General features: G+C 65.7%; 84 protein-coding genes and 11 tRNA genes. 73 read left to right on the top strand and 22 right to left on the bottom strand.

Annotated features, from left to right (window positions below; all coding sequences use genetic code 11):
• From KXV01_RS17980 to KXV01_RS18120, 29 genes are all read left to right on the top strand, one after another.
• A partial coding sequence (locus tag KXV01_RS17980; protein ID WP_263467997.1) for an EF-Tu/IF-2/RF-3 family GTPase occupies positions 1 to 584 on the top strand: 584 nt, incomplete at its 5' end.
• Positions 585 to 917: 333 nt separating this feature from the next.
• Entirely contained in the window at positions 918 to 1,229 is a 312-nt protein-coding gene (gene rpsJ, locus KXV01_RS17985) for a 30S ribosomal protein S10 (RefSeq protein WP_005408208.1), read from the top strand.
• Positions 1,230 to 1,240: 11 nt separating this feature from the next.
• The gene (gene rplC, locus KXV01_RS17990; RefSeq protein ID WP_004145336.1) at positions 1,241 to 1,891 is read left to right on the top strand and encodes a 50S ribosomal protein L3; all 651 of its coding nucleotides are present in this window, start codon (positions 1,241 to 1,243) and stop codon (positions 1,889 to 1,891) included.
• Positions 1,892 to 1,903: 12 nt separating this feature from the next.
• Positions 1,904 to 2,509: a 50S ribosomal protein L4 gene (gene rplD, locus KXV01_RS17995; RefSeq protein WP_005415412.1), complete on the top strand. Its 606-nt coding sequence runs from the start codon at positions 1,904 to 1,906 to the stop codon at positions 2,507 to 2,509.
• Positions 2,506 to 2,805: a 50S ribosomal protein L23 gene (rplW, locus tag KXV01_RS18000; RefSeq protein ID WP_004145338.1), complete on the top strand. Its 300-nt coding sequence runs from the start codon at positions 2,506 to 2,508 to the stop codon at positions 2,803 to 2,805. Before rplD ends, rplW begins: the two co-directional genes overlap by 4 nt.
• A gap of 10 nt (positions 2,806 to 2,815) precedes the next feature.
• Positions 2,816 to 3,643 carry a 50S ribosomal protein L2 gene (gene rplB, locus KXV01_RS18005; protein WP_004145339.1) on the top strand — a complete coding sequence of 276 codons (828 nt, stop codon included), beginning with the start codon at positions 2,816 to 2,818 and terminating at the stop codon, positions 3,641 to 3,643.
• A gap of 6 nt (positions 3,644 to 3,649) precedes the next feature.
• Positions 3,650 to 3,919 carry a 30S ribosomal protein S19 gene (gene rpsS, locus KXV01_RS18010; RefSeq protein ID WP_005415413.1) on the top strand — a complete coding sequence of 90 codons (270 nt, stop codon included), beginning with the start codon at positions 3,650 to 3,652 and terminating at the stop codon, positions 3,917 to 3,919.
• A gap of 12 nt (positions 3,920 to 3,931) precedes the next feature.
• A complete protein-coding gene (rplV, locus tag KXV01_RS18015) occupies positions 3,932 to 4,267 on the top strand; it encodes a 50S ribosomal protein L22 (protein ID WP_004145348.1) in 336 nt (111 codons plus the stop codon).
• Between the two features lie 18 nt (positions 4,268 to 4,285).
• Entirely contained in the window at positions 4,286 to 5,020 is a 735-nt protein-coding gene (gene rpsC / locus KXV01_RS18020) for a 30S ribosomal protein S3 (RefSeq protein WP_004145350.1), read from the top strand.
• A 5-nt stretch (positions 5,021 to 5,025) separates the two neighbouring features.
• On the top strand, positions 5,026 to 5,439 hold the full coding sequence (gene rplP, locus KXV01_RS18025) for a 50S ribosomal protein L16 (RefSeq protein WP_004154486.1): 414 nt from the start codon (positions 5,026 to 5,028) through the stop codon (positions 5,437 to 5,439).
• Entirely contained in the window at positions 5,439 to 5,624 is a 186-nt protein-coding gene (rpmC, locus tag KXV01_RS18030) for a 50S ribosomal protein L29 (RefSeq protein WP_004154487.1), read from the top strand. The genes rplP and rpmC overlap by 1 nt, the downstream gene beginning before the upstream one ends.
• Positions 5,625 to 5,635: 11 nt before the next feature.
• Positions 5,636 to 5,905 carry a 30S ribosomal protein S17 gene (gene rpsQ / locus KXV01_RS18035; protein WP_004154489.1) on the top strand — a complete coding sequence of 90 codons (270 nt, stop codon included), beginning with the start codon at positions 5,636 to 5,638 and terminating at the stop codon, positions 5,903 to 5,905.
• A gap of 12 nt (positions 5,906 to 5,917) precedes the next feature.
• Entirely contained in the window at positions 5,918 to 6,286 is a 369-nt protein-coding gene (gene rplN, locus KXV01_RS18040; RefSeq protein WP_010483978.1) for a 50S ribosomal protein L14, read from the top strand.
• Between the two features lie 16 nt (positions 6,287 to 6,302).
• Positions 6,303 to 6,620, top strand: a complete 318-nt coding sequence (rplX, locus tag KXV01_RS18045) for a 50S ribosomal protein L24 (RefSeq protein ID WP_004154490.1) — start codon at positions 6,303 to 6,305, stop codon at positions 6,618 to 6,620.
• Between the two features lie 11 nt (positions 6,621 to 6,631).
• The gene (gene rplE, locus KXV01_RS18050) at positions 6,632 to 7,174 is read left to right on the top strand and encodes a 50S ribosomal protein L5 (protein ID WP_005415416.1); all 543 of its coding nucleotides are present in this window, start codon (positions 6,632 to 6,634) and stop codon (positions 7,172 to 7,174) included.
• Between the two features lie 18 nt (positions 7,175 to 7,192).
• Positions 7,193 to 7,498, top strand: coding sequence for a 30S ribosomal protein S14 (rpsN, locus tag KXV01_RS18055; protein ID WP_005408209.1), 306 nt, complete (start codon positions 7,193 to 7,195; stop codon positions 7,496 to 7,498).
• 258 nt (positions 7,499 to 7,756) lie between these two features.
• A complete protein-coding gene (rpsH, locus tag KXV01_RS18060) occupies positions 7,757 to 8,155 on the top strand; it encodes a 30S ribosomal protein S8 (protein WP_005415417.1) in 399 nt (132 codons plus the stop codon).
• 18 nt (positions 8,156 to 8,173) lie between these two features.
• On the top strand, positions 8,174 to 8,698 hold the full coding sequence (rplF, locus tag KXV01_RS18065) for a 50S ribosomal protein L6 (protein ID WP_049416175.1): 525 nt from the start codon (positions 8,174 to 8,176) through the stop codon (positions 8,696 to 8,698).
• A gap of 80 nt (positions 8,699 to 8,778) precedes the next feature.
• Positions 8,779 to 9,138: a 50S ribosomal protein L18 gene (rplR, locus tag KXV01_RS18070; RefSeq protein WP_180880072.1), complete on the top strand. Its 360-nt coding sequence runs from the start codon at positions 8,779 to 8,781 to the stop codon at positions 9,136 to 9,138.
• A 161-nt stretch (positions 9,139 to 9,299) separates the two neighbouring features.
• On the top strand, positions 9,300 to 9,842 hold the full coding sequence (gene rpsE, locus KXV01_RS18075) for a 30S ribosomal protein S5 (RefSeq protein ID WP_005415419.1): 543 nt from the start codon (positions 9,300 to 9,302) through the stop codon (positions 9,840 to 9,842).
• On the top strand, positions 9,835 to 10,026 hold the full coding sequence (gene rpmD / locus KXV01_RS18080; RefSeq protein ID WP_005408214.1) for a 50S ribosomal protein L30: 192 nt from the start codon (positions 9,835 to 9,837) through the stop codon (positions 10,024 to 10,026). The genes rpsE and rpmD overlap by 8 nt, the downstream gene beginning before the upstream one ends.
• A 6-nt stretch (positions 10,027 to 10,032) precedes the next feature.
• A complete protein-coding gene (rplO, locus tag KXV01_RS18085) occupies positions 10,033 to 10,476 on the top strand; it encodes a 50S ribosomal protein L15 (protein ID WP_004154498.1) in 444 nt (147 codons plus the stop codon).
• Between the two features lie 7 nt (positions 10,477 to 10,483).
• Entirely contained in the window at positions 10,484 to 11,851 is a 1,368-nt protein-coding gene (gene secY, locus KXV01_RS18090; protein WP_005415420.1) for a preprotein translocase subunit SecY, read from the top strand.
• Between the two features lie 347 nt (positions 11,852 to 12,198).
• Entirely contained in the window at positions 12,199 to 12,555 is a 357-nt protein-coding gene (rpsM, locus tag KXV01_RS18095; protein WP_004154500.1) for a 30S ribosomal protein S13, read from the top strand.
• 11 nt (positions 12,556 to 12,566) lie between these two features.
• A complete protein-coding gene (rpsK, locus tag KXV01_RS18100) occupies positions 12,567 to 12,956 on the top strand; it encodes a 30S ribosomal protein S11 (protein ID WP_004145443.1) in 390 nt (129 codons plus the stop codon).
• A 15-nt stretch (positions 12,957 to 12,971) separates the two neighbouring features.
• Positions 12,972 to 13,601, top strand: coding sequence for a 30S ribosomal protein S4 (gene rpsD / locus KXV01_RS18105; protein WP_004145446.1), 630 nt, complete (start codon positions 12,972 to 12,974; stop codon positions 13,599 to 13,601).
• A 55-nt stretch (positions 13,602 to 13,656) separates the two neighbouring features.
• A complete protein-coding gene (rpoA, locus tag KXV01_RS18110) occupies positions 13,657 to 14,655 on the top strand; it encodes a DNA-directed RNA polymerase subunit alpha (RefSeq protein ID WP_005408216.1) in 999 nt (332 codons plus the stop codon).
• A gap of 191 nt (positions 14,656 to 14,846) precedes the next feature.
• Complete coding sequence (gene rplQ / locus KXV01_RS18115) at positions 14,847 to 15,230, top strand: 50S ribosomal protein L17 (protein WP_005408217.1); 384 nt, start codon at positions 14,847 to 14,849, stop codon at positions 15,228 to 15,230.
• Between the two features lie 166 nt (positions 15,231 to 15,396).
• On the top strand, positions 15,397 to 15,903 hold the full coding sequence (locus KXV01_RS18120; RefSeq protein WP_049416179.1) for a disulfide bond formation protein B: 507 nt from the start codon (positions 15,397 to 15,399) through the stop codon (positions 15,901 to 15,903).
• A gap of 64 nt (positions 15,904 to 15,967) precedes the next feature.
• Here the strand turns inward: KXV01_RS18120 and KXV01_RS18125 are convergent, their stop codons facing one another.
• Entirely contained in the window at positions 15,968 to 18,094 is a 2,127-nt protein-coding gene (locus tag KXV01_RS18125; protein WP_099494645.1) for a TonB-dependent receptor, read from the bottom strand.
• A 221-nt stretch (positions 18,095 to 18,315) separates the two neighbouring features.
• On the opposite strand from KXV01_RS18125, the gene KXV01_RS18130 reads away from it, so the two are divergent.
• Positions 18,316 to 19,707 carry a 3-deoxy-7-phosphoheptulonate synthase class II gene (locus KXV01_RS18130; protein WP_049440180.1) on the top strand — a complete coding sequence of 464 codons (1,392 nt, stop codon included), beginning with the start codon at positions 18,316 to 18,318 and terminating at the stop codon, positions 19,705 to 19,707.
• A gap of 599 nt (positions 19,708 to 20,306) precedes the next feature.
• Entirely contained in the window at positions 20,307 to 21,494 is a 1,188-nt protein-coding gene (locus KXV01_RS18135) for a mechanosensitive ion channel family protein (RefSeq protein WP_258390885.1), read from the top strand.
• A 27-nt stretch (positions 21,495 to 21,521) separates the two neighbouring features.
• Here the strand turns inward: KXV01_RS18135 and KXV01_RS18140 are convergent, their stop codons facing one another.
• Genes KXV01_RS18140 through typA form a run of 3 tightly spaced genes read right to left on the bottom strand, consistent with a single transcriptional unit; the run spans position 21,522 to position 25,512 of the window.
• Entirely contained in the window at positions 21,522 to 23,144 is a 1,623-nt protein-coding gene (locus KXV01_RS18140) for an amidase (RefSeq protein WP_049414694.1), read from the bottom strand.
• 41 nt (positions 23,145 to 23,185) lie between these two features.
• Positions 23,186 to 23,653, bottom strand: a complete 468-nt coding sequence (locus KXV01_RS18145; protein ID WP_049414692.1) for a DUF2127 domain-containing protein — start codon at positions 23,651 to 23,653, stop codon at positions 23,186 to 23,188.
• 11 nt (positions 23,654 to 23,664) lie between these two features.
• Positions 23,665 to 25,512 (bottom strand): translational GTPase TypA, encoded by a 1,848-nt coding sequence (gene typA / locus KXV01_RS18150; RefSeq protein WP_005415427.1) that lies wholly within the window; start codon positions 25,510 to 25,512, stop codon positions 23,665 to 23,667.
• Between the two features lie 273 nt (positions 25,513 to 25,785).
• Here typA and KXV01_RS18155 point away from each other — a divergent pair, with 273 nt between their 5' ends.
• The 6 genes from KXV01_RS18155 (at position 25,786) to KXV01_RS18180 (ending at position 32,470) form a co-directional block, all read left to right on the top strand.
• The gene (locus KXV01_RS18155; protein ID WP_005408225.1) at positions 25,786 to 26,277 is read left to right on the top strand and encodes a peptidylprolyl isomerase; all 492 of its coding nucleotides are present in this window, start codon (positions 25,786 to 25,788) and stop codon (positions 26,275 to 26,277) included.
• Positions 26,278 to 26,394: 117 nt separating this feature from the next.
• Positions 26,395 to 27,381 (top strand): malate dehydrogenase, encoded by a 987-nt coding sequence (locus KXV01_RS18160; RefSeq protein WP_005415428.1) that lies wholly within the window; start codon positions 26,395 to 26,397, stop codon positions 27,379 to 27,381.
• A 160-nt stretch (positions 27,382 to 27,541) separates the two neighbouring features.
• A complete protein-coding gene (locus tag KXV01_RS18165) occupies positions 27,542 to 28,156 on the top strand; it encodes an RluA family pseudouridine synthase (protein ID WP_263467998.1) in 615 nt (204 codons plus the stop codon).
• Between the two features lie 611 nt (positions 28,157 to 28,767).
• Complete coding sequence (gene prpE, locus KXV01_RS18170; RefSeq protein ID WP_049416143.1) at positions 28,768 to 30,648, top strand: propionate--CoA ligase; 1,881 nt, start codon at positions 28,768 to 28,770, stop codon at positions 30,646 to 30,648.
• A 216-nt stretch (positions 30,649 to 30,864) separates the two neighbouring features.
• Positions 30,865 to 31,368, top strand: coding sequence for a hypothetical protein (locus KXV01_RS18175; RefSeq protein WP_049438383.1), 504 nt, complete (start codon positions 30,865 to 30,867; stop codon positions 31,366 to 31,368).
• A 46-nt stretch (positions 31,369 to 31,414) separates the two neighbouring features.
• Positions 31,415 to 32,470, top strand: coding sequence for a suppressor of fused domain protein (locus KXV01_RS18180; protein WP_134709910.1), 1,056 nt, complete (start codon positions 31,415 to 31,417; stop codon positions 32,468 to 32,470).
• A 123-nt stretch (positions 32,471 to 32,593) separates the two neighbouring features.
• On the opposite strand, the gene KXV01_RS18185 is transcribed toward KXV01_RS18180, so the two are convergent.
• From KXV01_RS18185 to KXV01_RS18205, 5 genes are all read right to left on the bottom strand, one after another.
• Positions 32,594 to 33,205, bottom strand: coding sequence for a glutathione S-transferase N-terminal domain-containing protein (locus tag KXV01_RS18185; protein WP_049416149.1), 612 nt, complete (start codon positions 33,203 to 33,205; stop codon positions 32,594 to 32,596).
• A gap of 84 nt (positions 33,206 to 33,289) precedes the next feature.
• A complete protein-coding gene (locus KXV01_RS18190; RefSeq protein ID WP_004154513.1) occupies positions 33,290 to 33,748 on the bottom strand; it encodes a cell wall hydrolase in 459 nt (152 codons plus the stop codon).
• A gap of 296 nt (positions 33,749 to 34,044) precedes the next feature.
• Positions 34,045 to 36,075, bottom strand: a complete 2,031-nt coding sequence (locus KXV01_RS18195; protein ID WP_263467999.1) for an NADPH-dependent 2,4-dienoyl-CoA reductase — start codon at positions 36,073 to 36,075, stop codon at positions 34,045 to 34,047.
• Between the two features lie 134 nt (positions 36,076 to 36,209).
• Positions 36,210 to 36,842, bottom strand: coding sequence for a membrane protein (locus tag KXV01_RS18200; protein WP_049416156.1), 633 nt, complete (start codon positions 36,840 to 36,842; stop codon positions 36,210 to 36,212).
• Between the two features lie 199 nt (positions 36,843 to 37,041).
• Positions 37,042 to 38,061, bottom strand: a complete 1,020-nt coding sequence (locus tag KXV01_RS18205) for a zinc-binding alcohol dehydrogenase family protein (RefSeq protein ID WP_263468000.1) — start codon at positions 38,059 to 38,061, stop codon at positions 37,042 to 37,044.
• A gap of 357 nt (positions 38,062 to 38,418) precedes the next feature.
• Here KXV01_RS18205 and KXV01_RS18210 point away from each other — a divergent pair, with 357 nt between their 5' ends.
• The 4 genes from KXV01_RS18210 to KXV01_RS18225 all read left to right on the top strand — a co-directional run bounded on the left by KXV01_RS18210 (position 38,419) and on the right by KXV01_RS18225 (position 41,483).
• On the top strand, positions 38,419 to 39,510 hold the full coding sequence (locus KXV01_RS18210; RefSeq protein ID WP_049416163.1) for an OmpA family protein: 1,092 nt from the start codon (positions 38,419 to 38,421) through the stop codon (positions 39,508 to 39,510).
• A gap of 219 nt (positions 39,511 to 39,729) precedes the next feature.
• Positions 39,730 to 40,236: a hypothetical protein gene (locus tag KXV01_RS18215; protein WP_005408235.1), complete on the top strand. Its 507-nt coding sequence runs from the start codon at positions 39,730 to 39,732 to the stop codon at positions 40,234 to 40,236.
• Between the two features lie 20 nt (positions 40,237 to 40,256).
• A complete protein-coding gene (locus KXV01_RS18220) occupies positions 40,257 to 41,063 on the top strand; it encodes a pseudouridine synthase (RefSeq protein WP_199170644.1) in 807 nt (268 codons plus the stop codon).
• Positions 41,064 to 41,147: 84 nt separating this feature from the next.
• Positions 41,148 to 41,483: a hypothetical protein gene (locus tag KXV01_RS18225; RefSeq protein ID WP_049438378.1), complete on the top strand. Its 336-nt coding sequence runs from the start codon at positions 41,148 to 41,150 to the stop codon at positions 41,481 to 41,483.
• Between the two features lie 126 nt (positions 41,484 to 41,609).
• On the opposite strand, the gene kbl is transcribed toward KXV01_RS18225, so the two are convergent.
• Positions 41,610 to 42,818 (bottom strand): glycine C-acetyltransferase, encoded by a 1,209-nt coding sequence (gene kbl / locus KXV01_RS18230; RefSeq protein ID WP_005415440.1) that lies wholly within the window; start codon positions 42,816 to 42,818, stop codon positions 41,610 to 41,612.
• Between the two features lie 204 nt (positions 42,819 to 43,022).
• Here kbl and KXV01_RS18235 point away from each other — a divergent pair, with 204 nt between their 5' ends.
• Positions 43,023 to 43,718 carry a TorF family putative porin gene (locus tag KXV01_RS18235; RefSeq protein WP_049416821.1) on the top strand — a complete coding sequence of 232 codons (696 nt, stop codon included), beginning with the start codon at positions 43,023 to 43,025 and terminating at the stop codon, positions 43,716 to 43,718.
• A 186-nt stretch (positions 43,719 to 43,904) separates the two neighbouring features.
• Here the strand turns inward: KXV01_RS18235 and tdh are convergent, their stop codons facing one another.
• A complete protein-coding gene (gene tdh / locus KXV01_RS18240; RefSeq protein ID WP_005415442.1) occupies positions 43,905 to 44,927 on the bottom strand; it encodes an L-threonine 3-dehydrogenase in 1,023 nt (340 codons plus the stop codon).
• Positions 44,928 to 45,326: 399 nt separating this feature from the next.
• Here tdh and KXV01_RS18245 point away from each other — a divergent pair, with 399 nt between their 5' ends.
• From KXV01_RS18245 to KXV01_RS18275, 7 genes are all read left to right on the top strand, one after another.
• Positions 45,327 to 47,489 (top strand): S46 family peptidase, encoded by a 2,163-nt coding sequence (locus KXV01_RS18245; RefSeq protein ID WP_049414292.1) that lies wholly within the window; start codon positions 45,327 to 45,329, stop codon positions 47,487 to 47,489.
• Positions 47,490 to 47,680: 191 nt separating this feature from the next.
• Positions 47,681 to 48,325, top strand: a complete 645-nt coding sequence (locus KXV01_RS18250; RefSeq protein ID WP_005415444.1) for a histidine phosphatase family protein — start codon at positions 47,681 to 47,683, stop codon at positions 48,323 to 48,325.
• Between the two features lie 41 nt (positions 48,326 to 48,366).
• Positions 48,367 to 49,638, top strand: a complete 1,272-nt coding sequence (gene folC / locus KXV01_RS18255; protein WP_100477634.1) for a bifunctional tetrahydrofolate synthase/dihydrofolate synthase — start codon at positions 48,367 to 48,369, stop codon at positions 49,636 to 49,638.
• Between the two features lie 80 nt (positions 49,639 to 49,718).
• Positions 49,719 to 50,762 (top strand): SPOR domain-containing protein, encoded by a 1,044-nt coding sequence (locus KXV01_RS18260; protein ID WP_049414288.1) that lies wholly within the window; start codon positions 49,719 to 49,721, stop codon positions 50,760 to 50,762.
• A 46-nt stretch (positions 50,763 to 50,808) separates the two neighbouring features.
• On the top strand, positions 50,809 to 51,588 hold the full coding sequence (locus KXV01_RS18265; protein ID WP_049440279.1) for a CvpA family protein: 780 nt from the start codon (positions 50,809 to 50,811) through the stop codon (positions 51,586 to 51,588).
• A 30-nt stretch (positions 51,589 to 51,618) separates the two neighbouring features.
• The gene (gene purF, locus KXV01_RS18270) at positions 51,619 to 53,085 is read left to right on the top strand and encodes an amidophosphoribosyltransferase (RefSeq protein ID WP_049414284.1); all 1,467 of its coding nucleotides are present in this window, start codon (positions 51,619 to 51,621) and stop codon (positions 53,083 to 53,085) included.
• Between the two features lie 9 nt (positions 53,086 to 53,094).
• A complete protein-coding gene (locus KXV01_RS18275; RefSeq protein WP_049414282.1) occupies positions 53,095 to 53,919 on the top strand; it encodes a ferritin-like domain-containing protein in 825 nt (274 codons plus the stop codon).
• A 67-nt stretch (positions 53,920 to 53,986) separates the two neighbouring features.
• Here the strand turns inward: KXV01_RS18275 and KXV01_RS18280 are convergent, their stop codons facing one another.
• On the bottom strand, positions 53,987 to 55,444 hold the full coding sequence (locus KXV01_RS18280; RefSeq protein ID WP_111097344.1) for a DUF2235 domain-containing protein: 1,458 nt from the start codon (positions 55,442 to 55,444) through the stop codon (positions 53,987 to 53,989).
• Between the two features lie 225 nt (positions 55,445 to 55,669).
• Here KXV01_RS18280 and KXV01_RS18285 point away from each other — a divergent pair, with 225 nt between their 5' ends.
• Complete coding sequence (locus tag KXV01_RS18285; RefSeq protein ID WP_111097343.1) at positions 55,670 to 56,923, top strand: M12 family metallo-peptidase; 1,254 nt, start codon at positions 55,670 to 55,672, stop codon at positions 56,921 to 56,923.
• A gap of 54 nt (positions 56,924 to 56,977) precedes the next feature.
• Here KXV01_RS18285 and lpxH read toward each other — a convergent pair whose 3' ends face one another.
• The 9 genes from lpxH to KXV01_RS18330 form a co-directional block, all read right to left on the bottom strand.
• Entirely contained in the window at positions 56,978 to 57,724 is a 747-nt protein-coding gene (gene lpxH, locus KXV01_RS18290; RefSeq protein WP_099495919.1) for a UDP-2,3-diacylglucosamine diphosphatase, read from the bottom strand.
• Positions 57,725 to 57,816: 92 nt separating this feature from the next.
• Positions 57,817 to 58,356: a phosphatase PAP2 family protein gene (locus KXV01_RS18295; RefSeq protein WP_049417416.1), complete on the bottom strand. Its 540-nt coding sequence runs from the start codon at positions 58,354 to 58,356 to the stop codon at positions 57,817 to 57,819.
• The gene (locus KXV01_RS18300; protein WP_049438746.1) at positions 58,337 to 59,482 is read right to left on the bottom strand and encodes a glycosyltransferase family 1 protein; all 1,146 of its coding nucleotides are present in this window, start codon (positions 59,480 to 59,482) and stop codon (positions 58,337 to 58,339) included. Before KXV01_RS18300 ends, KXV01_RS18295 begins: the two co-directional genes overlap by 20 nt.
• A gap of 172 nt (positions 59,483 to 59,654) precedes the next feature.
• Complete coding sequence (locus KXV01_RS18305; RefSeq protein ID WP_049417418.1) at positions 59,655 to 62,579, bottom strand: TonB-dependent receptor; 2,925 nt, start codon at positions 62,577 to 62,579, stop codon at positions 59,655 to 59,657.
• Between the two features lie 317 nt (positions 62,580 to 62,896).
• Complete coding sequence (gene ppx / locus KXV01_RS18310; RefSeq protein WP_049417419.1) at positions 62,897 to 64,423, bottom strand: exopolyphosphatase; 1,527 nt, start codon at positions 64,421 to 64,423, stop codon at positions 62,897 to 62,899.
• Between the two features lie 346 nt (positions 64,424 to 64,769).
• The gene (ppk1, locus tag KXV01_RS18315; RefSeq protein WP_049417420.1) at positions 64,770 to 66,857 is read right to left on the bottom strand and encodes a polyphosphate kinase 1; all 2,088 of its coding nucleotides are present in this window, start codon (positions 66,855 to 66,857) and stop codon (positions 64,770 to 64,772) included.
• Between the two features lie 4 nt (positions 66,858 to 66,861).
• Positions 66,862 to 68,193: a phosphate regulon sensor histidine kinase PhoR gene (gene phoR / locus KXV01_RS18320; RefSeq protein WP_049417421.1), complete on the bottom strand. Its 1,332-nt coding sequence runs from the start codon at positions 68,191 to 68,193 to the stop codon at positions 66,862 to 66,864.
• 106 nt (positions 68,194 to 68,299) lie between these two features.
• Complete coding sequence (gene phoB, locus KXV01_RS18325) at positions 68,300 to 68,989, bottom strand: phosphate regulon transcriptional regulator PhoB (protein WP_005408258.1); 690 nt, start codon at positions 68,987 to 68,989, stop codon at positions 68,300 to 68,302.
• Between the two features lie 116 nt (positions 68,990 to 69,105).
• Entirely contained in the window at positions 69,106 to 70,806 is a 1,701-nt protein-coding gene (locus tag KXV01_RS18330; protein WP_180880068.1) for a M48 family metalloprotease, read from the bottom strand.
• A gap of 88 nt (positions 70,807 to 70,894) precedes the next feature.
• Here KXV01_RS18330 and grxC point away from each other — a divergent pair, with 88 nt between their 5' ends.
• The 5 genes from grxC (at position 70,895) to KXV01_RS18355 (ending at position 74,797) form a co-directional block, all read left to right on the top strand.
• Complete coding sequence (gene grxC, locus KXV01_RS18335) at positions 70,895 to 71,185, top strand: glutaredoxin 3 (protein WP_004154541.1); 291 nt, start codon at positions 70,895 to 70,897, stop codon at positions 71,183 to 71,185.
• Positions 71,182 to 71,574 (top strand): carboxymuconolactone decarboxylase family protein, encoded by a 393-nt coding sequence (locus KXV01_RS18340; RefSeq protein WP_004154542.1) that lies wholly within the window; start codon positions 71,182 to 71,184, stop codon positions 71,572 to 71,574. The genes grxC and KXV01_RS18340 overlap by 4 nt, the downstream gene beginning before the upstream one ends.
• Before the next feature lie 307 nt (positions 71,575 to 71,881).
• On the top strand, positions 71,882 to 72,886 hold the full coding sequence (locus KXV01_RS18345) for an isocitrate dehydrogenase (RefSeq protein WP_012479261.1): 1,005 nt from the start codon (positions 71,882 to 71,884) through the stop codon (positions 72,884 to 72,886).
• Positions 72,887 to 73,091: 205 nt separating this feature from the next.
• Positions 73,092 to 73,835, top strand: coding sequence for a cysteine hydrolase (locus KXV01_RS18350; RefSeq protein ID WP_099495917.1), 744 nt, complete (start codon positions 73,092 to 73,094; stop codon positions 73,833 to 73,835).
• A gap of 53 nt (positions 73,836 to 73,888) precedes the next feature.
• Positions 73,889 to 74,797, top strand: a complete 909-nt coding sequence (locus KXV01_RS18355; protein WP_099495916.1) for a LysR family transcriptional regulator — start codon at positions 73,889 to 73,891, stop codon at positions 74,795 to 74,797.
• 77 nt (positions 74,798 to 74,874) lie between these two features.
• Here the strand turns inward: KXV01_RS18355 and KXV01_RS18360 are convergent, their stop codons facing one another.
• On the bottom strand, positions 74,875 to 75,633 hold the full coding sequence (locus KXV01_RS18360) for a Bax inhibitor-1/YccA family protein (protein WP_005415466.1): 759 nt from the start codon (positions 75,631 to 75,633) through the stop codon (positions 74,875 to 74,877).
• 180 nt (positions 75,634 to 75,813) lie between these two features.
• Between KXV01_RS18360 and KXV01_RS18365 the strand changes: the two genes are divergently transcribed.
• The 18 genes from KXV01_RS18365 to KXV01_RS18450 all read left to right on the top strand — a co-directional run bounded on the left by KXV01_RS18365 (position 75,814) and on the right by KXV01_RS18450 (position 87,211).
• A tRNA-Pro gene (locus KXV01_RS18365) sits at positions 75,814 to 75,890 on the top strand.
• Between the two features lie 39 nt (positions 75,891 to 75,929).
• Positions 75,930 to 76,006, top strand: a tRNA-Arg gene (locus KXV01_RS18370).
• A gap of 172 nt (positions 76,007 to 76,178) precedes the next feature.
• Positions 76,179 to 76,255, top strand: a tRNA-His gene (locus KXV01_RS18375).
• Between the two features lie 79 nt (positions 76,256 to 76,334).
• Positions 76,335 to 76,410, top strand: a tRNA-Lys gene (locus KXV01_RS18380).
• Positions 76,411 to 76,608: 198 nt separating this feature from the next.
• Positions 76,609 to 76,684, top strand: a tRNA-Lys gene (locus tag KXV01_RS18385).
• A gap of 417 nt (positions 76,685 to 77,101) precedes the next feature.
• On the top strand, positions 77,102 to 77,470 hold the full coding sequence (locus tag KXV01_RS18390) for a hypothetical protein (RefSeq protein WP_099495923.1): 369 nt from the start codon (positions 77,102 to 77,104) through the stop codon (positions 77,468 to 77,470).
• Between the two features lie 136 nt (positions 77,471 to 77,606).
• Positions 77,607 to 77,691, top strand: a tRNA-Leu gene (locus KXV01_RS18395).
• A gap of 189 nt (positions 77,692 to 77,880) precedes the next feature.
• Entirely contained in the window at positions 77,881 to 79,176 is a 1,296-nt protein-coding gene (tig, locus tag KXV01_RS18400; RefSeq protein WP_263468001.1) for a trigger factor, read from the top strand.
• Between the two features lie 76 nt (positions 79,177 to 79,252).
• A complete protein-coding gene (gene clpP, locus KXV01_RS18405; RefSeq protein ID WP_004146318.1) occupies positions 79,253 to 79,879 on the top strand; it encodes an ATP-dependent Clp endopeptidase proteolytic subunit ClpP in 627 nt (208 codons plus the stop codon).
• 126 nt (positions 79,880 to 80,005) lie between these two features.
• On the top strand, positions 80,006 to 81,295 hold the full coding sequence (gene clpX / locus KXV01_RS18410; RefSeq protein ID WP_004154600.1) for an ATP-dependent Clp protease ATP-binding subunit ClpX: 1,290 nt from the start codon (positions 80,006 to 80,008) through the stop codon (positions 81,293 to 81,295).
• 143 nt (positions 81,296 to 81,438) lie between these two features.
• The gene (lon, locus tag KXV01_RS18415; protein WP_099495914.1) at positions 81,439 to 83,886 is read left to right on the top strand and encodes an endopeptidase La; all 2,448 of its coding nucleotides are present in this window, start codon (positions 81,439 to 81,441) and stop codon (positions 83,884 to 83,886) included.
• Between the two features lie 219 nt (positions 83,887 to 84,105).
• Complete coding sequence (locus KXV01_RS18420; RefSeq protein WP_005408270.1) at positions 84,106 to 84,378, top strand: HU family DNA-binding protein; 273 nt, start codon at positions 84,106 to 84,108, stop codon at positions 84,376 to 84,378.
• Positions 84,379 to 84,389: 11 nt separating this feature from the next.
• Positions 84,390 to 84,464: transfer RNA gene (locus tag KXV01_RS18425), tRNA-Val, on the top strand.
• 26 nt (positions 84,465 to 84,490) lie between these two features.
• Positions 84,491 to 84,567, top strand: a tRNA-Asp gene (locus KXV01_RS18430).
• 83 nt (positions 84,568 to 84,650) lie between these two features.
• A tRNA-Asp gene (locus KXV01_RS18435) sits at positions 84,651 to 84,727 on the top strand.
• An 87-nt stretch (positions 84,728 to 84,814) separates the two neighbouring features.
• Positions 84,815 to 84,891: transfer RNA gene (locus KXV01_RS18440), tRNA-Asp, on the top strand.
• Positions 84,892 to 84,997: 106 nt separating this feature from the next.
• Positions 84,998 to 85,074, top strand: a tRNA-Asp gene (locus KXV01_RS18445).
• Positions 85,075 to 85,255: 181 nt separating this feature from the next.
• Positions 85,256 to 87,211 (top strand): peptidyl-prolyl cis-trans isomerase, encoded by a 1,956-nt coding sequence (locus KXV01_RS18450; protein ID WP_099495913.1) that lies wholly within the window; start codon positions 85,256 to 85,258, stop codon positions 87,209 to 87,211.
• The last annotated feature ends 263 nt before the right edge of the window (positions 87,212 to 87,474 follow it).

Below are 87,474 nucleotides of genomic sequence, written 5' to 3' on the forward strand. Positions count from 1 at the left end.
CGGAGCCGGAGCGTGCGATCGACAAGCCGTTCCTGATGCCGGTGGAAGACGTGTTCTCGATCTCGGGCCGCGGCACCGTGGTGACCGGTCGTATCGAGCGCGGCGTGATCAAGGTTGGCGACGAAATTGAAATCGTCGGCATCCGCCCGGTGCAGAAGACCACCGTGACCGGCGTTGAAATGTTCCGCAAGCTGCTGGACCAGGGTCAGGCAGGCGACAACGCTGGCCTGCTGCTGCGCGGCACCAAGCGTGACGACGTCGAGCGTGGCCAGGTGCTGGCCAAGCCGGGCACGATCAAGCCGCACACCAAGTTCGAAGGCGAAGTGTACGTCCTGTCGAAGGACGAGGGCGGCCGCCACACCCCGTTCTTCAACGGCTACCGTCCGCAGTTCTACTTCCGCACCACCGACATCACCGGCGCCGCCAAGCTGCCGGAAGGCGTTGAAATGGTGATGCCGGGTGACAACGTCAAGATGGAAGTCACCCTGATCAACCCGGTGGCCATGGACGAAGGCCTGCGCTTCGCCATCCGCGAAGGCGGCCGTACCGTCGGCGCCGGCGTGGTCTCGAAGATCATCGAGTAATCTGGTAGTATCTGCGCCCCGATGTTGCCTGGGTAGGGCATCGGGGCGTAATCAAATGGGAAAGCAGGCACAGGATGTGCCTTGTGTTCCCCGGACCAGGAAGGGTCAATGCCATTCAGGCGGCGTCAACAGGCGACTGTTGACAGCTGCCTTGCGTGCCATTATGCTTCTACGTCTGGGCAGGCCGGGTAACTGGTCTGCCTACGTTTTTGAGGTCCATGGATTGACCTTGGCGGCCTGCAGGACTGCGGGCCGTCCGTATTCAGGAATTTCATGGGGCAAAGCAACCCAGAGGCTTTGTCTGTCGCTCTTTTAACGAAGGAACCTACCGCCATGGCGGACCAAAAGATCCGGATCCGGCTGAAAGCGTTCGATCATCGTCTGATCGACCGTTCGGCCAGCGAGATCGTTGAAACGGCAAAGCGGACCGGCGCGCAAGTGCGTGGCCCGATCCCGCTGCCGACCAAGATCGAGCGTTACACCGTTCTCGTTTCCCCGCACGTCGACAAGGACGCGCGTGACCAGTACGAGACCCGCACGCACAAGCGCGTGCTCGATATCGTTGACCCGAATGACAAGACCGTGGACGCGCTGATGAAGCTCGAACTGGCTGCCGGCGTCGACGTTCAGATCAAGCTGACCTGAGGACTACGACCATGACGAAGAAGTATTCGTTGGGCTTCGTGGGCCGCAAGGCCGGCATGAGCCGTGTGTTCACTGAAGATGGCCGCTCCATCCCGGTGACCCTGATCGAAGCAACCCCGAACCGCATCGCGCAGATCAAGACCGTCGAAACCGACGGCTACAGCGCCGTGCAGGTGACCGTCGGCGCGCGTCGCGCTGCCCTGGTCAACAAGCCGGAAGCCGGCCACTTCGCCAAGGCGAAGGTGGAAGCGGGTCGTGGCCTGTGGGAATTCCGCGTTGAAGACGCGCAGCTCGGCGATTTCGCCGTTGGCGGCGAAGTCAAGGCGGACATCTTCGAAGTCGGCCAGATCGTCGACGTCCAGGGTGTCACCAAGGGTAAGGGCTTCCAGGGCACCATCAAGCGCCACAACTTCCGTATGGGCGATGCAACCCACGGTAACTCGCTGTCGCATCGCGCGCCGGGTTCGCTGGGTCAGCGCCAGACCCCGGGTCGCGTTTTCCCGGGCAAGAAGATGTCGGGCCACATGGGCGCGGTGCAGCAGAGCACCCAGAACCTGGAAGTGGTCAAGGTCGACGTCGAGCGCGGTCTGATCGCGGTTCGCGGCGCCGTTCCGGGCGCGGCGGGTGGCGACGTGATCGTCCGTCCGGCGAGCAAGGCATAAGGAGAGATGACGATGGAACTCGTTATCACGGGTAGCAACAACAAGGTCTCGGTCTCCGAAGCCGTGTTCGGTCGCGATTTCAGCGAAGATCTGGTCCACCAGGTCGTCGTTGCTTACCGCAACGCCGGTCGCGCCGGCACCAAGGCACAGAAGACTCGCTCTGAAGTGGCTGGTACCACCAAGAAGTCGAAGAAGCAGAAGGGCGGCGGCGCGCGTCATGGCGCACTGACGGCTCCGATCTTCGTCGGCGGCGGTGTCACCTTCGCGGCCAAGCCGCGCAGCTTCGAGCAGAAGGTCAATCGCAAGCAGTACCGTGCCGCCATGTGCGCGATCCTGTCCGAGCTGAACCGTCAGGGCCGTCTGACCATCGTGGAGGCCTTCGATGTCGAAGCGACCAGCACGAAGGGTCTGATCGCCAAGCTGGCCGGCCTGGAAGTGGGCAAGCGCCCGCTGATCGTCACCGAGGAAGCGTCCGAGCACCTGTACCTGTCCGCCCGCAATCTGCCGTACGTGCAGGTGCGTGACGTGCAGGGTCTGGACCCGGTCTCGCTGGTGGGTGCCGACACGGTCGTCATCACCGCTGACGCGGTCAAGAAGGTCGAGGAGTGGCTGGCATGAACAGCAACGAAAAAATCTTCAGCGTGCTGCGTGCCCCGCGTGTCTCGGAAAAGACCGCGCGCCTGCAGGAACTCTCCAATCAGTATGTCTTCGAAGTTTCGAACGAAGCCACCAAGGCCGATGTAAAGGCCGCGGTTGAGCAGCTGTTCGACGTCAAGGTCGAAGCCGTCAACGTGGTCAACGTCAAGGGCAAGAACAAGTCCTTCCGTAACCGTGCTGGCCGCCGCGGCGATTGGCGCAAGGCGTACGTTCGCCTGGCCGACGGCCAGTCGATCGATGTAACGGCCAAGGCCTGAGGTACATCCCATGCCATTGATGAAATTCAAGCCCACCTCCCCCGGCCGCCGTTCGGCCGTGCGCGTGGTCACCCCCGACCTGCACAAGGGTGCTCCGCACGCCGCGCTGGTCGAGTCGCAGAGCCGCTCGGGTGGTCGTAACCACCACGGTCGCATCACCGTGCGTCACGTCGGTGGTGGTGCCAAGCAGCACTACCGCATCATCGACTTCAAGCGCAACAAGCTGGGCATCCCGGCGCGCGTGGAACGCATCGAATACGATCCGAACCGCACCGCCCACATCGCTCTGCTGTGCTACGTCGACGGTGAGCGTCGCTACATCATCGCCCCGAAGGGCCTGAAGGCTGGTGATCAGGTGATCGCTGGTTCGGACGCCCCGATCAAGGCCGGCAACACCCTGCCGCTGCGCAACATCCCGGTCGGCACCACCATCCACTGCATCGAACTGAAGCCGGGTAAGGGCGCTCAGATCGCTCGCGCCGCTGGTGCGGCCGTGCAGCTGGTGGCTCGTGAAGGCATCTACGCCACCCTGCGCCTGCGCTCGGGTGAAATGCGCAAGGTTCCGGTCGAGTGCTGCGCCACCATCGGCGAAGTCGGCAACGACGAGCACAGCCTGGAAAAGCTGGGCAAGGCCGGTGCCAAGCGTTGGCGCGGCGTCCGCCCGACCGTTCGTGGTGCTGCCATGAACCCGGTTGACCACCCGCACGGTGGTGGTGAGGCCAAGGCCGGCCAGGGTAACCCGCATCCGGTCACCCCGTGGGGTGTCCCGACCAAGGGTTACAAGACGCGCCATAACAAGCGCACTCAGCAGTTCATCGTCCGCGATCGTAGGGGCTAATCGACCATGGCACGTTCACTCAAGAAGGGCCCGTTCGTCGATCACCACCTCGTCAAGAAGGTGGAGGCCGCTGCGGGCAGCAAGAAGCCGATCAAGACCTGGTCGCGCCGTTCGATGATCCTGCCTGACATGGTAGGCATCACCATTGCCGTGCATAACGGCAAGAACCACATCCCGGTTCTCGTCAACGAGAACATGGTCGGCCACAAGCTCGGCGAATTTGCCATCACCCGGACCTTCAAGGGTCACGGTGGTGACAAGAAGTCGGGCAAGTAAGGAGAGATGACAATGGAAGCGAAAGCCATCCTGCGCACTGCGCGCATCTCCCCGCAGAAGGCTCGTCTGGTCGCTGACCAGGTGCGCGGTCTGCCGGCCGAACGTGCGGTCAACCTGCTGAAGTTCTCGGACAAGAAGGCTGCCCACCTGATCAAGAAGGTGGTGGAGTCGGCAATTGCCAACGCCGAGAACAACCAGGGCGCCGACGTCGACGAGCTGAAGGTTCAGACCATCATGGTTGATGAAGGTCCGACCCTGAAGCGTTTCATGGCGCGGGCGAAAGGCCGCGGTACCCGCATCCTCAAGCGCACCAGCCACATCACTGTGGTTGTGGGCGCCGCCAAGTAAGCGGATAAGGAAAAGACCATGGGTCATAAAGTTCATCCGATTGGTATCCGCCTCGGCATTTCCAAGGACTGGAACTCCAAGTGGTACGCCAACAAGGCCGAGTTCGCTGGTTACCTGGCAGCCGACCTGAAAGTGCGCGAAATGCTGCGCAAGAAGCTGGCTCAGGCCGGCATCAGCAAGATCCTGATCGAGCGTCCGGCCAAGACCGCTCGCGTGACGATCCACACCGCCCGTCCGGGCGTGGTGATCGGCAAGCGCGGTGAGGACATCGAGAAGCTGCGCAAGGAAGTGAGCGAGATGATGGGCGTCCCGGCGCACATCAACGTCACCGAAGTGCGCAAGCCGGAACTGGACGCGCAGCTCGTTGCCGAGTCGATCGCCCAGCAGCTGGAGCGTCGCATCATGTTCCGCCGTGCAATGAAGCGCTCGGTCGGCAACGCGATGCGCCTGGGTGCCCTGGGCATCAAGGTCAACGTCGGTGGCCGCCTCAACGGTGCAGAAATCGCCCGTTCGGAGTGGTACCGCGAAGGCCGCGTGCCGCTGCACACCCTGCGTGCCGACATCGACTATGGCTTCGCTGAAGCCAAGACGACCTACGGCATCATCGGCATCAAGGTCTGGATCTACAAGGGCGAGGTCTTCGATTTCTCCCAGGTTGGCCAGGAAAAGCAGGACGACACCCCGTCGCGCAACGATCGTCACGATCGCGGCGACCGTGGTGACCGTCAGCGCCCGGCCCGTGAAGCGAGGTAACGACAATGTTGCAACCCAAGCGAACCAAGTACCGCAAGGTACACAAGGGCCGTAACGATGGCCTGAGCTGGAGCGCCAACGCTGTCAGCTTCGGCGAATACGGCCTGAAGGCAACCGCACACGGTCAGCTGACCGCGCGCCAGATCGAAGCGGCCCGCCGCTCGATCAGCCGCTACGTCAAGCGCGGCGGCAAGATGTGGATCCGCGTGTTCCCCGACAAGCCCATCACCAAGAAGCCCATCGAAGTCCGAATGGGTTCGGGTAAGGGTAACGTGGAATACTGGGTGGCCCAGATCCAGCCCGGCCGCATGATCTATGAAATCGAGGGTGTTTCCGAGGAAGTGGCTCGCGAGGCGTTCCGCCTGGCCGCCGCCAAGCTCTCGGTCACCACCACTTTCGTGACCCGTACGGTGCGCTGATGGATATCAAAACTCTCCGTGAAAAGTCGGCTGACGAACTCAAGGCCCACCTGATCGACCTGCGTAAGGAACAGTTCTCTGTCCGTATGCAGCAGGTCACCGGCCAGCTGCCGAAGACCCACGACATTCGCCGGGTCCGTCGCGAGATTGCTCGCGTCAAGACCCTGCTCGGCAGCACGAAGTAAGGATGGCCGCTATGAGCGACAATACTGAAAAGAAGACGCTGCGCACGGTCGAAGGCCGTGTCGTCAGCAACAAGATGGACAAGACGGTTACCGTCCTGGTTGAGCGTCAGGTCAAGCACGCGCTGTACGGCAAGTACATCAAGCGCTCGACCAAGCTGCACGCCCACGATGCCGACAACGCCTGCAAGGAAGGCGACGTCGTCCGCGTGACCGAGATTGCTCCGATGTCCAAGACCAAGAACTGGCGCGTGGTGGAAGTCATCACGCGTGCGGCTGAATAAGGAGTCTGAATCATGATCCAGATGCAGAGCTACCTTGACGTCGCGGACAATTCGGGTGCCAAGCAGGTGATGTGCTTCAAGGTGCTGGGTGGTTCCAAGCGCCGTTACGCCGGTATCGGCGACATCATCAAGGTCACCGTGAAGGATGCGATTCCGCGCGGCAAGGTCAAGAAGGGTGAAGTGTATGACGCCGTCGTGGTGCGTACCCGCAAGGGTGTGCGTCGCGCCGACGGTTCGCTGATCCGCTTCGACGGCAACGCTGCCGTCCTGCTGAACAACAAGCAGGAGCCGATCGGTACCCGTATCTTCGGGCCGGTGACCCGTGAACTTCGTTCGGAGAAGTTCATGAAGATCGTCTCGCTCGCTCCCGAAGTGCTGTGAGCGACAGGAGATAATCATGGCTAACCGTATCAAGAAGGGCGACCAGGTTGTCGTCAACGCTGGCAAGGACAAGGGCAAGCAGGGCGAAGTCGTCCGCGTCGACGGCGACCGCGTGGTCGTCGCCAACGTGAACATCGTCAAGCGCCACACCAAGCCGAACCCGCAGGCAGGTGTTGCCGGCGGCGTGGTCGAGCGCGAAGCTTCGATCCATATCTCCAACGTGAACGTTCTGAACCCGGCTTCGGGCAAGGGTGAACGCGTTGGCTTCAAGGTGCTGGAGGATGGACGCAAACTGCGTGTGTTCCGCTCCAGCGGTGAGGCGCTCGACGCCTGAGGAATGTGAAGATGACTTCCCGTCTCGAAAAGATCTACAAGGAAGAAGTGGTGCCGGCGCTGATGAAGCAGTTCGGCTACACCAATCCGATGGAAGTACCGAAGCTCGTCAAGGTCACCCTGAACATGGGTGTGGGCGAGGCTGCCACCAACAAGAAGATCCTGGAAAACGCCGTCGCGGACATGACCAAGATTTCCGGCCAGAAGCCGGTTGTCACCAAGTCGCGTATCTCGGTTGCGTCGTTCAAGATCCGTGATGGTTGGCCGATCGGCTGCAAGACCACGCTGCGTCGCCACAAGATGTACGAGTTCCTGGACCGCCTGATCAACATCTCGCTGCCGCGCGTGCGCGACTTCCGTGGTGTTTCCGGTCGTTCCTTCGACGGCCGCGGCAACTTCAACATGGGTGTGAAGGAACAGATCATCTTCCCGGAAATCGACTTCGACGCCGTCGACGCGATCCGTGGCATGGATATCGCCATCACCACCACTGCGAAGACCGATGCGGAAGCGAAGGCGCTGCTGGCAGCGTTCAAGTTCCCGTTCCGTAACTGATCTGTCGAGGAAACCGAAATGGCAAAGACCTCCATGGTCAACCGCGACATCAAGCGGGAAAAGCTGGCCAAGAAGTACGCTGAAAAGCGTGCGGCTCTGAAGAAGATCGTGTCCTCCGTGGACGCGACCTACGAAGAGAAGATCGACGCCGCAACCAAGCTGGCCAAGCTGCCGCGCGATTCGTCGCCGAGCCGCCAGCGCAACCGTTGCGAGCTGTCGGGTCGTCCGCGTGGCGTGTACAGCAAGTTCGGCCTCGGCCGCAACAAGCTGCGCGAAGCCACCATGCGTGGCGACGTTCCGGGTCTGCGCAAGGCCAGCTGGTAATCCCAGTCGGCCCTGCGATCAGGAGCCCCCTCGGGGGTTTCTGAACCGGGGAGGGGAGGCGTTCAGCTTCCTTTCTGCGAAAAAACCCGAAGAGCCCGGCGCAAGTCGGGCTCTTTTGGCGTATACTCCCGCGTCTTGCCCTGCGCAAACGGGGTTGTGGGAGTGGGCCCTGGCCCGCTGCATCAAGGGACCTGGCCCGTTTCCAGGAGACAACAGATTTTCGCGAAAGCGGATATCGGTGCACTCAAAGGTACTCATATGAGCATGACTGATCCCATCGCCGACCTGCTGGTCCGCATCAAGAATGCGGCTGCGGTTGGCAAGCAGACGGTGAAAGCCCCGTCGTCCAAGATCAAGGTTGCGATCGCCCAGGTCCTGAAGGACGAGGGTTACATCACCGACCTGCGCGTGACCCAGCTGGAAAACAACAAGGCCGAGCTGGAAATCGTGCTGAAGTATTTCGAAGGCAAGCCGGTCATCGCGACCCTGAAGCGCTTCTCGCGTTCGGGCCTGCGCCAGTACCGCGGCAAGAGCGAGCTGCCGAAGGTCATGAATGGCCTGGGCATCTCCATCATTTCCACCTCCAAGGGCATCATGACTGATGCGCAGGCGCGCCAGCTGGGCGTCGGCGGCGAAGTCCTGTGCTTCGTGGCCTAAGGCGAAAGGAGTAGAACTATGTCCCGCGTAGCCAAGAAGCCCGTCACCCTGGGTAAGGTCGAACTGAACGTCCAGTCGGAAAGCATCACCGTCAAGGGCCCGAAGGGCACCCTGTCGCTGGTCAAGCCGGCCGGTATTGCCATCAACGTCGACAGCGGCGTTGCCACCCTGAGCACCGAGAGCGCCGACCTGGTCGCGCTGACCGGTACCGTGCGTGCGATCCTGGCCAACATGGTCAAGGGCGTGTCCGAAGGCTTCGAGCGCAAGCTGGAGCTGGTCGGCGTGGGTTACCGTGCTGCCATGCAGGGCAAGGACCTGAGCCTGTCGCTCGGTTTCTCGCACCCGGTCGTGTTCGTGGCGCCGGAAGGCATCACCATCTCCACCCCGACCCAGACCGAGATCCTGGTCCAGGGCGCTGACAAGCAGGTCGTCGGTGAAGTCGCCGCCAAGATCCGTGCGTTCCGCAAGCCGGAGCCGTACAAGGGCAAGGGCGTGAAGTACTCCGACGAAGTCATCATCCGTAAGGAAGCCAAGAAGGCGTAAGTGCGAGTCCCTCGCAAGAGCCCGCACATCCATGTGCGGACTCCTCAGGGAAAAGCCCATCCTTCAGCTTTCAAGGAACAATCAAAATGAACAAGAACATCGCCCGCCTGCGTCGCGCCAAGTCGACCCGCGCCCACATCCGTGAGCTCGGCGTCGCCCGCCTGTCGGTGCTGCGCACCGGCCAGCACCTGTACGCCCAGGTCTTCACCGCTGACGGTTCGAAGGTGCTGGCTGCCGCCAACACCACCCAGACCGACATCAAGGAAGGCCTGAAGAACGGCAAGAACGCCGATGCCGCTGCCAAGGTTGGCCGCATCGTCGCCGAGCGCGCCAAGGCCGCCGGCATCGAGAAGGTTGCCTTCGATCGTTCGGGCTACCGCTACCACGGCCGCATCAAGGCCCTGGCAGAAGCCGCCCGCGAAGCCGGCCTGCAGTTCTAAGGGATCAGGGCAGGGGGCCGATGGCCTCCTGCCCACCTGCTCGCCAGCCTGAGTGAGGCTGGACGGCGCCGCTCTTCTGTAGTGGCCTACCGGAAAGACGCGTCACTTCACAACCATAAGCGGCCCCGAGCCGTACATACCCAAACAACCAAGGAATCAACATGGCAGAAGAGCGTCAGCAGCGGGGTCGCGATCGCGACCGTAACCGCGAAGAGAAGATCGACGACGGCATGATCGAAAAGCTGGTCGCGGTCAACCGCGTCAGCAAGACCGTCAAGGGTGGCCGCCAGTTCACCTTCACCGCCCTGACCGTGGTCGGTGACGGCGAAGGCAAGGTCGGTTTCGGTTATGGCAAGGCCCGCGAAGTGCCGGTCGCCATCCAGAAGTCGATGGAACAGGCCCGCAAGAACCTGGTCAGCGTTGACCTGAACAACGGCACCCTGTGGCACACCATCAAGGATGGTCACGGCGCAGCCCGCGTGTTCATGCAGCCGGCTTCGGAAGGTACTGGCGTCATCGCCGGCGGTGCCATGCGCGCCGTGCTGGAAGCCGTTGGCGTGAAGAACGTGCTGGCCAAGGCCACCGGTTCGCGCAACCCGATCAATCTGGTGCGCGCCACCGTGAAGGGCCTGACTGCTGCGCAGTCGCCGGCCCGCATCGCGGCCAAGCGCGGCAAGAAGGTGGAGGAACTCAACCATGGCTAATGAGTCCAACAAGACTGTGAAGGTCCGCCTGGTGCGTGGCCTGCGTGGCACCCAGTCGCGTCACCGCCTGTCGGTGCGTGCCCTGGGCCTGAACAAGCTCAACGATGTGCGTGAACTGAAGGACAGCCCGCAGGTGCGTGGCCTGATCAACAAGGTTCAGTACCTCGTCCAGGTTGAGGAGTAATCGACCATGACTCTGCGTCTCAATGAACTGAGCCCGGCACCGGGCGCCCGCACCGAGCGCACCCGCGTCGGCCGCGGTATCGGCTCGGGCCTGGGCAAGACTGCCGGCCGCGGCCACAAGGGTTCGTTCGCCCGTAAGGGTGGCGGCAAGATCAAGGCTGGCTTCGAAGGCGGCCAGACCCCCATGCAGCGTCGTCTGCCGAAGATCGGCTTCCGTTCGCCGATCGCCAAGGACACCGCTGAAGTGCTGCTGTACGCGCTGGACAAGCTGCCGGCCGGTGAGATCGACTTCGCCGCCCTGCGTGCTGCCAAGCTGGTCCCGAGCACTGCCAAGAAGGCCAAGGTCGTCGTCAAGGGCGAAGTGACCAAGGCGTTCACCCTGAAGGGTATTGCTGCCACGGCTGGTGCCAAGGCTGCGATCGAAGCTGCCGGCGGCAGCGTAACGGAGTAAGAAAATCATGGCGCAAGCTGGCATCGGTAACCTCGCGGGCGGAATGGGCAAGTTCACTGAACTTCGCCAACGTTTGCTGTTCGTCGTCGGGGCTTTGATCGTCTATCGCATCGGCTGCTACGTGCCGGTGCCGGGCGTCAATCCCGATGCCATGCTTGCCATGATGCAACAGCAGGGCGGCGGCATCGTGGACATGTTCAACATGTTCTCGGGCGGCGCCCTGCACCGTTTCAGCATCTTTGCGCTGAACGTGATGCCGTACATCTCGGCATCGATCGTGATGCAGCTGGCCGTGCATATCTTCCCCGCCCTGAAGGCGATGCAGAAGGAAGGTGAGTCCGGCCGCCGCAAGATCACCCAGTATTCGCGCATCGGCGCCGTGCTGCTGGCAGTGGTGCAGGGCGGTTCGATCGCGCTGGCCCTGCAGGGCCAGGTTTCGCCGTCGGGCGCTCCGGTCGTGTACGCCCCCGGCATGGGCTTCGTGCTCACCGCGGTGGTCGCACTGACTGCCGGCACCATGTTCCTGATGTGGGTCGGTGAGCAGGTCACCGAACGCGGTATCGGCAACGGCGTGTCACTGATCATCTTCGCTGGTATCGTCGCCGGTCTGCCGGGTGCGGTCATCCACACCTTCGACGCCTACCGCGACGGCAACATCCAGTTCATCCAGCTGCTGCTGATCGCCATCGTGGTGCTCGCCTTCACCTTCTTCGTGGTGTTCGTGGAGCGCGGCCAGCGCCGGATCACGGTCAATTACGCGCGCCGCCAGGGCGGTCGCAACGCGTACATGAACCAGACCTCGTTCCTGCCGCTGAAGCTCAACATGGCCGGCGTCATCCCGGCGATCTTTGCCTCGAGCCTGTTGGCCTTCCCGGCCACCCTGGCCATGTGGTCCGGCCAGGCCGCCAACCAGAGCAGCTTTGGCCAGGTCCTGCAGAAGGTCGCCAATGCCCTGGGCCCGGGCGAACCGCTGCACATGATCGTGTTCGCTGCGCTGATCACCGGTTTCGCGTTCTTCTATACCGCGCTGGTGTTCAACTCGCAGGAAACCGCCGACAACCTGAAGAAGTCGGGCGCGCTGATTCCGGGCATCCGTCCGGGCAAGGCCACTGCCGACTACATCGACGGCGTGCTGACCCGCCTGACCGCGGCCGGCTCGGCCTACCTGGTGATCGTGTGCCTGCTGCCCGAACTGATGCGCACGCAGCTGAATGCCTCGTTCTACTTCGGTGGCACGTCGCTGCTGATCGTGGTGGTGGTGGTGATGGACTTCATCGCCCAGGTGCAGGCACACCTGATGTCCCACCAGTACGAGAGCCTGCTGAAGAAGGCCAACCTGAAGGGCGGCAACCGCGGCGGTTTTGCCCGCGGCTGATAGGCCTGTTATACTTTCGTCTTCCTGACGTGATGGTCCCTCCGCTTCGCGGACTCCGGCCACACAAACGAAGGGCGGCCCCCGCAGCGGTTCCGGGTGGGGGTGTGATGAGGTGGTCCCGCGCTGGAGTAGCGCGGGCGGCCCCGGGGGAAACCCCAGGTCCAACCCCATCCGGCGCCGGAGCCTGGGCACACTCCCCAGGCCGGGTTCATGAAACCAATGGTTTCACGGGCTTCCATGTAAACCGGAACCTTGTTAGTATCGCTAGTTCACTTTTTTGATCCATCCTGCCGGATTGGCGTGCCCGAGGCGCGCTGTCGGCCATCACTCAGCTGGAGAACCGCGTCATGGCGCGTATTGCAGGCGTCAACCTGCCAGCCCAGAAGCACGTCTGGGTCGGGTTGCAAAGCATTTACGGCATCGGCCGTACCCGTTCGAAGAAGGTCTGCGAAGTCGCAGGCGTTGCTTCGACCACCAAGATCCGCGATCTGTCGGAGCCGGAAATCGAGCGCCTGCGCGCCGAAGTCGGCAAGTACATCGTGGAAGGCGATCTGCGCCGTGAGATCGGCATCGCGATCAAGCGCCTGATGGACCTGGGCTGCTACCGCGGCCTGCGTCACCGTCGTGGCCTCCCGCTGCGTGGCCAGCGCACCCGTACCAACGCCCGCACCCGCAAGGGTCCGCGCAAGGCGATCAAGAAGTAAGGGACTGAGAAATGGCTAAGCCCGCTGCTAAGACCAAGAAGAAGATCAAGCGCGTCGTCACCGACGGCGTCGCCCACGTCCACGCTTCGTTCAACAACACCATCGTCACCATCACCGACCGCCAGGGCAACGCTCTGTCGTGGGCGACCTCCGGTGGCGCTGGCTTCCGCGGTTCGCGCAAGTCGACCCCGTTCGCTGCCCAGGTGGCTGCTGAAAAGGCCGGTCGTGCTGCGCTGGACTACGGCGTGAAGTCGCTGGAAGTCCGCATCAAGGGCCCGGGTCCGGGCCGTGAGTCGGCCGTGCGTTCGCTGAACAACGTCGGCTACAAGATCACCAACATCATCGACGTGACGCCCATCCCGCACAACGGGTGCCGTCCGCCGAAGAAGCGTCGCGTCTAAAGGGAGCGATAAGAAATGGCTCGTTATATCGGTCCTACCTGTAAGCTCGCCCGCCGCGAAGGCGCCGACCTGTCCCTGAAGAGCCCGGCGCGTGCGCTGGACTCCAAGTGCAAGCTGGAGCAGAAGCCCGGCCAGCACGGCGCCACTGCCCGCAAGGGCAAGCTGTCCGACTACGCCACCCAGCTGCGTGAAAAGCAGAAGGTCAAGCGTATCTACGGCCTGCTGGAGCGTCAGTTCCGCAACTACTACAAGAAGGCCTCGACCAAGAAGGGCAACACCGGCGAGAACCTGCTGCAGCTGCTGGAAACCCGCCTGGACAACGTCGTCTACCGCATGGGCTTCGCCGTGACCCGTCCGGCTGCCCGTCAGCTGGTGTCGCACCGCGGCGTCACCGTGAATGGCAAGTCGGTCAACCTGGCTTCGTACCAGGTCAAGGCTGGCGACGCCATCGCTCTGTCCGAAAAGGCTGCCAAGCAGCTGCGCGTCCAGGAAGCCCTGACCGTCGCCGCCCAGCATGACCTGAGCCCGTCGTGGGTTGAAGTGGATTCCGGCAAGTTCACCGGCATCTTCAAGGCCGTTCCGGATCGTTCGGATCTGCCTGCGGACATCAACGAAGCGCTGATCGTCGAGCTGTATTCGAAGTAATTCACATTGGAGAGCCCCCGGCGACGGCCGGGGGTTCACTAGGAGAACCCGCAACATGACGGTTACCGCCAACCAGGTTCTGCGTCCTCGCGGTCCGCAGATCGAACGCCTTACCGACACCCGTGCAAAGGTCGTTATCGAACCTTTGGAGCGGGGTTACGGGCATACGCTGGGCAACGCCCTGCGTCGCGTGCTGCTGTCGTCCATCCCGGGCTTCGCCATCACGGAAGTCGAAATCGACGGCGTGTTGCATGAGTACACCACGGTCGAAGGTCTGCAGGAGGACGTGCTCGAAGTCCTGCTCAACCTGAAGGACGTGGCCATCCGTATGCACTCCGGCGACAGCGCCACCCTGTCCCTGTCCAAGCAGGGCCCGGGCGTTGTCACCGCTGCCGACATCAAGGTCGACCACAATGTGGAGATCCTGAACGGCGACCATGTGATCTGCCACCTGACCAAGGACACGGCAATCAACATGCGTCTGAAGATCGAACGTGGTTTCGGCTACCAGCCGGCTGCCGCGCGTCGTCGTCCGGACGAAGAAACCCGTGCCATCGGCCGCCTGGTCCTGGATGCCTCGTTCTCGCCGGTCCGCCGCGTCGCCTATGCCGTGGAAGCGGCCCGCGTCGAACAGCGTACCGACCTGGACAAGCTGGTCATCGATATCGAGACCAACGGCACCATCGATGCCGAGGAAGCCGTGCGCACCGCCGCCGACATCCTCAGCGACCAGCTGTCGGTGTTCGGTGACTTCACCCACCGCGACCGCGGTGCGGCCAAGCCGGCCAACAACGGCGTGGATCCGGTGCTGCTGCGCCCGATCGACGATCTGGAGCTGACCGTGCGTTCGGCCAACTGCCTGAAGGCTGAAAGCATCTACTACATCGGCGATCTGATCCAGAAGACCGAAGTGGAGCTGCTGAAGACCCCGAACCTGGGCAAGAAGTCGCTCACCGAGATCAAGGAAGTGCTGGCTCAGCGCGGCCTGTCGCTCGGCATGAAGCTGGAGAACTGGCCGCCGGCCGGCGTCGCCAGCCACGGCATGCTGGGCTGATATCGGCAATGCCTGAAGGCTCCACCGTTCGCGGTGGGGCCTTCAACGCAACACTACATGCCACGACGAACCGCAGGTTCGCGCGGCAGGTCGTCCAGGACGGGCGGCCAGGACCATCCGCAGTCCGCGCAGCAACGCCAGGATGGCGACAACGATCCGCACAGCCTCATCATTAACCAAGGAATATCACCATGCGTCACCAGAAGTCTGGCCGTAAGTTCAGCCGCACCAGCGCCCACCGCGAAGCGATGTTCAAGAACATGGCCGCCTCGCTGTTCAAGCACGAGCTGATCAAGACCACCCTGCCGAAGGCCAAGGAACTGCGCCGCGTTGCCGAGCCGCTGATCACCCTGGCCAAGGTCGACTCCGTCGCCAACCGCCGTCTGGCCTTCGCCCGCCTGCGCGACAACGAAGCCGTGGGCAACCTGTTCACCATCCTGGGCCCGCGCTACGCGAACCGTCCGGGCGGCTACCTGCGCCTGCTGAAGTGCGGCTTCCGCGCCGGCGACAACGCGCCGATGGCCTACGTCGAGCTGGTTGACCGTCCGGTCGTGGCCGAGGAAGTGGCCGAGTAATCGGACCGCTCCAACGCGACACAGCGAAAGCCCGGCCTCTGCCGGGCTTTTGCGTTTCTGCGCGTCGGATCAGACCCGCACCGTTCCGACAGGCGTCACCTGTGGCGGTTCGAATGGCGCGCGCTCTCGGTTACGCTTGGCACCTTGATCCATTCGAGCGTTGACGATGAATCCACTGCGCTGGCCCTTCCGCGCCCAGTTCTTCCTGGGCTTCCTGATCTGCGCGGGCCTGCTGGGCTACGCGATCTTCCTGCAGCTGAAAATGGGCCTGGAGCCGTGCCCGCTGTGCATCTTCCAGCGGCTGGCGTTCGCCGCGCTGGGCCTGCTGTTCCTGATCGGTGCACTGCACGGGCCCTCCAACCGTCCCGGCCGGGCAACCTACGGTGTGCTCGCCTTCATTGCGGCCGCGGTCGGCGCAGGCATCGCTGCGCGCCACGTCTACGTGCAGATGCTGCCACCGGAGATGGGGGCGACCTGCGGCCCGCCGCTGAGCTTCCTGCGCGAGACCATGGGGCCGCTGGAAGTGTTCCGCACGGTGCTCACCGGTACCGGCAACTGCGGCAACATCGACTGGACGTTCCTGGGCCTGACCATGCCGATGTGGTCGGGCGTGTGGTTCGTGCTGCTGGCGCTGTGGGCGCTGGTGGTGTCGCTGCCCAAGATCAAGCGCTGAACGCAGGTAGTGCCGGCCGCTGGCCGGCACACCGTGAGGATGCCGGCCAGCGGCCGGCGCTACCTCAGAAGTCCTGCTGCAGGCTCAGGTAAGCACCTCGGCGGGGTCCCCACTGCGGGGCGAAGACGCCGACACCGCCACCGTCGCGCAGTTGGTAGCTGCGGTCCAATGCATTGATGACCGCCAGCTGCACATGCAGCGGATGGCCGCTGTCGGCATTGAAGTCATGCCCGGCACTGAGGTTCACCTGCAGGTACGCCGGCAGCTCGCCGCCGTTGGGCACGCCCTCGATGTCCGAACGCAGGCCGCTACCGAACACGTAGTTGGCGCCGACCCGGTTGTGTCCGGCAAAGGCGTAGCTGAAGCCACCCGATGAGGTCAGTTTCTGGTCGTGGTCGAGGTGGATCCAATGGTTGGCCACATAGGCCAGCGCGTCCGGATCGAGGTTGTACTGGCCGGTGATGACCTTGGTGCCGATGGCCTTGTTGTACGCCGCGTTGAAGTAGGCGCTGAACGGACCGTCGCTGTAGTCGGCACTGAACTCCAGGCCATGGATATGGCCGCGACCGTAGTTGAACGTCGAGTAGATGTAGGCGGCACCGAACTGGCCTTCGTCCTGCAGGCGTGCGACGCGTCGGTCATAGGCATCCAGGCCCAGGGTCAGGTGGTCGCCGACCTGCTGCGACACGCCGATGTCGTAGTAGTCGCTGCGCTCGGCCAGCGGAATGTTGTTGCCGCCGCCCGGCTGCTGGTTGGTGGTGCCGTCGTACAGCGCGATGTCGCTGCTGGCGATCAGCTCACTGGCCGGTGGCGTGAAGTAACGCGAATAGCCGGCATGCACGGTGGTGCTGTCGCTGGCATTCCAGACCGCGCCCACGCGGGGGCTGAGCTGGCCCTCGGTGCGGCCGAAGGCCTTGTAGCGATCACCACGCAGGCCGTAGTTGACGGTCCAGTCGTCGCCGATCTTCCACTCATCCTGCACGTACACCGCCAGCGTACTGGCGTGGAAGGCGCTGCGGTCTGGAATCAGCAGTGGCGTGGTGCTGGATTGCTGGCCGGCGCCATCGACCGGGAACACCCAGCTGTTGTTGCTGGCGCGCGCATTCTCGTAGTTGCCGTACAGGCCATAGCGCAGCGTGTGGTCGCTGCCCAGCGGGGTGGAGAAGTCGGCCTGCAGGGTGTTGGCGCGGTTGCTGCGCTGGACCTGCGAGGCGACGCCACTGAATACCAGATCGCCGATGACATCCGGGTTGAACGCCACGTCGCTGTAACGCTGCCCGGCGGACAGCTGGTAGGCGGTGCCGCCCAGCGTGCCCTGCAGCACCAGCATGCCGAAGCGGGTGGTCTCGCGCTGGGTTTCATCCAGCTGGCTGGAGTCGAAGGCGGTCGTGTCCAGGTAACCGAACTGCGGGGTCTGCCCGGGATTGACCGGGATCTGGAAGCGATTGTTGGCGAAGCCGGCGAACACGCTCAGGCGGGTGTTCTCGTTGACCAGGTAGGTCAGGTCGGCGAAGGCTTTGCCCTGATGCGTGTCGTCGTGCAGCGGCTTGCGCGAGCGGGTCGGGTTCTCCAGGCCAACCTCGTTCTGGTCGTAGTTGCCAGTCAGGAACCAGCTCCAGCGCCCCTGGTTGCCCCACCACGAGGCATTCGGATTGATCTTGCCGAACGAGCCTGCGGTCAGCCCGGCGCTGCCGCCATTGCCGAGCTCGGCGCCACTGCGGGTGGTGATGTCGACCACTGCAGCGGTGCGCTCGCCGAACTGCGCCGGCAGCGCCCCGTCCATCAGGCGGATGCTCTTGATGGTGCGGGCATCCAGGGTCTGGCCGAAGCCGGAGATCGATTCGGGCAGCAGCACGCCGTTGATGCGGTACTGCAGATTGGCGTGGTCGCCGCGCACGTGCACGCCGCCGTAGGAATCCTGGACCACGCCCGGGGCCTGCAGCAGCACCTGGCTGAGCGGCGCGGAGGCGCCCAGCGGCTGCTTCTGGATGTCTTCGGCGGTGATCTGGTACTGGCTGCTGCCAATGTCCGGTGACAGCGCGTTGCGGGCCTGGTCGAGCTGGGCGTGGACGGTGACCGCGTCCAGATCCTTGACGGAGGAAGAGGTGTCGTCGGCCGCTGCCGCGAAGGCGGGCAGGCTGGCCAAGGCCAGGGCGAAGGTAATGCCGGTAGCGAGGGGCGAGGGCTTCATGGTGAGAGAGGGGGCGGCTGGGCGTGGAAGGGGCCGGTCCATGACGTGCAAGTGTTACTCCGTAACAAATCATGCGCCTGTCCCGTGCGGCTGACCATGCTGGATCTGGCTGCTGGCGCTGGCCTTTCCCTGCCGTTCAGGTGGCCGGGGCGGTGGGCGTGGGCCTTTGCGTCAGCGGCTGGCTCTGCGACCATGACCGCCCCCCACCCCGGAAGTCTGCAATGAGCCTGTCCGCCGTTCCGCCCGCCTCCGATCCCGCCGCGACCAACGCTGGCGCTGCCTGGTCGCCGGAGAGCTGGCGTGGCAAGACCGCGCTGCAGATGCCGACCTACCCGGACCCGGTGGCATTGGACGCGGCCCTGCATGAGCTGAAACGGCTGCCGCCGCTGGTCACCTCGTGGGAGATCCTGGCACTGAAGCAGCAGCTGGCCGAGGCCCAGGAAGGCAAGCGCTTCCTGCTGCAGGGCGGCGACTGCGCCGAGAACTTCAGCGACTGCGAATCGGGCACCATCTCCAACCGCCTGAAGGTACTGCTGCAGATGAGCCTGGTGCTGGTGCACGGCCTGCGCCAGCCGGTGATCCGCGTTGGGCGCTTTGCCGGCCAGTACGCCAAGCCGCGTTCGGCCGACACCGAGACCCGTGACGGCCTGACCCTGCCCAGCTACCGCGGTGATGTGATCAACGCACCGGCGTTCACCGAAGCAGCGCGCCTGCCGGACCCGAAGCGGATGCTGCAGGCCCACGCGCATTCGGCGATGACGATGAACTTCGTGCGTGCGCTGATCGACGGCGGTTTCGCCGACCTGCACCACCCCGAATACTGGAACCTGGAGTGGGTAAGCCACTCCCCGCTGGCGGCCGAGTACCAGAAGATGGTGGCCTCGATCGGCGATGCGGTGCACTTCATGGAGACCTTGGCCGGGGCTCGCGTGCACAACCTCAACCGCATCGACTTCTACACTTCGCACGAAGCGCTGCTGCTGCCCTACGAGCAGGCGTTGACCCGCCAGGTGCCGCGCCAGCAGGGCTGGTTGAACCTGAGCACGCATTACCCGTGGATCGGCATGCGCACGGCCGCGCTCGATGGCGCGCACGTGGAGTACCTGCGTGGCGTGCGCAATCCGATTGCGATCAAGGTGGGCCCGTCGGTGACGCCGGACCAGCTGCTGCGCCTGATCGATGTGCTCAACCCACATGACGAGCCGGGCCGCCTGAGCTTCATCCATCGGATGGGCGCAACGCAGATCGCCGAGAAACTGCCGCCGCTGCTGGACGCGGTCAAGCGTGATGGTCGCCGCGTGCTGTGGGTGTGCGATGCGATGCATGGCAATACCGAAAGCACCGCCAACGGTTTCAAGACACGCCGCTTCGACAACGTGCGTGGCGAGGTGGAGATGTCGTTCGATCTGCATTCGGCCGCCGGTACGCGCCTGGGCGGTGTGCATCTGGAACTGACCGGCGAGGACGTGACCGAGTGCATCGGCGGCGCGCGCGAACTGACCGAGCGCGACCTGGAGCGTGCATACCGTTCGACCGTGGACCCGCGGTTGAACTACGAGCAGTCGCTGGAGATCGCGATGGCGATCGTGCGCAAGCAGGAGCAGGTGCGGTAAGGGTGTTGCGGCAGGGCTTGCAGCCCTGCACCTGCGGACGCAACGGCAACGGCAACGGCCGAAGCAACGGCAACAGCACTCATTCCGTGGATGGCGGGGCGGTGTCGGAGTGCGGGGACGCTGCAAGTACGTCCCTGTAAGCTTGGCAGCCGCATCCATGCGGCTGACACCCCGCACTCCGACACCGCCCCACCTTTGACAGATTCCCGCGGCTGTTGGTAGGTGTCGACCTTGGTCGACACGGTAGATCCACGCCATGCGTGGATGCTTTGGGATTCCAATTCGAAATATTCGATTCCGATGGAGATTCATCCACGCATGGCGTGGATCTACTGCAGATCGCGGGAATCTGTCGAAGGCGGAGTGGGTCCGGTTGCGGGAGTGTCCGCGGCATGGATGCCGCGGCCAAGCCCCCATGGATGGGTTTACGGCGTCTCCCGCAACCGGACCCGCCCCGCCATCCCACAGGAAACCCGCTTCTGCTTCGGCTGTTGCTGTTGAGGTTGCCGGCCAGCGGCCGGCACTACCGCAGGTGCAGGGCTGCAAGCCCTGCCGACCAACACCCTGCTTACGAACGGCTGACGTGACGCTCATGCGCCATGCGCGAGGCTGTCCACCTGGCGGTTCGACTGGAGGTGACAACGGTGCACTGGCAGAGCGCACAGGCCTACGCATGGCCGTTGGGATTGGCCGTGGTGGTGGGCGGCATCGGCGCGTGGCTGATCCTGTGGATCTACCACCGGCTGAAAGGGCGTGATCGGCGGCGCGCGCGCATCGGCCGTGTGCTCGGGCTGCCAATGGCCACCGCATGGCCGCTGCTGCTGTTGATCCCTGCGTTGCAGGCCACGCCGCTGCAGGATCCCCTTCTGGGCAACCTGCAACGGGTGCTGCATATCGCACTGACCGCCTGCTTCATCTGGTTGCTGGTACGCGCAGTGGCAGCGGGTGAGCGGGCCATCCTGCGCAGCCATCCCATCGACGTCTCCGACAATCTGGAAGCGCGCCGCATCCAGACCCAGACGCGGGTGCTCAGCCGCGTGCTGATGGGCGGCATCATCGTGCTGGGCGCTTCGCTGGTGCTGCTGACCTTCCCCATGGTGCAGAAGATCGGCACCGCGCTGCTGGCCTCGGCGGGCCTGATCGGCCTGGTGGCCGGTATCGCCGCAAAGCCGGTGTTCGGCAACCTGATCGCTGGCCTGCAGATCGCAGTGACCCAGCCGATCCGGCTGGACGATGTGGTGATCGTCGAAGGCGAGTGGGGACGCATCGAGGAGATCGGCAGCAGCTACGTGGTGGTACGCATCTGGGACGAGCGGAGGATGGTGGTGCCGCTGACCTGGTTCATCGAGAACCCCTTCCAGAACTGGACCCGGCGCAGCGCCGATCTGCTCGGCACGGCGTTTCTGTGGCTGGACTATCGTGCCCCGATCGCGGCGATCCGCGCCGAGCTGGAGCGCATCTGCCGGGGCGAGGCATTGTGGGATGGCCGGGTCTGCGTGACCCAGGTGACAGAAACCAGCGAGCGTGCGATCCAGGTGCGGCTGCTGGTCAGTGCGCGCAGCTCGGGTGATGCCTTCGATCTGCGCTGCCTGGTGCGCGAACGCATGCTTGATTTCCTGGCACGTGAGCATCCGCAGTCGCTGCCGCAGCTGCGTGCGCGGCTGCAGCATGCTGACGAGCTGGACATGCCGCGTGGTCCACGTGCACGTACTGCAGATGTGCGTTCACCGGGGGCTGAAGACGGTGAGGCGGCAATCGTGCCGATGGAGCCGGAACCCGAACGGTAGCGCCGGCCGCTGGCCGGCGATCCCGGATCAAGGCTCGCCGGCGTCGATCAGCGTGTCGGTGCCGAAGTGCGGTGGCCGCCGCGCGCGGGTGCGCTGTTCGTAGGCGTACGCCATTTCGATCAGCTTCGGTTCGCTCCAGGCGGTGCCCATGAACAGCAGGCCGACCGGCAGGCCATCGATCTGGCCCATCGGCACGCTGAGGCTGGGATAGCCGGCGACGGCGGCGGCACTGTAGCTCTCGCCGGGGAAGTCGTCGCCTTCGCTGCGGATCGGCCACGCTGTGCCGGTGGTCGGCGCGACCAGGGCGTCGAGCTGGTGGGCGGCGAGGGCGGCATCGATGCCTTCCGGGCCCGCCAACCGGCGCGCATCGCTGCGCGCGCGGATGTAGGCGGGATCGGCGAGGCCGGCGGTGGCATCGGCCTCCACCAGCAGTTCCTGGCCGAACAGGCCCAGTTCCTGCTTGCTGTGCGCCTGGTTGAAGGCGATCAATTCGGCCAGGCTGTGCAGGGGAGCGCGGTGGGCGCTGAAGTAACGCTCCAGCCCGGCCTTGAACTCGTACAGCAGTACCTTGCGTTCGGCGTCGGCCCAGGCGCCCTGGTTGGGCAGCTCCACCGGCACCACGACGGCACCGGCCCGGCGCAGCTCGGTGGCGGCGTGTTCGATCAGTGGCGGCATGCCGCGGTATTTCAGCAGCGGCGTCTGCAGCAGGCCGATGCGCTTGCCACGCAGTCCCTGCGGATCCAGCCGCGCGGTGTAGTCGTACACCGCACGGCCGGGCATGGTGGCGGTGGCCGGGTCGGCATCATCGCGGCCGGCAATTGCGGTCAGTACGGCTGCAGCGTCGGCGACGCTGCGTGTCATCGGCCCCGCAGTGTCCTGACTGAAGGAAATCGGGATGATGCCGTCGCGGCTGACCAGGCCGACGGTCGGCTTGAGGCCGACGATGCCATTGATCGCCGCCGGGCAGACGATGCTGCCGTCGGTTTCGGTACCGATTGCTACGCTGGCGAGGTTGGCGGCCACGGCTACCGCGCTGCCGCTGCTGGAGCCGCAAGGCGAGTGGCTGAGCCGATAGGGATTGCGGGTCTGGCCGCCGCGCGCGCTCCAGCCGGAGACCGAATCATTGCCGCGGAAATTGGCCCATTCGCTGAGGTTGGTCTTGCCCAGCACGACGGCGCCGGCGTCGCGCAGCCGGCGTACCAGATAGGCGTCGTCCGGTCGGAAGCCCTGCAGGGCCAGAGAGCCGGCACTGGTGGCCATCGGCGCAGCGTTGATGTTGTCCTTCAACAGCAGCGGGATGCCGTGCAGCGGGCCGCGCAGGTGGCCGCTACGGCGCTCGCGGTCGCGCGCGGCGGCTTCCTTCAGGGCATCGGGGTTGAGCTCGATCACCGCGCGCAGGCGGGGCCCGGCACGGTCCAGGGCGGCGATGCGCTGCAGGTAGGCCTGGGTCAGGGTGGTGCTGTCCAGTTCACCGGCGGTCATCCGCGCCTGCAGGTCGGTAACATCGGTTTCGGCGTACGGGAACGGCACGTTGCGGCTCGCGGGTTCGGCCGCATGCGCGCTGGGCGTGGCCGGGCTGCAGCCAGCCGAAAGCAGCGCAGGCAGCGCGGCAAGCAGGCAGGTCAGCAGAGGCGGCAAGGACGGGCGCATGGGGCGGCTTGGTCGGCTCCAATCCCCAGTGTAGCCGGTGCTCAGCGGTGGCGCTTGCGCAGATCGCGGGCGAGGACGTAGACCACGATCAGGTTGATCGCCAGGATCGTCCACGACGGCCAGCCGGGGTGGCGGATGATCGCGAAGATGTCGAAGGGCAGGTACAGCGAGGCCGTCAGGCAGCCCAGCCAGGAAGCCCAGGCCTTGGCCCGCCACAGGCCCCAGGCTTCGACCAGGTGCAGCAGGCCGTAGCCGATCATCCCCGCTGCGGCCAGGTGGACCGCGTCGGGGCTGATCATATGCAGCAGCGAGGGCAGGGTGCCATGGTCCGGATCCAGGCTGAAACGCCGGATCAGGACCATGATGCCGTGCCGAAGCGGCTGCGGTCCGAGCACTTCCAGCCCGGTGGCGGCCAACAGCGCCAGCAACGCCTTGCTCGCTTCGAGCAGGGCGATGACGTGCAGGCCCGGATGCCGGTGTGGATCCGGGTTGTAGCCGCTCTGGTTCACGGGGTGCAGGCTCAGCCGCCGCGCGAAGCCTTCTTGCGGTCGCTCTCGGTCAGGAACTTCTTGCGCAGGCGGATCTCCTTCGGGGTGATCTCGACCAGCTCGTCGTCTTCGATGAAGTCCAGGGCCTGTTCCAGCGAGTACTTGATCGCCGGGGTCAGCTGGATCGCATCGTCCTTGCCCGAAGCGCGCATGTTGGTCAGCGGCTTGGTCTTGATCGCGTTGACGGTCAGGTCGTTGTCCTTGGAGTGGATGCCGACCAGCTGACCTTCATACACGTTGTCGCCTTCGGCAGCGAAGAGCTTGCCGCGTTCCTGCAGCGGGCCCAGCGAGTAGGCCGGGGTGACGCCCGGCGCATTGGCGATCATCACGCCGTTGATGCGCTTTGCGATGGCGCCCTGTTCCTTCGGGCCGTAGTGGTCGAACACATGGAACAGCAGGCCCGAACCCTGGGTCAGGGTCTTGAACTCGTTCTGGAAGCCGATCAGGCCACGGGCCGGGATCTGGTACTCCAGGCGCACGCGCCCCTTGCCGTCCGATTCCATGTTCTTCAACTGGCCCTTGCGGGTGCCCAGCTTTTCCATCACGCCGCCCTGGTGGATTTCTTCGATGTCCACCACCAGCTGCTCGATCGGCTCCATCAGCTGGCCGTCGATTTCCTTGATGATCACTTCCGGGCGCGACACGGCCAGCTCATAGCCTTCGCGGCGCATGTTCTCGATCAGCACCGACAGGTGCAGTTCGCCACGGCCGGAGACCAGGAACTTGTCGGCGTCTTCCAGCTGCTCGACCTTCAGGGCCACGTTGTGGACCTTTTCACGGTCCAGGCGGTCCTTGATCTGGCGGCTGGTCAGGAACTTGCCACCAGACAGGTCCTTGTTGCCGGCGAACGGCGAATTGTTCACCTGGAAGGTCATCGAGATGGTCGGCTCGTCGACGGTCAGCGCAGGCAGGGCTTCCGGGAAGTCCGGTGCGCAGATGGTGTCGGAGATGGTCAGCTCCTGGATGCCGGAGATGGCCACGATGTCGCCGGCCTCGGCCGAATCCTGCTCGATGCGCTCCAGGCCCATGAAGCCCAGCACCTGCAGCACCTTGCCGTTGCGCTTCTTGCCTTCACGGTCGATGACCGCGACCTGCATGTTCTTCTTCAGGGTGCCGCGCTGGATGCGGCCGATGCCGATCACGCCCACGAAGTTGTTGTAGTCCAGCTGGCTGATGCGCATCTGGAACGGGCCTTCCGGGTCCACTTCCGGCTTCGGCGCGTGCTGCATGATCGCTTCGTACAGCGGGGTCATGTCGCCGTCGCGCACGGTGTCTTCCAGGCCCGCGTAGCCATTCAGGCCCGAGGCGTAGACGATCGGGAAGTCCAGCTGCTCGTTGGTGGCACCGAGCTTGTCGAACAGGTCGAAGACCTGGTCGATCACCCACTCCGGACGGGCGCCCGGACGGTCGACCTTGTTGACCACGACGATCGGCTTGAAGCCCATCGCGAAGGCCTTCTGGGTCACGAAGCGGGTCTGCGGCATCGGGCCGTCCATCGCATCGACCAGGATCAGCACGGTGTCGACCATCGACAGCACGCGCTCGACCTCACCGCCGAAGTCGGCGTGGCCGGGGGTGTCGACGATGTTGATCCGGTTCTTGATGCCGGTCTTCTTGTCTTCCCAAGTGATGGCGGTGTTCTTGGCCAGGATGGTGATGCCGCGTTCCTTTTCCTGGTCGTTGCTGTCCATCACGCGCTCAGCGAGGACGGTGCGCTCGGACAGGGTGCCGGACTGCTTCAGCAGCTGGTCGACCAGGGTGGTCTTGCCATGGTCGACGTGGGCGACGATGGCGATGTTGCGAAGATTTTCGATGGACATACGAAAGGGGGCCAGTCGGCGCCGGATTTGGAAAAAGAAGTCCAACATTATACGTCGAACTTGACGATTCGCGAAAAGGTGGATTTCACGCCGGCGAAGCGGCCCATTCAGCTGGCTGTCCGCCGCTGCGGCCGAGGTCGCCAGGACCGGGCCCCTCGGCTCACCTTGCCCTGGCTGAAGGCGGGGGCTCCACCGATGGTCGAAGGCACCGCCGCCACGAGGCAGGTGTAAACTAGGTGGCTAGACGCATTCCCCTTTGCACCAAGGATCTTCATGTCCCTCATCGCCACTTTCGACACCACCCAGGGCCCGATCAAGGTCGAGCTGTTCGCCGACAAGGCGCCGCTGACCGTGGCCAACTTCGTGAACCTGGTCAAGCACGGCTTCTATGACGGGCTGATCTTCCATCGCGTGATCGCCGACTTCATGATCCAGGGCGGCTGCCCGCAGGGTCGTGGCACCGGCGGCCCGGGCTACAAGTTCGAAGACGAGAAGAATGGCGTGAAGCACGAGGTCGGCTCGCTGTCGATGGCCAACGCCGGCCCGAACACCAACGGCAGCCAGTTCTTCATCACCCACATCAAGACCGATTGGCTGGACGGCCGCCACACCGTCTTCGGCAAGGTCCTGGAAGGCCAGGCCATCGTCGATTCGGTCAAGCAGGGCGACGTGATCCATTCGATCACCCTGGAAGGCGACGTCGACGCCGTGCTGGCCGCCCAGGCCGACCGCGTCGCGGAGTGGAACAAGCACCTCGCCGCCTGACCCCCTTCGAAACGGCCACCCACGGGTGGCCGTTTCCCTGTTCCCCGCCGCCCGCCCGGCCTGCGTGGCCATGTCCGCGGCGTCCCATCAAACGCTTGCAAGCAAGAGGAAACCCCCATGAAAGCACCCGTTCGTGTTGCCGTGACCGGCGCCGCCGGCCAGATCGGTTATGCCCTGCTGTTCCGCATCGCCTCCGGCGAAATGCTGGGCAAGGACCAGCCGGTCATCCTGCAGTTGCTGGAACTGCCGGTCGACAAGGCCCAGGCCGCCCTGAAGGGCGTGATGATGGAGCTGGAAGACTGCGCGTTCCCGCTGCTGGCCGGCATGGTCGGCACCGATGACGCCGAAGTCGCGTTCAAGGACGCCGACATTGCCCTGCTGGTCGGCGCACGTCCGCGTGGCCCGGGCATGGAGCGCAAGGACCTGCTGCTGGAGAACGCCAAGATCTTCACCGCCCAGGGCGCCGCGCTGAACAAGGTCGCCAGCCGTGACGTGAAGGTGCTGGTGGTCGGCAACCCGGCCAACACCAATGCCTACATCGCGATGAAGTCGGCCCCGGACCTGAAGCCGGAGAACTTCACCGCCATGCTGCGCCTGGACCACAACCGCGCGCTGAGCCAGCTGTCAGCCAAGCTTGGCAAGCCGGTCGGTGGCATGGAGAAGCTGGTGGTGTGGGGCAACCACAGCCCGACCATGTACCCGGACTACCGTTTCGCCACCGCCGACGGTGCGTCGATCGCCGATGCGATCAACGACCAGGAGTGGAACGCCAACACCTTCATCCCGACCGTCGGCAAGCGCGGCGCGGCGATCATCGAAGCCCGCGGCTCGTCCTCGGCAGCTTCGGCCGCCAATGCCGCCATCGACCACGTGCGTGACTGGGTGCTGGGCAGCAACGGCAAGTGGGTCACGATGGGCGTGCCGTCCGACGGTTCCTACGGCATTCCGGAAGGCGTGATCTTCGGTTTCGCGGTGACCACCGAGAACGGAAAGTACACCCTGGTCAAGGATCTGCCGATCGACGACTTCAGCCAGAAGTACATCGACAAGACCCTGGCCGAGCTGGAAGAAGAGCGCGCCGGCGTCGCCCACCTGCTGGGCTGATGCAGGCGGTACCGGCTCCGGACGGTACGTCTTGCATCAAGGCAGGTACCGACCGTGGGCCGGTACTTTCCCATCGAGGTAGGTACCGACCGCTGGTCGGTACGCAGAAAACGGGGAAGCTCCGGCTTCCCCGTTTTTGTTTGGACGGATACAGAGCCGGATGATCCATCTGCACTACATCGACGACGCGCTGCTGGTGGCTGAAAAGCCCGCCGGCCTGCTGTCCGTGCCCGGCCGCAGCGCCGAGAACCAGGACTGCGTCGTCGCGCGCCTGCAGGCGCTGTACCCGGATGCGTTGACCGTGCACCGCCTGGACCAGGTGACTTCCGGGCTGCTGCTGCATGCGCGTGGCAAGGACATGCAGGCGGTGTTGTCGATGCAGTTCGAGCAGCGCCAGGTTGGCAAGCGGTATGAAGCCGTCGTGCAGGGTGTGATCGAAAGCGATGCCGGCGAAGTGGACCTGCCGTTGATCGTTGACTGGCCGAACCGGCCGAAGCAGATGGTCGACCATGAGCGCGGCAAGCCGGCGCTGACGCGTTGGCGCGTGCTGGTGCGCGATGTTGAAGCGCGGCGCACGCGCGTGGCGTTGGAGCCGATCACCGGCCGCAGCCATCAGCTGCGGTTGCACATGGCCAGTATTGGCCATCCGATTGTTGGCGACGTGCTGTATGACGCGGCACCGGCGCAGCGCGTGCATCTGCATGCACGCAGCCTGCGGTTCACGCATCCGCTGACGGGCGAGGCGCTCGCGTTCGAGTCTGCGGCTCCGTTCTAGGGGTTCGGCAGGGCTTGCAGCCCTGCACCTGCTACGAACCGGAGCAACGTCAAAGGCCAAGGCGGCTCTGGTCTTCTGCTTGCTGGGCGGGGCGGTGTGGGTTGGCAGGACACGTCGTAAACCCATCCATGGGGGCTCGATGGCGCCATCCATGGCGCCAACGGTCCTGCCAACCCACACCGCCCCACCCCCGACAGATTCCTGCGGCGGTTGGTAACGGCTGTCGCTGTTGGTGTTGGTAGGTGTCGACCTTGGTCGACACGATTTTTCTGTCAGATATCGAATTGAATACTGAATCTGGGATCCGACCCCGTGTTCCGACAGATCGCGGAATCTGTCGAAGGCGGAGTGGGTCCGGTGGCGGGAGTGTCCGCGGCATGGATGCCGCGGCCAAGCCCCCACGGACGGGTTTACGGCGTCTCCCGCCACCGGACCCACCCCGCCATCCCCAAGTAAGCCAGCTTCTGCTGTTGCTTCGGCTTCGGCTTCGGCCTCTGCAGGTGCAGGGCGCAGCCCTGCATGAAAAACCCACCCCCTACCAAGGTAGGGCGGCCCGCGCGCCAGCGCCGGACTATCCTCGAACCCATGACTTTGTCTGGGAGGGCTGCGTCATGAACTACGAGGAAACCTACCGTCGCTCGATCGACGAGCCGGAGGCCTTCTGGGGCGAGGAAGCCAAGCGCATCCATTGGCACAAACCGCCGCAGCAGGTGCTCGACTACAGCAACCCGCCGTTCCGGCGCTGGTTCGTTGGCGGCGAAACCAATCTCTGCTACAACGCCGTCGACCGCCACCTGGCCGAGCGCGCCGACCAGCTCGCGCTGGTCGCCATTTCCACCGAAACCCACAGCACCCGCGAGATCACCTATCGCCAGCTGTATCGCGAAGTGAACGACTTCGCCGCCGTGCTCAAGCACCTCGGCGTCGGCCACGGTGACCGTGTGGTGATCTACATGCCGAACATGGCCGAAGCCGTGTTCGCGATGCTGGCCTGCGCGCGCATCGGCGCGGTGCATTCGGTGGTGTTCGGTGGCTTCGCCGCGCACAACCTGGCACTGCGCATCGACGACGCCAAACCCAGGCTGCTGATCGCCGCCGATGCCGGCATGCGCGGTGGCAAGCTGATTCCGTACAAGCCGATGGTCGACGCCGCCTGCGCCGAAGCGGCGTCGCCTCCGCCACACGTGCTGATCGTCTCGCGTGGGCTGGATGCCGCCGAACCGCGCGTGCCGGGTCGCGACGTGGAGTACGCCGCGCTGCGCGCACAGGTTGGTGAAGTCGATGTGCCGGTGCAGTGGCTGGAAGCGAGCGAGCCGAGCTATCTGCTGTATACCTCCGGCACCACCGGCAAGCCGAAGGGCGTGCAGCGCGACGTGGGTGGCTACGCGGTGGCGATGGCGCAGTCGATGGAGACCGTGTTCGACTGCAAGCCGGGGCAGGTGATGTTCTCCACCTCCGATGTCGGCTGGGCGGTAGGCCATTCCTACAATGTGTACGGGCCCTTGATCGGCGGCTGCACGTCGCTGCTGTACGAAGGGTTGCCGACGAATCCGGACCCGGGCATCTGGTGGGCGCTGTGCGAGCAGTACAACGTGCGCACCATGTTCTCCTCACCCACCGCCATCCGCGTGCTGAAGAAGCACGACGCGGACTTCATCCATCGCCACGACCTGCGCGCCCTGAAGTACCTGTTCCTGGCCGGCGAGCCGCTGGACGAACCCACCGCGCACTGGATCAGCGAAGCGCTGGGCAAGCCGATCATCGACAACTACTGGCAGACCGAAACCGGCTGGCCGGCACTGACCCTGCTGCCGGGCCTGGAGATGAAGCCGGTGCGCTTCGGTTCACCGGGCTTCCCCAATCTCGGCTATCGGATGAAGGTGATCGACGAGAACACCGGAGAGGAGGTGGCACCGGGGCAGAAGGGCGTGCTGGTGGTGTCGCCGCCCTTGCCGCCGGGTTGCATGAGCACGGTGTGGAACGACGACAGCCGTTTCCTGCAGAGCTACTTCAGCCACTTCAAGGAACTGCTGTACAGCTCGCTGGACTGGGCGATCCGCGATGACGATGGCTATACCTTCATCCTCGGCCGTACCGACGATGTGATCAACGTGGCCGGGCACCGCCTGGGCACGCGCGAGATCGAGGAGGCCATCTCCAGCCATCCGCGCGTGGCCGAGGCTGCCGTGATCGGGGTCAAGGACGAGCTGAAGGGGCAGGTGCCGCTGGTGTTCGTCACCCTCAAGCAGGGGCTTGAGGGCGAGGATCCGGCGCCGGTGGTGGCCGAGATGATGGCGACGGTGACCACCTCGCTCGGTGCGGTGGCGCGCCCGGCGCACGTGCACGTGGTCAACGCGCTGCCCAAGACCCGTTCGGGCAAGCTGCTGCGGCGCTCGTTGCAGGCGTTGGCCGAGCAGCGCGACCCGGGCGACCTGTCGACGCTGGACGACCCTGGCGCGCTGGAGGAGATCCGCCGGGCGCTGGGCCGCTGACCGGGTAGTGCCGGCCGCTGGCCGGCATTGCCATCAATCCCGAGATCGCCGGCCAGCGGCCGGCACTGCCCGCGGCACTTGCGCTAAGCTCGGCCTGTCATCGACCTGCAACACGCGGTGCGCGCCGGGGAATGCGCGCGCCGCCCGGGGATGGCAATCAGGGGGGCGTGCCCGCACACGGCACGCTGGCATGGTGCATCAAGGGAGGGGGAGGCAATGGCATTGCTGCACGCCAAGACGGCTGCTGGCCGTCAGGAAATCGAAGACCGTGGCCGGCGCCTGCCGGCGGCACTGCGTTCAATCCTGCTGATGGTCGATGGCCATCGCGATGACACCGAACTGCGCGGCCTGTTCGATGGCCTGCGCGCACCTCCGGATGCACTGGAGCAGCTGGCCGCACAGGGACTGATCGAGGTGATTGGCGGGAGCGTGGAGGCCGCTCCGGCGCGTGGCATCAGCACCGGCCGCGAACAGGACCCGGCCCTGTACCAGCAGTTGTACGACGCGATGAGCGAGGCGGTGCGGCGCCACCTGGGGCTGAAGGGCTACTTCATGCAGTTGAAGATCGAACGCTGCACCGATGCGCTGGCGCTGGAACGCCTGTGCCCGGAACTGCTGGCGGCGGTGGGCAAGGCGCGCAGCCCGGCGCTGGCCCAGCGCTGGTGGCAGGAAACCCAGGCCGCCGTGGTGAACGCTGGCAAAGAGGTCGTGCAGGCCTGAGCCACCGCGTAAAGTGATCGGTTCATTTCCCCACAAGGAGTCCCGCGTGCAGGACGACCACGATGACACCGACACCCCCGGCTGGGACGCGATCAATGCGGCGCTGGCGCCGCTGTATGCCGGGCAGGAGCCGCGACACTACGGCACCGCGCTTCCCTACACGCTCGGCGGCCAGGACCCGCTGGATGGCATCAGCGTGTACTGGGCGGATGCGCCGGTTCCGCATTGGCACTACATCACCTACGGTTTCTCCGAGCTGTATGCCAAGGAGAGCAGTGATGCCGCCGCCAGCGGCTATGGTTTCGAGCTGACGTTCCGTCTCGCCGCTGAAGCCGCTGAGAACGCCGACAGCACGCCGCCGGTGTGGCCGATGAACCTGTTGCAGAACCTGGCGCGCTATGTGTTCGGCAGTGGGAATGCATTCGAGGATGGCCACCACCTCAATGCCAACGGCCCGATCGCACTGGAGACCGACACGCGGTTGTGCCACCTGGCCTTCATTGCCGACCCGCAGTTGCCGGCACGCGACACCGCCAATGGCCACCTGCAGTTCCTGCAGCTGGTCGGGCTGACCGATGAGGAGATGGAGGCGGTCAAGCGCTGGTCGACGCGTGGCGTGCTGCAGGCACTGCAGCCAGCGATGCCGCTGTGGATCAGCGACCTGCATCGCCGCAACCTGCTGGAAGATCCGGCATTGGCCGCACGGGTGAGGGCCGGCAGCGAGCGCGAGGGCTCCAGCACCGGCATGCTGTTCATCGAGACGTTGGACTGGCGGCAGGAGGCCGGCGTCACTACGCTGGTGCTCGGCGCGGGCCAGGTCGCCAGCGTGTGCGAACTGCTGCCGCTGCGCCTGTGCCACGGAAAGTCGCTGGAACTGGTCAGTCGCGAGCGGCAATGGGCGTTCATTCCAGCCGGGCATGGCGACGTGGGCGAACTGTCGGCGGACAGCGCGCGCTGGGCGCTGGACGAGGCGGGGCTGCGGGCCCTGGCCGGCGTGCGTGCCGAACGTGGCATCTACCCGTTGACGGAGGCGCTGCGCATCGACGTGGTGCCGACCTGTCTGCGCGATGCCAAGGGCGAAGTGATCCGCCAGATCGGCTGAGTGTGAGAATGCAACGGATGGGGTCAGAGCCGCCTGCGGTACAGGCGGATCCGACCCCGCGTCCGGAAGGCAGTGGGGTCAGATCCGTTCGCCACGCGAACGGCTCTGACCCCGGGGTCATCCTCAGGCCAGGCCTTCGGCCTTCAGCGCGGCCTGCACGCCGGCATCGGCGTCCATGCGTGCCTTGTAGGCGGCCAGGTTGTCCAGGCCGGACAGATCAACCTTGGCACCGGCGGCCCAGCGCAGGGTGATGTAGAAGTACGGATCGGCGAAGCTGCGGAAGCCGGCCAGCCATGGCTTGTCGGCCAGCTGCCTGTCGGCGGTCTCGAACAGGCCACGCAGGCGCTTGTGCGCGGCAGCGCGGATCGCGTCGTACTGGCTCTCGTCGGCGATGAACTTGCCCGGCGCGAACAGCGGCGAGAAGGCCGGGTGCACGTCGGAATTGACGAAGGCCAGCCAGCGGGTGGCTTCGGCGCGCTGGCGCGGACTGCCATCACCGCCGAGGCCGGCCTGCGGGAAGCTGTCGGCGATGTAGCCCATGATCGCGGCGTTCTGCAGCAGCACGAAGTCGCCGTCGACCAGCGCGGGAACGGCACCGGCCGGATTGATCTTGAGGAATTCCGGCCCCTTCAGGGTGTCCTTGTTCAGCAGTTCAACCTCGAACGGCTGGCCGGTCCACTGCAGGGCGATGTGGTCGGCGGTGGAACAGGCACCGGGCTTGCTGTACAGCTTCATGGGAACTCCAGGTGATGCGGGCGGGAAACGCCCACTATCCCAGAGCCCGGCGGCGGCCGGCAACGCTGCCGCCAGCACGGATCGTTACGACTGCCGCGGCTTGAGGTTCTGCACCTTGTAGAAGGTGTGATCGCCGATGGTCGCCACCTGGTAGGCGTTGCGCCAGTTCGGGCTGGCGATGGACAGCGCGGCGAAGTGGCTGGCACCGGGCACGATCTCGCGGCGTTCGCCGGCCGGCAGCGCCCAGTTGCGCTCGGCGTCGAAGGCCACGTTCATCGCTTCGCTCCACGCCGCGTCATTGCCCAGCTGGGTGCCGGGGGAGACGATGGTCGGTGCGAACTGCTTGCGCGCGGTGACCACCTGGCACATCGAGTCGCCCCACAGGCCACTGTCGAGACGGCGCAGGGCGACCTCGGCAACAGCCTGCTGGCCGCGCAGGGTCTGGTCGCGGGCTTCCAGGTAGACGGTGGTGCTCAGACACAGTGAATCAGCGGCCGGCTGAGGCAACAACTGCGACAACCAGAGAATCCAGGCCAGTTTCATATAACTCCTTGCTCCGTATGGGCCGCACCCTCCGGTTCCGGCCGCGGGGCGACAGGAGGCGGGTACGACTTGGCGTCATGGGGAGGCGGCCATCGGGGCCGCCCCGTGGGCAGCCCCAAAAGAAACGATCAGTACCGATCGTGGGGACTGCGCCGGCTCACCGGAAACTGGCTGGTGAGCGGAAAGATGGCGCAAGGTAGGGGGGCATAGCCGAACGCATCGTGAACCGCTCGGCTTGACATTCAGGTTCGACCGGGGTGACGGAAATCACATTCCGTCCCCCATTCAGGCGGTCATCAGAGCGCGGCGGCGACCCGGCTGCCCTGGTCGATGGCGCGTTTCGCATCCAGTTCGGCGGCCACGTCGGCACCACCGATCAGCTGCGCGTTGATGCCGGCCGCCTGCAGTTCGGCCTGCAGCGTGCGGTTCGGTTCCTGCCCGGCGCAGATCACCACATGGTCGACCGGCAGCAGCTGTTCGCTGCCGTCCACGCGGATGCGCAGGCCCTCGTCGTCCACCCCGAGGTACTCGACGCCACCGAGCATGCGCACGCCCTTGGCCTTCAGCGTGGCGCGATGGATCCAGCCGGTGGTCTTGCCCAGCCGCGCGCCCGGCTTGCCCGGGCTGCGCTGCAGCAGCCACAGGCGCCGCGGTGACGGCTCGACCTCGGGCCGGCCCAGCGAGCCGCGTGCCTCGAAGCTGGCGTCCACGCCCCATTCGGCCATCCAGCGCTGCGGATCCAGCGAGGGGGATTCACCGGCGTGGCTGAGGAATTCGCCGACATCGAAGCCGATACCGCCGGCGCCGATGATCGCCGCATTGGCGCCCACTTCGACCCGTCCCAGCAGCACGTCCAGATAGCTCACCACCTTGGCGTGATCGGCACCGGGGAAATCGACCTTGCGCGGGGTGATGCCGGTGGCCAGCACCACCTCGTCGAAGCCAGCCAGTTGGGAAGCGTCGGCGCGGGTACCCAGGCACAGCTGTACGCCGGTCTCCTGCAGCGCGTGGCGGAAGTAGCGCAGGGTCTCGTGGAACTCTTCCTTGCCGGGGATGCGCTTGGCCACGTTGAACTGGCCGCCGATCTCATCATTGGCATCGAACAGGGTGACCTGGTGGCCACGCTGGGCAGCGACAGTGGCACAGGCCAGGCCGGCGGGGCCGGCACCGACCACCGCAACCTTCTTCGGCGCAGCGGTGGGACGATAGACCAGCTCGGTCTCGTGGGCGGCGCGCGGATTGACCAGGCAGCTGGCCAGCTTGTTCTCGAACACATGGTCCAGGCAGGCCTGGTTGCAGGCGATGCAGGTGTTGATCGCCTCCGCGCGGCCGGCACGGGCCTTGTTCGGCCACTGCGGGTCGGCCAGCAGCGGGCGTGCCAGCGACACCATGTCGGCGCCGCCACCGGCCAGGATGCGTTCGGCAACGTCGGGCATGTTGATGCGGTTGGTCGCCACCAGCGGAACCTTCACATGCGGCTTGAGCTTGGCGGTGACACCGGCAAAGGCCGCGCGCGGCACCGAGGTGGCGATGGTTGGAACGCGCGCTTCGTGCCAGCCGATGCCGGAATTGATGATCGTTGCGCCAGCCGCCTCGATCGCCTGCGCCTGTTGAACGATCTCGTCCCAGTCGCTGCCGTCGTCGACCAGATCCACCAGTGATAGGCGGTAGATGATGATGAAGTCCGGGCCGCAGGCCTCGCGGATGCGGCGCACGATCTCCACCGCGAAGCGCATGCGCTGGCGCGCGTCGCCACCCCAGGCATCGGTGCGCTTGTTGGTGCGCGGAGCGATGAACTCGTTGATGAGGTAGCCCTCCGAGCCCATCACTTCCACGCCGTCGTAGCCGGCCTCGCGGGCCAGCTTGGCGCTGCGAGCATAGTCGGCGATATGGCGCTCTACGCCGCTGGCCGACAATGCGCGCGGGGTGAACGGGTTGATCGGTGCCTTCAGCTTCGACGGTGCCACCGACAGCGGGTGGTAGGCATAGCGGCCGGCATGCAGCAGCTGCAGGCAGATCTTCGCGCCGTGCTGGTGCGCGGCGGCGGTGAGCTGGCGGTGCGGGCGCACTTCCCAGGGCCAGGACAGCTTGCCGCCGAATGGCTTCAGCCAACCGACCACATTGGGCGCGAAGCCGCCGGTGACGATCAGGCCGACGCCGCCCTCGGCGCGCTCGGCGAAGTAGGCCGCCAGCCGCGGGAAGTCGCGGGCGCGATCTTCCAGGCCGGTGTGCATCGAGCCCATCAATACGCGGTTGCGAAGCTGGGTGAAGCCCAGGTCCAGCGGGGCGAACAGGTGGGGATAGGCGCTTTCGTTGGCTGGCGACATGGTCGATACGCTTGCGTACGGAAGCGCGAAGCGTGCCGCGAAACGGCGGCCGGGGCAAGGGCCGCTTCTTTGCGAGGGCCGGCCGCTGTCTGGCGGTTTGGTAGTGCCGGCCGCTGGCCGGCATTCCGGTCAACTCAGGGCGATTGCGGTTGCCGGCCAGCGGCCGGCACAACCGGAGCGGGCCGACCGATCCCGAACCAGCCCAGCGTCATTCCGCACAGCGGACCGATCAGCAGGGCGAAGGCGAGGGTGCCGGGGCCGACATTGCCGCCCAGGCACCAGCCCAGCAGCAGGACGCTGCCTTCGATCAGGCTGCGCACCTTCCAGATCGGCCAGCCGGTACGGGCATGCAGGCCGGTCATCAGGCCATCGCGTGGCCCCGGGCCAAGGCGGGCACCGATGTACAGGCCGGTGGCCAGCGCCACCAGCAGCATGCCGGCACAGAACATCGCCAGCTGCCAGCCAAGGCCGACGGCCGGCGGCAGCAGCCACAGCCCGAACTGTGCGGAGGGCCCGATCAGCATCACGTTGAGCACGGTGCCGACGCCCGGTTTCTGCCGCAGCGGCCACCACAGCAGGAGCACCAATGCACCGATGGCATTGGTTGCCAGGCCGAATGACAGCGGCGTCTGCGCAGCGATGCCCTGCGACAGCACATCCCAGGGTGCCACGCCGATGGCGGCGCGGATCATCAGCGAGGCGCCGAAGCCGTACAGGAACAGGCCGGTGATCAATTGCAGCAGGCGCAAGGGCAGGGCGGTGGGCATGGCGGTCCGGGGGGGGGGGCGGAGATCTGTTTCCACCGTATCGCTGTTTCTGCATCATCCATAGATACAGATGCCGGCCAATCCGGCGCTACAGGCGGCGTCGATCCCGCATGCGGGCGGTTGTGCAGGGCCGAGCCCGTGCTCTGCCGGTGGCGGCAGGCACAGCAGCCGAGCGTGGGCTCGGCTCTACATCACCCCGTCAGTCGTCCCAGCCGACCAGCGCCAGCTTGCCTACCGTGCGCCCGCCGGCCAGGCGCTGCTGCGCGATGTCCAGGTTGGCCGCATTGATCGTGCCCAGCGTCTCCTTGAGCGTGCCACGCAACTGGCCGGCATCGATCATGCTGGCCGCACGGCTGAGGATGCGGTGCTGTTCGATGCAGTCGGCGGTGGCGAAGCGCGAACGCGCGAACATGAATTCCCAGTGGATGCCGATGCATTTGGCCTTGTAGGGATCGCCGATGCGCAGCGCACCCCGCGGCTCGACGATCAGGCCGACGTGGCCCTGCGGTGCCAGCAGCTGGCCCAGTTCATCCCAGTAGTGGTCGGTGTCGGCCAGATTGAGCGCGACCTGCACCGCATCGATGCCCAGCGCCTGCACCTGGGGCTGCAGTGGCTGCCGATGGTCGATCACATGCGTGGCCCCCATCTGTCGGCACCAGTCGATCGAGGCCTCGCGCGAGGCGGTGGCGATCACCTCGAAACCGGCATGGCGTGCGAGCTGGATCGCCATCGAGCCGACGCCGCCGGCGCCGCCGATCACCAGCAGGTGCTGGCCCACGTGGCGGCGGCCATCGAGCTGCAGCGGCATGCGCTGGAACAGCAGTTCCCAGGCTGTGAGGGTGGTCAGCGGCAGCGCGGCCGCTTCAGCGAAATCGAGCGTGGTCGGCTTGCGGGCGACCAAGCGCTCATCAACCCACTGGTACTGGGCGTTGCAGCCCGGTCGGGTAACGTCACCGGCGAAGTAGACCTCGTCACCGGAGGCGAACAGGCTGGCCTCGTCACCGATGGCTTCGACCACGCCGGCTGCGTCCCAGCCGAGCACCCGGGGCACCTCAAGGGTGGCCGGATCGGTGGCGGCGCGCTGCTTGCCATCGACGGGGTTGACCGATACCGCTTCGATCCGCACCAGCAGATCGCGGCCGCGAGGAGGCAGCGGCGGCGGCAGCAGGACATCACGCAGGGCGGGCGCGTATTCACGACTCAGGGCGACGGCTTTCATCACGGCTCCGGCTGGGTTCGTGATCCCATCATAAGGTTCCTCACGTTTCCTCAAACGCGCTGAACTGTGTGATGCAGCACGTTGCGCAATATGTCGCTTCTCGCTCCTAAACTCCGTCAAACCCTTGCAGCGTGTGGGTCTTGCGGATTTTCATCATCCTGTATAGGGTTTCAACGTCGGACCGGTGGACGGTCGGGCGCAACACTTCACATGTTACGGGACTGTTAACATGGCCTTCACCCGCCTGAGCATAATGTTCGCGGCGGTGGCGTGCTGAATCGGCTGTCGAACATCGACGCACTAGTGCTGGCCCATGCCTCTACCGGTTTCATACCCCCGAAATAGGAGCTGTACTCAATGAACAAGAAGATCCTTACTGCCGCGCTGCTGGGCGGCCTGGCTTTCGCCCAGGCAGCTTCGGCGCAGGAGTTCGATGACCGCTGGTACCTGACCGGTTCGGCCGGCTTCAACTTCCAGGACAGCGACCGTCTGACCAATGACGCTCCGTTCGTGACCCTGGGCCTGGGTAAGTTCATCAGCCCGAACTGGTCGCTGGACGGTGAGCTGAACTACCAGAACCCGAACTTCGACAGCAACCAGGACCTGAACTGGTCGCAGTACGGCGTCTCGCTGGACCTGCGTCGCCACTTCATCAAGGAAGGCCGCGGCTGGAACCCGTACATCGTCGGTGGCCTGGGCTACCAGAAGTCGGAAGAAGAGTACGCTGCGCTCGACAACAACGGCCCGCGCCAGCGTAAGGACGGCAATGTTGCCGCCAAGCTGGGCGTCGGCCTGCAGACCACCTTCGAGAAGCGTGTTGCTGTCCGCGCCGAAGTGGCCTACCGCGCTGACTTCGACGACCAGAGCATCGCCGCACGTGACGAGAGCTGGTTCGGCGACGTGCTGGCTTCGGTCGGCGTCGTGATCCCGCTGGGCCCGGCTCCGGTCGCGGCTGCTCCGGCTCCGGCTCCGGTTGCCCCGAGCTGCGCCGACCTGGACGACGACGGTGACGGCGTCAACAACTGCGACGACAAGTGCCCGAACTCGCAGCCGGGTCAGACCATCGGTCCGGACGGTTGCCCGGTTCCGGTCTCCATCGACCTGAAGGGCGTCAACTTCGACTTCGACAAGTCGAACCTGCGTCCGGACGCCGTGGCGATCCTGAGCGAAGCCACCGAGATCCTGAAGCGTTACCCGGATCTGCGCGTTGAAGTTGCCGGTCACACCGACTCGAAGGGTACCGACGCTTACAACCAGAAGCTGTCGGAGCGTCGTGCTACCGCCGTGTACAACTACCTGACCAAGAACGGCGTTGACGCCGGTCGCCTGGTCGGCCCGATCGGCTACGGCGAGAGCCGTCCGATTGCTCCGAACACCAACCCGGATGGTTCGGACAACCCGGAAGGTCGCGCCAAGAACCGTCGTACCGAGCTGAACGTCCAGAACTAAGTTCTGACGCTCTGCCCGTAGGACACAGCAGGACCCGGCTTCGGCCGGGTCTTGTTGTTTCTGCGGCCAGGAAGCTCGACTGTGACCCGGCAAGGAAACCGTTCGTCGGTCTTTTTATCCGTAAAACCAATAAGTTGTCGTATTCATTGAAAGTGGCGCTTGAAAGCTGGCGCGGCATTGCTAAACTCGCCGCGTCACTTCCTTCCGTGGATGCCCCTCATGCTGCGCTCTGCATCGGCCGCCGTCCTGGCGCTGGCCCTGGTTCCCGCCGCCCACGCTGCGGTCGATTGCTCGGTCAACACCAGCGCCTCGCCGCTGCCGTTGCCGGCCACGACCATCGCGCCAGTGGCCGACGAGCTGTACATCCGTGGCAACCAGCTGGGCATGCCGGCCGGTGTGCTGAGCAGCAACTACGATCCGTCGCAGTCGCTGGACCAGGTGCTGCAGCGCCTGCGCATCGACGGCTGCCAGAACATCGCCAAGGCCATTCCGAGCGCACCGGCGGTGAAGCCGAACGATCCGGCGGCCTACAAGCCGCAGACCGAATTCGACAACACGCCCTGGCGCTTCGACATGAGCCAGAACGGCAAGCGCATGACCGCCGAAGAGTTCGACGCCTGGATGAAGGCGCGCGGCGTTCGCGTGGTCAAGGCGCGTCCGGCTCCGGCCGCCACTCCGGCCCCGGCCGAAGCACCGGCTGAGACCAAGCCGGTCGACAAGAAGTAAGCGCCGCGGGGAGCAGAGGCTTGCGCACGCGCCGCCCACCTGCCGCCCCCGCCGCCCGCTCCCGCGCATCGCGTGGGTGTGCGACTCCGAATGTCTCCAGTGGCGTGCGCCATGGCCTGGCGCGGGTGCTGTCCAAGGCGGGTGTGTGCTCGCGCAGCGAGGCCGCGCGCTGGATTGCCGAGGGCCGCGTGCGCGTGTCCGGCCGCATCGTCCGTGATCCCGAATTCCCGATTGGACAGCCTGTGCCACCGATCGAAGTCGATGGCCGGCCGATGGATGCGCCGCAGCGCCTGTACCTGATGCTCAACAAGCCGCGCGGGGTGGTGACCACGGCGCAGGACGAGCGTGGTCGCGACACCGTGTATCGCTGCTTCGACGGTGCCGGCCTGCCGTGGATCGCGCCGGTCGGGCGCCTGGACAAGGCCAGCGAAGGCTTGCTGTTGTTCAGCAATGATCCCCAGTGGGCGGCGCACCTGACCGATCCGGAGACCGGCCCGCAGAAGACCTATCACGTGCAGGTGGATCGTCTGCCCGATGACGCCACCCTGGCGGCACTGCAGACCGGGGTGGAGGATGAGGGGGATTTCCTCGCCGCCCGTGCCGTGCGCGTACTGCGCAGTGGCGACAAGACCGCATGGCTGGAGGTGGTCCTCGACGAGGGCCGCAACCGCCATATCCGCCGCCTGTTGGCGGCCTTCGACCTGCAGGTGCTGCGCCTGGTCCGGGTCGCGATCGGTGGGCTGCTGCTCGGCGATCTCGGCAAGGGCCAGTGGCGGGTTCTGCAGGTCAGCGACCAGCAGCGGCTGGGGGCCGCTGCACCGGGCTGATCATCGCCCGTGGCCGGCAGTTGCCGGCCGCCGTTCCAGGCGTAGGGGGCGCCTGGCTGTCGACATTCCCGAACGGAGCCTGCCATGTACCACCCGACCCTCAATCAAACCCTGCGCTGTGCAGGCCTGCTGCTGCCGATGGTGCTGCTGACCGCCTGCGGCGGCCACAAGAAGGTGGCCAAGGCGGAAACGCCTGCCGAGACCCCGGTGGTGGAAGTGAAGACCCCGGAGCTGGATGGTCGCGGCAGTTACCGCTTCCTGATGAGCGACGGCGACAAGAAGATGACCGCCGATGAGTTCGATGCCTGGATGAAGGCCAACGGTATCCGCGTAGCCAAGGGCAATGGCCAGGATGCCGCCGCCAAGCCGGTGGTGGTGGCCAGCAAGGACGAGCCGAAGGGCAAGAAGAAAAAGAAGTGACGCCAGTGGGTGCCGACCTTGGTCGGCACGCCATCAGGCTGCGGTAGGTGCCGACCTTGGTCGGCACGCTCTGACCGGGTGGGGCAGAGCCCTTTCCTGCGGAAAGGGATCCGACCCCGGCCATGATCAGCCCTTGACCACGCCCAGTTCGACACCGATGCGGGTGAAGGCGTCGATCGCCCGGTCCAGGTGCTCGCGGCTGTGCGCAGCGCTGATCTGGGTACGGATGCGGGCCTGGCCCTTGGGCACCACCGGGAAGAAGAAGCCGATCGCGTAGATGCCTTCCTCGAGCAGGCGCTCGGCGAACTTCTGCGCCAACGGTGCGTCATACAGCATCACCGGGCTGATCGGATGCACGCCCGGCTTCACGTCGAAACCGGCGGCGGTCATCTTCTCGCGGAAGTAGGCGGTGTTCTCGGCCAGGGTGCTGCGCAGGTCGTCAGCGGCAGCCAGCATTTCGAATGCCTTGATGCCGGCGGCCACCACGTGCGGCGGCAGCGAGTTGGAGAACAGGTACGGGCGTGAGCGCTGGCGCAGCAGTTCGATCACTTCGGCGCTGGCGCAGGTGAAGCCGCCCAGTGCGCCACCCATGGCCTTGCCCAGAGTGCCGGTGATGATGTCGATCTTCTCCAGCACGCCCTTGACCTCGGCCGAGCCGCGGCCGGTGGCACCGAGGAAGCCGGTGGCGTGGCATTCATCGATGTGCACCAGGGCGTTGTACTTCTTTGCCAGCGCGGTGATCTCGTCCAGCGGCGCGATGAAGCCGTCCATCGAGAACACGCCGTCGGTGGTGATCAGCTTGGTCTTGCAGCCTGCGGCATCGGCGGCCTGCAGCTGGGCTTCCAGATCGGCCATGTCACAGTTGGCGTAGCGGAAGCGCTTGGCCTTGCACAGACGCACGCCGTCGATGATCGAAGCATGGTTCAGTGCATCGGAAATGATCGCGTCGTTCTCGCCAAGCAGCGGCTCGAACAGGCCGCCGTTGGCATCGAAGCAGGCCGCGTACAGGATGGTGTCCTGCTTGCCGAAGAAGTCGGCGATCTGCTTTTCCAGCTGCTTGTGCAGGTCCTGCGTGCCGCAGATGAAGCGCACCGAGGCCATGCCGAAGCCGTGGGTATCGAGTGCGTCCTTGGCGGCCTGGATCAGGTCCGGATGGTCGGCCAGTCCCAGGTAGTTGTTGGCACAGAAATTCAGCACCTTGCGGCCGTCGTCGAGGGTGATCTCGGCCGACTGCGGGCTGGTGATGATCCGCTCGGACTTGAACAGGCCCTGGGCGCGGATGGCGTCCAGTTCCTCGGCATAGTGGCGGGTCAGGGCGGAAGAGGCGTCGGTCATGGCGTGGGCACGGCTCTGAACGGGAAACCGCCGATTCTACCGGGCATCGCCGCTTGCCAACCGGCGCGGCCGGGGCATCGCCACGGCCGGCACATGTTGCATCGCAATAGCAAACTGGTTAAGAATTCGTGAACCGGAGCTGTCCGTTCCGGCCGATACGCCCGCCCTCGGCCTTCCACGCCACCGCCCCCACCGGAGACGCTCATGAAGCACGCCCGTGCCTGCCTCGCCATTGTCGCTGCCTTGACCCTGGCTGCCCCGTTCGCCGCCAGTGCCCAGGAAAACGAATCGCCGTACAGCTGGAACGTCACCGCCGTTTCCGATTACCTGTTCCGTGGTGTGTCGCAGACCGACGAAAAGCCGACCCTGCAGGCCGGTTTCACCTACACCTCGCCGGTCGGCTTGTATGCCGGTGTCTGGGGTTCGGGCGTCGACTTCGGTCCGGGCGACCCGAGCACCGAGGTCGACTACCAGATCGGCTACGGCGTCGACGTCACGCCCCGCGTCAATTTCGACGCGCTGCTGAACCGCTACACCTACCTCGGTGCCAGCGAGCTGAACTACAACGAGCTGATCACCACCACCACGCTGGATGAGACCTACAAGCTGACGGTGGCCTACACCAACGATGTCTGGAACAGCAGCACCGATGGCTGGTACTTCGGCCTGGGCGGCAGCTGGGGCCTGCCGAAGGACTTCACCCTGAATGCCAACGTCGGCCGCAGCACCTTCGAGGACGGCATCGCCAAGGACTACACCGACTGGAACGTCGGCGTCGAACGCCAGTTCGGCCTGTTCAACGTCGGCCTGGGCTACTACGGTACCGACGGCAATGGCCGTGACAACTCGGGCAAGCTGGCACACAGCCGGGTGCTGCTGACCGTGGCCGTGGGCAAGTAACGCCGCAGGCGTTACGGGTAGTGCCGGCCGCTGGCCGGCAACACCAAAGAAAAAGGCGCCCATAGGGCGCCTTTTTCAATTCCGCAGCGTTCTTGATCCCATCTGGGGAAGAGCCCCCTTGTTGTTCAAGGGGGCGCGCCAAAGGCGCGGGGATAAGGAAACATGCGGGGGAATTGACCCTTCGGGTCAATTCCAGCTGAGCACGACCTTGCCGGCCTTGCCTTCTTCCATCAGGTCGAACCCCTTCTGGAAGTCGTCGATCGGCAGCTGGTGGGTCATCACCTTGCCGAGCGGGAAGCCGGACAGCACCAGCTGGGTCATCTTGTACCAGGTCTCGTACATCTTGCGACCGTAGATGCCCTGCACGGTCAGGCCCTTGAAGATGATCTTGTCCCAGTCGCAGCCTGCACCCTTGGGCATGATGCCCAGCATGGCGATCTTGCCACCGTGGTACATGCAGTCGAGCATGTCGTTGAACGCACGCGGGTTGCCGCTCATTTCCAGGCCCACATCGAAGCCCTCCATGTGCAGTTCCTTCATCACGTCCTTCAGCGACTGGTTGGCGACGTTGACCACGCGGGTGGCGCCCATGTCGGCGGCCAGCTTCAGGCGGAAGTCGTTGACGTCGGTCACCACCACGTTGCGCGCACCGATGTGCTTGCAGATGCCGGCAGCGATGATGCCGATCGGGCCCGCGCCGGTGATCAGCACGTCCTCACCGATCACGTCGAATTCCAGTGCGCAGTGCGCAGCGTTGCCGTACGGGTCGAAGAACGCGGCCAGCTCCGACGGGATCTGGTCCGGGATCGGCCACAGGTTGCTGGCCGGCATCACCATGTATTCGGCGAAGGCACCATTGACGTTGACGCCGATGCCGACGGTGTTCGGGCACAGGTGCGGGCGGCCGCCACGGCAGTTGCGGCAGTGGCCGCAGACGATGTGGCCTTCGGCCGAGACGCGCTGGCCGATCTCGTAGCCGGTCACGCCCGGGCCGATCTCGGCAATGCGGCCGACGAATTCATGGCCGATGGTCAGGCCCGGCTTGATCGTGCGCTGGCTCCACTCGTCCCACAGGTAGATGTGCAGGTCGGTACCGCAGATCGCGGTCTTCTCGAGCTTGATCAACACTTGGTTGGGGCCCGGAGTCGGCACCGGAACCTCTTCCATCCAGATGCCCTTGGCTGCTTCGCGCTTGACCAGGGCCTTCATCGTTTGCTGCGCCATCGGGGTGGAACTCATCAGGGGGAAAGCGCGGATTATAGGGTGCCGGGCGGAATTCCCATGTTGCGCTGCGGGTGCTTTGGCGGAACGAAAGGCGTGCGCCGGCGGGCGTTTCGAACGTGCCGCAAACAGCAGCGCCTCCTTGATTCCGGGGGAGGGCGCGTGGTCACCCTGGCCGGGACACGCAAAAGCCCATCCATGGTGCTCGATGGCGCCATCCATGGCGCCAACGGTCCCGGCCAGGGTGACCACGCCCCCTCTGGACGATTCCATGTGCGCGGCCGACGTGCGCGTGGCAGAGCAAGAAGCAGGCCCATGACTTCCGGGGTTCGGGCCGGGGCAGGGCGGCGGGCTACAATCGAGGGTTCCACTACCAGGGGCTGCTCCATGCGCTCGAACCTGCTTGCATTCTCCATCGTCGCCAGCCTCGGGCTGGCCCAGGTCGCCCATGCCGCTGAAGGCATGTGGGTGCCGCAGCAGCTGCCGGAAATCGCCGGCCCGCTGCAGAAGGCCGGCCTGAAGCTGTCCCCGCAGCAGCTGTCCAACCTGACCGGCGACCCGATGGGCGCGGTCGTCGCCCTCGGCGGCTGCACCGCCAGCTTCGTCTCGCCGCAGGGTCTGGTGGTCACCAACCACCATTGCGCGTATGGCGCCATCCAGCTGAATTCGACCGCGCAGAAGAACCTGATCAAGGACGGCTTCAACGCGCCGACCCTGAAGGACGAACTGAGCGCCGGCCCGAACGCCCGCGTGTTCGTGCTCGACCAGATCACCGACGTCACCGCCCAGGCCAAGGCCGCCATCGCCGCCGCCGGCAATGACCCGTTGGCCCGCAGCCGCGCGCTGGACGCCTTCGACAAGGCCCAGGTTGCCGCCTGTGAGGCCGATGCCGGTTTCCGCTGCCGCCTGTACAGCTTCTCCGGCGGCAACACCTATCGCCTGTTCCGCAACATGGAAATCAAGGACGTGCGCCTGGTCTACGCGCCCCCGGGCAGCGTCGGCAAGTTCGGCGGCGACGTCGACAACTGGATGTGGCCGCGCCACACCGGCGATTTCTCGTTCTACCGCGCCTACGTCGGCAAGGACGGCAAGCCGGCCGCCTTCGCCGCCGACAACGTGCCGTACCAGCCCAAGCACTTCCTGAAGTTCGCCGACCAGCCGCTGGGCGCCGACGACTTCGTGATGGTGGCCGGCTACCCGGGCCGCACCAACCGCTACGCGCTGGCCGGTGAGTTCAACGAAACCGCCAGCTTCACCTACCCGACCATCGCCAAGCACTACAACGCCGTGCTGAAGATGATCGCCGACGCCGGCAAGGCCGACGCCGACGTCAAGGTGAAGTACGCCGCCACCGCCGCCAGCATGAACAACGTGGCCAAGAACTACCTGGGCCAGCTGGAAGGCTTCAAGCGCATCGACGCCGCCGGCCAGAAACAGGCTGAAGAGGCCGCCGTGCTGGCGTGGCTGAAGAAGCAGGGCGCGGCCGGCAAGCCGGCGCTGGCCGCACACGCACAGCTGCTCAAGCATCTGGATACCAGCAAGTCGACCCGCGAACGCGACCTGTTCGTCGGCCAGTTCAACAACACCTCGGCCGTTGGCGCGGCGATCACCCTGTACCGCCTGTCGATCGAGCGCAGCAAGCCGGATGCCGAACGCGAAGCCGGTTACCAGGAGCGCGACCTGACCACCATTGAAGGTGGCCTGAAGCAGATGGACCGCCGCTATGTGGCGAAGATGGACCAGCAGCTGCAGGCCTACTGGCTGGAGCAGTACGTGGCCCTGCCGGCCGCGCAGCGCGACAATGAAGTGCTGAACAAGTGGCTGGCCGGCAGCGATGCCAACGCAGTCAAGGCGCTGGTGGGCAAGCTGTCGGGCACCGAGCTCGGCAGCCTGGACGCACGCCTGAAATGGTTCAAGGCCGACCGTGCCGCATTTGAAGCCAGCAGCGATCCGGCCATCCAGTACGCCGTGGCTGTCATGCCGGCACTGCTGAAGCAGGAAGAGCAGAAGAAGATCCGCGAAGGCGAATCGCTGACCGCGCGTCCGCTGTACCTGCAGGCCGTGGCCGACTACAAGAAGAGCCAGGGCGAGTTCGTCTACCCGGACGCCAACCTGTCGCTGCGCATCACCTTCGGCAACGTCATGGGCTACGGCAAGGACGGCGTGAAGTACACCCCGTTCACCACCCTGGAAGGCGTGGCAGCGAAGGAAACCGGTGAAGATCCGTTCGACTCGCCGAAGGCGCTGCTCGATGCGGTCAAGGCCAAGCGCTACGGCGGCCTGGAAGACAAGCGCATTGGTTCGGTGCCGGTGAACTTCCTGTCCAACCTGGACATCACCGGCGGCAACTCGGGTTCGCCGGTGCTGGACGCCAACGGCAGGCTGGTCGGCCTGGCCTTCGATGGCAACTGGGAATCGGTCAGCTCCAACTGGGTGTTCGACCCGGTGATGACCCGCATGATCGCCGTCGACAGCCGCTACATGCAGTGGATCATGCAGGAAGTGGCGCCGGCGCCGCAGCTGCTGAAGGAACTGAACCTGGCAAAGTGAGGTAGTGCCGGCCGCTGGCCGGCAACCTCGACCAGATAGCCGGAGACCCCGAAACCCCGCGACCCACGTCGCGGGGTTTTTTGCTGCCCGCACCGACCCGGCGCGCCGAACAGGTATCATCCGTGTTCCGCGCACTTCACAGGATGTGAACGAAACGCGGGAACCTCCTCCCCCCAGGACCCCTTGCACGCATGCGCATCCTGCTTGCCCGCCACGGTGAAACGCCGTGGAACGCCGAAGGCCGCTATCAGGGCCAGATCGACATCCCGCTTTCGCCGATCGGCGAAGCCCAGGCCCAGGCACTGGGTGCGCGCCTGGCCTCGGTCGACATCACCCGTGCCGTCGCCTCGCCGCTGTCGCGCGCGCAGCGCACCGCGCAGCTGGCGCTTGGCGCCGCCCGTGCCGACATGCTGCTGACCGAGCCGGAACTGCAGGAGATCGCCCACGGCGAATGGGAAGGGCTGCTGGCCAGCGAGATCCATGAGAAGGATCCGTCGCGCCTGCAGGCCTGGCGCGAGGAGCCCGATACCGTGCTGATGCCCGGCGGCGAATCACTGCGCCTGGTGCTGGAGCGCAGCTGGCGTGGCCTGGCCCGCGCCACCGACGGCCTCGGCGAGCACGACACCCTGCTGGTGGTCGCCCATGACGCGGTGAACCGCGTGATCCTGTGCAAGGTGCTGGGCCTGCCGATCTCCCGCCTGTGGACCTTCCGCCAGGCACCGACCACGCTCAACCTGCTCGAAGGCGCCGACCTTGACAGCCTGGAAGTGGTGCGCCTGAACGACTGCGCCCACCACACGCCGTTCTTCGGCGAAGCCAAGCACCGCGCACTCTGATCGATCCCCTCGCACCAACTGCTTCTGCTGGAACCGCTGCCGTGACGAACACCCCGACCACCCTGGCCGACTGGCTGGACTACATTGAACGCCAGCACCCGGCGAGCATCGACATGGGCCTGGAGCGCGTGCGCGCCGTGGCCACGGCGATGGGCCTGGGGGCGCCGGCCAAGCGCACCATCGTGGTCGGTGGCACCAACGGCAAGGGCTCCACCGTGGCCTTCATCGAAGCCATTGCACGCGCCGCCGGCTGGAAGGTCGGCGCGTACACCTCGCCGCACCTGCTTCGCTACAACGAGCGCGTGCGCATCGGCGGCCAGGACGTGGACGATGCCGCGCTGGTCGCTGCGTTCAGTGCGGTCGAGGCCGCGCGTGGCGAGACCACGCTGACCTATTTCGAGTACGGCACGCTGGCTGCGCTGCAGCTGTTCGCCGACGCCGGGCTGGACCTGGCAGTGCTGGAAGTGGGCCTGGGCGGCCGCCTGGATGCGGTCAACATCGTCGACGCCGACGTGGCGGTGATCACCACCGTGGACATCGACCACGCCGAGTGGCTGGGCGAGGACCGCGAGGCGATCGGCACCGAGAAGGCCGGCATCATCCGCGGCTGGAAGCCGGTGATCCTGGGCGAGACCGACCCGCCCTCGAGCGTGCTCGCGCGTGCCTACCTGGTCGGTGCCAACGCGATCCGCGGCGGCAGCGATTACTTCTACGAGCCGATCGACGCCCAACGCTGGCGCTGGCGCGATGTCGGCCTGCGCATGGAACTGCCGACCCCGGCGCTGGCCGGCCCGATCCAGCTGGCCAACGCCGGTGCGGCCATCGCCGCGCTGCGCGCGCTGGACAAGCCGGTGCCGCGCGCGGCGTGGGCCGCCGGTATCGCGGCGGCGCGCATTCCGGGCCGCCTGCAGGCGTTCGAGCGTGGCGGTGTGCAGATCCGCGTCGATGTCGGGCACAACCCGCAGGCGGCGGGGCAGCTGGCGCGCGCGCTGAAGGCCGAGGCGTCGGCCGGGCGCACCTTGGCGGTGTATGCCGCATTGCAGGACAAGGACGCGGTGGGTGTGGTGCAGGCATTGCAGGGCGTGGTTGCCGAATGGACCCTTGCCGGCCTGGACGGCCCGCGTGGCCAGAGTGCCGCCCAGTTGCAGGCGCGCCTGGCCGAGACCGCTGCTGGCGGCGCGCAGCTGGCCGCTTCGGTCGAACAGGCGCTGGCGCAGGTACTGGCCCGGGCCGAGCGCGGTGACCGCGTACTGGTATTTGGCTCCTTCCATACCGCTGCCGCCGCATTGCAGTGGTTGCAGGGCAGCGCCTGAGCCACGTTCAGCCAATCCCGACGCCGTCCGGTCCGGCACCCGTATAATCGACCGCAACCTCCGGACAGTTGCCGCCTCACGTGGATACGCCTCTGAAACAGCGTCTGATTGGTGCCATCGTGCTGGTTGCACTGGCCGTGATTTTCCTGCCGATGCTGGTCAAGGGGCCTGCACCGGACAGCGGCGTGGCCTCGGTGCCGATCGCCGCGCCGGATGCACCGGCCGATGGCCAGTTCGAAACCCGTGAACTGCCGCTGGTGGCTCCGGCCGGTGGGGCTACCGGCCTGCAGACCGGGCAGGCCAAGCCGTTGCAGGAGGCCGCCACGCCGGCCACGCCGCCGACCGTGGACACGTCCCCGGCGGTTGCCGCCGGCAACTACGCCGTCACTTTCGGCGCATACGGCAGCAAGGCCGACGCCGATGCGGTGATCGCCTACCTGCAGCGCTCGCAGCTGCCGGGCTTCGCAGAAGCGACTACCATCAATGGCCGTCAGGCATGGCGTGTGCGCGTGGGGCCGTATGGCGACCGCGCACAGGCCGAGGCGGCCCGGCTGCAGGCGGTGAAGATCCGCGCCGATGTGAAGGCCGAAGTGATCACCCTGGATGCCGCAACGGGCAGCAGCGCCCCGGTGGCAGCTACCCCGGCACCGGCTACGCCGAGTGCCAGCACCCCGTCCGCAGCCACCTCGCCGTCCGCCAGCAGCAACCCGGTGCGCAGCGAAAGCCTGCCGCCGAGTACGCCGACTGCGACGGCCACTCCGGCGGCCAAGCCCGAGCCGCCGAAGCCGGCCCCGAAGCCCGAAACCCCGAAGCCCGAGCCGAAGCCGGAGGCCACCGCCAGCAAGCCGGCGACGGCGCCGACCACGCCGGCTGCACCGGCGGCCAGCGGCGTCGGCTTCGCCGTGCAGCTGGGCGCGTTCGGCCAAGCCAGCGATGCCAATGCGCTGCGTGACAAGGTCCGTGCTGCCGGCTTCAGCGCCTTCGTCGAGCAGGTGCGTACGGACAAGGGCACCCTGCATCGCGTCCGTGTCGGACCGGTCGCCAACCGGGCTGACGCCGAACAGCTGAAGGCGCAGGTCGCCGCCAAGGTTGGCGTCGCCGGCATGGTCCGACCGCACCCATGACCGACGCGCAGGCCCGTTGCCAGCGCCGCCGAAGGAGCGGGGCGCCATGATCGACGTGGTGCTGCTGATCGTGATCGCTGCCTCGACGCTGCTCGGGATGCTGCGTGGCTTCGTGGGAATCGTCATCGGCACGTTGTCGTGGCTGTTGGCCGCGTGGGCGGCCTTCGCCTTCGGCAACGATGCCGCGCGCTGGTGGGCGGCGCCCGCCGCACCTGGCGGCGAACATTTCGTCGGCGGCTACCTGGGCGTGGGCATTGGCGTGATGATCGTGGTCGCGGTGATCGGCATGGTCATCAAGGCGATGATCCACCGCAGCATGCTGACCAGCCTGGACCGGTTGCTGGGCGGTGTACTGGGGGCCGTGCGTGGTGGCCTGATCGCGGCGATCCTGGTGCTGCTGGCCGGCTTCACCCCGTTGACCGCCGAGCCCTCCTGGAAGCGCTCGGCGGTTCGCCCGGTGCTGAATCCGGCCGTGGCCTGGATGAACGGGAAGCTGCCGCGCTGGCAGGTCCCCGGCGCCGACATGCTGCCCAAGACCTTGCCGACCGACATGCTGTCCCCATCTGCATTGATGGAATTGGGGAAGAACGCAGGCGCCGGGTTGGGAAAGCCGGGCGCGGCAGGCGATAATGGCATCCTCAACCAGGTAGTGGCGGGCGGCGGATGGCTGCGGCCCGCGAAAGCGGAACAGGGCGATGCATACGATCCGGCCGAAGTGCGCCCGGACGCCCCAGCACTGCCGGACAGTATCGAGCCGGACGATCCGGCCAATGTCGACCGCAGGCGCGGCGACCACCGCGGCCAGGTACGGCCACCTTCCTTGTAACTGGGCACAGCCCAGCGGAGACCTCGCACCATGTGTGGCATCGTCGGAATCGTCGGCAACCAGAACGTCGCCGGGCAGTTGTATGACGGCTTGACCGTTCTCCAGCACCGCGGCCAGGACGCGGCAGGTATCGCCACCGCCAATGGCAGCCGCCTGCGGGTGCAGAAAGCCACCGGCCTGGTCCGCGATGTGTTCGACGCCCGCACCATGTCCACGCTGGAAGGCAGCGTCGGCATCGCGCACGTGCGCTATCCGACGGCAGGTTCGGAAGGCATGGACGAGGCACAGCCGTTCTACGTGAATTCGCCGTACGGCATCGCGCTGGCCCACAACGGCAACCTGATCAACACCGAGGCGCTGCGCCAGCAGGTGTTCGAACAGGACCGTCGCAACGTCAACACCGATTCGGACAGCGAAGTGCTGTTGAACGTGTTCGCCTACGAACTGGAGCAGCAGCGCCAGCTCAGCCCGGAAGCCGCGATCCGCGCGGTGGCCGGCGTGCACCGCCGCTGCAAGGGCGGCTATGCAGTGGTCAGCGTGGTGCTGGGCCTGGGCCTGGTGGCCTTCCGCGATCCGCATGGCATCCGTCCGCTGGTGCTGGGCAAGCGCAGCCATGCAGAAGGCGACGAGTACATCGTGGCGTCCGAGTCGGCGGCACTGGACGTACTGGGTTTCCAGCGCGTGCGTGACGTGCAGCCGGGCGAAGCGCTGGTGATCACCGCGCGCGGCGAGCTGTTCTCGGAAATCTGCGCCGAGCCGGCCGAGCACACCCCGTGCATCTTCGAATACGTGTACTTCGCGCGCCCGGATTCGATGATCGACAACGTCTCGGTGCACAAGGCGCGCATGCGCATGGGCATCAAGCTGGGCGAGAAGATCCTGCGCCTGCGCCCGGACCACGACATCGACACCATCATCCCGATCCCGGATACCTCGCGCGATGCCGCGCTGGAGATCTCCAATGTGCTTGGGGTGAAGTACCGCGAAGGCTTCATCAAGAACCGCTACATCGGCCGCACCTTCATCATGCCGGGGCAGGGTGAACGCGTGAAGTCGGTGCGCCGCAAGCTCAACCCGATCCACCTGGAGTTCCGCAACCGCGTGGTGCTGCTGGTGGACGATTCGATCGTGCGTGGCACCACCAGCCAGCAGATCGTGCAGATGGCCCGTGATGCCGGCGCGCGCAAGGTCTACCTGGCCAGCGCCGCGCCGCCGGTGCGCTACCCGAACATCTACGGCATCGACATGCCGGCGGCCGAAGAGCTGGTCGCGCACAACCGCACGGTGGAAGAGATCGAGGCCCACCTGGGCTGCGACTGGCTGATCTACCAGGACCTGGAAGACATGGAAGCGGCGGTGAGCGAAGGCAACCCGGCGCTGCGCAGCTTCGATTCGTCCTGCTTCAACGGCCACTACCCGACCGGTATCGAGCCGGGCTACTTCGAGCGCATCCAGCAGTTGCGTTCGGACGATGCCAAGCACAAGCGCCGCGCCTGAGGATCAGGCGTGGTGGATGTGCCCGACGTTGGTGGCGACCTGCTGCGTGCTGCGCAGCAGTGCCTGGCTGAAGCCGATCCGCTGCGCAAGGTCGCATTGACCCAGGCGTATGCGGCCGCGTTCCGTGCCGGTCGCCTGAAGGTGGCCGCGGATGCGCCGCCGCCGGATCCGATCTGCATGCCGGGGCGTCCGGGACGACTGGTGCTGGTGCATCCGCGCGAGGTGCCACGGCGTGGACTGGGCGGCGTGGAAGGGCGGGCTGCCTTCATCCACGCCATCGCCCATATCGAGCTCAACGCGATCGACCTGGCCTGGGACGCGGTGTACCGGTTCCGGGGCCTGCCGTCGGCGTTCCACGCCGATTGGGTCAGCTGTGCCGATGACGAATCGCGGCATTTCATGCTGCTGCGCGAACGCCTGCAGGTGCATGGCCACGACTATGCTGATTTCCCCGCGCACAACGGTCTGTGGGAAATGTGCGAAAAGACCGCGCATGACGGCCTGGCGCGCATGGCCCTGGTACCGCGCGTGCTGGAAGCGCGCGGCCTGGACGTCACCCCGGGCATGATCGAGAAGCTGCGCAATGTCGGTGATGGCGAAACCGCCGATGTACTGGAGGTGATCCTGCGTGAGGAAGTGGCGCATGTTGCCGCCGGTTCGCGCTGGTATCGCTGGTACTGCGACCGCGCCGGTGTGGAGCCGCGCGCGCGTTTCAAGGAGCTGCTGGTGGAGTACGCCGGCGGCTACCTGCATGGGCCGTTCAACATGGAAGCGCGCCTGCTGGCCGGCTTCGACGCCGATGAGCTGGCCAACCTGGTCGAACAGGCCGGTTGAAGAAAAGGGGACGGAGGGGATTAAGTCGTTTGTGGCACAAACGACTTAATCCCCTCCGTCCCCTTTTTCATGCGTTGGGCAGCACCACGCGCTTGCCATCCACGGTGGGCCGGTTGATGTAGAACAGGCCGGGGCCGGGCCGGTACGGCAGCTCGCTGACGCCGGCGTCGGCAGCGTAGGTCAGTGCGGTGTCGCCCAGCGCGTCGAAGTTCCAGTGCGCCGACTGCATCAGGTAACGCCGCCGCAACAGCGCCTCCTGGGTTTGCGTCAGTGGCTGTCCGGCCACCAGTCGTCGTGCGATGGGTTGCAGGGCGGACGGCAGCTCCCAACCGGGGACTGCGTTGGCATTGGCCGTCCATTGCACGCCGGCATCGATGGCATGCTGCTGCATCACCTGAAGCGCGATCAGCTGGTAGCGCCAGTCGATGCGCCGGCGCAACACCACGGCGGCCGTCACGTACAGCACCGGTGACAGCAGTACGCTGCGGCTGCCGGCGCGACGCTGTTGCTGCCACTGGTGCCAGACATCCACCCAGACTTCTCTTTCGTCCAGGCCCAACTGCTGCCGCCAGCGCTCGGCATCGGCCTGTGACTCGGCGTAGGCCGTGGTCGCCTGCAGGATCGCCAGCGGTGGCGTCTGGTACTCGGCCACGCTCGGGCGGCGCAGCAGCTGCCGGCGCGGGCGACTGAGCAGCTTGGGCCCTTCTTCGAGCTGGTTGTAGCCGCCGCCGATGTTGGCGTGTACGCCGGGCAGGGCGATCTCGGTGAACGCTGGCGCCACGCTGGTCAATGGATAGTGCTGGCGATGCTCGTCACGCGCGCTCAGTTGCAGCACCTGCCTGGCAACGCCTGCATGCAGCGCGAGATGAGGTTGTTCGTCGGCACGGCCACCGCTGACCGCAACCACCGTGTCGAACAGGCCGATGAAGCGCAGCGGCGGATCGGCCGGGGCGAAGTCCGTTGTGCAGGACAGGCCAGCGGCCTGCAACAGCTGCCGCCAGCGGGTGCGATCCCAGGCCTGCAACTGGTTGGCCACATCGCGCGCGGCGGCCGCACCCCGTGAAAAGCCGAACAGATCCAGCTGCACGCCACGCAGTGGTCGCTGCCAGCGCGTAGCGAGTGCACTCAGTGCCGCCGGCAGCAGCACCTGCAGCGCCCGCTGCACTTTGGCGCGCACACCGCTGGCGCCAATGCCGAACGCCAGTCCGATCAGGTCGTCGTCGGCGTCATTGCGGGTACCGACACCTTCCACGTAGATCGACAGGGAGGGGCGCGCCGATGTCCCGCTGCGGCTGTCCGGGTACAGCTGCTGCAGGCGGGCGATGTTGGTCAGGCCATTGTCGTAGCTGCTGGTCAACCGGCTCTGGTAGGTCGAATCGTCATCCGCACGCAGCTGCGCCGGGCGCGGCTGCGGCGGCTGGGGCCTGCCACGGGCCAGGTTGTGTGCGTTGTTGCGGGTGCCATCGAAGAACAGCCCGATCCGCAGCAAGCCGACATCTTCGTCCGTGTCCAGCGATGGTGCCATGTGCATTCCCCGTCGTGGCTGCGTCACGGTAGCGTGAAAGCGGTGTATTGGCGATGTGTAGTGACGCTTTTGACCTTACTTAACCCAGATGCGGTCGATCACAAATCCTGATTTTCACTTCTCTCGCCTATTGAATTCACACGCCCCGCGCAGGCCATATGGCCGAACCCGGCAAACCGGGTCGTGCTGCATCAACGCTGTTCACATCATTCAAGGAGCGACGCAATGTTGTCCAGATCGATTGGCAAAGCGGCAGGTGGCCTGGTGTTGGGTTTGTCGGTGGCAGCGGCCGCGCATGCGGCACCGTTGTTCGAGCCGGTGACGGTCATCAGCCGCGCATCGGCAAACAGCGAGTCCGCACTGGGCAAGCTGCTGGCCACCCCGTCCACGGCGACGGTACAGGAAGTGCGTGTCGATGCAGCCGCCACTGCACAACCGCAGCTGGAATTCGAACTGCTCGGCCAGCGGGTGCAGGCGGTGCGCAGCAAGGTCGAAGCACTGCCCGATGGCGGCAGCATCTGGTACGGCCAGTTTCGTTCGCCATCGGACAAGCTGACCGCGGCCACCTCCAACGGCCAGGACGACCCCGGCAATTCGCTGATCCTGGTGCGCTCGGGCGACACCATCACCGGCTCGATCCGCAAGGAGGGAAAGCTGTATCGCCTGCGCCCGTTGGGCAACCGCCACGTGCTGGTGGAAGTGGATGAATCGCGGATGCCGGCCGACCATCCGGCCGACTACAACCAGCTGCCGAAGATCCCGATGGGCAACAACGATCGCATCGGCATCGCGCAGGCTTCGTCCGGTACGCCGGCGACCATCCGTGTGCTGGTGGTGGCGACCAATGCCGCCGTCGCCGCCTATGGTGGCAACATGCAGTCGCTGGTGCAGCTGGCGGTGGCCGAGTCCAACCAGGGCTACGGCAACAGCAATGTCGGCCTGACGCTGCAACTGGCCGGTTACGAGACCACCAACTACAGCGAGTCCGGCAACTTCACCACCGACCTGTCGCGTTTCCGTGGCACCAGCGACGGCTACATGGACAGCATCCACACCAGCCGCAACACCACCGCGGCCGATGTCGGCGTGCTGCTGATCAACAACAGTGCCTACTGCGGCCTGGCCTCGGGGATCGGCTCGACCGCGTCGACAGCGTTCGCGGCGGTCTACTGGGATTGCGCGACCGGCTACTACTCATTCGCGCATGAGATCGGCCACCTGCAGAGCGCGCGGCATGACATCGCCACCGACCCGAGCACATCGCCCTACGCCTATGGCCACGGCTACCGCTATGAGCCGTCCAGCGGCACCGGCTGGCGCACGATCATGGCCTACAACTGCACCCGCAGCTGCCCGCGCCTGAACTATTGGTCCAACCCGAACATCAGCTACAACGGCATCCCGATGGGCAACGCCAGTACCGCCGACAACCAGCGCGTGCTGGTCAACACCAAGGCCACCATCGCGGCCTTCCGCTGAGTCTGTACTGTCCGCGGCCGCCTTGTGCGGCCGCGGATTTCCTGCCGGCGGGAATTACCCGCGGGGCAGGGTATCCAGCGACCAGCCATTGGCATCCACGCGCAGCACCGAGCCCTGTTCGTACCAGTCGCCGAGCACGATGCGGGTGCGGTCGCGGCCGCCGGCCTGCAGCGTATGGATGGCCGGGCGGTGGGTATGGCCATGGATCATGGTGTCCACGCCGTGGCGGACGAAGGTGGCATCGACTTCGGCCGGAGCCACGTCGGTGACGGTTTCGAACTGTGCACGATCGCCCTGCTTCATTTCCGACTGGCGGGCCTGGCTGGCCTCGCGCGCCTTCTGCGCGAAGGCGATGCGTGCGGCCAGCGGCTGCGACAGGAACTGCGCCTGGAACACCGGGTCGCGGGTCTGTGCACGGAACTGCTGGTAGGGGATGTCATCGGTGCACAGCAGGTCACCATGCTGCAGCAGCACCGGGCGGCCGTACAGCTCGATCACGCACGGGTCGGGCAGGATGCGCAGGCCGGCACGGCGCGCGTAATCCTCACCAAGCAGGAAATCGCGGTTGCCGCGGATGAAGTAAACGGGCACGCCGCCGTCGGACAGCACCTTCAACGCATCGGCCACCGCATCAGCGGCCGGAGAGGGCGTGTCATCGCCGATCCAGGCCTCGAACAGGTCGCCGAGGATGTACAGCGCATCGGCGCCGGGCGCCTGCTCGCGCAGGAAGCGCAGGAACAGGTCGGTGATCTCCGGACGGCTGGGGTCCAGGTGCAGGTCGGAAATGAACAACGTGGTCATGCCTGCATTCTAGGCCATCAAGGATGATGGTAGCGCCGCGGGAGCGGCGGGGTCGGATCCCTTTCCGGCGGAAAGGCGATCTGATCCCTGGGCTACACCGGCAGCGGCAGCCAGGTCAGGCTGGCCGAAGCCAGCAGGACGGCGATGCCCGTGGCGGCGAGCACGTCGGAAGGATAGTGCAGGCCCAGCACCACCCGCGACAGCCCGACACCGAGGGTGAACGGCACCAGCAGCGGCGCCAGCCACGGGTAGTAGGCCAGTGCCACGATGGTGAACGACACTGCGTGCAGGGTGTGCCCGGAGGGGAAGCTGAATTCGTCCAGCGGTGCCACCCAGGCGCGGATGCGAAGATCGGCCGCGTAAGGCCGCGGGCGCCGCGTCCAGCGCTTGAGGCCCTTGTACAGCAGCAATGCGGCCAGGCCGGTGGCGGCCATGTGCACCGAGGCGCGCAGGCCATCGAAGCCATCCAGCACCACCAGCGCGGCCATCAGCACATACCAGAACACGCCATCGCCGAGACGGCTGATGACCGAGAACAGGCGGCGCACGCGGCGGCGCCGGCAGTAGTGATTGGCCCGCCGGCACAAGCGCGCCTCGCGCCCTGCCAGCAGTTCAAGCGGCGTGGTGCGCATGGCCGCTCCTCCGCGACTGCGCAAGCTCGGCCAGCAACGCATCGAACTCGGCCACCACCTGCTGTGGATGCAATCGCTTCATCGCGCGCGCGGCATTGCCGCCCAGTTCGTGGCGTTTCGCGTCATCGGCGGCCAGTTGCACGGCGGCCTCGATGAACTGCTCGTCGCTGTCCACCGCTGCGCCGTTCTCGCCGTTGCGCAGGTACTCACGCGCGGCGCCGTAGTCGAAGGCCACGGTGGCCACGCCGCTGGCCATGCTTTCCAGAGTCACGTTGCCGAAGGTCTCGCTGCGGCTGGGGAACAGGAACAGATCGCCGCTGGCGAAGTGGCGGGCCAGCGCATCGCCGCGCTGGATGCCACAGAAGATGAAATCGGGATTTTCATGTGCCAGCTTCTCGCGGGCCGGGCCGTCACCCACCCATACAAAGCGTGCCTTGGGCCGGATCTGCTGCAGGCGGCGGAATGCCTTCACCGCCAGGCCGAGGTTCTTTTCGGCAGCGATGCGGCCGACATGGATCGCCACCAGGCCGTTGCCATCCACGCCCCATTCCTCGCGCAGCGCGGGATCGCGCCGGCCCGGATCGAACTGCTGGCTGTCCACCGCACGGGCCAGCAGACGCACGCGTTCGAAGCCCTGTTCGCCGAGGAACTGCTGCAGTTCGCGGGTCGGCACCAGGGTAGCGTCCGCCTGGTTGTGGAAGCGGCGCATCCAGCGCATGGCCGCGGCCTGCAGCCATGCCACGCCATAGTCGGGCAGGTACTCGTCGAAGCGGGTGTGGAAGCCGCTGGCGACCGGGATACCGAGGCGGCGTGCGGTACGCAGTGCCGACCAGCCGAGTGGACCTTCTGTGGCGATGTAGACCGCATCAGGGCGCTGATTCTGCCAATGGCGGCCCAGCCGGATCGGGGCTGGCAGGCCGAAGCGCAGGCCGGGGTAGCGGGGCAGGGCAGCGCCGGGAACCAGCAAGGTGCCGGGTGCCGAATCCAGCGCTTCGGTGGACTGGCGGGGGCGGACGAGGTCGATCTCGTGTCCGGCTGCACGCAGACCCTGCTCCAGGCCCTGTACGGTGAGGGCGACGCCGTTGACTTCCGGCGGATAGGTCTCGGTGACGATGGCATAGCGCATGGCGGGCCTCCCGGTTTCCGGCATGCTCGGCCCTGGCGATGTAGCCGACATGACCGCATTGCGACCGCCAGATGACGGTGGCACCGGCGACCGCATCGGCGCTGCGGCCAACAGAAAAAACCACGGCCCCGAAGGGCCGTGGTCCTGGTGCTTCATGTCACAGCGCGATGGATCAGAAGCGCTGCTGGTACTTCATGTAGACGAAGCGGCCGATGTCGTAGCCACCATAGTACGAGAAGGCCGAGTTCGGCTTGCTGTACATGACCGGGCCGTACTTCTCGAACACGTTGTTGGCACCGACCGACACGGTGGCATCCCACGGCAGCGAGTAACGCACCTGCACGTCGTGGAAGGTGACCGCGCCGCGCTCGTTGTAGTTGCGTGCGCCCTTGTACCACGGTGCGTACACACCCGGATCCGAGCACTCGTCCGGGTACAGCGCGATGTTCGAGCAGGTTTCCTTCACGCCCGAATAGTAACGCGCGGTCCAGCTCGCGCCGAAGTTGCCCCGCTCGTAGCCCAGCACCAGGTTGGAACGGACGCGGAAGGCGCTGCCGATGCCGTTGGTGACGATCGGGACGATCGAGTTGTCGTTGGAGGTGCGGTAGGTGGCACTGGATACGTAGGTGGTGGCCGAGTTCACGTTGAACTTGCCGAACCGGGTGTCCAGACGGTAGCTCACATCCAGGTCGTAGCCTTCGGTTTCCATGAAGCCCGCATTGCGGTTGCCGAACTTCAGATTGGTCACGATGCCGGTCACCGGATCACGCTGGAAGCGCGAGCAGCGCGCTTCGATACCCGACTCGTAGCAGTCCTGCAGGATCTGGGTCGGCGTGTCGGCGATGATCGTGTTGTCGATGCGGATCTTCCACCAGTCCAGCGAGGCGTTGAAGCCCTGGATGAAGCTCGGGCTCCAGACCAGGCCCAGGGTCTTGCTGGTCGAGGTTTCCGGCGTCAGCAGCGGGTTGGACCCGGAGGTGAACGGCACCGGCGTCGCGTCCGTCGACGTGTTCACCGGGGTGCCACCCTGGCGCAGCTGGCGGAAGGTATTCGCATTGGCGATGTCGCGTGCGCAACGTGCACGGACTTCCGCGCTGGAGGCCGAGGAACCGAAGCGGGTGTCGCACGGATCGCTGAACTGCGCGAAGGTCTCCGAACCACCGCCGAACAGGTCGCTGATGGTCGGTGCACGGAAGCCCTCGGCCCAGGTGCCACGCACCATCAGCGAGTCGATCGGCTTCCACTTGAAGCCGAACTTGCTGTTGAGCGTGTTGCCGAAGGTGTTGTAGTCCGAGAAGCGGGTTGCGCCATTGAAGGTCAGTTCCTTCGCGCCCGGCAGGTCGGCCAGCACCGGAACGTTCACTTCCAGGTAGGCCTCGTTGACGGTGTAGTCACCGCCGGTCGGGCCTGCGGCCAGGTTGGTGGTCGCGCCGGTCTGGGCCAGGGCATCCGGGGTGTACTTGCCTTCTTCCTTGCGGCTTTCCACGCCGAACGCGAAGCCCAGGTCGCCAGCCGGCAGGGTCACGATGCTGCCAGCGATGTTGGCAAAGAAGTTCTTGGAGGTGGTGCGGCCCTTGGTGATCTCTTCCGGGAACAGCCACGCCTGCAGTTCTTCGTTGCCGTACAGGCCATCGGCCGCCGTCGTGCCGTACGGCACCAGCGGGTTCCACGGCTTGCACACGTCATAGGAGATCGGTGCAGCGGCGGTGCCGCACTGCACCTTGCCGGTGGCGGCGTTGTAGAACGACGGGCCGACGCCGCCAGCGACGCGACCCTTGTGCAGGTTGCCGGTCGCCACCGATTCCAGTTCATTGCGGTTGTACTGGTAGCCCACTTCCCAGTCGAAGTAGCGGCTGCCGATCTCGAACGAACCGTCGAACGACGCCACCGCGCGGTAGGTCTTCAGCTCGCTGGTGGTCACGCGCGGCACCTCCCAGGTGCGGCGGTTCCAGGCCACGGCGGTCGGGGTGGCATACCCGTGCTGGCGGCCGAACGGATTGAAGTAGCTGTTGATCGACATCGAGCCGACACCGGCGGTGCTCGACTGCAGCGGATAGCCCGCGATCTGGCGGGTGGACTCACGCTGGTTGTAGCCCAGCTCGGTGCGGAAGTTGACGTTGTCGGTGATCTTGAAGCGGCCGTCGAAATAGACCGAGTCGCGCTTGACCGGATACATCACGTGCATCTGGTCGTTGGCGTTGCTCACGTCACCGGTGAACGGCGTGCTATCGGTGAGGTGGTAATTGGCCGGGTTGGTGGGATCCGCGCCGCGGTTGAGGGAATAGCCGCAGCCCGCAGTGGCGGTACAGCCCGGGCCGCGCAGACCGGTGAACTGGCCGTACTGGCTGATCGTGGTCCAGTTGCTGCTGTCGTACGGATGGCGATCGGTCATGCCGTACTTGCTGAAGCCGCGATCGCGCGCCCACACGCCCTTCTCTTCGGCATGCTCGGCGGACAGGGTCAACGACACGCGATCGTTGCTCCAGCCGGCGACCACGTCGAAGCGGTCACGCGCGCCGTCGCCCTGGCTGTACTGGCCGTGGTAGACGTTGGCAGTCACACCGGTGACATTGGAACGGGTGATGATGTTCACCACGCCGGCCATGGCGTCGGAGCCATAGATCGCAGAGGCGCCGTCCTTCAGCACCTCGATGCGTTCCACGGCGGACACCGGCAGGGTGGAGATGTCCTGGTAGCCGGACGTGCTGATGCCCAGGCGCTTGCCGTTGACCAGCACCAGGGTGCGCTGGGTGCCCAGGTTGCGCATGTCGATGTAGGTGCCGCCCGCGTTCTCGCCTGCGGTCAGCGCATTGGCGCGGCTGATGGTCGGGCTGCCCATGGCGGTGACGTTCTGCAGGATGTCGGCAACCGAGCTGAAACCCTGCTTTTCGATGTCGTTGCGGCTGATCGCGAACACCGGCTGTGCGGTTTCCACGTCCACCTGGCGGATGCGCGAGCCGGTGATCTCGATGCGGTCGAGGTTGGTCGGGTTGGCGTTGCTGCCTTCCTGGGCAAACGCGGGCAGCGCCGCCAGCGCTGCAGTGGTAGCCAGGGCGTAGCGGATGGCCTGCCCCAGTGCGGTGGTGCGTGAAGTCATGGCGAGCTCTCTCTCTCAGGTCGTGCACAGGACGCCAAAGTGGGCGTCGAAGGAGCCAGCTGGGTTGATGACCGAGCCGGCGACCCGATAGTAGTCTCGTTAGTTAATACTCTGTAAAGGGTTCGTATCAATTTATGTCACGCGGCCGCGCCAGCCTTCACAAAACGTGAACAAAAGCAGGCGCTTACGTGATGGCAGCGATTGCCCACAGCGCGCCGTTGTGTTGCGAAGCAGCACAAAAAACCGCCAGACTGCGCAAAGTGGGAGTGGGAGATTCGTCACCCCAGTTGTCCTGTGGACAACAGCGGACGGCGTATTCAGGCCACGAACGGACGGAACTGGATGCCCAGCCCGGCGATGCCATCGGTCTCGCCGATCAGGTCCGCGCGCAGCAGCGGACGGGCATCGATGAACGCCTGCGGCACGATCAGCGACAGCCGGTTATCGTCGGCGGTCAGTTCCAGCGCCGGCAGCGGATCGTCTTCGTGGGCGCGGTTGAGCAGCACCGCCAGCCGCAGCAGCGCCGCGAGCCGGCGCGCGGTCAGCAGCAGGCGTTCGGGCAGGGCGTCGAAGGCGGTCTTGGCCACGCTGCGGCGGTGGCTGCGCACCAGCGCCGCCAGCATCTGCTGCTCCTGGCGCGAGAAGCCGGCGATATCCGAGTGTTCCAGCACATAGCTGCCATGCACGTGGTAGCCGCTGTGCGCGATCATCAGGCCCAGCTCGTGCAGGCGCGCGGCCCAGCCGAGCATGCGCGCATCGTCGGCATCGAGCCTCCAGCGCTCCTGCACCTGTTCCAGCAGGGACAGCGCGGTGTCCTGCACGCGCTCGGCTTGGACGGTATCGATACCGTAGCGCTGGCTCAGTGCAGCCACCGATTCGTCACGCAGGTCGTTTTCGCCGGCGCGGCCGACGATGTCATACAGGATGCCTTCGCGCATCGCCGCCTTGCTGACCAGCAGCTTCTGCAGGCCCAGCGCCTGGAAGGCCGCTTCCAGCACCAGGATGCCGCCGGCGATGATCGGGCGGCGGTCGCTGGACAGGCCCGGCAGCTGGATGTCGTCGATCTTCTTGGCCTTGAGCAGTTCATCGCGCAGCTGCGGCAGGGCCTCGGCGGTGATGGCGCCCTTGCTCAGCTTCATCGTCGCGCAGATCTCGCTTATCGCCTTGTGCGTGCCCGAAGAGCCCAGCGCTTCCTGCCAGCCCAGCGCGCGGTACTTGCTGGCGAAAGGCTGGAACTCGCGGCCAATCTCGGCCAGCGCGTCCTTCCAGCGCTTCTTGCTCAGCTTGCCGCCGGGAAAAAAGCGCCGGGTGCTGGCGATGCAGCCGGCCTGCAGGCTTTCGCGCTCCAGGGTCTGCATGCCCATGCCGATGATGAACTCGGTGGAGCCACCGCCGATGTCGATCACCAGCCGGCGCTGCCCGGGCTTGGGCGGTTGCGCGTGGGCCACGCCCAGGTAGATCAGGCGCGCTTCTTCGCGCCCACTGACCACTTCGATGGCATGCCCCAGTGCGGTTTCGGCCGGTACCAGGAACGACTGCGGCGAGCGCAGCTGGCGCACGGTGTTGGTGGCCAGCGCGCGCACCCGGTGCGGCGGCACATTGCGGATGCGCTGGCCGAAGCGGGCCAGGCATTCCAGTGCACGTTGGCGTGCAGCGGAAGAGAGACCCCCCTTGCCATCCAGGCCATCGGCCATGCGCACCGTCTCGCGCAGGCGGTCGATCACCCGCAGCTGGCCGAGCGTATAGCGCGCGATGACCATGTGGAAACTGTTGGAGCCAAGGTCGATGGCGGCCAGCAGGTCGCCATCCTGCAATGCGGGCGGAGTCGTGGTGGTGTGCGGCATGGACGAATGTTAGCCGAAGGGGCGGTGTGCTCGTCACCGCGCGGCCTTCACATGTTGGAAGAGGGGAGTGCGGCAGGGCTGCGCCCTGCACCTGCCGAAGCATCAGCAGCAGGCTATCCGTGGGATGGCGGGGTGCGTCCGATGGCAGGGGACGCCGTGAACCCGTCCATGGGGGCTTGGTCGCCCGCATCCATGCGGCTCACGCCCCTGCCACCGGACCCACCCCGCCTTCGACAGTTCTCTGCGATCTGCCGGACGGCGTTCTGCGCTGCTGTTGGTGGGTGTCGACCTTGGTCGACACAGTGGATGAATCCAAACGCGCCGACCAAGGTCGGCACCTACCGGATCAGAGCCCCTGCATCAACGCCATCTGTGCCGAATGCGGCGCTTCGTCGTGGGCCGGGGCACGCTTGTGGTAGATGCCGTCGGCATCCAGCTCCCAGGCGTTGAGGTTGTCGTCAAGGTAGTTCTGCAGGACTTCGCGGTAGACCCGCTTGGCCAGTTCCGGATCGAGGATCGGGAAACAGGTCTCGACCCGGCGCAGCAGGTTGCGTTCCAGCCAGTCGGCGCTGGCGCAGTACATCTCCGGCGCGCCGTCGTTGCCGAACCAGTAGACGCGGCTGTGTTCCAGGAAGCGGCCGACGATCGAGCGCACGCGGATGTTGTCCGAGATGCCCGGTACGCCCGGTCGCAGCGTGCAGGCGCCGCGGATGATCAGGTCGATCTGCACGCCGGCCTGCGACGCGGCGTACAGCGCGCGCACCACCTGCGGTTCGTTCAGTGCGTTCATCTTGGCGATGATCCGCGCCGGGCGGCCGGCGGCGGCGATGCGCGTCTCGCGCTCGATGCGGCCGAGGATCCCGGTGTGCAGGGTGAAGGGCGACTGCAGCAGGCGCTTGAGCTTCATCTTCGACGCCAGCCCGGACAGCTGCTGGAACAGCAGGTGCACGTCATTGCCGATGTCGGCATCGGCGGTGATCAGGCTGATGTCGGTATACGCGCGGGCGGTGCCGCTGTGGTAGTTGCCGGTACCCAGGTGCACGTAGCGGCGCAGCTTGCGGCCCTCGCGGCGCACGATCAGCAGCATCTTGGCGTGGGTCTTGTAGCCGACCACGCCGTACACCACCTGCACGCCGGCTTCCTGCAGGCGATCGGCCAGGCCGAGGTTGGCTTCTTCGTCGAAGCGGGCGCGCAGTTCGACCACCACGGTCACGTCCTTGCCGTTGCGCGCGGCCTGGATCAGCGCATCGACGATCAGTGAGTCCTTGCCGGTGCGGTACAGGGTCTGCTTGATTGCCAGCACGTTCGGATCGATTGCCGCCTGCCGGATCAGGTCCAGCACTGCGGTGAAGGCGTCGAACGGATGGTGCAGCAGCAGGTCCTGGCGCGCCACCGTCTCGAAGATGCCGTCACTGTCGCGCAGCGTGCGCGGGGTCATCGGCGGGTATTTCAGGTCCGGTTGCGCGATCAGGTCATACAGCTGGATGATACGGTTGAGGTTGACCGGGCCATCGATGCGGTACACCGCGTTCTCGGTCAGGCCGAAATTCTGCAGCAGGGTGCGCACGATCTCGCGCGGCATGTCGTGCGCGATCTCCAGCCGCACCGCCGGCCGGTAGCCGCGGTCGACCAGCTCGTCGCGCAGCGCCAGCGCCAGGTTCTCCACTTCCTCCTCGTCCACCACCAGCTCGGAATTGCGGGTGACGCGGAACTGGTAGGCACCCTGGACTTCCATGCCCGGGAACAGCTCATCGACGAAGGTGGACAGCACCGAGGACAGAAACACGAAGTTCTGCGATCCGCCCAGCTTCTCCGGCAGCTGGATGATGCGCGGCAGCGAGCGCGGCGCACGCACGATGGCCAGATGGCCGGCGCGGCCGAAGGCATCGGTGCCCTTCAGCACCACCACGATGTTCAGCGACTTGTTGAGGATCTTCGGGAACGGGTGCACCGGGTCCAGGCCCAGCGGCGACAGCACCGGCATGATCTCGTTGCGGAAGTAGGCGCGCAGCCAGCGCTTCTGGCGGTCGGTCCAGGAGTGGCGGCCGAGCACGCCGATGCCGGCCTCCATCAGCGCCGGCCGCAGCGTCTCGTTCCAGCAGCGGTACTGCTGGTCCACCAGTTCGGCGGCACGGTCATGGATGGCGCTGAGGATGGCCTGCGGGCTCATCCCGTCCGGTGCGGGTGGCAGGCCGAATTCCTGCGCGTGGCGCACGGCAGCGGCGCGGATCTCGAAGAACTCGTCGAGGTTGGTGCAGGAGATGCACATGAAGCGCAGGCGCTCCAGCAGCGGCACCTGCGGGTCCATCGCCTGGGCCAGCACGCGGAAGTTGAAATCCAGCTGTGACAGTTCGCGATTGATGTACAGCGCCGGGTCGCGCAACGGATCGTTGTCCGGGCTCACGGGGAGGGGGAGGGATCCGAGGCTGCTCATGGCGTCATTCTTCGATGGAGGTCAGGGGGGCGGACTCGCGCGGGCGCACGTGGTCGGCATCGAAATGGCAGGAGAACACCGAGCCCTTGCCGACTTCGCTTTCAATTTCCAGCCGTGCGTGGTGCAGGCCGAGGATGTGCTTGACGATGGACAGGCCCAAGCCGGTGCCACCGCTTTCGCGGGAGCGGCTGCTGGAGACACGGTAGAAGCGTTCGGTCAGGCGCGGCAGGTGGGTGGCCGGGATGCCGTAGCCGGAGTCGCGCACCGCCAGCACCGCACCGTCGCCCTCGCGGCGGAACTCCACCGCGATGCGGCCACCGGCCGGCGTATAGCGCACCGCATTGGTGACCAGGTTGGAGAATGCGCTGTGCAGTTCCTTGGTCGAGCCCTGAAGGTCAACGCCGGCCAGGTCGTCGATGCTGATCTGGTGGCGGCCCTGGCTGTGCGCCTCGGCCTCGCGGCGCAGGGTGGCCAGCATCGGCTGCATGGCCACGGTCTCTTCCTCGCTGTGCTCCTGCGATTCCAGCCGCGACAGGGTCAGCAGGTCTTCCACCAGCTGGGCCATGCGCTGGCTCTGCTTGCGCATTTCTTCCAGCATCGGTCCGGTTCCCGGGAAATCCTCCGGGTCCATCATGTCCAGGTAGCCGTGGACTACGGTGAGCGGCGTGCGCAGCTCGTGTGAAACGTTGGCGACGAAATCCCGCCGCACCTGCTCCAGGCGCAGCAGCTTGCTGACGTCACGCGCGATCAGCAGCCAATAGTCCGACGAATAGGGAATCAGGCGCAGGTTCAGGCGGATCGCCGGATCGACCGGCGAGGGTACGTCCAGGATGGGCTCGGCATTGCGGCCACCAGCCAGCCAGTGTGCCAGCGGCATTGGCTGCAGGCGCTCGACCAGGGCCTCGCCAAGGTCGCCGGGATGGTGCAGGCCGAGCAGGGCGGTAGCCGCTTCGTTGAACCACTGCACGCGCTGGCTGTTGCGATCCAGCACGACGACGGCATCAGGCAGCGCGGCGGCGGCAGCGCGGTAGCTGCGCAGCATGTCCAGCAGGCGGCGCTTGCGCACGCGCATTTCCACCTGGTTGCGGTACAGCAGGCGGTCCAGTTCGTTCCAGACGCCGGTGCCTTCTTCGGCGGTGTCCCAGCGCTGGCGAGCGGTCAGCCGGCGCAGAACGCTGCGCAGGCGCCAGTAATGCCAGGCAAGGGCCGCCAGCGCGCCCAGTGCGATGCACAACCACAGATGGCCCGTGAACCACCCCACCAGTCCGGCGAACAGCAGCACCGCGGCAACGGTGGCCAGGGTCTTCAACCAGGCAGAGCGGATGTGGCGGGGCATTGCGATCTCGTCGTTGAGGTGCGGCGGTTCACTGGGGTGAACCGAGGGTTATAGCAGAGTTGCCGGCACCGGCACCTGCAGGTGCGCGGTGCCGGCACGACGAGACTCAGGTGGCAGTGGAGAAGCGGTAGCCGGCGCCGCGCACGGTCTGCACCATGTTCTCGGCGTTGAACGGCTCCAGCGTCTTGCGCAGGCGGCGGATATGCACGTCGATGGTGCGCTCCTCCACGTAGACGCTGCCGCCCCACACATGGTCCAGCAGCTGCGCGCGGGTGTAGACGCGCTCCGGGTGGGTCATGAAGAAATGCAGCAGGCGGTATTCGGTCGGACCGATCGGCACCGGCTGGTCGTTGGCGAACACGCGATGGGCGGCGCCGTCGATACGGATCGGGCCGACGGCTACGCTGCCGTCCTCGTCATCTTCGCGGGCGCGGCGCATGACCGCACGGATGCGGGCCAGCAGTTCGCGCGCCGAGAACGGCTTGACCACATAGTCATCGACACCGGCCTCGAGGCCACCGACGCGATCGTTCTCTTCGCCGCGGGCGGTCAGCATGATGATCGGCACTTCGCGGGTCAGCGTTTCCTTGCGCCAGCGACGGGCCAGGTCCAGGCCGCTGGTGCCGGGCAGCATCCAGTCCAGCAGGATCAGGTCGGGAACGCGATCGGCGATCGCGGTCTGGGCCTCCCGGGCATCGCCGGCGTGGACCGGTTCGTAATCGCCCTTGCGAAGGGCGAAGGCGACCATTTCACGGATCGCGGGCTCGTCATCGACGATCAGGATGCGTTTCTGCACGAGGACACCGTAGGGCTCGGTTACTGGACTGGTGCCAGTAGACTACGGTTTGATGACATGTTTGTGACTACCCGGCCGGAACCGGCCCGGATTGCCATCGGCCGGTCATGCGGTGCTCAGCGGCGGTCCAGATCCGGGTCCTGCACGCCCTGCCGGCGCAGCTCCAGCACCGTCGGGGTGATCGATTCGATGCGCGCGTCAACCCGCGCGCGGCCGATGTAATCCAGCGCCGGGTTGCGCTTGAGCGCCTGCAGCTGCATCAGTGCCTGTTCTGGCCGCCCGCTGAGGAAGGCGGCCTCGGCATAGGCCTCGCTGGCGCGCACGCTGTCGCCAGCCAACTCGCTGGCGCGGGCGAAACGCTGCTGGAAGACCGGATCGTTACCACTTTGCGACAGCAGAGGGCGCAGCATCGCCTGCGCACGCTGGCCGGCCTCGCGGCTGCCTTGCTCGTTCAGGATCTCGGCATAGGTCAGTGCCACCGGGCGGCTGTTGGGGTGTTCGCGCAGCAGCTGCTCGAAGCGGCTGTTGGCCTGGGCCGCCTGGCCTGCGCGCGACTCCGCCTCGCCCAGGCCCAGCGCCAGCCACAGGTTGCCGGGGTGGCTCTGCAGCAGGCCGGCCAGGGTCTGCCGGGCCTGGCCGGCACCGGCACGGCCACCGCGCATCACCGCCAGCGCCTGGCCGTAACGCTGCGCATCGTTGAGGCCGTCCTTCTGCCGCTTGGCCAGGTCGGCGTACTCGCGCTCCAGCTCGGGGGTGGAGTCCGCGCTGAGCACGCGCAGGCGCTCACGCGCCCACTCGAAGTCACCGCTGGCGCCACGGTTGAGCTGGCCGATCGGCAGGCGCAGCACACTGCCGGGCAGCAGCGGGTTGTTGCCGCGCAGCAGCGGCTCGCCCAGGCTGGGATCGGCCGGGTCCACCCGCTCCTTGCGCTCGCCGGTGGGGGTGCTGGTGGTGAGCAGCACCGTATCCTTCTTCATCTGCTGGGCGCGGGACTTGGCCTCACTGATGCGGGTGATGTTGACCGGGTGGGTGCGCAGGAACTCGGGCACGCTGTAGCCGCCTTCGTTGCCGCGCATGGCTGCCGACATCCGCTCGAAGAAGCCGGCCATGGCATCCACGTCGTAGCCGCTGCGCGACAGGGTGCGGATGCCGAGGCGGTCGGCCTCGGACTCGTTGGAGCGGGTGTAGTTGATCTGCCGCTGCTGCATCAGGCCCATGCCCGAGCTGATCGCGGCCATCGTCGCGTTGCCGGACGACGTGCTGTTGCTGGCCTGGGCGGCCACTACCGCCGCCAGCATGCCCAGCAGGATCGGGATCTGGTCGCGCTGGGCGCGCTCGACACCGCGCAGCACGTGCTGCTGGGTGACATGGGCGATTTCGTGGGACAGCACGGCAGCAACTTCGTCCTCGCGCTCGGCGGTCAGCACCAGTCCGGCATTGACCCCGATGTAGCCGCCCAGCGTGGCGAACGCGTTGATCTGGCGGTCGTTCATCACGAAGAAGGTGTACGGCTGCCGCGGCTGGTCACTGTTGGAGCCGAGCCGGGCACCCATGGTCTGCAGCCAGTCGTTGACCAGCGGATCTTCCAACAGGTAGCCGTAGTTGCGCAGCTCGCGCAGCATCATCGCGCCGTACTCGGCCTGGCGGGCCGGGGTCAGCAGCTCGCCGGCCGAAGAGCCGATGTCGGGCAGCTTCTCCTGAGCCTGGGCCAGCGGCATGGCCAGGGCCAGGGTGGCGGCGGTAGTCAGCAGCAGGGCTCGCAAGCAGAAGGTCCTCGGGCGGGGCGCACCAAGCGTGGCAGGGCGGGGGGCAACCATTCGTTAATCCACAGTGTTGCGGCCGTGGCGTGGAAATTCCAGCGCACCGGTACCATATGTAGACCGTCGATCCATCGTGGAGTTTCCCGTGACAGCCCAGACCGCCGGCGGTGCCCCCGCCATCACCATCTATTCCACCGCCGTCTGCCCGTACTGCGTGGCCGCCAAGAACTTCCTGAAGAGCAAGGGCCAGCAGTGGACCGAGGTCCGCATCGACCTGGACCCGGCCGAGCGCGAGAAGATGATGGCGCTGACCCGCCGCACCAGCGTGCCGCAGATCTTCGTCGGCGATGTCCATGTCGGCGGCTACGACGACATGATGGCCCTGCACCGTGAAGGCAAGCTCGAGCCGCTGCTGGCCGGGCAGGGCCAGGCATGAGCGCGGCCGACGACGGCAGCAAGGACCGCATCGCCGAGTTCACCGAGTTCCGCAAGCGCATGAACGAGCGCATCCTGGGCGAACCGAACCAGGTGGTGCGTCGCTTCTTCGCGCTGGATACGCAGACCTACCAGGCCGGCGCGCTGGACGTGAAGACCAAGGAGCTGCTGGGCCTGGTGGCCTCGATGGTGCTGCGCTGCGACGACTGCATCAGCTACCACGTGGCCCAGTGCAAGGATGCCGGGGTGACCCGTGAGGAGTTCTTCGAGACCTTCTCGGTCGGCCTGGTGGTGGGCGGCTCCATCGTGATCCCGCACCTGCGCCGCGCGGTCGACTTCCTCGACCAGCTTGAAGGTGGCGCGGCCGCGCCAGCCGCGCACGAACACTGAGGGTAGTGCCGGCCGCTGGCCGGCATCGCCGGGGTTGCCGGCCAGCGGCCGGCACTACCGCACCCGCAAGGGGCCTCCCCGCGATCCGACAGCTCAGGAGCCCCCCTTGTTGTTCAAGGGGGCGCGCCGACAGGCGGGGGGATAAGGTGGGATGCGCGGGCAATTCTGCCTGAGCCGGGGACTGGGACCATGGTCTATTTGGGACCTCGGCCCCGGCTCAGGCATAATTGCCGGTGAAACTTCCTTTGCGCCGGCGTTTCCGGGCACGTCCGGACGGCGTTTTTCCCCCTGTTCGGAACATCGATCAATGACGCAGAAAATTACGGTCATCCGCGGCGACGGCATTGGCCCGGAAATCATGGACGCCACCCTGTTCGTGCTCGACCAGCTCAAGACTGGCCTGGAGTACGAAGACGCCGACGCCGGCCTGGTGGCCCTGGAAAAGCACGGCGACCTGATGCCGGCGGTGACCCTGGAATCGATCGCGCGCAACAAGGTCGCGCTGAAGAGCCCGCTGACCACCCCGGTCGGCGGTGGCTTCACCTCGATCAACGTCAGCCTGCGCCGTCACTTCGACCTGTACGCCAACGTGCGTCCGGCCCACACCTTCCCGAACACCAAGTCGCGTTTCGACAACGTCGACCTGATCACCGTCCGTGAGAACACCGAAGGTGCCTACCTGGCCGAAGGTCAGGAAGTGTCGGCCGATGGCGAGACCGCCTTCTCCGGCACCCGCATCACCCGCAAGGGCTCCGAGCGCATCGTGCGCTACGCCTTCGAGCTGGCCAAGAGCACCGGCCGCAAGAAGGTCACCGCCGTGCACAAGGCCAACATCATCAAGTCGACCTCGGGCCTGTTCCTGAATGTCGCCCGTGAAGTGGCCGCGCAGTACCCGGACATCGAGTTCCAGGAAATGATCGTCGACAACTGCTGCATGCAGTTGGTGATGCGTCCGGAACAGTTCGATGTGATCGTCACCACCAACCTGTTCGGCGACATCATCTCCGACCTGTGCGCCGGCCTGGTCGGCGGCCTCGGTCTGGCCCCGGGCGCCAACATCGGCAAGGACGCGGCGATCTTCGAAGCCGTGCACGGCACCGCGCCGGACATCGCCGGCCAGGGCAAAGCCAATCCGTGCGCGCTGCTGCTGGCGGCCGCGCAGATGCTGGACCACATCGGTCAGCCGGAAAACGCCGAGCGCCTGCGCAAGGCCATCGTGGCGACCATGGAAGCCAAGGATTCGCTGACCGGCGACCTGGGTGGCACCGGCACCACCATGAGCTTTGCCAAGGCCATTGCCAGCCGCCTGTAAGCGGCCGGCCGGCCTCGGTTGGATCCACAGCGGGGCGCCTTCGGGCGCCCCGTTGCGTTTTCCGCTTCTGTGGAGTCGAGCATGGCTCGACTCCACAGAAGCGGTCTGTGCTGATATCGCACAGATCATGTGCTGTTGCACGGCTGGTTCGTGCGCCATCCGCTCCGCATCCTGAGCCCACTTTCCATTGCACAGGAGTCGCCCCATGAATCTCGCCGCCTTCGGCCTGGCCAGCCTGTTCGGCATGACCGCCACCATCCCGGTTGCTGCTGCCGAGCCGGCCCATCCCACCATCCGTCATATGGCGGGTGCGCCGGTCGCGACCTCGCTGGACGCGGCGAAGACTGCCGTGCTGGTGATCGACTTCCAGAACGAGTACTTCGATGCCAAGGCCGTACCGGGCTTTGCGGGTGGCCGCATGGTCATTCCCGATGGAGTGGCCGCACTGCGCCAGGCCAGGCGGATAGTCGAATTCGCCGATGCCCACGGCATCCGCGTGATCCATGTCCAGCACGTGCTGCCGGCCGGCGCACCCCTGTTCGCGCAGGGCAGCGTCAATGCCGCCTTCCATCGCGACCTGCAGCCGCGCCAGGGCGAGACCGTGGTGCAGAAGGACAACGTCAGTGTGTTCGCCGGCGCGTCCGCCGCCGTGCTCGACCAGATGCTGAAGAACGCGGGCATCGACACCCTTATCGTCACCGGCCTGCAGACCCATGCCTGTGTGGCCGGTGCCGCGCGCGACGCAGCGGCCGCACCACGTGGCTACCGGGTGATCGTCTCGTCCGATGCCAGCGCCAGCCGCGACCTGGACCTGGCCGGTGGCCAGCGCATCGGCCATCGCGCGCTGCATGAGGCCTCGCTGGCGCAGATCGAAGACGCTTTCGGCGATGTCATGAGCACCGACGCGATCCTGGCGCTGCCGGTACGCAAGGCCGGCGACGGCGCTTGATAAGCTGGCGGAGCCCGCATGCCGCGGGCTCCGCCACGTGGAGCTGCCCGCCGATGGATCACTTCGCCGCCCTGCGTGCGCTGCGCGCCATCGTTGACGCGGGCAGTTTCACTGCGGCCGCCGAGCGCCTGGGGACCACCCACTCGGCGATGTCGCGGCAACTTCGGCAGCTGGAAGAGCACCTGCAGGTACGCCTGCTCGATCGCAACAGCCGTCGGCTGTCATTGACCGAGGCCGGGCGCGATTACCACCGCGAGGCGGCAACGCTGCTGGACCGCCTGCAGGAGGCGGATGATCGTGCTCGCGCCGGGCAGGCGCAGCCCAGCGGCAGCGTGCGGATCAGCGTGCCGCAGGTAGTGGCCAGCCAGGAGCTGCCCCACTGGCTGCCCTCGTTCCTGCAGCGTTACCCGCAGGTCACGCTGGATCTGTCGGCGGATGACCAGCAGGTCGATGTGGTGGGTGGTGGTTTCGACCTGGCGCTGCGCATTGCAGCTTCATTGCCGGACAGCCAACTGGTCGCGCGCGAGCTGGCCAGCTGCCCGCGCATCCTGGTCGCCGCACCGGCCTACCTGGCGCGCCATGGCCTGCCACGGCACGCACTGGATCTGGAGCAGCACACGCTGCTGGGTTTCAGTCCCACGCCGTCAATGCCGCCCTGGCGGTTGCAGGGACCGCGCGGCGCCAGCGTGAGCGTTGAAGCCGGGCAGCGCCTGCGCGTGGATGCCACGCCCGCGCTGTACGCTGCCACGCTGGCCGGAATGGGCATCAGCCTGTTCACCGCGCTGACCGTGCAGGAGGACCTGCGCGCCGGTCGCCTGATCCGCGTGCTGCCGGCCTGGCATGCCGGCCAGCGGCGCTACTTCGCGCTGTACCCGCATGCACGTGCGCTCGCGCCCAAGGTGCGAGCGCTGGTCGAGCACCTTGCGGCACACTACGCTGCACAGGCCGGCGTGACTGGCTAGCGGGGAAATGCGGCCACGCGTTACAAAGAGAAAAGGGCGCCCGAAGGCGCCCTTTGTCGTTTATGGCTTTGCCCGGTTCAGCGCTGCTGGATCTTCGACAGCAGGCGCAGGAACTCCACATACAGCCAGACCAGGGTCACCATCAGGCCGAATGCGCCATACCACTCCATGTACTTCGGCGCGCGCTGGGCCACGCCGGTCTCGATGAAATCGAAGTCCAGCACCAGGTTCAGCGCGGCCACGACCACCACGAACAGGCTGAAGGCAATGCCCAGCCAGCTGGAGTCGTGGATCACCGGCACGTTGATGTTGAAGAAGCCCAGCACGAACGAGGCGAGGTAGAGCAGCGCGATGCCGCCGGTGGCGGCGACCACGCCCATCTTGAAGTTCTCGGTGGCCTTGATCAGGCCGCTGCGGTATGCGAACAGCAGGGCGGCCAGGGTGCCGAAGGTCAGCAGCACCGCCTGGAACACGATGCCCGGGTACTTCATGTTGAACAGGGCCGACACGGCGCCCAGGAACAGGCCTTCGACCAGCGCGTACATCGGCGCGGTGACCGGCGACCATTCCTTCTTGAAGATGGTGATCAATGCCAGCACCAGGCCGCCAATCGCGCCACCGATGGCGTACAGGCTCGCGCTGCCGGAAATCTGGCCGTACTCGTCGACCGCCTGGCTCCAGGCGAACGCCGCGGTCAGCACGGTCAGCAGCAGCAGGATGCCGGTCTTGTTGGCGGTGCCGTTGAGGGTCATGGCCTGGTCGGGGCTGGTCACTACCGAGCCACTGGCGAGGTCGAGGAAGGTCGACTCGGAAAGAGCCGGGTTGCCGCTGCGCATGCGTGTTCTCCGTGCGAATGAAGGTCGGGACGGCCATCCGGCCGATGGGCGTGAGCATAGCCGATGACTGCTTTCGGCGTTGCGGCAGGCCCGGGATCTGTGCATCCTTCGTTGACAGTTCCCAACGCGCTTGGCGACAATGACCAACTCCCCGGGCCCAACCCGAGGGGATTGCAAGACCGGGGTATAGCGCAGTCTGGTAGCGCGCCTGCTTTGGGAGCAGGATGTCGGGGGTTCGAATCCCTCTACCCCGACCAATCCCACGCCACGTCGGATTGGACACCGTTCCGGTTCGGGCGCCCGTAGCTCAACTGGATAGAGCACCGGCCTTCTAAGCCGGCGGTTACAGGTTCGATTCCTGTCGGGCGCGCCATTGGCGGGCACCGGGATCGCATCGACGGATGTGAAGAAGTGCTTGCAAAAGCGCAAGGACTCCACCAGAATATCGGACTCGCTTCGGCGGACCGCAACTTCGGTGACAGTCCCCAGGCAATGTTCAAGGTTCCGGCGTCAGTGGTATCGGCGATGGAGCGAAAGTTTCAGTGGTGGCTGTAGCTCAGTTGGTTAGAGTACCGGATTGTGATTCCGGTGGTCGGGGGTTCGAATCCCCTCAGCCACCCCACTGATTCAACCGCATCGGCGCAGCCGAAACGGTATTGCAATAAACAGAAAGCACGCTACAATGTGCGTCTGAGTTTCACGGGCCGTTAGCTCAGTTGGTAGAGCAGTTGACTCTTAATCAATAGGTCCAAGGTTCGAATCCTTGACGGCCCACCAAGACAGAAGCCACCTGGTACGCCAGGTGGCTTTTTTCTTATAGGTGTGACTGCCATCGTTCCGATGGAACACGCGTTGCAGAACCCGCCCGGCGTGGATCTGCAGCAGGAGTGGGCCGCGCAGTGCTGGTTTCAACCACGTTGAAAAAAGTGCTTGCACCCACCGAGCGGATCGGGTCATAATTCGCGCCCCGATTTCGGGCTGTTAGCTCAGTTGGTAGAGCAGTTGACTCTTAATCAATAGGTCCAAGGTTCGAATCCTTGACAGCCCACCAGACGAAAGCCACTTGGTTCGCCAAGTGGCTTTTTTCTTGCCTGTTCGCTGAGGGGCATCTGCAGATGCCAGCGGTGCTGGCTGGAGCGGAGCCCCCTTGAGTCAAGGGGGCGCGGCGAAGCCGCGGGGATGTGGCGGCTGATGAAGTGGGGCCCGCGCTTTGCCGCGCAAAGCGTGGGGCTGCGGCGCGAATGCGCGGCAGCTTCCCACTTGGTTCGCCAAGTGGCTTTTTTCTTGCCTGTTCGCTGGGGGGCATGTCATCCACGCATGGCGTGGATCGACTGAAGCAATGCTGAAATCAGGGTCATACGCGTCATCAGTGATATCAATGCTGTGCACTGCTTCTCACCGCATCGCGTCCTGCATCGCACCCAATGGATCTTCCGCGCCGATGGCGCATGCATGAAGGACGATGTTGATGGTCGATATCAATCGATTGCACCGCACGCTGTGGGTTTCCTTCGCATTGCTGGCACTGGCGGCCTGCGCGCCCGCCGAAGATCCGGCGCAGACCGTCGAACGCGATGCTGGCACGGAGAGCGCTCCTGCGCGCCCGGTCGGTGGGGCCATGCAGATGCAGCCGGCTCAGCCGGCTGAGCGGGAGACCCTGCCCGATGCGGTGGACGTGCAGCGCAATGCGGATGGTTCGGTCGATGTGCGCAAGGCCACGCCGGAGCCGGTGGCCCTCCGGCGCACCGGCGACGGGGGCGTGGAGATCCGCAAGGTGGATCCTGCAGCCGGGCAGGGCGCCGGTACGGCGTCGGCCAAGGCCATGCCGCAGCAGTGAACCCCGCCACCCCGGATGAGCTTGCGCTCGCCGGGGTGGTTCAACGCGCGGGCTGCGCACAATTGCCATGTTCAGTTTTGTGCAGGCCTTCCGCTTCCCGTCATCGCCTGCGACAATGAACACCTGCGCCGGCCACGCGAAAGTGGCGGAATTGGTAGACGCCCTGGATTTAGGTTCCAGTGCCGCAAGGCGTGGGGGTTCGAGTCCCCCCTTTCGCACCAGTGCCGGCCTGTCCCCGCCCTGATCGGGCCATCTGCGCCCCCTTGACCGGCACGCGCTGGCAGTGCAAGCCGAATTGGGCGAAACTAAAGGGCTGCGGCAAGCAGGCGCGTCCCAGACGTCGCGTCCTTACAACCGTTTCATCCCAATCATCGAGCCGGGGGCCTGGGCCACCGGTGGCAGGAGTCAACATGCAAGCTTCGATCGAATCCACCGGCAACCTGGAACGCCGCCTGAGCTTCTCGCTGCCGGAAGAGCGTCTGCAGAGCCACATTGCCGGCCGCCTCGGCGAAATCGCCCGTACCACCCGCATCAAGGGTTTCCGCCCGGGCAAGGTGCCGGCCAAGGTGATCGAGCAGCGCTTCGGCGCGCAGGTCCGTGGCGAGGCACTGGACGGCCTGCTGCGCGAGACCTTCGACGCGGCCGTGCGCGAGCACGACCTGCGCGTCGTCGGCAGCCCGCGCATCGACAAGGGCGACGAGGGTGAGTTCTCCTTCGTGGCCACCGTGGAAGTGGTGCCGGACTTCGGCGACATCGACGTCAGCAAGCTGACCGTCGTGCGCCATACCGCCGAGATCACCGACGCCGACATCGACCAGATGATCGAGAACCTGCAGAACCAGCGTGGTACCTGGGCCCCGGTCAGCCGTGGCGCGCAGGACGGTGACCTGGTCGCGGTGGAAACCTGGTCGCAGGCCGGTGAAGAGCGCCTGCCGGCCGAAGGCACCGAGAAGGGTTCGATCGTGCTCGGCCAGGGCATGATGTTCGAAACCATTGAAAAGGGCCTGGTCGGCCTGGCCAAGGGCGAAGAGAAGACCCTGGACGTCGAGTTCCCGGCTGACTGGCGCGTGCCGGTACTGGCCGGCAAGACCGTGCAGGTCACCGTCAAGGTCACCGAGGTCTCCGAGCCGGTCGTGCCGGCGGTCGACGAAGCCTTCATCAAGAGCTTCGGCGTGAAGGGCGGCGACGTGGAGCAGTTCCGCAGCGACATCCGCGCCAACCTGGAGCGCGAACTGAAGGGTGCGTTGATGAACCGCCTGCGCCGCGAAGTGGGCGAGCAGCTGATCGCGGCCTACTCGTCGGTGGAAATGCCGCCGCGCCTGGTCGAGAACGAAGCCCGCGCCATGCTGGCCCAGCAGGTCGAGCAGCTGCGCCGCAACGGCCAGAACGTCGGCGAGATCCCGGCCGATGCCCACGAAGGCTTCAAGGATGCTGCCGCCAAGCGCGTGCTGGTCGGTCTGCTGGTCGGTGAAGTGGCCCGCATCAACGACCTGCGCCTGGAAGCCAAGCGCCTGAATGAAACGATGCGTCTGATCGCTTCGACCTACGAAGAGCCGGAGCAGGTCATTGAGATGTACCGCAACGACCCCCAGTTGATGTCTGGCCTGCAGAACCGTGTGATGGAAGAGCAGGTGATCGACTGGATCGCCGAGCGTGCCCAGCACACCGAAGAGAAGCTGTCGTTCCAGGACGCGATCCGCCAGTAAGCCCGGGCGGATCACCGGATGCCCCGCGCCTTTGCCGGCGCGGGGTTGTTGCCCCCCAAGATAGGTACCTCACGTAATGGACAACCGAACCAAAGCCCTGAACCTGGTTCCGATGGTGGTCGAGCAGACCAGCCGCGGCGAGCGTGCCTACGACATCTATTCGCGCCTGTTGAAGGAGCGCCTGATCTTCCTCGTGGGCCCGATCGACGATCACATGGCCAACGTGGTGGTGGCGCAGTTGCTGTTCCTGGAATCGGAGAACCCGGAAAAGGACATCAACATCTACATCAACTCGCCGGGTGGCGTGGTCACCGCCGGCATGGCGATCTACGACACCATGCAGTACATCAAGCCGAATGTGAGCACCACCTGCATCGGCCAGGCCGCCTCGATGGGCGCCCTGCTGCTGGCCGCGGGCGAAGCTGGCAAGCGCTATGCGCTGCCGAACTCGCGCGTGATGATCCATCAGCCGCTGGGTGGCTACCAGGGCCAGGCCACCGACATCGACATCCACGCGCGCGAGATCCTGACCCTGCGTTCGCGCCTGAACGAGGTGCTGGCCAAGCACACCGGCCAGTCGCTGGAGACGATCGCCCGTGATACCGAGCGCGACAACTTCAAGAGCGCCTTCGAGGCGCAGGCCTACGGTCTGGTCGACCAGGTCCTGGAGCGTCGTCCGGATGAGTCGATCCAGGCCGGCTGACCGGCCTTCACGGGGCCAGGGAGGCCTCGTTCCTGCAGGGTCGGGTGGGACTGGTGTCCCCTCGGCCCTGTGCTATTCTCGAATCGAACCCCCGTTCAGCGGGTGGGGTAACTGGGTAAGCGAAGCATGAGCGAAGACCGCCAAGGTCGTTCCACGGACACCGGCAAGATCCTCTACTGCTCTTTCTGCGGCAAGAGCCAGCATGAAGTGCGCAAGCTGATTGCGGGTCCGAGCGTGTTCATCTGCGATGAGTGCGTGGAGCTGTGCAACGACATCATCCGTGAGGAACTTGAGGAAAAGGCGCAGTCGGCGCGCAGTTCGCTGCCCAAGCCGCGCGAGATCCTCGAGGTCCTCGATCAGTACGTGATCGGCCAGAACCGTGCCAAGCGCACGCTGGCCGTGGCCGTGTACAACCACTACAAGCGCATCGAGAGCCGGCAGAAGAACGACGACGTCGAACTGGCGAAGTCGAACATCCTGCTGGTCGGCCCGACCGGTTCGGGCAAGACGCTGCTGGCCGAGACCCTGGCCCGCCTGCTCAACGTGCCGTTCACCATGGCCGACGCCACCACGCTGACCGAAGCCGGTTACGTGGGCGAGGACGTGGAGAACATCATCCAGAAGCTGCTGCAGAAGTGCGACTACGACGTCGAGAAGGCGCAGCAGGGCATCGTCTACATCGATGAAATCGACAAGATCTCGCGCAAGAGCGAGAACCCGTCGATCACCCGCGATGTGTCCGGCGAAGGCGTGCAGCAGGCCCTGCTGAAGCTGATCGAAGGTACCGTGGCGAGCGTTCCGCCGCAGGGCGGCCGCAAGCACCCGCAGCAGGAATTCCTGCAGGTGGACACCAAGAACATCCTGTTCATCTGCGGCGGCGCGTTCGCTGGGCTGGACAAGGTGATCCAGGCGCGTTCCACCGACGTCGGCAGCATTGGCTTCGGCGCCAAGGTGAAGAGCAGCGAGCGCAAGCAGGAAGTGGGCAAGGTGCTGGCCGAAGTCGAGCCGGAAGACCTGATCAAGTTCGGCCTGATTCCCGAGTTCGTCGGCCGCCTGCCGGTGGTCGCGACCCTGGAGGAGCTGGACGAGCCGGCCCTGATCAAGATCCTGACCGAGCCGAAGAACGCCATCACCAAGCAGTTCAAGAAGCTGTTCGAGATGGAGAACGTCGAGCTGGAGTTCCGTCCGGACGCGTTGTCGGCCATCGCCAGGAAGGCGCTCAAGCGCAAGACCGGCGCCCGTGGCCTGCGCACCATCGTCGAATCGGTCCTGCTGGACACCATGTATGACCTGCCGTCGCAGGAGAACGTCAGCAAGGTGGTCGTGGACGAGTCGGTGATCGAGCACAAGTCCGAGCCGTACCTGATCTACCAGACCCCGGCGGCCCCTGAACAGAAGGCCGCAGGCGCCGAGTGATCCTTCCAGGTTGTTGATTGGAAAGGATTTTAAAGGAATGCCTTGCATCTGAAAGCCGATGGCCCCATAACGGGGCCATCGGCTTTTTTTGTCTCCGGAAGATGCCCTCCCGGAGGCGGTTTTCCCCCTTCCCTGGAGCCCCCATGGCCCGTTCCCCAAGTGAAACCCTCGACCTGCCGGTCCTGCCGCTGCGCGACGTAGTGGTGTTCCCGCACATGGTCATCCCGCTGTTCGTCGGCCGTGACAAGTCCATGCACGCGCTCGAACAGGCAATGGAGGCGGACAAGCGCATCCTGCTGCTGGCGCAGAAGTCGGCTGAGACCGACGACCCGCATGCGGCCGACCTCTACCAGGTTGGTACGCTGGCGCAGGTGCTGCAGCTGCTGAAGCTGCCCGACGGCACCATCAAGGTGCTGGTTGAAGGCCTGTCGCGCGTGCAGGTCACCCACGTCGACGAGCGCGACGGCTCGCTGCATGGCCAGGCCTTGGAGATCGAGGCCACCGACGAGCGCGAGGCGCGCGAGGTCGAGGCGATCGCCCGCTCGCTGATGTCGCTGTTCGAGCAGTACGTGAAGACCAACCGCAAGCTGCCGCCGGAGCTGCTGCAGACGCTGTCGGGCATCGATGAGCCGGCGCGCCTGGCCGACACCATCGCTGCGCACATCAGCGTGCGCCTGGCCGACAAGCAGCGCCTGCTGGAAACGCTGGCCGTCGGTGACCGCCTGGAGATGCTGGTCGGCCTGGTCGACGGCGAGATCGACGTGCAGCAGATGGAGAAGCGCATCCGCGGCCGCGTGAAGTCGCAGATGGAGAAGAGCCAGCGCGAGTACTACCTCAACGAACAGATGAAGGCCATCCAGAAGGAACTGGGTGACCTGGACGACGCGCCGGGCGAGCTGGAAGAACTGGCCCGCAAGATTGCCGAGGCCGGCATGCCGAAGGCGGTTGAAGCCAAGGCGCGCAACGAACTGAACAAGCTCAAGCAGATGTCGCCGATGTCGGCCGAAGCCGCCGTCGTGCGCAACTACCTGGAGTGGCTGCTGGGCGTGCCGTGGAAGAAGCGCAGCAAGGTGCGCAAGGACCTGAAGGTCGCGCAGGATACGCTTGATGCCGACCACTACGGCCTGGAGAAGGTCAAGGAGCGCATCCTTGAATACCTGGCGGTGCAGTCGCGCGTGAAGCAGATGAAGGGCCCGATCCTGTGCCTGGTCGGGCCGCCGGGCGTGGGCAAGACCTCGCTGGGCCAGTCGATTGCCAAGGCCACCAACCGCAAGTTCGTGCGCATGTCGCTGGGCGGCGTGCGCGACGAGGCCGAGATCCGTGGCCACCGCCGTACCTACGTCGGTTCGATGCCGGGCCGCATCGTGCAGAACCTCAACAAGGTCGGCAGCAAGAACCCGCTGTTCGTGCTCGACGAGATCGACAAGATGTCGATGGACTTCCGTGGCGATCCGTCTTCGGCGCTGCTGGAAGTGCTCGATCCGGAGCAGAACAACGCATTCAACGACCACTATCTGGAAGTGGACCTGGACCTGTCCGAAGTGATGTTCGTGGCCACCTCGAACTCGCTCAACATTCCCGGCCCGCTGCTGGACCGCATGGAAGTGATCCGCATCCCCGGCTACACCGAGGACGAGAAGCTCAACATCGCGACCCGCTACCTGGTGCCGAAGCAGGTCAAGGCCAACGGCCTGCAGCCGGAAGAGCTGGAAATCGGCAGTGACGCCATCCAGGACATCGTGCGCTACTACACGCGCGAATCGGGCGTGCGCAACCTGGAACGCGAGATCGCCAAGATCTGCCGCAAGGTGGTGAAGGAGATCGCGCTGGCCGGCCCGCAGCCGGTGAAGGCAAAGAAGGGCGCGAAGAAAAAGGCGCTGGTGAGCGTGTCCAGCAAGAACCTGGACAAGTACCTGGGCGTGCGTCGCTTCGACTTCGGCCGTGCCGAGGAAGAGAATGAAATCGGCCTGGTCACCGGCCTGGCCTGGACCGAAGTTGGTGGCGACCTGCTGCAGATCGAATCGACGCTCGTGCCGGGCAAGGGCCAGCTGATCCTGACCGGCCAGCTCGGCAACGTGATGAAGGAATCGGCCTCGGCCGCGCTGTCGGTGGTGCGTTCGCGCGCCGTGGGCTTTGGCATCGACAGCGACTTCCTGCAGAAGCACGATGTGCACCTGCACGTGCCCGATGGCGCCACGCCGAAGGATGGCCCGAGTGCCGGCGCAGCGATGGTCACCTCGCTGGTGTCGATGCTGACCAGGGTGCCGGTGCGCGCCGACGTGGCGATGACCGGCGAGATCACCCTGCGTGGCCGCGTCACGGCCATCGGTGGACTGAAGGAGAAGCTGCTGGCCGCACTGCGTGGCGGCATCCGCACGGTCATCATCCCGGAAGAGAACCGCAAGGACCTGGCCGACATCCCGGCCAACGTCACCCGCGATCTGAAGATCGTGCCGGTGAAGTACATCGAAGAAGTCCTGGATCTGGCGCTGGAGCGTCCGTTGGCACCGAAGAAGGCGCGCAAGAGTGCGCAGCGCGTCACGGTGCGCAGCAAGGCCAAACCGAGTGGAAACGCGCGCGTCAAGCATTGACGCGCGCTGTCCAATGGCCCGAAACCCGCGTCGTTGCTGGCTTTCCAGCTTGCGTGGGGGTAGGGCCACTGGTATAAAAGCAGCACTCGCGAATGAGTGATCGCAGTCTGGTGATCGCTGGATTCGGCGAACCGTTTCCACATGGCGGCCGCATGCAGATGGCGTGCGGTTGCTTCCCTGTCGAATAAGCGGAACCCACCGCCAAAGGAGTTGTAGAGAATGAACAAGACCGAATTGATCGATGCCGTTGCTGAAGCTGCCGACCTGACCAAGGCAGAGTCCAGCCGCGCTGTCGATGCCGTCGTTGCTGCCATCACCAAGGCGCTGAAGGACGGCGATGCGGTCACCCTGGTTGGCTTCGGTACCTTCCAGGTCCGCGACCGTGCTGCCCGCACCGGCCGCAACCCGAAGACCGGCGACACCATCAAGATCGCTGCTTCGAAGAATCCGTCGTTCAAGGCTGGCAAGGCCCTGAAGGATGCTGTAAACTAAGCGGCTCGCTGGGGTGCTTAGCTCAGCGGTAGAGCGTCTCCTTTACACGGAGAGGGTCGGGGGTTCGAAACCCTCAGCACCCACCACAGCACCGCGGTAAAAGTTTGAGTGTGGAGCGGTAGTTCAGCTGGTTAGAATGCTGGCCTGTCACGCCGGAGGTCGCGGGTTCGAGTCCCGTCCGCTCCGCCATTCAACGAGGCCTCCGGCCAAAAGCTGGAGGCTTTGTTTTCTCCCTGGTCCAGGCCGGCTGAAAGCAAAAAAGGTAACAACGCGGAGCGGTAGTTCAGCTGGTTAGAATGCTGGCCTGTCACGCCGGAGGTCGCGGGTTCGAGTCCCGTCCGCTCCGCCATTACATCCAGGCCCCCGGTTCAAGGCCGGGGGCCTTGTCTTCTCACCGAGAGGTTCGGGAGGAAGGCGAGAAGGTTTTTGCAAGAACGGAGCGGTAGTTCAGCTGGTTAGAATGCTGGCCTGTCACGCCGGAGGTCGCGGGTTCGAGTCCCGTCCGCTCCGCCATTGCAGAATTCTTAAGTCCCTGTGAAAAAACTTTGAAAAAAGTGTTCATCGGGCTGGGTTTCCAGAGAGTCTTCGGATATACTGGGCACCTGCAAAGTTCAAGCGCGGAGCGGTAGTTCAGCTGGTTAGAATGCTGGCCTGTCACGCCGGAGGTCGCGGGTTCGAGTCCCGTCCGCTCCGCCAACTCTAAAAGCCCTCGGCGCAAGCCGGGGGCTTTTTCTTTGCGCCAGGATGGAGTTGGCCGATGCACTGATGGTGCGTGCCTGCGCAAGTGGGCGCAGGCCGCGTCGGTGCTGCTTTTGGTCCCTGCGGCGAAGCGGGTTACACTGCCGGGCTCGCCAATCAGGCCTTGTGATTCCTCACCATGCTGCAGAAACTCCGCGACAAGACCTCAGGCTGGATCGTCACCGTGATCCTGGGGCTGCTGATGATTCCGTTCCTGTTCGTGATCGACAACAGCTACCTCGGTGGCGTTGGCGCACAGAACGTGGCCAAGGTTTCCGCGCCGCCCACCTGGTGGCGTTCGGCGCCGTCGTGGTGGCCGGTGCGCATGCTGTGGCAGCACCATGAGATCAGCTCGCAGGATTTCCGCACGCGTTTCGAGCAGGAGCGCATGCGTGAGCGCCAGCAGCAGGGCGACAATTTCGACCCGCGCGCGTTCGAGAGCACCGAGAACAAGATGGCCGTGCTCGATCAGCTGATCGACGAACAGGTCGTGCGCCTGGTTGGTGAACAGGCGGGCGTGGTGATCGGCGACGGCGCGGTGCGCGAGTACATCGCGACCATGCCGGCGTTCCTCGATTCGAACGGCAAGTTCAACGAGAACAACTACCGCCTGGCATTGGCCGGTGGCAATCCGCCGCGTACCCCGACCCAGTTCCAGGAACTGGTGCGTGAGAGCCTGCAGCAGTCGGTGATCCCATCGGGCCTGCAGAGCTCCGGCTTCGTCACCCAGGCCGAGACCGAGCGCCTGTTGAAGCTGCTGGGCGAAACCCGCGACGTCGAGCTGGCCGCGTTGCCGCCCGTACCGGCCGATACCGCGCCGGTCACCGATGATCAGATCAAGAAGTGGTACGACAGCCACGGCAAGGATTTCCGCCAGGCCGAGAGCGTGTCGCTGGAGTACGTCGAGATCAACGGTGCGAACCTGCCGGCACCGACCCCGGCCGACGAAGCGACCCTGCGCAAGCGCTATGAAGAGGAAAAGGCAAAGTTCACCTCGCCGGAGCAGCGCCAGGCCTCGCACATCCTGATCACCGGTGACGGCGCCGAAGCCAAGGCGAACAAGATCGCTGCCGATGCCAAGGCGGCCGGTGCCGACTTCGCTGCGCTGGCCAAGGCCAATTCGGAAGATCCGGGCTCCAAGGACCAGGGCGGTGACCTGGGCTGGGTCGAGCGCGGTGCGATGGTGAAGCCGTTCGAGGACGCGCTGTTTGCGGCCAAGGCTGGTGACGTGATCGGCCCGGTGAAGACCGAGTTCGGTTACCACATCATCAAGGTGGCCGCTGTGCGCGGTGGCCAGGGCAAGTCGTTCGAGGAAGTGCGTGACACGCTGGCTGCCGAGCAGCTGAAGGCCGACGGCGAGCGCGGCTTCAACGAACTGGCCGGTCGCCTGGTCGATGCCATCAACAAGAGCCCGAGCGACCTGGCCGCTGCGGCCAAGGAAGTGAACCTGCCGCTGCAGACGCTGGGCCCGATCACCCGCGCGACCGCCAGCGGCATCGCCGCTGACCCGGCCGTGCTGCGTGCCGCCTTCTCCGACGTGCTGGTGCAGGACGGTACCGCCAGTGACCCGATCGCGCTGGGCGGCGCGACCAACCACAGCGTGGTCATCCGTGTGGCTGCACACACCCCGGAACAGGCCCTGCCGCTGGACAAGGCCCGCGAACAGGTGATCGCTGCGATCCGTGCTGATCGCCAGCGCCAGGCCAGCGACAAGGCGGCCGAGGCCATCCTGGCCAAGCTGAAGGCGGGCGCCACCCTGCAGTCGCTGGCCGCCAGCGAGAAGCTGCAGCTGAGCCCGATGCCGGGCCTGCCGCGCAGCCAGCCGGTGCCGACCCCGGAAATCAACCGCGCGATCTTCAGCGCGCCGGTGCCGGCCGAAGGCAAGCCGAGCTATGGCAAGGTCGACGTCAACGGCCACGCGCTGCTGTTCGCGGTGAACAAGGTCAATCCGGGCGACATCAAGGAAGTGACTGCAGAGCAGCAGAAGCAGCTGAAGGAACAGCTGAGCCAGATCGACGGCATGGCCGCGGCCAAGGCCTACATCGAGGCGATGCGCAAGAAGTTCATGATCCAGACCACCGAAGCGAACCTGTAAGCCTTGCGGCGAGCAGATCGAAGAAGGCCCGGCATTGCCGGGCCTTTTTTTGTGCGGGCGCTGCTGGAAATCGAATTGTAGAGCCGAGCCCGTGCTCGGCTGGTCATGAACCCCGACAAGTCGCAGGCAAGAAAAAAGCCGAGCATGGGCTTGTATGTTCCTCCCGGCTCCTACGCGGTATGTAGGAGCCAGGGTGGAGGGACCGTCAACATGATATCTGCGGATAGCAGCCGACAGACGAGCCGAGCGATCCCCATCCCGCA

The organism is Stenotrophomonas sp. Ps181, assembly GCF_025697425.1.
In the GTDB taxonomy this organism is placed as follows: domain Bacteria; phylum Pseudomonadota; class Gammaproteobacteria; order Xanthomonadales; family Xanthomonadaceae; genus Stenotrophomonas; species Stenotrophomonas sepilia.

Coding starts and splice junctions, on each gene's coding strand:
- secY (WP_005415420.1), top strand. CDS start 10,484: ATGGCGCAAGCTGGCATCGGTAACCTCGCGGGCGGAATGGGCAAGTTC.
- rpsM (WP_004154500.1), top strand. CDS start 12,199: ATGGCGCGTATTGCAGGCGTCAACCTGCCAGCCCAGAAGCACGTCTGG.
- rpsN (WP_005408209.1), top strand. CDS start 7,193: ATGGCAAAGACCTCCATGGTCAACCGCGACATCAAGCGGGAAAAGCTG.
- tdh (WP_005415442.1), bottom strand. CDS start 44,927: ATGAAGGCCCTGGTCAAGCGCGAAGCAGCCAAGGGCATCTGGATGGAA.
- lpxH (WP_099495919.1), bottom strand. CDS start 57,724: ATGACCACGTTGTTCATTTCCGACCTGCACCTGGACCCCAGCCGTCCG.
- rplC (WP_004145336.1), top strand. CDS start 1,241: ATGACGAAGAAGTATTCGTTGGGCTTCGTGGGCCGCAAGGCCGGCATG.
- ppx (WP_049417419.1), bottom strand. CDS start 64,423: ATGCCGCACACCACCACGACTCCGCCCGCATTGCAGGATGGCGACCTG.
- rplD (WP_005415412.1), top strand. CDS start 1,904: ATGGAACTCGTTATCACGGGTAGCAACAACAAGGTCTCGGTCTCCGAA.
- KXV01_RS18265 (WP_049440279.1), top strand. CDS start 50,809: ATGATCGACGTGGTGCTGCTGATCGTGATCGCTGCCTCGACGCTGCTC.
- KXV01_RS18330 (WP_180880068.1), bottom strand. CDS start 70,806: ATGGTTGCCCCCCGCCCTGCCACGCTTGGTGCGCCCCGCCCGAGGACC.
- KXV01_RS18165 (WP_263467998.1), top strand. CDS start 27,542: ATGATCCATCTGCACTACATCGACGACGCGCTGCTGGTGGCTGAAAAG.
- KXV01_RS18285 (WP_111097343.1), top strand. CDS start 55,670: ATGTTGTCCAGATCGATTGGCAAAGCGGCAGGTGGCCTGGTGTTGGGT.
- KXV01_RS18235 (WP_049416821.1), top strand. CDS start 43,023: ATGAAGCACGCCCGTGCCTGCCTCGCCATTGTCGCTGCCTTGACCCTG.
- rpsS (WP_005415413.1), top strand. CDS start 3,650: ATGGCACGTTCACTCAAGAAGGGCCCGTTCGTCGATCACCACCTCGTC.
- KXV01_RS18155 (WP_005408225.1), top strand. CDS start 25,786: ATGTCCCTCATCGCCACTTTCGACACCACCCAGGGCCCGATCAAGGTC.
- KXV01_RS18245 (WP_049414292.1), top strand. CDS start 45,327: ATGCGCTCGAACCTGCTTGCATTCTCCATCGTCGCCAGCCTCGGGCTG.
- rplP (WP_004154486.1), top strand. CDS start 5,026: ATGTTGCAACCCAAGCGAACCAAGTACCGCAAGGTACACAAGGGCCGT.
- rpoA (WP_005408216.1), top strand. CDS start 13,657: ATGACGGTTACCGCCAACCAGGTTCTGCGTCCTCGCGGTCCGCAGATC.
- KXV01_RS18160 (WP_005415428.1), top strand. CDS start 26,395: ATGAAAGCACCCGTTCGTGTTGCCGTGACCGGCGCCGCCGGCCAGATC.
- KXV01_RS18225 (WP_049438378.1), top strand. CDS start 41,148: ATGTACCACCCGACCCTCAATCAAACCCTGCGCTGTGCAGGCCTGCTG.
- rplO (WP_004154498.1), top strand. CDS start 10,033: ATGACTCTGCGTCTCAATGAACTGAGCCCGGCACCGGGCGCCCGCACC.
- rpsJ (WP_005408208.1), top strand. CDS start 918: ATGGCGGACCAAAAGATCCGGATCCGGCTGAAAGCGTTCGATCATCGT.
- rplQ (WP_005408217.1), top strand. CDS start 14,847: ATGCGTCACCAGAAGTCTGGCCGTAAGTTCAGCCGCACCAGCGCCCAC.
- KXV01_RS18215 (WP_005408235.1), top strand. CDS start 39,730: ATGCTGCGCTCTGCATCGGCCGCCGTCCTGGCGCTGGCCCTGGTTCCC.
- rplB (WP_004145339.1), top strand. CDS start 2,816: ATGCCATTGATGAAATTCAAGCCCACCTCCCCCGGCCGCCGTTCGGCC.
- kbl (WP_005415440.1), bottom strand. CDS start 42,818: ATGACCGACGCCTCTTCCGCCCTGACCCGCCACTATGCCGAGGAACTG.
- KXV01_RS18195 (WP_263467999.1), bottom strand. CDS start 36,075: ATGTCGCCAGCCAACGAAAGCGCCTATCCCCACCTGTTCGCCCCGCTG.
- KXV01_RS18185 (WP_049416149.1), bottom strand. CDS start 33,205: ATGAAGCTGTACAGCAAGCCCGGTGCCTGTTCCACCGCCGACCACATC.
- rpsK (WP_004145443.1), top strand. CDS start 12,567: ATGGCTAAGCCCGCTGCTAAGACCAAGAAGAAGATCAAGCGCGTCGTC.
- purF (WP_049414284.1), top strand. CDS start 51,619: ATGTGTGGCATCGTCGGAATCGTCGGCAACCAGAACGTCGCCGGGCAG.
- KXV01_RS18300 (WP_049438746.1), bottom strand. CDS start 59,482: ATGCGCTATGCCATCGTCACCGAGACCTATCCGCCGGAAGTCAACGGC.
- rpsH (WP_005415417.1), top strand. CDS start 7,757: ATGAGCATGACTGATCCCATCGCCGACCTGCTGGTCCGCATCAAGAAT.
- typA (WP_005415427.1), bottom strand. CDS start 25,512: ATGTCCATCGAAAATCTTCGCAACATCGCCATCGTCGCCCACGTCGAC.
- lon (WP_099495914.1), top strand. CDS start 81,439: ATGGCCCGTTCCCCAAGTGAAACCCTCGACCTGCCGGTCCTGCCGCTG.
- KXV01_RS18345 (WP_012479261.1), top strand. CDS start 71,882: ATGACGCAGAAAATTACGGTCATCCGCGGCGACGGCATTGGCCCGGAA.
- rpsE (WP_005415419.1), top strand. CDS start 9,300: ATGGCAGAAGAGCGTCAGCAGCGGGGTCGCGATCGCGACCGTAACCGC.
- clpP (WP_004146318.1), top strand. CDS start 79,253: ATGGACAACCGAACCAAAGCCCTGAACCTGGTTCCGATGGTGGTCGAG.
- rplN (WP_010483978.1), top strand. CDS start 5,918: ATGATCCAGATGCAGAGCTACCTTGACGTCGCGGACAATTCGGGTGCC.
- rplE (WP_005415416.1), top strand. CDS start 6,632: ATGACTTCCCGTCTCGAAAAGATCTACAAGGAAGAAGTGGTGCCGGCG.
- KXV01_RS18450 (WP_099495913.1), top strand. CDS start 85,256: ATGCTGCAGAAACTCCGCGACAAGACCTCAGGCTGGATCGTCACCGTG.
- rplW (WP_004145338.1), top strand. CDS start 2,506: ATGAACAGCAACGAAAAAATCTTCAGCGTGCTGCGTGCCCCGCGTGTC.
- KXV01_RS18190 (WP_004154513.1), bottom strand. CDS start 33,748: ATGAAACTGGCCTGGATTCTCTGGTTGTCGCAGTTGTTGCCTCAGCCG.
- rplV (WP_004145348.1), top strand. CDS start 3,932: ATGGAAGCGAAAGCCATCCTGCGCACTGCGCGCATCTCCCCGCAGAAG.
- KXV01_RS18130 (WP_049440180.1), top strand. CDS start 18,316: ATGAGCCTGTCCGCCGTTCCGCCCGCCTCCGATCCCGCCGCGACCAAC.
- KXV01_RS18355 (WP_099495916.1), top strand. CDS start 73,889: ATGGATCACTTCGCCGCCCTGCGTGCGCTGCGCGCCATCGTTGACGCG.
- rplX (WP_004154490.1), top strand. CDS start 6,303: ATGGCTAACCGTATCAAGAAGGGCGACCAGGTTGTCGTCAACGCTGGC.
- ppk1 (WP_049417420.1), bottom strand. CDS start 66,857: ATGAGCAGCCTCGGATCCCTCCCCCTCCCCGTGAGCCCGGACAACGAT.
- KXV01_RS18350 (WP_099495917.1), top strand. CDS start 73,092: ATGAATCTCGCCGCCTTCGGCCTGGCCAGCCTGTTCGGCATGACCGCC.
- prpE (WP_049416143.1), top strand. CDS start 28,768: ATGAACTACGAGGAAACCTACCGTCGCTCGATCGACGAGCCGGAGGCC.
- rpsQ (WP_004154489.1), top strand. CDS start 5,636: ATGAGCGACAATACTGAAAAGAAGACGCTGCGCACGGTCGAAGGCCGT.
- KXV01_RS18250 (WP_005415444.1), top strand. CDS start 47,681: ATGCGCATCCTGCTTGCCCGCCACGGTGAAACGCCGTGGAACGCCGAA.
- clpX (WP_004154600.1), top strand. CDS start 80,006: ATGAGCGAAGACCGCCAAGGTCGTTCCACGGACACCGGCAAGATCCTC.
- KXV01_RS18120 (WP_049416179.1), top strand. CDS start 15,397: ATGAATCCACTGCGCTGGCCCTTCCGCGCCCAGTTCTTCCTGGGCTTC.
- KXV01_RS18140 (WP_049414694.1), bottom strand. CDS start 23,144: ATGCGCCCGTCCTTGCCGCCTCTGCTGACCTGCCTGCTTGCCGCGCTG.
- KXV01_RS18125 (WP_099494645.1), bottom strand. CDS start 18,094: ATGAAGCCCTCGCCCCTCGCTACCGGCATTACCTTCGCCCTGGCCTTG.
- rplF (WP_049416175.1), top strand. CDS start 8,174: ATGTCCCGCGTAGCCAAGAAGCCCGTCACCCTGGGTAAGGTCGAACTG.
- rpsD (WP_004145446.1), top strand. CDS start 12,972: ATGGCTCGTTATATCGGTCCTACCTGTAAGCTCGCCCGCCGCGAAGGC.
- KXV01_RS18205 (WP_263468000.1), bottom strand. CDS start 38,061: ATGAAAGCCGTCGCCCTGAGTCGTGAATACGCGCCCGCCCTGCGTGAT.
- phoR (WP_049417421.1), bottom strand. CDS start 68,193: ATGCCCCGCCACATCCGCTCTGCCTGGTTGAAGACCCTGGCCACCGTT.
- rpsC (WP_004145350.1), top strand. CDS start 4,286: ATGGGTCATAAAGTTCATCCGATTGGTATCCGCCTCGGCATTTCCAAG.
- KXV01_RS18295 (WP_049417416.1), bottom strand. CDS start 58,356: ATGCGCACCACGCCGCTTGAACTGCTGGCAGGGCGCGAGGCGCGCTTG.
- KXV01_RS18175 (WP_049438383.1), top strand. CDS start 30,865: ATGGCATTGCTGCACGCCAAGACGGCTGCTGGCCGTCAGGAAATCGAA.
- KXV01_RS18420 (WP_005408270.1), top strand. CDS start 84,106: ATGAACAAGACCGAATTGATCGATGCCGTTGCTGAAGCTGCCGACCTG.
- KXV01_RS18200 (WP_049416156.1), bottom strand. CDS start 36,842: ATGCCCACCGCCCTGCCCTTGCGCCTGCTGCAATTGATCACCGGCCTG.
- KXV01_RS18210 (WP_049416163.1), top strand. CDS start 38,419: ATGAACAAGAAGATCCTTACTGCCGCGCTGCTGGGCGGCCTGGCTTTC.
- tig (WP_263468001.1), top strand. CDS start 77,881: ATGCAAGCTTCGATCGAATCCACCGGCAACCTGGAACGCCGCCTGAGC.
- KXV01_RS18360 (WP_005415466.1), bottom strand. CDS start 75,633: ATGCGCAGCGGCAACCCGGCTCTTTCCGAGTCGACCTTCCTCGACCTC.
- rpmD (WP_005408214.1), top strand. CDS start 9,835: ATGGCTAATGAGTCCAACAAGACTGTGAAGGTCCGCCTGGTGCGTGGC.
- KXV01_RS18305 (WP_049417418.1), bottom strand. CDS start 62,579: ATGACTTCACGCACCACCGCACTGGGGCAGGCCATCCGCTACGCCCTG.
- KXV01_RS18390 (WP_099495923.1), top strand. CDS start 77,102: ATGGTCGATATCAATCGATTGCACCGCACGCTGTGGGTTTCCTTCGCA.
- rpmC (WP_004154487.1), top strand. CDS start 5,439: ATGGATATCAAAACTCTCCGTGAAAAGTCGGCTGACGAACTCAAGGCC.
- KXV01_RS18280 (WP_111097344.1), bottom strand. CDS start 55,444: ATGGCACCATCGCTGGACACGGACGAAGATGTCGGCTTGCTGCGGATC.
- KXV01_RS18340 (WP_004154542.1), top strand. CDS start 71,182: ATGAGCGCGGCCGACGACGGCAGCAAGGACCGCATCGCCGAGTTCACC.
- KXV01_RS18135 (WP_258390885.1), top strand. CDS start 20,307: ATGCGCGAGGCTGTCCACCTGGCGGTTCGACTGGAGGTGACAACGGTG.